The 115343-nt window shown below is 71.2% G+C and carries 91 protein-coding genes, 3 tRNA genes and 1 pseudogene (1 of these 95 running past the window's edge); 42 read left to right on the forward strand and 53 right to left on the reverse strand.

Annotated elements, in window-relative coordinates; translation table 11 throughout:
• Window positions 1-195: 195 nt before the first annotated feature.
• Window positions 196-1005, forward strand: coding sequence for an alpha/beta fold hydrolase (locus tag ACWDAK_RS18425; RefSeq protein ID WP_344638967.1), 810 nt, complete (start codon window positions 196-198; stop codon window positions 1003-1005).
• A gap of 110 nt (window positions 1006-1115) precedes the next feature.
• Here ACWDAK_RS18425 and ACWDAK_RS18430 read toward each other — a convergent pair whose 3' ends face one another.
• From ACWDAK_RS18430 to pdhA, 6 genes are all read right to left on the reverse strand, one after another.
• Window positions 1116-1835: a helix-turn-helix transcriptional regulator gene (locus tag ACWDAK_RS18430; RefSeq protein WP_427393906.1), complete on the reverse strand. Its 720-nt coding sequence runs from the start codon at window positions 1833-1835 to the stop codon at window positions 1116-1118.
• Between the two features lie 16 nt (window positions 1836-1851).
• Window positions 1852-2784 (reverse strand): alpha/beta hydrolase, encoded by a 933-nt coding sequence (locus ACWDAK_RS18435; RefSeq protein ID WP_344638969.1) that lies wholly within the window; start codon window positions 2782-2784, stop codon window positions 1852-1854.
• Between the two features lie 139 nt (window positions 2785-2923).
• On the reverse strand, window positions 2924-4603 hold the full coding sequence (locus ACWDAK_RS18440; RefSeq protein ID WP_427393907.1) for a globin domain-containing protein: 1680 nt from the start codon (window positions 4601-4603) through the stop codon (window positions 2924-2926).
• Window positions 4604-4887: 284 nt separating this feature from the next.
• On the reverse strand, window positions 4888-6270 hold the full coding sequence (locus ACWDAK_RS18445) for a dihydrolipoamide acetyltransferase family protein (protein WP_427393908.1): 1383 nt from the start codon (window positions 6268-6270) through the stop codon (window positions 4888-4890).
• Window positions 6271-6275: 5 nt separating this feature from the next.
• Complete coding sequence (locus ACWDAK_RS18450) at window positions 6276-7253, reverse strand: alpha-ketoacid dehydrogenase subunit beta (protein ID WP_425557783.1); 978 nt, start codon at window positions 7251-7253, stop codon at window positions 6276-6278.
• Window positions 7254-7318: 65 nt separating this feature from the next.
• Entirely contained in the window at window positions 7319-8461 is a 1143-nt protein-coding gene (pdhA, locus tag ACWDAK_RS18455; protein WP_344638973.1) for a pyruvate dehydrogenase (acetyl-transferring) E1 component subunit alpha, read from the reverse strand.
• Between the two features lie 232 nt (window positions 8462-8693).
• On the opposite strand from pdhA, the gene ACWDAK_RS18460 reads away from it, so the two are divergent.
• The gene (locus tag ACWDAK_RS18460) at window positions 8694-9140 is read left to right on the forward strand and encodes an Lrp/AsnC family transcriptional regulator (RefSeq protein WP_344638974.1); all 447 of its coding nucleotides are present in this window, start codon (window positions 8694-8696) and stop codon (window positions 9138-9140) included.
• 55 nt (window positions 9141-9195) lie between these two features.
• On the opposite strand, the gene ACWDAK_RS18465 is transcribed toward ACWDAK_RS18460, so the two are convergent.
• Window positions 9196-9786: a TetR/AcrR family transcriptional regulator gene (locus ACWDAK_RS18465; RefSeq protein ID WP_427393909.1), complete on the reverse strand. Its 591-nt coding sequence runs from the start codon at window positions 9784-9786 to the stop codon at window positions 9196-9198.
• Between the two features lie 274 nt (window positions 9787-10060).
• Between ACWDAK_RS18465 and ACWDAK_RS18470 the strand changes: the two genes are divergently transcribed.
• The gene (locus tag ACWDAK_RS18470; RefSeq protein WP_427393910.1) at window positions 10061-11353 is read left to right on the forward strand and encodes a hypothetical protein; all 1293 of its coding nucleotides are present in this window, start codon (window positions 10061-10063) and stop codon (window positions 11351-11353) included.
• 144 nt (window positions 11354-11497) lie between these two features.
• Window positions 11498-13198, forward strand: coding sequence for a phenylacetic acid degradation protein PaaN (gene paaN / locus ACWDAK_RS18475; protein ID WP_427393911.1), 1701 nt, complete (start codon window positions 11498-11500; stop codon window positions 13196-13198).
• A gap of 167 nt (window positions 13199-13365) precedes the next feature.
• Here the strand turns inward: paaN and ACWDAK_RS18480 are convergent, their stop codons facing one another.
• A complete protein-coding gene (locus tag ACWDAK_RS18480) occupies window positions 13366-14625 on the reverse strand; it encodes a glycosyltransferase (RefSeq protein WP_427393912.1) in 1260 nt (419 codons plus the stop codon).
• Window positions 14626-14735: 110 nt separating this feature from the next.
• Between ACWDAK_RS18480 and ACWDAK_RS18485 the strand changes: the two genes are divergently transcribed.
• From ACWDAK_RS18485 to ACWDAK_RS18500, 4 genes are all read left to right on the forward strand, one after another.
• The gene (locus tag ACWDAK_RS18485) at window positions 14736-16217 is read left to right on the forward strand and encodes an FAD-dependent monooxygenase (protein WP_344638979.1); all 1482 of its coding nucleotides are present in this window, start codon (window positions 14736-14738) and stop codon (window positions 16215-16217) included.
• A 561-nt stretch (window positions 16218-16778) separates the two neighbouring features.
• The gene (locus ACWDAK_RS18490) at window positions 16779-18944 is read left to right on the forward strand and encodes a protease pro-enzyme activation domain-containing protein (protein WP_344638980.1); all 2166 of its coding nucleotides are present in this window, start codon (window positions 16779-16781) and stop codon (window positions 18942-18944) included.
• 189 nt (window positions 18945-19133) lie between these two features.
• Window positions 19134-20135 (forward strand): hypothetical protein, encoded by a 1002-nt coding sequence (locus tag ACWDAK_RS18495; protein WP_344638981.1) that lies wholly within the window; start codon window positions 19134-19136, stop codon window positions 20133-20135.
• A 185-nt stretch (window positions 20136-20320) separates the two neighbouring features.
• Window positions 20321-21328, forward strand: a complete 1008-nt coding sequence (locus ACWDAK_RS18500) for a peptidoglycan-binding protein (protein WP_344638982.1) — start codon at window positions 20321-20323, stop codon at window positions 21326-21328.
• Window positions 21329-21437: 109 nt separating this feature from the next.
• Here the strand turns inward: ACWDAK_RS18500 and ACWDAK_RS18505 are convergent, their stop codons facing one another.
• The 5 genes from ACWDAK_RS18505 to ACWDAK_RS18525 all read right to left on the reverse strand — a co-directional run bounded on the left by ACWDAK_RS18505 (window position 21438) and on the right by ACWDAK_RS18525 (window position 27369).
• On the reverse strand, window positions 21438-22094 hold the full coding sequence (locus ACWDAK_RS18505) for a TrmH family RNA methyltransferase (protein ID WP_344639047.1): 657 nt from the start codon (window positions 22092-22094) through the stop codon (window positions 21438-21440).
• A 5-nt stretch (window positions 22095-22099) separates the two neighbouring features.
• Window positions 22100-24214, reverse strand: a complete 2115-nt coding sequence (locus ACWDAK_RS18510; RefSeq protein WP_344638983.1) for an FUSC family protein — start codon at window positions 24212-24214, stop codon at window positions 22100-22102.
• A 9-nt stretch (window positions 24215-24223) separates the two neighbouring features.
• Window positions 24224-25399 carry an HTTM domain-containing protein gene (locus tag ACWDAK_RS18515; RefSeq protein WP_427393913.1) on the reverse strand — a complete coding sequence of 392 codons (1176 nt, stop codon included), beginning with the start codon at window positions 25397-25399 and terminating at the stop codon, window positions 24224-24226.
• Window positions 25396-26037, reverse strand: coding sequence for a DUF5819 family protein (locus tag ACWDAK_RS18520; RefSeq protein WP_344638984.1), 642 nt, complete (start codon window positions 26035-26037; stop codon window positions 25396-25398). Before ACWDAK_RS18520 ends, ACWDAK_RS18515 begins: the two co-directional genes overlap by 4 nt.
• A 147-nt stretch (window positions 26038-26184) precedes the next feature.
• Entirely contained in the window at window positions 26185-27369 is a 1185-nt protein-coding gene (locus tag ACWDAK_RS18525) for a rhodanese-like domain-containing protein (RefSeq protein ID WP_427393914.1), read from the reverse strand.
• A 372-nt stretch (window positions 27370-27741) separates the two neighbouring features.
• Between ACWDAK_RS18525 and ACWDAK_RS18530 the strand changes: the two genes are divergently transcribed.
• A complete protein-coding gene (locus tag ACWDAK_RS18530; RefSeq protein WP_344638986.1) occupies window positions 27742-30534 on the forward strand; it encodes an ATP-binding SpoIIE family protein phosphatase in 2793 nt (930 codons plus the stop codon).
• A 289-nt stretch (window positions 30535-30823) separates the two neighbouring features.
• Here the strand turns inward: ACWDAK_RS18530 and ACWDAK_RS18535 are convergent, their stop codons facing one another.
• Window positions 30824-32542 (reverse strand): phosphatidylglycerol lysyltransferase domain-containing protein, encoded by a 1719-nt coding sequence (locus tag ACWDAK_RS18535; RefSeq protein ID WP_344639049.1) that lies wholly within the window; start codon window positions 32540-32542, stop codon window positions 30824-30826.
• Window positions 32543-32936: 394 nt separating this feature from the next.
• Here ACWDAK_RS18535 and ACWDAK_RS18540 point away from each other — a divergent pair, with 394 nt between their 5' ends.
• A complete protein-coding gene (locus tag ACWDAK_RS18540) occupies window positions 32937-33608 on the forward strand; it encodes a response regulator (protein WP_427393915.1) in 672 nt (223 codons plus the stop codon).
• Window positions 33605-34786, forward strand: a complete 1182-nt coding sequence (locus ACWDAK_RS18545) for a sensor histidine kinase (protein WP_344638988.1) — start codon at window positions 33605-33607, stop codon at window positions 34784-34786. Before ACWDAK_RS18540 ends, ACWDAK_RS18545 begins: the two co-directional genes overlap by 4 nt.
• A 119-nt stretch (window positions 34787-34905) precedes the next feature.
• Here the strand turns inward: ACWDAK_RS18545 and ACWDAK_RS18550 are convergent.
• Window positions 34906-34989, reverse strand: a tRNA-Leu gene (locus tag ACWDAK_RS18550).
• Between the two features lie 436 nt (window positions 34990-35425).
• Here ACWDAK_RS18550 and ACWDAK_RS18555 point away from each other — a divergent pair.
• The 7 genes from ACWDAK_RS18555 to pknB all read left to right on the forward strand — a co-directional run bounded on the left by ACWDAK_RS18555 (window position 35426) and on the right by pknB (window position 43961).
• Window positions 35426-36310 carry a DUF3662 and FHA domain-containing protein gene (locus ACWDAK_RS18555; RefSeq protein ID WP_344638989.1) on the forward strand — a complete coding sequence of 295 codons (885 nt, stop codon included), beginning with the start codon at window positions 35426-35428 and terminating at the stop codon, window positions 36308-36310.
• Window positions 36311-36322: 12 nt separating this feature from the next.
• The gene (locus ACWDAK_RS18560) at window positions 36323-36841 is read left to right on the forward strand and encodes an FHA domain-containing protein FhaB/FipA (RefSeq protein ID WP_344638990.1); all 519 of its coding nucleotides are present in this window, start codon (window positions 36323-36325) and stop codon (window positions 36839-36841) included.
• A gap of 6 nt (window positions 36842-36847) precedes the next feature.
• A complete protein-coding gene (locus ACWDAK_RS18565; protein WP_344638991.1) occupies window positions 36848-37009 on the forward strand; it encodes a hypothetical protein in 162 nt (53 codons plus the stop codon).
• The gene (locus ACWDAK_RS18570; protein WP_344638992.1) at window positions 37006-38610 is read left to right on the forward strand and encodes a PP2C family protein-serine/threonine phosphatase; all 1605 of its coding nucleotides are present in this window, start codon (window positions 37006-37008) and stop codon (window positions 38608-38610) included. The genes ACWDAK_RS18565 and ACWDAK_RS18570 overlap by 4 nt, the downstream gene beginning before the upstream one ends.
• A gap of 123 nt (window positions 38611-38733) precedes the next feature.
• Window positions 38734-40122: an FtsW/RodA/SpoVE family cell cycle protein gene (locus ACWDAK_RS18575; RefSeq protein ID WP_344639050.1), complete on the forward strand. Its 1389-nt coding sequence runs from the start codon at window positions 38734-38736 to the stop codon at window positions 40120-40122.
• Between the two features lie 76 nt (window positions 40123-40198).
• Window positions 40199-41662, forward strand: coding sequence for a peptidoglycan D,D-transpeptidase FtsI family protein (locus ACWDAK_RS18580; RefSeq protein ID WP_344638993.1), 1464 nt, complete (start codon window positions 40199-40201; stop codon window positions 41660-41662).
• Between the two features lie 256 nt (window positions 41663-41918).
• Window positions 41919-43961: a Stk1 family PASTA domain-containing Ser/Thr kinase gene (gene pknB / locus ACWDAK_RS18585; RefSeq protein ID WP_344638994.1), complete on the forward strand. Its 2043-nt coding sequence runs from the start codon at window positions 41919-41921 to the stop codon at window positions 43959-43961.
• Between the two features lie 55 nt (window positions 43962-44016).
• Here the strand turns inward: pknB and ACWDAK_RS18590 are convergent, their stop codons facing one another.
• The 6 genes from ACWDAK_RS18590 to ACWDAK_RS18615 all read right to left on the reverse strand — a co-directional run bounded on the left by ACWDAK_RS18590 (window position 44017) and on the right by ACWDAK_RS18615 (window position 48366).
• Window positions 44017-44679, reverse strand: a complete 663-nt coding sequence (locus ACWDAK_RS18590) for a hypothetical protein (protein ID WP_344638995.1) — start codon at window positions 44677-44679, stop codon at window positions 44017-44019.
• 130 nt (window positions 44680-44809) lie between these two features.
• Window positions 44810-45586, reverse strand: coding sequence for a class E sortase (locus tag ACWDAK_RS18595; RefSeq protein WP_425557784.1), 777 nt, complete (start codon window positions 45584-45586; stop codon window positions 44810-44812).
• Window positions 45587-45619: 33 nt separating this feature from the next.
• Complete coding sequence (locus ACWDAK_RS18600; RefSeq protein ID WP_427393916.1) at window positions 45620-46588, reverse strand: class E sortase; 969 nt, start codon at window positions 46586-46588, stop codon at window positions 45620-45622.
• A 4-nt stretch (window positions 46589-46592) separates the two neighbouring features.
• Window positions 46593-47255, reverse strand: coding sequence for an aminodeoxychorismate/anthranilate synthase component II (locus ACWDAK_RS18605; RefSeq protein WP_344638998.1), 663 nt, complete (start codon window positions 47253-47255; stop codon window positions 46593-46595).
• Between the two features lie 67 nt (window positions 47256-47322).
• Complete coding sequence (locus ACWDAK_RS18610; protein ID WP_344638999.1) at window positions 47323-47493, reverse strand: hypothetical protein; 171 nt, start codon at window positions 47491-47493, stop codon at window positions 47323-47325.
• Between the two features lie 123 nt (window positions 47494-47616).
• A complete protein-coding gene (locus ACWDAK_RS18615; protein ID WP_344639051.1) occupies window positions 47617-48366 on the reverse strand; it encodes a DUF881 domain-containing protein in 750 nt (249 codons plus the stop codon).
• Between the two features lie 216 nt (window positions 48367-48582).
• On the opposite strand from ACWDAK_RS18615, the gene crgA reads away from it, so the two are divergent.
• Complete coding sequence (crgA, locus tag ACWDAK_RS18620) at window positions 48583-48831, forward strand: cell division protein CrgA (protein WP_344639000.1); 249 nt, start codon at window positions 48583-48585, stop codon at window positions 48829-48831.
• A 308-nt stretch (window positions 48832-49139) separates the two neighbouring features.
• Here the strand turns inward: crgA and ACWDAK_RS18625 are convergent, their stop codons facing one another.
• Window positions 49140-50033 carry a rhomboid family intramembrane serine protease gene (locus ACWDAK_RS18625; protein WP_344639001.1) on the reverse strand — a complete coding sequence of 298 codons (894 nt, stop codon included), beginning with the start codon at window positions 50031-50033 and terminating at the stop codon, window positions 49140-49142.
• Between the two features lie 249 nt (window positions 50034-50282).
• On the opposite strand from ACWDAK_RS18625, the gene ACWDAK_RS18630 reads away from it, so the two are divergent.
• On the forward strand, window positions 50283-51167 hold the full coding sequence (locus ACWDAK_RS18630; RefSeq protein WP_344639002.1) for a DUF5324 family protein: 885 nt from the start codon (window positions 50283-50285) through the stop codon (window positions 51165-51167).
• 103 nt (window positions 51168-51270) lie between these two features.
• Here the strand turns inward: ACWDAK_RS18630 and ACWDAK_RS18635 are convergent.
• The 12 genes from ACWDAK_RS18635 to dnaA form a co-directional block, all read right to left on the reverse strand.
• Window positions 51271-51343 (reverse strand) — tRNA-Ala (locus ACWDAK_RS18635).
• Window positions 51344-51512: 169 nt separating this feature from the next.
• The gene (locus ACWDAK_RS18640) at window positions 51513-51644 is read right to left on the reverse strand and encodes a DLW-39 family protein (protein WP_211785814.1); all 132 of its coding nucleotides are present in this window, start codon (window positions 51642-51644) and stop codon (window positions 51513-51515) included.
• Between the two features lie 478 nt (window positions 51645-52122).
• A tRNA-Ile gene (locus ACWDAK_RS18645) sits at window positions 52123-52196 on the reverse strand.
• Window positions 52197-52212: 16 nt separating this feature from the next.
• A complete protein-coding gene (locus ACWDAK_RS18650; RefSeq protein ID WP_344639003.1) occupies window positions 52213-53559 on the reverse strand; it encodes a cyclopropane-fatty-acyl-phospholipid synthase family protein in 1347 nt (448 codons plus the stop codon).
• A 221-nt stretch (window positions 53560-53780) separates the two neighbouring features.
• The gene (locus ACWDAK_RS18655; RefSeq protein ID WP_344639004.1) at window positions 53781-54377 is read right to left on the reverse strand and encodes a DUF3566 domain-containing protein; all 597 of its coding nucleotides are present in this window, start codon (window positions 54375-54377) and stop codon (window positions 53781-53783) included.
• Between the two features lie 218 nt (window positions 54378-54595).
• Complete coding sequence (gyrA, locus tag ACWDAK_RS18660; RefSeq protein ID WP_425557776.1) at window positions 54596-57190, reverse strand: DNA gyrase subunit A; 2595 nt, start codon at window positions 57188-57190, stop codon at window positions 54596-54598.
• A 51-nt stretch (window positions 57191-57241) separates the two neighbouring features.
• Window positions 57242-59275, reverse strand: coding sequence for a DNA topoisomerase (ATP-hydrolyzing) subunit B (gene gyrB, locus ACWDAK_RS18665; RefSeq protein WP_344639005.1), 2034 nt, complete (start codon window positions 59273-59275; stop codon window positions 57242-57244).
• Window positions 59276-59665: 390 nt separating this feature from the next.
• Window positions 59666-60190, reverse strand: coding sequence for a DUF721 domain-containing protein (locus ACWDAK_RS18670; protein ID WP_045303230.1), 525 nt, complete (start codon window positions 60188-60190; stop codon window positions 59666-59668).
• Between the two features lie 249 nt (window positions 60191-60439).
• Entirely contained in the window at window positions 60440-61573 is a 1134-nt protein-coding gene (recF, locus tag ACWDAK_RS18675) for a DNA replication/repair protein RecF (RefSeq protein ID WP_344639006.1), read from the reverse strand.
• A 68-nt stretch (window positions 61574-61641) separates the two neighbouring features.
• Entirely contained in the window at window positions 61642-62517 is an 876-nt protein-coding gene (gene gnd, locus ACWDAK_RS18680) for a phosphogluconate dehydrogenase (NAD(+)-dependent, decarboxylating) (protein ID WP_344639007.1), read from the reverse strand.
• A 268-nt stretch (window positions 62518-62785) separates the two neighbouring features.
• The gene (dnaN, locus tag ACWDAK_RS18685) at window positions 62786-63916 is read right to left on the reverse strand and encodes a DNA polymerase III subunit beta (RefSeq protein WP_427393917.1); all 1131 of its coding nucleotides are present in this window, start codon (window positions 63914-63916) and stop codon (window positions 62786-62788) included.
• A 1003-nt stretch (window positions 63917-64919) separates the two neighbouring features.
• Window positions 64920-66869 carry a chromosomal replication initiator protein DnaA gene (gene dnaA, locus ACWDAK_RS18690; RefSeq protein ID WP_427393918.1) on the reverse strand — a complete coding sequence of 650 codons (1950 nt, stop codon included), beginning with the start codon at window positions 66867-66869 and terminating at the stop codon, window positions 64920-64922.
• 536 nt (window positions 66870-67405) lie between these two features.
• Between dnaA and rpmH the strand changes: the two genes are divergently transcribed.
• From rpmH to ACWDAK_RS18735, 9 genes are all read left to right on the forward strand, one after another.
• Complete coding sequence (rpmH, locus tag ACWDAK_RS18695; protein ID WP_030059672.1) at window positions 67406-67543, forward strand: 50S ribosomal protein L34; 138 nt, start codon at window positions 67406-67408, stop codon at window positions 67541-67543.
• A gap of 19 nt (window positions 67544-67562) precedes the next feature.
• A complete protein-coding gene (gene rnpA, locus ACWDAK_RS18700) occupies window positions 67563-67991 on the forward strand; it encodes a ribonuclease P protein component (protein ID WP_344639010.1) in 429 nt (142 codons plus the stop codon).
• Window positions 67988-68302 carry a membrane protein insertion efficiency factor YidD gene (yidD, locus tag ACWDAK_RS18705; RefSeq protein WP_344639011.1) on the forward strand — a complete coding sequence of 105 codons (315 nt, stop codon included), beginning with the start codon at window positions 67988-67990 and terminating at the stop codon, window positions 68300-68302. The genes rnpA and yidD overlap by 4 nt, the downstream gene beginning before the upstream one ends.
• Before the next feature lie 3 nt (window positions 68303-68305).
• Window positions 68306-69499: a membrane protein insertase YidC gene (yidC, locus tag ACWDAK_RS18710; protein WP_427393919.1), complete on the forward strand. Its 1194-nt coding sequence runs from the start codon at window positions 68306-68308 to the stop codon at window positions 69497-69499.
• A gap of 64 nt (window positions 69500-69563) precedes the next feature.
• The gene (locus ACWDAK_RS18715) at window positions 69564-70100 is read left to right on the forward strand and encodes a Jag family protein (protein WP_425557777.1); all 537 of its coding nucleotides are present in this window, start codon (window positions 69564-69566) and stop codon (window positions 70098-70100) included.
• Window positions 70101-70334: 234 nt separating this feature from the next.
• Entirely contained in the window at window positions 70335-71129 is a 795-nt protein-coding gene (rsmG, locus tag ACWDAK_RS18720; RefSeq protein ID WP_344639013.1) for a 16S rRNA (guanine(527)-N(7))-methyltransferase RsmG, read from the forward strand.
• A 585-nt stretch (window positions 71130-71714) separates the two neighbouring features.
• Window positions 71715-72692, forward strand: a complete 978-nt coding sequence (locus ACWDAK_RS18725; protein ID WP_344639054.1) for a ParA family protein — start codon at window positions 71715-71717, stop codon at window positions 72690-72692.
• Entirely contained in the window at window positions 72689-73843 is a 1155-nt protein-coding gene (locus ACWDAK_RS18730; protein ID WP_427393920.1) for a ParB/RepB/Spo0J family partition protein, read from the forward strand. The genes ACWDAK_RS18725 and ACWDAK_RS18730 overlap by 4 nt, the downstream gene beginning before the upstream one ends.
• 115 nt (window positions 73844-73958) lie before the next feature.
• Window positions 73959-74576, forward strand: coding sequence for a GNAT family N-acetyltransferase (locus tag ACWDAK_RS18735; RefSeq protein WP_344639015.1), 618 nt, complete (start codon window positions 73959-73961; stop codon window positions 74574-74576).
• A 96-nt stretch (window positions 74577-74672) separates the two neighbouring features.
• On the opposite strand, the gene trxA is transcribed toward ACWDAK_RS18735, so the two are convergent.
• The 7 genes from trxA to ACWDAK_RS18770 all read right to left on the reverse strand — a co-directional run bounded on the left by trxA (window position 74673) and on the right by ACWDAK_RS18770 (window position 85574).
• A complete protein-coding gene (gene trxA / locus ACWDAK_RS18740; protein WP_344639016.1) occupies window positions 74673-74999 on the reverse strand; it encodes a thioredoxin in 327 nt (108 codons plus the stop codon).
• 226 nt (window positions 75000-75225) lie between these two features.
• A complete protein-coding gene (gene trxB / locus ACWDAK_RS18745; protein ID WP_344639017.1) occupies window positions 75226-76194 on the reverse strand; it encodes a thioredoxin-disulfide reductase in 969 nt (322 codons plus the stop codon).
• Window positions 76195-76394: 200 nt separating this feature from the next.
• Window positions 76395-77486: a hypothetical protein gene (locus tag ACWDAK_RS18750; RefSeq protein WP_427393921.1), complete on the reverse strand. Its 1092-nt coding sequence runs from the start codon at window positions 77484-77486 to the stop codon at window positions 76395-76397.
• On the reverse strand, window positions 77483-78205 hold the full coding sequence (sigM, locus tag ACWDAK_RS18755) for an RNA polymerase sigma factor SigM (RefSeq protein WP_427393922.1): 723 nt from the start codon (window positions 78203-78205) through the stop codon (window positions 77483-77485). Before sigM ends, ACWDAK_RS18750 begins: the two co-directional genes overlap by 4 nt.
• A 51-nt stretch (window positions 78206-78256) precedes the next feature.
• Window positions 78257-80422, reverse strand: a complete 2166-nt coding sequence (locus tag ACWDAK_RS18760) for a protein kinase family protein (protein WP_427393923.1) — start codon at window positions 80420-80422, stop codon at window positions 78257-78259.
• 203 nt (window positions 80423-80625) lie between these two features.
• Window positions 80626-83034 carry a murein biosynthesis integral membrane protein MurJ gene (gene murJ / locus ACWDAK_RS18765; RefSeq protein WP_427393924.1) on the reverse strand — a complete coding sequence of 803 codons (2409 nt, stop codon included), beginning with the start codon at window positions 83032-83034 and terminating at the stop codon, window positions 80626-80628.
• A gap of 44 nt (window positions 83035-83078) precedes the next feature.
• Window positions 83079-85574, reverse strand: coding sequence for a DUF6049 family protein (locus ACWDAK_RS18770; protein ID WP_427393925.1), 2496 nt, complete (start codon window positions 85572-85574; stop codon window positions 83079-83081).
• A gap of 399 nt (window positions 85575-85973) precedes the next feature.
• Here ACWDAK_RS18770 and ACWDAK_RS18775 point away from each other — a divergent pair, with 399 nt between their 5' ends.
• Entirely contained in the window at window positions 85974-87395 is a 1422-nt protein-coding gene (locus ACWDAK_RS18775; RefSeq protein ID WP_427393940.1) for a CCA tRNA nucleotidyltransferase, read from the forward strand.
• Between the two features lie 18 nt (window positions 87396-87413).
• On the opposite strand, the gene ACWDAK_RS18780 is transcribed toward ACWDAK_RS18775, so the two are convergent.
• The 3 genes from ACWDAK_RS18780 to ACWDAK_RS18790 all read right to left on the reverse strand — a co-directional run bounded on the left by ACWDAK_RS18780 (window position 87414) and on the right by ACWDAK_RS18790 (window position 90898).
• Window positions 87414-88847, reverse strand: coding sequence for an MFS transporter (locus ACWDAK_RS18780; protein WP_425557778.1), 1434 nt, complete (start codon window positions 88845-88847; stop codon window positions 87414-87416).
• A 147-nt stretch (window positions 88848-88994) separates the two neighbouring features.
• A complete protein-coding gene (locus ACWDAK_RS18785) occupies window positions 88995-90077 on the reverse strand; it encodes an inositol-3-phosphate synthase (protein WP_344639023.1) in 1083 nt (360 codons plus the stop codon).
• A 143-nt stretch (window positions 90078-90220) separates the two neighbouring features.
• Entirely contained in the window at window positions 90221-90898 is a 678-nt protein-coding gene (locus ACWDAK_RS18790) for a PadR family transcriptional regulator (protein ID WP_344639024.1), read from the reverse strand.
• A gap of 527 nt (window positions 90899-91425) precedes the next feature.
• Here ACWDAK_RS18790 and ACWDAK_RS18795 point away from each other — a divergent pair.
• The 4 genes from ACWDAK_RS18795 to ACWDAK_RS18810 all read left to right on the forward strand — a co-directional run bounded on the left by ACWDAK_RS18795 (window position 91426) and on the right by ACWDAK_RS18810 (window position 97322).
• A complete protein-coding gene (locus ACWDAK_RS18795; protein ID WP_427393926.1) occupies window positions 91426-93885 on the forward strand; it encodes a transglycosylase domain-containing protein in 2460 nt (819 codons plus the stop codon).
• Window positions 93886-94238: 353 nt separating this feature from the next.
• Window positions 94239-94655 carry a hypothetical protein gene (locus ACWDAK_RS18800; protein ID WP_427393927.1) on the forward strand — a complete coding sequence of 139 codons (417 nt, stop codon included), beginning with the start codon at window positions 94239-94241 and terminating at the stop codon, window positions 94653-94655.
• Window positions 94656-94889: 234 nt separating this feature from the next.
• Window positions 94890-95675, forward strand: a complete 786-nt coding sequence (locus ACWDAK_RS18805; protein WP_449806482.1) for a hypothetical protein — start codon at window positions 94890-94892, stop codon at window positions 95673-95675.
• Between the two features lie 120 nt (window positions 95676-95795).
• Entirely contained in the window at window positions 95796-97322 is a 1527-nt protein-coding gene (locus ACWDAK_RS18810; protein WP_427393929.1) for a glycosyltransferase family 87 protein, read from the forward strand.
• A gap of 132 nt (window positions 97323-97454) precedes the next feature.
• Here ACWDAK_RS18810 and ACWDAK_RS18815 read toward each other — a convergent pair whose 3' ends face one another.
• The 3 genes from ACWDAK_RS18815 to ACWDAK_RS18825 form a co-directional block, all read right to left on the reverse strand.
• Complete coding sequence (locus ACWDAK_RS18815; protein ID WP_344639027.1) at window positions 97455-98486, reverse strand: alanine racemase; 1032 nt, start codon at window positions 98484-98486, stop codon at window positions 97455-97457.
• A 71-nt stretch (window positions 98487-98557) separates the two neighbouring features.
• Window positions 98558-99676 (reverse strand): lipid II:glycine glycyltransferase FemX, encoded by a 1119-nt coding sequence (locus ACWDAK_RS18820; RefSeq protein WP_344639028.1) that lies wholly within the window; start codon window positions 99674-99676, stop codon window positions 98558-98560.
• Between the two features lie 274 nt (window positions 99677-99950).
• Complete coding sequence (locus ACWDAK_RS18825) at window positions 99951-100259, reverse strand: hypothetical protein (RefSeq protein WP_344639029.1); 309 nt, start codon at window positions 100257-100259, stop codon at window positions 99951-99953.
• Between the two features lie 287 nt (window positions 100260-100546).
• Here ACWDAK_RS18825 and rpsF point away from each other — a divergent pair, with 287 nt between their 5' ends.
• The 4 genes from rpsF to rplI all read left to right on the forward strand — a co-directional run bounded on the left by rpsF (window position 100547) and on the right by rplI (window position 102346).
• The gene (gene rpsF, locus ACWDAK_RS18830; protein WP_344639030.1) at window positions 100547-100837 is read left to right on the forward strand and encodes a 30S ribosomal protein S6; all 291 of its coding nucleotides are present in this window, start codon (window positions 100547-100549) and stop codon (window positions 100835-100837) included.
• Between the two features lie 120 nt (window positions 100838-100957).
• Window positions 100958-101542 carry a single-stranded DNA-binding protein gene (locus ACWDAK_RS18835; RefSeq protein WP_344639031.1) on the forward strand — a complete coding sequence of 195 codons (585 nt, stop codon included), beginning with the start codon at window positions 100958-100960 and terminating at the stop codon, window positions 101540-101542.
• A 109-nt stretch (window positions 101543-101651) separates the two neighbouring features.
• Window positions 101652-101888, forward strand: coding sequence for a 30S ribosomal protein S18 (gene rpsR, locus ACWDAK_RS18840; protein WP_030270170.1), 237 nt, complete (start codon window positions 101652-101654; stop codon window positions 101886-101888).
• 17 nt (window positions 101889-101905) lie between these two features.
• A complete protein-coding gene (rplI, locus tag ACWDAK_RS18845) occupies window positions 101906-102346 on the forward strand; it encodes a 50S ribosomal protein L9 (RefSeq protein WP_344639032.1) in 441 nt (146 codons plus the stop codon).
• Between the two features lie 118 nt (window positions 102347-102464).
• Here the strand turns inward: rplI and ACWDAK_RS18850 are convergent, their stop codons facing one another.
• Complete coding sequence (locus ACWDAK_RS18850) at window positions 102465-103790, reverse strand: MATE family efflux transporter (protein WP_344639033.1); 1326 nt, start codon at window positions 103788-103790, stop codon at window positions 102465-102467.
• A gap of 450 nt (window positions 103791-104240) precedes the next feature.
• Between ACWDAK_RS18850 and dnaB the strand changes: the two genes are divergently transcribed.
• The gene (dnaB, locus tag ACWDAK_RS18855; protein ID WP_425557780.1) at window positions 104241-105845 is read left to right on the forward strand and encodes a replicative DNA helicase; all 1605 of its coding nucleotides are present in this window, start codon (window positions 104241-104243) and stop codon (window positions 105843-105845) included.
• Window positions 105846-105985: 140 nt separating this feature from the next.
• Here dnaB and ACWDAK_RS18860 read toward each other — a convergent pair whose 3' ends face one another.
• Window positions 105986-106885: an alpha/beta fold hydrolase gene (locus ACWDAK_RS18860; RefSeq protein WP_427393930.1), complete on the reverse strand. Its 900-nt coding sequence runs from the start codon at window positions 106883-106885 to the stop codon at window positions 105986-105988.
• A 73-nt stretch (window positions 106886-106958) separates the two neighbouring features.
• On the opposite strand from ACWDAK_RS18860, the gene ACWDAK_RS18865 reads away from it, so the two are divergent.
• Window positions 106959-107615 carry a TetR/AcrR family transcriptional regulator gene (locus ACWDAK_RS18865; RefSeq protein ID WP_427393931.1) on the forward strand — a complete coding sequence of 219 codons (657 nt, stop codon included), beginning with the start codon at window positions 106959-106961 and terminating at the stop codon, window positions 107613-107615.
• 216 nt (window positions 107616-107831) lie between these two features.
• Here ACWDAK_RS18865 and ACWDAK_RS18870 read toward each other — a convergent pair whose 3' ends face one another.
• Window positions 107832-109067 carry a GNAT family N-acetyltransferase gene (locus ACWDAK_RS18870; protein WP_427393932.1) on the reverse strand — a complete coding sequence of 412 codons (1236 nt, stop codon included), beginning with the start codon at window positions 109065-109067 and terminating at the stop codon, window positions 107832-107834.
• Between the two features lie 371 nt (window positions 109068-109438).
• Between ACWDAK_RS18870 and ACWDAK_RS18875 the strand changes: the two genes are divergently transcribed.
• Entirely contained in the window at window positions 109439-112582 is a 3144-nt protein-coding gene (locus ACWDAK_RS18875) for a BTAD domain-containing putative transcriptional regulator (protein WP_427393933.1), read from the forward strand.
• On the opposite strand, the gene ACWDAK_RS18880 is transcribed toward ACWDAK_RS18875, so the two are convergent.
• Window positions 112566-113327, reverse strand: a complete 762-nt coding sequence (locus tag ACWDAK_RS18880; protein WP_344639038.1) for an ABC transporter permease — start codon at window positions 113325-113327, stop codon at window positions 112566-112568. The two genes, ACWDAK_RS18875 and ACWDAK_RS18880, sit on opposite strands and share 17 nt — an antisense overlap.
• Window positions 113324-114262 (reverse strand): ATP-binding cassette domain-containing protein, encoded by a 939-nt coding sequence (locus ACWDAK_RS18885; protein WP_344639039.1) that lies wholly within the window; start codon window positions 114260-114262, stop codon window positions 113324-113326. Before ACWDAK_RS18885 ends, ACWDAK_RS18880 begins: the two co-directional genes overlap by 4 nt.
• A 470-nt stretch (window positions 114263-114732) precedes the next feature.
• On the opposite strand from ACWDAK_RS18885, the pseudogene ACWDAK_RS18890 reads away from it, so the two are divergent.
• Window positions 114733-114926 (forward strand): annotated as a pseudogene (locus ACWDAK_RS18890) (Tn3 family transposase); the annotation flags it as partial.
• Window positions 114927-115100: 174 nt separating this feature from the next.
• Here the strand turns inward: ACWDAK_RS18890 and ACWDAK_RS18895 are convergent.
• Window positions 115101-115343 carry the 3' portion of a hypothetical protein gene (locus ACWDAK_RS18895; RefSeq protein ID WP_344639059.1) on the reverse strand. It continues 24 nt past the right edge of the window, so only the last 243 of its 267 coding nucleotides appear in the window; the start codon falls outside the window, past its right edge; its stop codon occupies window positions 115101-115103.

Genomic DNA, 115343 nt, shown 5'->3' on the forward strand with positions numbered 1-115343 from the left:
CCGCATCAGCAACGCCCTCAAGAACGACGGCACCACCGAACTCGACATCCGCGCCACCACCTCCAACGGCGACATCACCGCCCGCAGCCTGTGAGCAGCCCACGGTGCGGCCGTGCTCGGAACCGCGGCCGCACCTGCTACGGCGACACCGTCCACCGCTCCTGATCCACTTCCGACCCCGGAGAGAGGCAGACCATGACCACCAAGCACTCCGCCACCGCCTGGACCGGCATGGTGTCGGTCGATGACACCGCACTGGCCGTGACCGACACCGGCGGCACCGGCACTCCCGTGGTCTATCTCAACGGCTCCTACGCCGACCAGTCGCACTGGCGGCGCGTCATCACCGGCCTCGGCGGCGGCTACCGGCACATCACCTACGACGAGCGTGCCCGCGGCAAGTCCAAGCTCTCGGCCGACTACTCCTTCGAGGCCTGCATCCGCGACCTCGACGCCGTCCTCAAGGCCAGGGGCGTGGAGCGGCCGATCCTGGTGGGCTGGTCCTACGGCGCCCTGATCGCGATGCACTGGGCCGCCCGCAACCCGGACCGCGTCCAGGCGGTGGTGTCCGTGGACGGCGCGTTGCCGAGCGAGTGGCTCGACGAGGCCACCCGGGAGCAGGTCCGCACGCTGTTCCGCCGCCTGAGCCCGGTGTTCCCGATCGCCCGCCGGCTCGGCATGGCCGCCCGGATGAGCGCCGTCCAGCACGCCGAGATCAACCTCGAACTCAACGAGCTGTGCGCACCCGCCGCCCTCGACCCGGTCTTCGACCAGGTGACCGCACCGACCCGCTACGTGCTCGGCACTGGCGGCAACCTGGGCGCCGACGCGAAGGTGATGGAACAGCTCCGCGCCAACCTCGACCCGGTCCTCGCCCGCAACCCGAACATCCGGGTCAGCACGAAGGTCGCGAGCAACCACTCCAAGATCCTGCGCAACGACTTCCGAGCCGTCGCCGACGCGGTACGCGAACTCGCCACCACCCGTGCCCTCCAGGCCGCCTGAGCCGTCACGAACGGCGTCACGGTGACAGCACACCCATCCGCCCCCAGGAATGCGCGACACCTCAACACGCGGGCCCACCAGTCCCGAGGCCGATCCAGAACCTCCGGTCCTCACGACGGGGACGTGAGCGAAGCCAGCGAGGTTGGCCGCACCGCACCGGCGGCGGCCGAGCCGAGCAGCAGGCTGGCCAGGTCATGGGGCGGTGCCTGCTCACCGGTCGGAGTCGCCGCTGCGATCCGGTCCAGTCGGAAGCCCCGGCCGGCCCGCCGGGTGCGGCACCAGGCGATGAGGTACCACCTGCCCTCCGCGGTGAGCAGTCCGGCCGGTTCCACCACGCGGTCGCTCTCCCGGCCTGCCGCGTCGACGTAGGACAGCCGCAGCACCGTGCCGGTGGTGAGGGCCTGTTCCACCGCGGTTCGGACCGACTCCGCGGTCCGGGTCGGCAACGCGACGATCCGTGCGGCGAGTTCCTGGGCCGCGACCGAGGCGGGACCGGTCATCGAGGCCGCGATCTTCTGGGAGGCCGTGCGGGCCGCACCGGCGTAGGGGGCCGAGGCGTCGGCCGCGGCGAGTGCGGCGACCAACGCCGAGGCTTCATCGGTGGTGAAACGGATCGGGGGGAGGGTCATCGCCGGGTCGATCGACCAGCCCCCGCCCCGCCCGGGTGCGGCGCGCACCGGGACGCCGGCCTCCATCAGTGCCTGAAGGTCACGCTGCACCGTGCGCGTGCTGACCTCGAACCGCGCGGCGAGCGCGGCGACCGTCAGCAGCCGCGGCGCCGCGGCGCGCAACTCTTCCACCAGTGCGTAGAGCCGAGGAGTGCGGTTCACGGGGTCGACGCTACCGTCAGGCGCTAGCCAGGAAGTCCCGCTCACGCTGCAGTTCCCGCTCGGTGATGGTCAGTGGGAACAGAGTGAAACCGTGCATCGCGCCGGCGACGACGCCGAGCTGCACGGGCGCCCCCGCCGCCCGCCACCGGGCTGCCAGGAAGAGCGAGTCGTCCAGCAGTGGATCCTCGGTCCCGACGACGATCCGGGCGGGCGGCAGGCCGGTCAGGTCGGCGAAGAGCGGCGAGACCTCCGGGTCGCGGCGCTGCTCCGCCCCCATCCCCGGCGTGAAGAGTTCATAACTGCCCCGCATCGTCTCGGTGTTGCTCAGCAGCCGCCTGGAGCCGAACGACCGCTGGCTCGGTGTCATCGACAGGTCGTACGGGCCGAAGAGCAGGTGGGCCGCCCGGAACGCGCCGGTGATGCCGTGCCGGTCGCGGAGGCGCAGCAGTGTCAGGACGCTCAGGTGGGCGCCGGCCGATTCGCCACCGATCAGCAGCCGCTCGGTACCGAACTCGGCCGCGGCGTGGTCCACCAGCCACCGGGCGGCCGCTTCGCAGTCGTCGGGTCCGGCGGGGAACGGGTGCTCCGGCGCCAGGCGGTACTCCACGCTCACCACGGCCAGCCGTGCCTGTTCGGCGAGCCGCCACAACCTCTCGTCCTGCCCGTCCGCGGAGCCGAACGCCCAGCCACCGCCGTGGATGTGCAGGTACACGCCGTCGACGTGGTCCGGCACGAACGTCCGGACCTTCACCCCGCCGGCGACGACGCGGTCCCGGCCCTGCGGCAGTCGCACCGGTGGGGTGTCGCCACCGAGCCGGTTGCGCCGCAGGAGCGCCAGCACGGTTGCGTCCGGCGCCTGCCCACGAGCTGGGCGGCTCGCGGCGGCAGCCTCGAACTGCTCGTTGAAGGCCAGGGTCTCGGCGAGGCAGTCCTCATCAGTGATCATCATGCGTCGACAGTCGCAGCTCTCTGCGACAACACCCCGTCACCTTTTCCGAGTGAACCGCGTCACACTCCTGTCGCGCGACCTGTCCCCGTCGTCCTGGCCGCCCGACGCCGTGAGCGCGCCCGCGTCCGCAGCGGTCGGTTCACCGTGCCGCCGGCTCCCCCGGCAGGTCGTGGTGGATCCGCTCCGCCAGTACCCCGGACCGCCGAAGGGCCGCCGCGGTCCGTCGCACCATCGCCGGCGGGCCGCTGAGGTAGGCCGCGTGGCCGGACCACGGTCCGCGCCGTGCGATGGCGTCCGGGAGCTCTCCGCTCTCCGCGCCGGCCCCGCCGGACTCCTGTGAGAGGACCGGGCGGACGGTGATCCAGGGGTTGCCGCGGGCCAGCCGCCGCAGGGCGTCGAGGCCGTACAGCTCGGTGTGCCGGCGGGCGCCGTAGAACACCTCGACCGAGCGGCCCCGGGTGCCGTGGGCGGCCAACTCCTCGACCAGCGCGGTGACCGGCGCGATGCCGGTGCCGCCGCCCACGCAGAGCAGGTCGGCGCCGTCGGCGTGGTCCAGCACCATGCCGCCCTCGGCCGGTCCGAGCCGCAGTACGTCCCCGGGGGCGGCCCGGCGTACCAGGGCGTTGCTCACCCAGCCCGCCTGGACCGCCTTGACGTGGATGGTCAGCAGGCCGTCGGGGCGCGGCGCGGCGGCGAAGGAGTAGTGCCGCCAGACCCGGGGCCACCAGGGCGTCTCCAGGGCGGTGTACTGGCCGGCGCGGTACGGGTACGCCTGGTCGGGGCGGAGGGTGAGCACCGCGATGTCGGGGGTGCTCAGCCGGTGCGCGACGATCTCCGCCTGCCACCAGGGCGGCGAGGTCTTCGCCGCCTGCTCGGCCGCGTCGGACATCACCCGGGCGACCTGCCCGTACGCCCGGCGCCAGGCCAGTTCGGCCTCGGCGGTCCAGTGGCTGCCGCAGTACCGCTCCAGGGCCGCGACCAGGCACTCGCCCACCGGGCCGTAGTGGCCGCTCAGCGTCCCGTACTTGCGGTGGCTCCGGCCGAGCGGGGCCAGGTACCCGGCCAGCACGGCGGGGTCGGCGGCGTCGCGGACGGCCGTCAGCAGGGTTCGGAACAGCCGGTCGCGCTGGAGGTCCATGGCGGCCGGGAAGAGCGCCCGGATCTCCGGGTCGCGCAGGAAGAGCAGGGCGTAGAAGTGCGCGGTGGCGCGGTCGGCGACCGGTTCCACGACGGCCAGGCAGGATCGGATCAGCTCGATGTCCCCTGCGGTGGGCGGCTGTTCGGCTCCCCACCTGCCCGCTCCGGCGGCCACGGGCATCACGGCGGCGACCGGCTGCGGCAGCGCGGGGGCTCCGGGGACGGCGGCCAGCGCCGGGAGCGCGGGGAACGCCGACCCGCCGGGCAGAGCCGGCCGTGGCGGTGCTGCGGGGAACGGCGGCGCGACCGGGAACCGGGAGGCGTCCGACGCCCAGGCCCGGGACCAGTGGTCGCCCGGACCGGCCCAGTTGAGCCCGGGGGCCCGGGTGAACATCGGCTCGATCGCCGGCGCCAGCGGCAGTAACGGCAGCGCCACGGTCGAGCTGGTCGTCCCGGGCCCCGGCGGCCCCACCGGGGGGAGCGGGGGCTCCACCCGGGCCGGCAGCGCGGGCGCCGGCACGGCCGGCGGCCTGGTCGGGCGCGGCGGGATCGCCAGCCCGGTCCCGGGCGGCCTTGCGGGCACCGCCAGTGGGCCGGTGCCGGGCAGTTGGCCCAGCGGCGGCTCCGGCGCCGGCTCCAGGGCGGGCAGCTGATCCGCAGCGGCCTCCGGCAGCTGGGGCACGGGGTCCGCTGCGACCGAACCGAAGCCCGCTCTGACGAGTAACGGTGTTGACTTCAAAGCGACTTGACGAGTGCCCAAGAGAATCGTTCCGCCCCGGTCGTCCCTGCTACCACACCTTGCTCTGCTCTGCTGGAGCCCCGGTAGCCTGGCACGCTCGGACAGTTCATCGGGCAAATCGCGCAAAGTACGGACACCCGGGCCGGGAGCCCGGTACCCTCACCGCCCTGCCGGAACCCGCATGCACGTCGGGGCCCGGCCCCATCGGAACCGGACCCCGGCCGCCGCTACAACTGGCGCAGCAGCATCCCCGGCTGCTCGACGCAGTCCGCGACGAAGCGCAGGAAGCCGCCGGCCGTCCCGCCGTCGCAGACCCGGTGGTCGAAGGTGAACGACAGCTGGGTGACCTGCCGGACGGCCAACTCGCCCTCGTGCACCCAGGGTTTGGCCGCGATCCGGCCGACGCCCAGCATCGCCGCCTCGGGATGGTTGAGGATCGGCGTGGAGCCGTCCACTCCGAAGACGCCGTAGTTGTTGAGCGTGAAGGTGCCGCCGGTGAGCTCGGCCGGGGTGAGCGTCCCGGCGCGGGCCGACTCGGTCAACCTGGCCAGCTCGGCGCCGAGTTGCTCGGTGTTGAGCAGGTGGGCGTCCCGGATCACCGGGACCACCAGGCCGCGGTCGCTCTGCGCCGCGAAGCCGAGGTGCACCGCTCGGTGCCGTCGGATTCCCGAACCGTCGTTCTCCACACTGGAGTTGAGTTCGGGGAAGCGAACCAGACCGGCCGTGCAGATCCGGGCCAGCAGCGCCAGCACGCTCACCTTCGGACCGGCCGCCCGGTTCAACTGGGCGCGCGTCTCCATGAGTCCGGTCGCGTCGGCGTCCACCCAGCAGGTCGCGGCGGGGATCTCCTGGTGGCTGCGGGTGAGCTTCTCGGCGATCGTCCGGCGCAGCCCGCGCAGCGGTACGACCTCCTCGTCGGCGACCGCGGCGGGAACCGGCGCGACAGCCTCCGACAGCGCCCGCTGCACATCGGCTCGCATGATCAGGCCATCGGGACCGCTGCCGGTGATCCGGGCCAGCTCAAGGCCGTGTTCGCGGGCCATCCGCCGCACCAGCGGCGAGATCACCGGGACCACCGCGGACGCCACCACCCGAGCGGCCTCCGGCACCGGAGCAGGAGCGGGGGCGGGGGCGGGGGCGGGGGCGGGAGCAGGAGCGGGGGCGGGGGCGGGGGCGGGGGCGGGGGCAGGAGCAATCGCCGGAGCGGGCCCATCGATCCGGACCCGGGCCCGGCGCCCGCCCTTGGGGCTCTCCAGCACGCCGTACCCGACCAGCGGACGCTCGTTCGCCGCACCGGGCGCCGCAGCCCCGTCCGCCGCAGCCTCACCGGCCGGTCCGGAGCCCGTCCCCGTGCTCCCGCCCGCCGCAGCGACGGCGACCGTCACCAGCGGCGCCCCGACCGCGATCTCCTCGCCGACCTCGCCGAACCGCGCGGTGACCACCCCGCCGTAGGGGCAGGGCACTTCGACCACCGCCTTGGCCGTCTCGACCTCGACCACCGGCTGGTCGACGGCGATCACCTCGCCGACCTCGACCATCCAGCGGACCACCTCGGCGCCGGTGAGCCCCTCGCCGAGGTCCGGCAGCGTGAACTCGCGTACCACGGGCATGATCGTCACTCCTCCCACTGCAGCCGGGCGACCGCGTCCAGGATCCGGTCCACCCCGGGGAGGTGGTGGTGCTCCAGCATCGGCGGCGGGTAGGGGATGTCGAAGCCGGTGACCCGCAGCACCGGCGCGGCCAGGTGGTGGAAGCAGCGCTCGGTGACCCGGGCGGCTATCTCCGCGCCGACCCCGCCGAAGCCGGTCGACTCGTGGACGACCACCGCCCGCCCGACCGAGCGGACCACCTCGGCGACCGTCGCGTCGTCGAACGGCACCAGACTGCGCAGGTCGAGCACCGCGAGGTCCCAGCCCTCGGCCCGCGCCGCCTCGGCCGCCTCCAGGCAGACCGGCAGCGAGGGCCCGTAGGTGATCAGGACCGCCGAGCGGCCGGTCCGCCGCAGCACCGCCTTGCCGATCGGCTCGACGGGCACGGCCGGGTTCCACTCCTCCTTGCCCCAGTAGAGCCGCTTCGGCTCCAGGAAGACCACCGGGTCGTCCGAGGCGATCGAGGCGCGCAGCAGGCCGTAGGCGTCGGCGACGGTGGCGGGGGTGACCACGTGCAGGCCGGGGGTGGCGGTGTAGTAGGCCTCGGAGGCGTCACTGTGGTGCTCGACGCCGCCGATGCCGCCGCCGTACGGGATCCGGACGGTGATCGGCAGCGGGAGCTTGCCGGCCGTGCGGTTGCGCATCTTGGCGACGTGCGAGAAGAGCTGTTCCAGTGCGGGGTAGGCGAAGGCGTCGAACTGCATCTCCACCACGGGCCGCAGCCCGTACATGGCCATGCCGATGGCGGTGCCCAGGATGCCGGCCTCGGCGAGCGGGGTGTCCAGGCAGCGCTGGGGGCCGAACTCGGCGGTGAGTCCGTCGGTGATCCGGAAGACGCCGCCGAGGGCGCCGACGTCCTCGCCCATCACATGGACGGTCTCGTCGGCCCGCATGGCGTCCCGCAGCGCGGTGTTGAGTGCCTGCGCCATGCTGGTGCTCTTCATGGCGGCGGAGGGCTGCCGCTCAGCGGCCCGGTCGAGGGCGGTGGCGGGCGAGGTGTGGGACGTGCTCATCGGCCCTGCACCTCGGCCTCCGCGGCCAGCTCGGCCGCCAACTGGGCCGCCTGCTCTCGCAGTTGCGGCGTGGGTTCGGCATAGACATGGGCGAACAGGGACATCGGATCCAGTTCGGCGTCGGAATGGAATTCGGCGCGCATCCGGGCGGCCAGCGCCTCGGCCTCGTCCGCGGCCTCCTGCACCAGCTGGTCCTCCAGCAGCCCGGCGGCGCGCATGTGACGCTCCATCAGCAGGATCGGGTCGTGCTCGCGCCAGGCGGCGACCTCCTCCTCCTGCCGGTAGCGGGTGGCGTCGTCGGCGTTGGTGTGCGCCTCGATCCGGTAGGTGAGCGCCTCGACCAGGGTCGGGCCGCCGCCGGAGCGGGCCCGCTCCACGGCCTCGCTGAGCACCGCGTGCACGGCGGGCGCGTCGTTGCCGTCCACCAGCCGGCCCGGCATGCCGTAGCCGACGGCCTTGTGGGCCAGGGTGGGCGCGGCGGACTGCTGGCTGAGCGGGACGGAGATCGCGTACCCGTTGTTCTGGACCAGGAAGACCACCGGAGCGTGCAGTACGGCGGCGAAGTTCAGCGCCTCGTGGAAGTCACCCTCACTGGTACCGCCGTCGCCGAGCATGGCCAGCGCCACCGCGTGCTCGCCGCGCAGGTGGGCCGCGTGGGCCAGCCCGACGGCGTGCGGCGCCTGGGTGCCCAGCGGGGTGCAGAGCGGCGCGGTCCGGGTGGCGCGCGGGTCGTAGCCGGTGTGGGCGGAGCCGCGCAGCAGGGTGAGCGCCTCCAGCGGGTCCACGCCCCGGGCCACCACGGCGAGGGTGTCCCGGTAGCTGGGGAAGAGCCAGTCCTGCTCGTGCAGCGCCAGTGCGGCGGCGACCTGGCAGGCCTCCTGGCCGGTGGAGGCGGGGTAGACGGCGAGCCGGCCCTGCTTGGTCAGGGTGGTGGCCTGCTGGTTGTAGCGGCGGCCGACGACCAACCGCCGGTACAGCTCGCGCAGCAGCACCGGGTCGGTCTTCTCCAGCAGCGGGGTGCCGAGGACCCGCACGGGGGACGGGTCGGGCAGCAGCGGTGCCGGGTCGGTGCGGGCGGTGGTCGCGCCGGGGAGCCACCCCGGGACGGAGGCTGAAAATCTGTGGTCGAGAACGGTCATCTCGGCACCTCCGGTGGGTGGGGAGGGGGTGCGACAGGGGCGGGGGTGATGCCGTGGTGAGCGAGGGGCGGCGCGGCAGGCCGTCGGGCCTCGTCGCTCCCTACCGATTGTTCGGTTGTCTGGTCATTCTGGCCACAGCTGAGCCAAGGTGGTGGACAATCGGCCCGAACAGCGCTCTCCTGGTGCCACCATGTCCATTCCGAGAGAGCGGGGGGCCGTGTCCGCTGAACAGATGTCCAGGCTCGACCGAGTCGACCGTTCGATCCTCCGCCTGCTCCAGCAGGACGGACGGGCCTCGATCCGCTCGGTCGCCGAACGGGTGCACGTGTCCCGGGCGAACGCGTACGCCCGGATATCCAGGATGGTCGAGGACGGGGTGATCCGCGGCTTCACCGCCCGGGTGGACCACGAGCGGGCCGGCCAGGGCGCCTCGGCCTACATCACCCTCAAGATCGTGCAGAACTCCTGGCGGACGGTGCGCGAGCAGCTGCTGGGACTCCCCGGGGTGGCGCACATCGCGCTGGTCGGCGGCGAGTTCGACGTCCTGCTACTGGTGCACACCGCCGACAACCGCGCACTGCGCGAGCTGGTCCTGACCAGGATCCAGAGCATCTCCCAGGTGCTGGCGACCCAGACCCTGCTGGTCTTCGAGGAGACCGACCAGGTCCCGCCGGACTAGCCGGACCTCCCGAGGTCCGGCCGGATCGCCCGGACCGGGCTGGGGCAGGCCCTGACTACGCGGTCGGTGCACGCAGCCCGTCGAAGGCGAGGTGCACGACCGCCTCGGCGATCCCGTCCTGCGCCCGGACGCCCGGCCGGTACCACTCCACAATCGAGTTGATCATGCCGAACAGCAGCCGGGTGGCCAGCCGGGGCTCCACGTCCGAACGCAGCTCGCCCTCGGCGACCGCGGCCCTGAGCAGTTCGGCGACCTGGTGGTCGAACTCCCGCCGCCGCTCCAGCGCCCACTGCTCGGTCGGCGTGTTGCCCCGTACCCGGAGCAGCAGCGTGACGTACGGCAGCTCCTCCAGCAGCACCTCGGCCGTCCGCCGCACCACGTGCTCCAGCCGGTCCACCGGCCGGCCGCTCCGGGCGGCGGGCTCGTCGAGGATGGCGAACAGGCCGTCCAGCGCCCGGCCGACGGCGAGGCGCAGCAGCTCCTCCTTGCCGCGCACATGGTGGTAGATCGAGGACTTGGAGATACCGGCCGCCTTCGAGAGGTCCTCCATGGACGTCCCGTCGTACCCGCGCTCGTTGAAGACCTCGACGGTCACGGCCAGCAGTGACTCGACGGTGTACGTGGTGCGGGTGGTGTTCTCGGCCATGGGAACGAGTATCCTCGCCGCCCCGGGTGCACGTCAGCCTGGGGTCGAAACGTCCGGATGGCCTCGACAGCGCCCACCGGTGATTTCCGCACCTTTTCCGGCCAATACCGGATTCCGTCCGAAAATCGGCCAAAACTCCGCGAAAGCGAATTCCCGCACCACCCCCACCCGGAACCGAGAGCCCCGGGGTTTCCAAGGCGGCCGGATAGACTCGCCGTTCACCGCCGACGATCCCGGCGGGGTGGTGAACGGCGACCGGTGGAGGGGCCCCGCAGTGAGCGCGATACAGGAGACGGTGGCAGCGGACCGCCGTCCGCTCCCCGGCGAGCCCCCGGTGCCACCGTCCTCCTCCGCGCCCCCGCCCTTCCCCGGCACCGAGACGTTCCGCGAGCGCCTGCGCCGGGGCGCGGCCGCGTTCGGCCCCGCCCTGGCGCTGTTCGGGGCGGTGAAGCTGATCGGCTTCTCGGTCTTCATGCTGCTGCTGGATTCCTCCGGGCGGTTCCACCAGCTGGACCCGAGATTCGGCGGCGGCGCGCACCCGTGGGATGTCGTGGGCAGCTGGGACGGCTGGTGGTACCAGCAGGTCGCGCAATTCGGCTACCACCCGGAGCTGATAGCGGACCACGGTGGATTCTTCACCGCCCAGCAGAATTCCTCGGCCTTCTTCCCGCTCTATCCGGGTCTGATGCGCTTGGTCTCCGACTGCACCGGCATCGGCTTCTACGGCGCCGGAATGCTGGTTTCGATCGTGTCCTCCTTCGCCGCCGCCGCCGGGATCTTCGCGGTCACCAGGCAGCTGGCCGGGGCCCGGGCCGGCGTGATCGCGGCCGCGGTATGGGGCGCCTTCCCGGGCGCGGGTGTGGAGTGGGCGGTCTACACCGAGTCGCTGTTCGTCGCGCTGACCGTCTGGTCCTGCTACTTCGTGATCAGCCGGCAGTGGCTGAACGCGGCACTGATCACCTTCATCGCCGGCCTGAGCCGGCCCACCTCGATGACCCTGATCGCGGGCGTCGCGCTCTCCGCCGCCGTCGCCCTGTTCCGCCGCCGGGACGGGGTGCTCGCTCCGCTGAGCGCGATCCTGCTGCCCCCGCTGAGCTTCTTCGGCTACATCGGCTGGGTCGGCTACCGGATGGGCCACTGGGACGGTTACCTCACCCTGCAGCGCGGCGCCTGGCTGCACTTCTTCGACTTCGGCAAGTACACCTCCGACGCGGTCACCCACATCCTCACCGGCGACAACAACTACCTCTTCGCGTACCCGACCGAGGACCTGATCGCCGTCCTGGTGCTGTTCGCACTGCCCTGCCTGCTGGTCCCGCTGCTGCGGCTGCGCCCGCCGCTGGTGATCACCGTCTACACCCTGGGCACCCTGGTGCTGGTCCTCGGCAGCCAGCAGATGTTCGGCACCCTCTCCCGCTTCGTGCTCCCCGTCTTCCCGCTCACCATCCCGATCGCCCTCGCCCTGCGCCGCCTCTCGCTGCCCTCCCTGGCCACCGTCCTCGGCGTGGGCGCCGTCGCCTCCGGCTGGTTCGCGGGCTACGTCGTCTTCGAACTCGGCATCCCGTAGACCGCGGAAGGGCCCAGGGGCGCGGAGCCAATCCCTCCGAGTCCACGACATCCGTCCTCGCGCGCCTCGCGGTTACCCCTGTGCCCCGACCGATCGTTCGGTTACTCTGAGGGGTGTCCCGTCCGCCCCTTGGAGGAGCGCACCATGGCCGCTGCGACCCCTGCCCTCTCGGTCGCCGAACTGATCGAACGCCACCAGGACACCCTCGACCGAGCCCTCGCGGCGATCCGCAGCCGCGACTACTGGTCCCCCTACCCCGAGTTCCCGAAGGCGTACGGCGAGAGCGGAGCGGCGGACGGCAAGGCCGCGTTCGAGGCTCTGCTCGGCGGCGTCTTCGCCCTCGACGGCCACCCCACCGACGGCGAGCTGGTCGGCGGCGAGACCTCGCCGTACGGCATCGAGCTGGGCATCAGCTACCCGCACGCCACGCCCGATGCGCTGATCGGCGCCCTGCAGGCCGCCCGCCCGGCCTGGGCGGCGGCGAGCCCGGCCGCCCGCGCGGCGGTCTGCCTGGAGATCCTGGACCGGATCAACAAGCGCTCGCACGAGTTCGGCCACGCGGTGATGCACACCACCGGCCAGGCGTACGGCATGGCCTTCCAGGCCGGCGGCCCGCACGCCCAGGACCGGGGCCTCGAAGCCGTGGTGTACGCCTTCGCCGAGCAGACCAGGCTGCCCGAGCGCGCCGACTGGACCAAGCCGCAGGGCAAGCGCGACCCGCTGACCATGGTCAAGGAGTTCACCGTGGTGCCGCGCGGGCTCGCGCTGCTGATCGGCTGCAACACCTTCCCGACCTGGAACGGCTACCCGGGCCTGTTCGCCTCGCTGGCCACCGGCAACCCGGTGCTGGTCAAGCCGCACCCGCGCGCCACCCTGCCGCTCGCGCTCACCGTACGGGTGGCCCGCGAGGTGCTCGCCGAGGCCGGGTTCGACCCCAACACGGTCTGCCTGGCGGCCGAGCACGAGGGGTCGACCGTCGCCCAGGTGCTGGCCGTCCGGCCCGAGGTGAAGGTCATCGACTACACCGGCTCGACCTCCTTCGGCGACTGGCTGGAGGCCAACGCCAAGCAGGCCCAGGTCTACACCGAGAAGGCCGGCGTCAACACGGCGGTGGTCGAGTCGACCGACAACTACCGCGGAATGCTGGCCAATCTGGCCTTCGCGCTCTCGCTCTACAGCGGCCAGATGTGCACCACCCCGCAGAACATCCTGATCCCGCGCACCGGCATCGACACCGACGAGGGAAGCAAGTCCTACGACGAGGTGGTCACCGACCTGGCCGCCGCGATCGACGGCCTGCTGGGCGACGACGCCCGGGCCGCCGCGATCCTCGGCGCCGTGGTCAACCCGGGCGTGCTCCAGCGCACGGTGCAGGCGGCGGGCGGCGAGTTCGGCGAACTCGCGCTCACCCCGCGGGTGGTGGCCTCGCAGGAGTTCCCGGGAGCGACCATCAGGACGCCCGCCCTGGTCAAGGTGGACTCCGACAAGCCGGACGACCGGGCCACCTTCCTCAGCGAGTGCTTCGGGCCGGTCTCCTTCGCAGTCGCGGTGGAGTCCGCCGAGGCCGCGGTCGAGCTGCTCCGCCGCACCACCGCCGAGCAGGGCGCGATGACCGCCACCGGCTGGACGGTCGACGCAACCGTCGAGGCCGCCCTGGTCGAGGCCGCCCTCGACTCCGGTGTCTCGCTCTCCCTCAACCTCACCGGCGGCGTGTACCCGAACCAGACCGCCGCCTTCTCCGACCTGCACGGCACCGGCGCCAACCCGGCCGCCAACTCCGCCTACTGCGACGGCGCGTTCGTCGCCAACCGCTTCCGCACCGTCGAGATCCGCCGCCACAGCTGACCCCGGGTCGGGACCGGAGACGGTTCGGGGGCGCGGGGAACCACGCGAGTGACCATGCACGTCCGCAGCGGGCTGGTCGCGCGGTTCCCCGCGCCCCCGAGGGCATCACCCGCCTGCCCCGAGGGGTCGCGCCCACACCTCGGTCGGCCCCGGCCACTGACCCGGCGTCAGCGGTTCCGCTTCGGGTTGAACACCCACACCCGCATCAGCGCGAAGCGCACCACCGTGGCCACCGCGTTGGCCGCCACCAGCACCGCCAACTCCCCACCGTGCCGGGCCGACGGCCACGCCACCCCCTGCAGGCCGATCGCCGCACTGCTCAGCACCAGCCCGATCGCGAACGCGATCCCGCCTTCCGCCTGGGCCCGTACCGCTCCGCGCCGCCCGGTCACCCCGAAGGTGAACCGCCGGTTGGCCGCCGTGTTGAGCACCGCCGTCAGCACCTGCGCCACCGCGTTGGCGACCAGCGCGGGCGCCACCTGCCGCAACAGCAGGTACAGCAGCATGTACGAGGCCGTGCACACCGCGCCCACCACCGCGAAGCTCGCCAACTGCCAGGACAGGCCCGGCGGTAGCTGCGCCACCCGCACCCGGGTCGGCAGGCTCTCGATCCGTCCGGCGCCGGTCAGCGAGCGCCGGGTGACCCGGGCCATGCCCTTGAGGTCGTCGATCACCGTACGGACGATGTCCACCCGGCTGTCCGGGTCGTCCACCCAGTCCACCGGCACCTCGTGGATCCGCAGCCCGGAGCGCTCGGCCAGCAACAGCAGTTCGGTGTCGAAGAACCAGGCGTCGTCCTCCACCTCGACCAGCAGCTGCTTGACCACCTCCGTCCGCGCCGCCTTGAACCCGCACTGCGCGTCCGAGAACTTCGCCGCCATGGTGGCCCGCAGCAGCACGTTGTAGCTGCGCGAGATGAACTCCCGCTTCGGCCCGCGCACCACCGCCGAACCCCGGTGCAGCCGACTGCCGATCGCCAGGTCGCTGTGGCCCGACAGCAGCGGCGCGACCAGCGGCAGGAAGGCCTCCAGGCCCGTCGAGAGGTCCACGTCCATGTACGCGACCACGTCCGCGTCGCTCGCGCCCCAGACCTGCCGAAGCGCCCGCCCGCGCCCCTTGAGGTCGAGGTGCACCGCCTCGACCTGCTCGATCTCCCCGGCCAGCGCGGTCGCCACCCGCCAGGTGCCGTCGACACTGGCGTTGTCGGCGATGGTGATCCGGTACGGGTAGGGGAAGGTCTCACCGAGGTAGGCGTGCAGCCTGCGGACACACCGCTCCAGGGTGTGCTCCTCGTTGTAGACCGGGACGACCACCTCGACCAGCCGGGTACGGGGGAGCGCGTCCACCGCGCCCGAGGGCAGCGGATCGACCGTGGGCATCCCCCGGCGCACGGACTGAGTCGGGTCGGCGAGCGCGGGCTCTGTCATGTCGGTGAGATTCACAGCCCGATCTGGGGCAGCGATGATGGAAGGCTGAGAGCGAGCTGAGAACCGGCTCGCCGGCACGCAACGCCGGTCCGACCACCAGGAGATGGCAGATGTCCGACAAGCAGCAGACCTCGGATGTCGTGATCGTCGGCGCGGGGCCCACCGGGCTCCTGCTGGCCGGCGATCTGGCAATGGCGGGGCTGCGGGTGACAGTGCTGGAGAAGCGCGCGGCCGAGTCCAACCTCACCCGCGCTTTCGCCGTCCATGCCCGCACCCTGGAGCAGTTCGACGATCGCGGCCTGGCCGACGAACTGATCGCCACCGGCCAGGTGATCGACTCGCTGCGACTGTTCGGCCACGTCGCGCTGGACACCAGGAAGCTGCCGACCCGCTTCCCGTTCGTCCTGATCACCCCGCAGTCCAGCACCGAACGCCTGCTCGCGGAGCGGGCGTTGAAGGCCGGCGTGACCATCGTCCGGGGCACCGAACTGATCGCGCTGCGCCAGGACAGCCGCGGCGTCGCCCTGGACGTGCGCACCGAGGGCGAGAGCGTCACGCACACCGCGAAGTACGCGGTCGGCGCCGACGGCGTCCGCAGCACCGTCCGCGACCTGCTCGGCATCCCGTTCCCGGGGGAGTCGGTGATCAGCTCGGTACTGCTGGCCGACGTCCGCCTCAGGCGGGAGCCCGAGGAGGTGCTCACCTTCTACGCGACCGCGCAGGGCTTCGCCTTCCTCGTCCCGTTCGGTGACGGCTGGTACCGGGTGATCGCCTGGGACCGCAGCCGGCAGCGCCCCGAGAGCGCCCCGGTCTCGCTCGCCGAGATCGCCGACATCACCCGCACCGTCCTCGGCGTGGACTACGGCCTGTACGAGGCCCGGTGGATGTCCCGCTTCCACAGCGACGAACGCCAGGTGCCCAACTACCGCTCCGGCCGGTTCTTCCTGGCCGGCGACGCCGCGCACTGCCACTCCCCGGCCGGCGGCCAGGGCATGAACACCGGCCTGCAGGACGCCGCCAACCTGAGCTGGAAGATGGCCGCCGTCATCCGGGGATGGGCGCCCGACGCCCTGCTGGACACCTACCAGACCGAGCGCCACCCCGTCGGCCGGATGGCGCTGCGCAATTCGGGCGCCATCGTCCGGCTCGCGCTGGCGCACTCCGCCCCGGCCCGCGCGCTGCGCACCGCCCTGGCGGCCGGCGCCGGGCGCGTCGGCCCGCTGGCCGAGTTCGGAGCCCGGCAGATCTCCGGGATCGGGATCAGGTACCCCGCGCCCAAGGGCTCGCACCACCTGGTGGGCCGCCGGATCCCCGACCTGCGCCTGGCGGTGGACCAGCCCGGCGGTCCCGCCCGCCTGCACGAGGCGTTGCGGGCCGGCCGGTCCGTCCTGATCAGCAATGACGAACTGTCGGTGGCCGAACCCTGGGCGAGCCGGATGGTCACCGCCGCGCCGGCCGACCCGCACGGCAAGCTGCGGGACACCGTCCTGCTGGTCCGCCCGGACGGCTACGCGGCCTGGGCCGGGATCGACCCGAGCCGCGGCGAGCTGCGCGCGGCGCTCTCCCAGTGGCTCGGAACTCCGGCAGACTGAGAATTCCGGACAATTTGCCGGAAATCAGCAGCTGTTGACCATCTCATGGCACCGGGCCGTTTTGGCCCGGTTTCCATAGCCGGCCATCGAGCACCGGTGGCGGTCGCCGGAGCGGGGGCGCAGCGGGTCGAGCGCTGCGCCCACCCGTCCGACCCACCGGCCCACCGTGGCCGAACACCTCCTCAGGTGAGTCGAGTTCGGCATCGCGCCGCACACGGACGAGGCAGGCCGAGGTGAGCCGGCTCGGACACCCGGCGTGACTCCTCCAGGCAAACCCGGTCGTACCGAAGGGTGTTGAGCGGATCTAGCGGGAGCGCTTCGCCGGCCAGCACGGGCACAGGCGACGGGGACCGACCGCGCTCCGGGTCCAACTCGGGCTCCTTGCCGCTCCATTCACTGTATGGAGGTTTCGTCATTCTGTGGATGAGTTGAAGTTCCACACTTGACTGTTTTTTAGGAACCAATTACTTGATCATGGGCCCAATCCTGAAAGTTTTCTGGGAAGTTCTGACCCAACGTTTTCTGGACCGGAACACCCCCCCCCACTTTCCGGAGGAGCCCGTGCGACCCCGCTCGCTCGCCCTTGCCTCGGCACTGGCCGTTCTGCCGCTGACTGCGGCCTCCCTGTGCGCGACCGCCGCGTACGCCGCCCCGCAGGCCAACGTCTCGGCCGCCCGTGTGGCACTGCCCAACACCGTGACCCCCGCGGTGGCCCACTCGCAGAAGCAGGGCGATGTCCCCGCCGCCCAGCAGATCTCGGTGGCCGTCAGCCTCAAGCTGCGCAACACCGCCGAGCTGGACACCTTCCTGGCGGCGCTGAGCAACCCGAAGTCGCCGCAGTTCGGCAAGTACCTGACCCCGGCCCAGTTCACCGCCCGCTTCGGCCCGACCCAGGCCGATGTCGCGCAGGTGCGCTCCTACCTGGAGGAGCAGGGCCTGAAGGTCACCTCGGTCAGCGCCAACCGCCAGGTGGTGAACGCCAGCGGCACCAACGAGCAGATCGCCAAGGCCTTCGGCACCCACGAGAGCCGTTACGTCGACAAGCTGGAGAACAAGGCCTTCTTCGCCAACGACGACGCCGCCTCCATCCCGGCCTCGCTGTCCGGCGTGGTCCAGGGCGTCTCCGGTCTGAACAACAAGACCGTGCGCACCACCCGGATCGCGAAGCCTCAGAACGCGGCCCAGCACGCCACCCCGAGCGGCTTCGGCCCGGCCCAGTACAACGGCGCCTACAACCTGAACAAGATGGGCACCGACGGCAGCGGCACCACGGTGGCGCTGTGGGAGTTCGACGGCTACTCGTCGTCCAACCTGACGACCTACGACGGCCAGTTCGGCCTGACCGGCCCGGCCGTGCAGACCGTCTCGGTCGACGGCGCCAGCTACGACAGCAAGCCGGGCGAGGGCCAGGGCGAGGTCGAGTTGGACTCCGAGATCGTCCGCGGTGTCGCGCCCAAGGCCCAGCAGCTGGTCTACGAGGCCCCCAACAGCGACCAGGGCGAGATCGACATGGCCGCCAAGATCGTCTCGGACAACAAGGCCTCGGTCATCTCCATCTCGTGGGGCTCCTGCGAGCCGGACACCACCGCCTCGTCGATGACCGCCATCGACAACACCTTCAAGCAGGCCGCCGCCCAGGGCATCAGCATCTTCTCCGCCTCCGGCGACGACGGCTCGCGCGACTGCACCCGCTCCACCAGCGGCTCCTCGGTCAAGGCCGTCGACTTCCCGGCCTCCAGCCCGCACAACACCGGTGTCGGCGGCACCAACCTCAAGGTGAGCGGCAGCACCTACTCCTCCGAGAGCGCCTGGAGCACCGCCGGCGGCGGCGTCTCCACCCAGTTCTCGAAGCCCAGCTGGCAGACCGGCACCAACGTGACCGGCACCATGCGCACCGTTCCGGACGTGTCCTCCAACGCCGACCCGAACAGCGGCTTCGCCATCTACACCCAGGGCACCAGCTCGGCCGGCTGGCAGGTCTACGGCGGCACCTCCGCCGCGGCACCGCTGTGGTCCGGCTACGCGGCGCTGTTCAACCAGAAGGCGAAGGCCGCCGGCCAGGCCGCGCTCGGCGAGGCCAGCCCGAAGCTGTACTCGGTCGCCAACAGCAGCAACTACAGCTCGGCCTTCCACGACGTCAGCACCGGCTCGAACCAGGACTTCCCGGCCAAGGCCGGCTACGACCAGGTCACCGGCTGGGGCACCCCGGTCGCCGACCAGCTGAGCAACGCCCTGCTCGGCGGTGGCAGCGGCACGACCCCGCCGCCGTCCGGTGGCTGCACCACGAGCCAGCTGCTCGCCAACCAGGGCTTCGAGAGCGGCAACACCGGCTGGACCGCCTCCAGCGGCGTGATCACCACCGACTCCGGTGAGGCCGCCCACTCCGGCTCGTACAAGGCCTGGCTGGACGGTTACGGCTCCGCCCACACCGACAGCCTCTCGCAGACCGTCAGCATCCCGGCGGGCTGCAAGGCCTCCTTCAGCTTCTGGCTGCACGTCGACACCGCCGAGACCGGCAGCACCGCGTACGACAAGCTGACCGTCCAGGCCAACTCGACCACGGTGGCGACCTACTCCAACGCCGACGCGGCTTCGGGCTACGTCCAGAAGACCATCGACCTGTCGGCCTTCGCCGGCCAGACGGTCACCCTGAAGTTCACCGGCACCGAGGACTCCTCGCTGCAGACCAGCTTCGTGATCGACGACACGGCGCTGAACATCTCCTGACGCCTGTTCACTGCCGGTTGCCGGTACGGGGTGCGCCCCGTACCGGCAACCGTGTTTCCGGGATGTTTCAGTATTCGAAAAGATCAGGTTTATCTTGCGTGACCACTGTCATACGTACGAGTGGATGACGTAGCCTCTCGAACGTACGTAGGGTTCCCACCGAACTCGCCGGGTGGGGAAGGTGTCCGGATGGCCTCACAGCAACCGCAGCACGCCGGACGGCTCAGGCTGGTCGGCGAGCACCGGGACGGGCCCGCCCGTGTCCCGGTCCAGCAGGCCGGCGGACCGCGGCCGGTGGCGTCGGCCAACTTCGCCGAGGCGCTGCACGCCGCCATCGAGAGCAACGGTCTCAGCCTCGACCGGATCCGCACGGAACTCGGCCAACGCGGCGTCAGAATCAGTGTGACGACGCTCAGTTACTGGCGTCGGGGGCGCAGCCAGCCCGAGCGTGCCACCTCGATGCGCGCCGTCCACCTCCTCGAGGAGCTGCTCGGCCTCCCGCACACCACCCTCTCCAACCTGCTCGGCCCGCCCCGCCCGCGCGGTCGCTGGGTCTCCCCCGCCGCCACCAGCAGCCTGCGGGTCGAGGACGTCTGGCCCGGCCAGGACGAGATCTCCGGAGTCTTCGCCGAGCTGGACGCCCCGCCGATCGGGGAGCTGGAGCGACTCAGCATCCACGACGCCTACTACGTCGACGAGCACCGGCGCGGCTACCTGCTGCGACTGCGCCAGGTGGTCCGGGCCACGGTCGGCGGGGTGTCCCGCTGCCTGGTGGTGCACAAGGCCGACGAGGAGGCCACCGGCTGCCCGGAGATCACCTCGGTCCGGCACGCCCGGCTCGGCCGGGTCCGCCGACGACCCGAGAGCGGCCTGCTGGTGGCCGAACTGGTGCTGGACCGCCCGCTCGGCCTCGGCGACAGCACCGTCATCGAGTACGAGGTGGAGATCCCGCCCGGCGCCCCGACCACCATCTACGCCCGGCGGTTCGCCGTCCCGGTGCGCGAGTACGTGCTCCAGGTGCACTTCGACCCGGCCGCGATACCGGCGCACTGCGAGCGTTTCGACCGCGCGCCGGGCACGGAGGAGGACCGCGCACGCCGGCAGCTGTGGATCGGCGCCTCGGCCAGCGTCCACGTCCTGGCACCGGAGCAGGAGCCGGGTCAGCTCGGCATCCGCTGGGAGTGGGAGTAGCCCGCCGGGCGGAGGCCGGACGGCCGGACTCCCGTAAGCCGTCCGGCTGACCTGCCGCCACCGGACCGCCCCGTGCCCGGGGCTCCACCACCTGTCTGATTTATCCCATCCATCCCGATATTCCAGCCTTCGGCGGGGAACGTATGGCTCCTTCCGACCCCCCGGACCGAGAGGCTGGAACCACCGTGCTGACGGACTTCACCCAGATAGAGCCCGCCGACGACGTCCACCGAGGCCGTGCCGCCGGCCCCCGCACCGGGCCGCGTCCGGCTCGCCCCGGTGACCGCGGCCACCGGGCCGCGCGCGGGGCCCGGCGGGCCGCCGTCCTGCTCGCCGCGGTCGGTGCGGTGTTGGGCGGCGCGTCGGGCGCGGCGGCCGAGTCCGCCCCGCGGCCCGGCGGCGGCGCTGCCACGGCCGACGCCCCCGACCCGACCACCGTGCCCGGTACCCCGCAGGGCGAGGTGGCCGGACTGTTCGGCACCGGGGCGCCCAGGCCGCACCTGCGCTCCCTCCCCGCCACCAGCCGCTCCGAGATCCTCGCCCGCGCCCAGCGCTGGGTGGACCAGCAGGTGCCGTACAGCATGAGCAGCTACTGGTCGGACGGCTACCGCCAGGACTGCTCCGGGTTCGTCTCGATGGCCTGGGGCCTGGGCAGCAGCCAGACCACCTGGACCCTGCCCGACTTCTCCGCCCGAATAGCGAAGGGCGACCTCCAGCCCGGCGACGCCCTGATCTTCAACGACCCGGACAGTCCGCAGGGCGGCTCCCACATCGCCCTCTTCGCCGGCTGGGCCGACTCCTCCCACACCTGGTACCTCGCCCTCGAACAGACCAAGCCGAACACCCGGCGGCAGTCCACCCCGTACGCCTACTGGAGCAACTCGGACGGCTACCTCCCGTACCGCTACCGGGGACTGACCGCTTCCGGTGGCAGCTCCTTCCCCGGCGCCGACAAGTTCGGCCCCGGCGCGCACAACCCGTACGTGAGGCAGCTCGGCGAGATGCTGATCGGCCGCGGCGGCAGGCGGTTCTACTCCGAAGGCCCGGACGAGAGTTGGAGCGAAGCCGACCACCGGGCCACCGAGGCCTTCCAACTCGCCCAGGGCTGGGCCGGTTCCGAGGCCGACGGTTATCCGGGCAAGGACACCTGGGACTACCTCACCAACCACGAGGGCCACGACATCCCGGCCTGAACGACCCGCCAGCGGCGCGGGGGACACGTGCGAGCACGGTTCCCCGCGCCCGCGGCGACCGCCCTCGGCGGACCTGGCCCAGGGCCGCGTGCACGACGCCGGCCAGGCCCTAGCCGAGGGCGGCGTGCACCCGCACCCAGGCGTGCATGGCGATGGCCGCCGCCGCGCCCGCATTGATCGACCGCGTCGACCCGAACTGCGCGATGGAGCACACCGCCGTCGAGTGCGCCCAGGCCTCCTCGGTGAGTCCGGGCCCCTCCTGCCCGAACAGCAGCACACAGCGCTCGGGCAGTTCGTACGTCTCCAGCGGCACCGCGCCCGGCAGGTTGTCGATCCCGATGATCGGCAGGCCCCGCTCGGCGGCGAAGGCCGCCAGGGTGGCGACGCTGTCGTGGTGCCGCACGTGCTGGTACCGGTCGGTGACCATGGCGCCGCGCCGGTTCCACCGCCGCCGCCCGACGATGTGCACCTCGCCCGCCAGGAAGGCGTTGGCCGTCCGCACCACCGAGCCGATGTTGAAGTCGTGCTGCCAGTTCTCCACCGCGACGTGGAAGCCGTGCCGCCGGGTGTCCAGGTCGGCGACGATCGCCTCGCGGGTCCAGTAGCGGTACCGGTCCAGTACGTTCCGCCGGTCGCCGCCCGCGAGCAGCTCGGGGTCGTACTGCGGCCCGGCCGGCCACGGTTCGGGATGCGGTCCCAGACCGACCTCCCGGTCCTCGGGAACGAAGGCGTCGTCGTACTGCTCGCCCTCGTGGGGCACACCGATGCTGCTCACGCCCCCGAGGGTACGGTGCGCCGGGTCCTGACCGCCCGGTCGAGGTCGGTGACCGCCGCCATCACCAGCCGGGCGCCGGCCCTGGCCACCTCGGTGCGGTCCTCCTTCGGCAGCTCGGCCAGCCGGCTGTCCCAGCGCTCGTGCGCCGAACGCAGCCCGCCGAAGTCCACCCGGTCCCCGACCAGCAGCGCGGCCGCCGCGACGGCGGTGGCGTAGCGCAGTTCCTCGGCGAACGCGGCCGCGCCGGGCACCGGCCCGGTGTCCGGGCCGGGCAGATGGGCCTCCATCAGGAGGGTCGAGCGGCCGAGCAGCCCGACCGCGGCCCACGCCTTGTCGAGCTGCTTGCGCGAGAGGTCCGGCTGCCTGGCGGCGGGCGAGACCGGCTCGGCGTCCGCCCGCTCCATCGCCAGCAGCAGCTCGGAGCGGGCCTCCCGGTAGTCCAGCAGCGTCGTCCGGACCCGGTGGCCGCCCTGCGCCGGATCCCCGTACACGGTCAGCACCGCCGCCGAGTACCGCCCGGCGGCGGCCAGCCACTCGGCGAGGCGCTCGGTGAGCCTGGCGGTCTGCCAGGTGGGGAAGAGCGCGTAGGCGACCAGCGCGACCAGGCCGCCGAGCAGGGTCAGGGCGACCCGGTCCAGCGCGGTGTGCACGGGATCGCCGGGCTGCAGCCCGAGCAGGAAGACGACGTAGCTGGAGACGCAGGCGGTCATCACCGCGTACCCGGTGCGCAGGGTGAGGTACGCGCCGCCCATGAAGGCGACCGCGAGCGCGGCGGACAGCCAGGGCCCCGGGTGCAGCAGCTGGACCACGGCGGTGGAGACCGCGACCCCGGCCACCGTGCCGGCCAGCCGGGCGACACCCCGGCTGAAGGTCTGGGCGAAGTCCGGCCGCATCACCATCGCCGCGGTGAGCGGCGCCCAGTAGCCGTGCTCCAGGCCGAGCAGCCGCGCCGCCAGGTAGGAGAAGGTCACCACGCCCGAGAGCCGTACCGCGTGGTGGAAGACCGCCGAGTGCGGCTGGAGCTGGCGCCGGACGGCCTGGAGGGCGACCGGCAGCAGCCGGAAGATCGACGGCCGGTACAGACCGGTGCCGATCGCGGGGGAGCTGACGGTGTCCTGATCGTGCTTGTCGAGGGTGTCGGCGGCGGCGCGCAACAGCGCGGCGAGCCGGCGGGCGGAGCGCCGGGCGGCACCAGTGAGCCTGGGCCCCTCGGGGTCGGAGCCGGCCAGGGTGAGGGTCGGGGTGGTCCTGGGTGAGCGCAGCGGCTCGCCGGTGCGGACCGCCCGGGCGAGCGCGTCCATGGACTCGGCCGCGGCGGCGAGCACCTCGCGGGCCCGGTCCCGCGCCGGGCCCTCGGCGGGAGCTCCGACCCCGGGGTCGGCGAGCGCGGCCAGGGTGGGACGGATCCGCTCGGCGATACCGCGCAGGCCGTGCAGTTCGGGCGGGCGGTGCCGGGCCTGCCAGGGGGTCAGGGCGGCGGCCTGGCGGGCGAGGATGAACGGGTCCGGGTCGAACAGGGCGACCGGGTCCTGGCGCAGCCGGCGGGCGTAGTCGGCGAGCGAGGCGTAGGTGTCGGCGAGCGCGTCGCGCTGGGCGCGCCAACTCTCGATCGGCCAGAGGGTGACCACCAGCGCCTGGGCGGCGCCGCCGAGCGCGCAGAGCAGCCCGTGCCACAGCGCGGCGGGCACGCTGACCGGCAGTTGGACCACCACCAGCATCACCGAGACCGTGGTGGAGGCGACCACACCGCCGCTCGGTCCGACCGCCCAGGCCATCCCGGCGGCGAACGCCCAGACGGCGAGCAGCACCGGGAAGGCGCCGGGTACGCCGACGGCCAGGTAGCCGAGGAAGGTGCTGACGCCCAGTCCGGTCCCGGCGGCAACGGCCAGCGAGACCCGCGGGCGGAAGCTGCGCTGGAAGGTGGCGGTGCCGGCGGTGAAGGCACCCATCGCCGCGGAGGTGGCGAGCGCCGGCCCGCCGGCCGCCAGCGCCGGGAAGATCACCAGGGCGGCACCGAGCGCACCGCGCACCGCGCGCCTGGGGTTGGAGAGCGAGCGGTCCAGGGTCAGCCCGGCGCGCGCGGTGGCGCGGAGCGCCGTAGACCAGGACATACCGGAAGTCTAGGGTTCGCGCCGCCACCGGTGCCCGAGCGCCCGGGCCCCGCGGCCCACCCGCAGGAGCGCGGAGGTCGGCAGGAAGACCGCGTCCGCCGCGATCATCGCCAGCGAGAAGAACGGCAGCCCGAGGGTGACCGCGATCCCCGCGTGCTCCGCCATCATCACCGCCAGCAGCACGTTCTTCACCCGCCGGTTGGCCAGCGTGAAGGGGAAGGCGACCTGCGTGATCACCGTGCCGTAGCTGAGCAGGAAGACCGGCAGCAGGCCGGCGCCGAGCACCCCCGACAGCCCGGGCCAGGGCGTGAAGTAGTCCAGGTGCAGCGGGTAGTGCAGCGCGGTGCCGTCCTGCCAGCGCGAGCCCTGCACCTTGTACCAGCCGGCGGTGGAGTAGATCAGCACCACCTGTCCGGCGATCACCGCCATCGCGCAGTTGTGCAGCATGTTCGCCAGCGCGTCCGGTACGTCGCGCCACTCGCTGCCGGGCAGCGAGCGGTTGACGGCCCACCAGAGCCCGGCGACCGCCCACGGCACCCACAGCAGACCCACCGGTCCGGCCGGTCCCGCCGAGGAGGTCAGTCCCGTCGGCCCCAGCAGCAGCACCAGCCCCAGCAGCGCCCAGAGCCAGACCGCGCCCCCGTCCCTCGCCCGGCGGGCGTCCAGCGACCACACCCGGGCGCAGCGGGTGAACACCAGGTACACGGCCATCAGATGGATCACGTTGTCGCCGCCGTCACCGGCGAAGACGGCCCGGTTCTGCAGCGAGAGCACGGTGACCAGGAAGAGCACACCGCTCGCCCGGGTCCGCCAGCCCAGCGTGAACAGCACCGCCGCGACGATCGCCAGGTGGTAGACCAGCTCGAACCAGAGCCGCCCGTGGTACCAGGAGAGCACCGTGAAGGCGTGGTTCTCGGCGAGGAGCCGGGCCGCCAGTTCGTCCGACCAGGGCGAGCGGTCCCCGTACAGCACCCGCCGGTTGGGCCACTCGCGCAGCAGGAAGCCCGTCCAGGTCAGGCCGAACCCGATCCGCACCACCGCCGCCTGGTACGGGAAGGCGGCCTTGGTGGTGAACAGCTCGAAGGCCCGCGCGAACCGGCCCGGCGGGGGAGCGGCGGGCGAGGTCCCGGGCTGCCGGGGGACACCGGGCGGCAGCGGCGGGCACTCCTGCTGGGCACCCGTCACAGCAGCCCCCGGTAGTCGTCCTCGTCCACCGGCCACCAGGCCAGCTCCCGGTAGGAGGTCCCGGTGGGGACCTCCTCCCCGCTCCAGGCGGGCGGCGCGATGGTCGCCGTCCCCACCCGGAACTGGATCTGCAGGATCCGCTCGCCCCCGGCCGTCCGCCCGAAGCGCTGCAGCGCGACCCGCTTGAGGTACTCCTCGGCCGCCTTGCCGCGCTCACCGACCGCCGTGCCGTCCCCGGCGGAGTGCGTGGAGTCGTAGAGGTCCCAGGCCCGGCGCAGCAGGTTCTGGTCCGCATGGCTGGGAGCCGGGTTGTGCCGTATCGCCGCGATGTCCTGCGCGGTCAGGCCGACCCAGTCCCGGGTGCGTATCCGGCCGGTGTCGGAGATGGTCTGCACCCGGGCGTCCACGGTGATGTTCTGCTGCAGCGGGTTCGGCGCGAACAGCTTCCAGTTCTGCTCGAACTCCGGGTACACGATGCCGCCCAGCTGCGCCCGGTAGCGCTGCGACAGCGCGTTGGGCGGCGCCGACTGCAGGAACAGCGCCCCCAGGAAGACCGCGCTGCCGCCGATCAGGAACGCCGCCGCGCAGCAGAGCACCGCCAGTGCCGGCAGCGACCAGCCACGCCCCGACTCAGCCATGCACGCCCCCCAGCGGCGCGAGATACCACGCGCCCGGCCCACCACCGCGGATCCCGATCCCACCGCGAGCAGGTTGCACTATCTCAGGGCCCGGCCGAACCGCGCGACGGGGGTGCCGCGCCGCGCCCCGCCGGGACCCGACGGGGATCAGAGCACGAACGGGTCCCGCCCGTTCGCGCTCACCATCGGCCGCCCGGCCGCCTCCCAGGCGAACATCCCGCCGTCCACGTTCACCGCCTCCCGGCCCTGCGCCACCAGGTACTGCACCACCTGCGCCGAACGGCCGCCGACCCGGCAGAGCACGTACAGCCGCCGGTCCGGCTCGGGCAACTCGTCGATCCGGGCGATCACCTCGCCGATCGGGATGTGCAGCGCACCGTCCACGTGGCCGGCGTCCCACTCGTCCTGCTCACGCACGTCGAGCAGAGCTGCGTCGGCGGGCACCGAGGCGGCGTCCGTACTGGGTAGCTGGGTGAACATCGTCGGGTTCTCCTGAGGGTCTCGGTGGTCTCCACCATTGTCCGGTACTGCACGACCACGGGAGGCGCCGTCCGGTACGGGGGCGAGCAGCCGGTCGAGCTCGGCCTGCCGCTCGGCGGCCTTGGCCAGCAGCTGCTCGGCGAGCTCGGTCAGCAGCCCCTCCGGGTCCTGCGGCGCCAGCCGCAGCAGCTCGCCCATCGCACTGCGCTCCAGGCGGACCTGCTCGGCCGCCACCTGCCCGATCTTCGCCTTCAGCCACTCCAGCCGCTGGCGCAGCCACTCCAGCCGGTCCGGGGCGTCGGGCTCCGGCGCGGTCTCCGGCGCGGTGGACCACTCCTCGGCCAGCTGCTCCAGCGCCCCGGTGTCACCGTGCGCGTACGCCTCGTTGACCCGGGCGATGAAGGCGGAGCGGCGCTGCTGCTCGGCCTGGTCGGTGCTCAGATCGGGATGGGCGCGCCGGGCCAGGTCGCGGTAGATCCGCTGCGCGTCCTTGCCGGGGCGGACCCGGCGCGGCGGCTCGGGCTCGGCCACCTCCGGCGGCAGATCGGCCAGCAGTGCCTCCAGGTCGGGCAGCGCCTCGACCCGGCCGCGGGCCTCGGCGGCCCGCCGGATGTCCTCCGGACTGCCGCTGCGGACCGCGACGGTCTCCGCGATCAGCGCGTCCAGCTCGTCCAGCCGGGCGTACAGCGGCCCGAGCAGCTGATGGTGGACGAGTGCGAAGTTGTCGATCTCGACCCGCAGGGTCTCGACGTCGACCTCCAGCGTCAGCCAGGCGAGTTCGGTGGCGGCCACCAGCTCCTCCAGCTGCTGCCGTTCCGGGTCGGTCCACTGGACGGGGCTCTCCGCGCTCACCTGCTCGCCTTCATCCGTCACGGCCATCCGCCACGGCCGTCCACCGCGGCCGTACGGGCTGCCACCCTACCCGGGCCCCGACGGCCGCAAGTGCTCCTCCGATCGGATGAACCGGAGGTACAAGCCCGGCGCGCACCACAAGACACGCAACTGATACTGACGAATCTCCCCGATTCGCTATCAGTGGCGGCGCTCTCCGTGCTTCGCTGGAAGGCGCACGACCAGCCGCACCGGCAGCCGGGCGGCGGGGACACGCAGCGACACGAACAGCACCGGCACCCAGCATCCGAGCACCGCCACGACAGCACACGTACACAGGAGCTCACAACGGCCGCCCTCCGCGCGACGGCCAGGCGGGAGCAGATCGAATCCATGGTGGACGAGCCCAACTCCACACCGCGCCCGGACGGCCCCCCGGGTGACCAGCACCCCGGGGTGGTCGCCTTACTGCGCCTCGCCTCCGTGCTGATCGGCCCGGACCGCCGGATCGCCCAGTGGAACCGGGCCGCCGAGGAGCTCTTCGGGCACCGCGCGGAGGTGGCCTGCGGCCGCACGGCCTCCGGCCTGCTCCCCGCCGTCGACCCGCGCGCCGAGACCGCGGCCGCCCGCCCGCCCGGCACCGCCCGGCGCTGCGACGCCTTCGACACCCTGGACGACCTCACCCAGTTCGAGCAGGGCGCCTGGACCGGGTCGATGACGGTGACGGACCGCGAGGACCGCCCCCGCGACGTCCTCTGGTGGGCCTACCCGCTGACCGAACCGGGCGGGCGCAGCCTGCTCGCCCTGGCCACCGACGCCCGCCAGCTGCGCGCCTCCGGCCCCCGGATCGCGCTCGGCACCCGGCTGCTCTCCTACGCCGCCGCCCAGGGCGCACCGGGCGGCGCCCACCGGGTGTTCGCCGCCCTGGCCCCGGCCGGGGAGCGCGGCGCCGACGCGCTGGCCGCCCTGCTGCCCGGCGGTTCACCCGAACGCCGCGCCCGGCTGCTCGCCCAGCTGGCCGCCGCCGGCCTGCCCGCGCTCTGGGTGGACGCCACCACCAGACTCCCCGTCCTCCCCTACGAGCCGGCCGGCTCCGGGGTGGCCCGGATCGCCGCCGGGCTGGGCCGCCGCTACCCGACCGCGCAGCAGCGGGCCGTCCAGCCCAGAGCCACCCGGCGCCCACCGGAGGCGGGCCGCCCCGGCGGCGGGCCGGTCGCAGCAGGCCTGCAACTGCTGCCCGCCGAAGGCGCCGACGGCTCGCGTAGTCTCAACACCGCCGTCCCCGGGCCGCGCGAGGCCGCCGCCGCGGCCATGGCCGCGGACGGCGACCAGAGCACCGCCGCACCCGCCGATACGGACGGTCACCGGGTCAACCGTCCGCACGGCACGTCCCTCGGCCCGTCCGGCCCGATCCCGGGAGGCTCCGCCATCGAGTCCGCCGCCAACGGCCGCACCCCCGTGCGCGACGCCGACCTCCCCACGGGGCCGGCCGCCCCCTCCTCCGTCGAGGTGCTGACCAGCAGCCAGGCCGGCGAGCAGCTGGCCCTGCTGAGCGATGTCGGCAGCAGCGTCGGCACCACCCTCGACCTGGACACCACCGCCCGCGAGCTGTGCCAGGTCCTGGTGCCCCGAGTCGCCGACTTCGCCTGTGTGGACCTGATGGACGGGCTGATCTCCGACTCCGAGCTGCCCGCCAACCGGCCGGACGACCAGACCATGCTGCGCCGGGTGGCCCGCGCCTTCAACGCCTCCTCCGGCCACTGGGAACACGTCCTGGACGAGGGCGCGCTGCTGGCCATGCCCCGCTCCACCCCGCCGGGCCTCGCCCTGCAGGAGAACCAACCGGTCCTGGTCCCGGTGATCAACCCGGACGTCGCGGTGGACTACGCCGCCTCGCTCGGCGGGCCCGACCTGGTCCCGGTGGTGGTCGGCCGCTCGATGCTGGTGCTGCCGCTCTCCGCCCGGGGCACCGTGCTCGGCATCCTCAAGCTGCTACGGCTGCCGGACCGGGCCGCCTTCGACAAGAGCGACGCGGCGACCCTTCGCGAACTGGCGGCCCGGGCCGCCCTCTCGCTGGACAACGCCCGGCTGCACCGGGCCGAGGCCAAGGTCGCCACCACGCTCCAGCGCTCGATGATCCCCACCCGCCCGCCGAAGATCCCCGGCGTCCAGATCGCCCACCGCTACATGCCCGGCGACCGGCGGGCCGAGGTCGGCGGCGACTGGTTCGACGCGATCCAGCTGCCCGGCAGCCGGGTCGCCCTGGTGGTCGGCGACGTGATGGGCCACGGCCTGCACTCGGCCGCCGCGATGGGCCGCTTCCGCACCGCGATGCAGACCCTGGCCGCCCTCGACCTGCCGCCCGGACAGCTGCTGCGCCATCTGGACAACCTGGCCCAGAAGCTCGGCGACGACCATCTGGCCACCTGCCTGTACGCGGTCTACGACCCGATCAACCGCACCTGCGAGCTGGCCAGCGCCGGCCACGTCCCCCCGGTGCTGGTGCACCCGGACGGCCGGGGCGAGCTGCTGGAGATCCCCGAGGGCGCGCCGATCGGCGTGGGCGGGGTGCCGTTCGTGGCCAAGAAGATCGACGTCAGCGACGGCTCGATGCTGGTGCTGTGCACCGACGGCCTGGTCGAGGTCCGGGGCGGGGACATAGGAGCGGGGCTCGCCGCCCTCTGCGGCAACCTGATCGACCCCAAGCAGACCCCCGAGGAGGCCTGCGACGTCGTCCTGGACCGGCTGCACTCGGAGGACCGGCAGGACGACATCGCCCTGCTGGTGGCCCGCTTCGACGGGGTCGCCCCGACCGAGGTGGCCACCTGGGAGCTGTCGGTCGGCGACGCCGAGGTGCGCCGCTCCCGCGCCCTGGTCCGCGAGCAGCTCGCCGCCTGGCAGCTGACGGCGCTCGCCGACACTGCCGAACTCCTGGTCAGCGAACTGGTCACCAATGCGGTGCGGGTGGCCAGGGACCATGTCCAGCTCCAGCTGATCCGGGTCGACAAGCTCCTGGTCGAGGTCAGCGACGACAACCACAACCTGCCCTCGCTGGAGCCCGCCGAGTCCATGGACGAGAGCGGCCGCGGCCTCCACCTGGTCAGCAAGCTGTCCGAACGCTGGGGCACCGCCCGCAAGGCCGTCGGCAAGGTCGTCTGGTTCGAACTCGCCCTTCCGCGCCGCTGAGCACCCCGGCGGCACGGGTGATTCCGTGCGGCACTGCAGCAACCACAGGCAACGGATGAACGCTGCATCTCAGCTCGAAAGGGAGACCACGGGTCATCCTGGAGGCGGAGAAGAAGAGGGGGCACCGCCGATCGGCGGTGCCCCCTACTCGGGTCACGGTATTCGGTTCTGTTCAGCCCGGCATTCGAGCGAGTCGTTCCCGTACGACCGGAGCCGCTCCGGACGGGCTCCCTCCGCCCCCCGGCGGAGGGTCACCCCACCCATTCCCGCTCGGCTCCGCCACCGGCAGCTAGGAGTTGTCCGCCGAGACGGCGGCCTTCGCATGCCGGCGACGGAACAGCGCGGGGAGGCTCGGCACGGTGATGAAACCCTCCGCGCGGGCGCTGGCGATACCGATCCGGGGAATCTCGCTGCTCTTCTCGAAGAGCAGATAACGCGGCTCCCAGATCGGCCGGTACTTCGCGTTCGCCCGGTAGAGGGATTCGATCTGCCACCACCGGGAGAAGAAACCGAGCACCGAACGCCACAGCCGCAGCACCGGCCCGGCACCCAGCTTCGAACCCCGCTCGAAAACGGACCGGAACATCGCGAAGTTCAGCGAGACCCGGTCGATCTCGACCTCCTTCGCCCGCTGCAGGAGTTCGATCACCATGAATTCCACCAGGCCGTTCTCGCTCTCCCGGTCCCGGCGCATCAGGTCCAGCGAGAGGCCCCGCTCACCCCACGGCACGAAGCTCAGCAGCGCGCTCAGCTGGCCTTCCGCGTTGTGGCACTCCAGCATCACGCAACGGCCGTCCCCCGGGTCGCCGAGGCGGCCGAGCGCCATCGAGAAGCCGCGCTCGGTGGCACCGTCCCGCCAGTGGTCCGCCTTCCCGACCAGCTCGGCCATCTCGGCCTCGGGAATCTCCTCGTGCCGGCGGATCCGCACCGTGTACCCGGCCCGCTTCACCCGGTTGTACGCCTGCCTGACCACCCGCATGGCCCGGCCGTCCAGCGAGAACTCGTCCAGCTCGACGATCGCCTCGTCGCCCAGTTCCAGCGCGTCCAGACCGTGCCGGGCGTAGATCACCCCGGCCTCCTCCGAGGCACCCATCACGGCCGGCGCCCAGGCGTGCTCCCTGGCCTCGGCCAGCCAGGCGTCGATCGCCCCCGGCCAGGCCTCCGGGTCGCCGATCGGATCGCCGGAGGCCAGCGACACACCGCCGACCACCCGGTACGCCACCGCGGCCTTGCCGCTCGGCGAGAAGATCACCGCCTTGTCGCGGCGCAGCGCGAAGTACCCCAGCGAGTCCCGCTCGCCCTGCTTGTCCAGCAGAGCGCGCAGCCGCTGCTCGTCCTCCCCGGTCAGCAGCTCCTGCCCGCGCGGGCTGCGGAAGGCCAGGTAGACCACCAGCAGGAAGAGCACCGCGCTCATCGCGTTGATGAAGGCGTTCACCCAGGTCGGCACGTTGATCACGTCGATCACGTGGGCGGACGGCTCGACGGTGACCATCCGGGCGATCGAGTAGCCGAAGCGGTCCCAGAAGCCGGCACCCGTCACGGTGTTGGTCGTCTGGACCAGCAGCGCACCGACCGCGCCGCCAAGCGCCAGGCCGACGACCGCCGCCGCCAGCCCGGTCTTCGGGTTGGAGCGGTCCCCCTTGGAGGTGAACTCCTTGCGGCTGACCACCAGGGCCAACAGGAACAGCCCGGTGATGACCATGGAGAACCAGTTGAACGGATGCCGGACGAAGTCCTCGCCCTCTCCGGACACGGTCATCAGCAGCACGAAGACCAGGAAGGTCAGCCCGCCGACGACGGTGTTGAAGATCCAGGCGGCCCGCTTGCGCCGCCGCATCGCCACGGCCAGGAACAGCGACAGCACCGCCGAGGTCAGACCGGCGGTCGCCAGGTACGGGGTGAAATACCCACCCTCGTTGTGCGACTCCACCTGGTTGCGGAACGGTACCGCCAGCACCGCCACCAGGTTCACCAGGGCGATCAACCTCAGATACCAGACGGTCGCCATGGCGGCCCTCGGCCGCCAGCGCGCCAGCAGGCTCGCCAGAGCGCCGGAGCGCGAACCGGGAACGGCGGACGACTCCGGCTTCACAGTGGAGGACACGGCTCAATTCCAAACGATCAGTTGTGGGGGCGCATCCGCACCGCGCCCACGGCACGAGCCGGGCCATTGCGGCCGCGTTCTGATCGGCCCGTTCCGGGAGGGGGGCGCCGCAATCCATGGTTGCTCACCAAAGATGAGAATGACGTGAACCAGGTAGCCGATTCAGGCCCCCGCCGATCGGCGGGGGTGGTTTCCCGCCGATCCGGGCGTCACCCGCTCCCACCTGCCCCTAGGCTCGGACCCGGCAGACCGCCTTCGCCGTGCCCGGCGACCCGCCCCACCCGAGGAGAAGAAGACCATGACGCCGATCCGCGTACTCATCGTGGACGACGAGATCCTGGTCCGCTCCGGCCTCGGCCTGATCGTCGGATCCGCCCCGGACCTGGAGGTCGTCGGCGACTGCTCCGGAAGCCAGGCCGAGGACCGGGTCACCGCGCTGCGCCCGCACGTCGTCCTGCTGGACATCCGGATGCCCGACCTGGACGGCATCTCGGTGCTGCGCCGGCTGCGCGCACTGCCCAACCCCCCGGCCGTGGCCATGCTCACCACCTTCGACACCGACGAGTACATCGGCACCGCACTGCGCGGCGGCGCGGCCGGCTTCCTGCTCAAGGACACCGCCCCCGAGCAGTTGGTGCACGCCGTCCGGGTGCTCGCGGCCGGCGGCAGCGTGCTCTCCCCGACCGTCACCCGGACCGTGATCAGCGGCTACGTCGGGGGCGGCGGCCCGGACGCCGAGGCAGCCGCGCTCACCCGCGGCCTGACCGGCCGCGAGCTGGACGTGCTGGCCCTGCTCGGCGAGGGGCTGTCCAACGCCGAGATCGCCGACCGGCTCTTCCTCGGCACCGGCACCGTCAAGGACCACATCAGCGCCATCCTCGGCAAGCTGGGCGCCGCCAACCGGGTCCAGGCCGCCGTCGTCGCCAACCGGGCCGGCCTGGTCCGCAACCCCGAGCAGAACAGCGAATGACCCCCGACACCGCCCCGGCCGAAGACCATCCGCCGTCCGCGACCTCCCGCCGCACCTGGCCGGGCTGGCTCACCGCGCCCTGGCTGATGCTGCTGCTGCCCGTCCTCGCTTCCACCGTGGACTCCGTCCTCGTCGCCCTGGACACCCCGTGGTGGCAGCGCGCCCTGACCGCGCTGGCCACCCTGGCGCTGCTGCTGCGACGCCGCTACCCGGTGCTGGTGCTGCTGCTCACCCTGCCCGCGAGCTTCGTCACCTTCATCTGGATCGCCCAGATCACCGCCGTCTACTCGGTGGCCTCCCGGCGGCCCCGGCCGTGGGTCGCCGCAGTCTGCGCCTGCGCCTTCGCCCTGTCCGAGTTCTTCCACTGGCCACTCACCGACCACCCGTTCGCGTTCAACCGGGACAATGCGCTCTACGCCATCCAGTGCGCGATGCTCGGCGCCGCGCCCACCGCGCTCGGCCTGCTCGCCCGCACCCGGCGCGAGCTGGCCCTCCGGCTGGACGAGCTGACCAAAGGCCAGCAGCGCGAGAGTCGGCTGCTGGCCGAGCGGGTACTGGCCACCGAGCGGGCCCGGCTGGCCCGCGAGATGCACGACGTGGTCTCCCACCAGGTCAGCCTGATCAGCATCCAGGCCGGCGCCCTCCAGGTGAGCACCGCGGACCCCGCGGCCAGGACCGCCGCGCTCACCATCAGGGAGCTGTCCGTGCGCACCCTGGTGGAGCTGCGCCAGATGGTGGGTGTGCTGCGCGCCGCCGGCGTGCGGCAGGACGAGCCGCTCGTCCCGCAGCCCAGGCTCGCGGACCTGCCCCGGCTGATCGAGGACAGTGGGCTGTCCGTCAGCAGTGAGCTCAGCCCCGGCGACCGGCCCTGGCCCGAGGCGGTCGAGCGGGCCGCCTACCGCACCGTCCAGGAGGCGCTCACCAACATCACCAAGCACGCCCCCGGCGCCCCGGTCGCGGTCCGCCTCGCCTCCAGGGGCACCCGGCTGCTGGTGGAGGTCCGCAACGAGCGCCCGCCGCTGCGGCGGGGCACCGGTCCCGGTCCGCTCCCCGGCGGCGGCCACGGCCTGGTCGGCCTGCGCGAGCGCGCCCAGTTGCTCGGCGGCTCCTTCAGCGCCGCCGCCACCCCCGACGGCGGCTTCGCCGTCCAGGCGGAACTCCCCGTCGTGGGCGAGTAGCCGGCCCGGCACCGGAGCACCGGGCATTCCCGGGAGAACCCCGGTGCTCCGAAATCACCACCGGGCCCGTGAGTCAACAAAAAAGCCCCGCAGATCCGAAGATCTGCGGGGCTTCGCTGTGCGCGAGGGGGGAGTTGAACCCCCACGCCCTTTCGGGCACTGGAACCTGAATCCAGCGCGTCTGCCTATTCCGCCACCCGCGCATGGGTGTTGTCGTTGGAGTGTTTCCGCTCTTCCGACCCGCCGGTAAGTTTACCTTATCTCGGCTGGTCTTCCGTTCGGCTCCCTTGCGGGCGCCCCTTCCGACGTGGAAAACATTAGCACGACCTGCGGGCCGCCTACGAATCCGTTCCCCCTGCCCCGCAACCGGAGGCGGCCCCGGTACCCCCGGACGGAGTCCCGGCCCGATCCGCCAGGGGTGAGCGGGCCCGTGTCCGGGTAGCCCTGGCTTGCCACTCCCGAACACCGTCCCGAGCGCCCCGCCGAAGCGGTCGTCACCGCCCCGCGCAGGGGTCCGTGGCGGCCACCACATCCCCGGGGAACCGTACGGACGGGCCGGGCGTGGATACGATCAGTACGGAAGTACCGCAAGTAGGCCGAGCAGCGGGCCCGACCGAAGCCCTTGGAAGGGGGTGCCCCATGGGAGTCCTGAAGAAGTTCGAGCAGCGGCTCGAGGGTCTTGTGAACGGCACCTTCGCTAAGGTGTTCAAATCCGAGGTCCAGCCGGTGGAGATCGCCGGGGCGCTGCAGCGCGAGTGCGACAACAACGCCACCATCTGGAACCGGGACCGCACCGTGGTCCCGAACGACTTCATCGTCGAGCTCAGCCCGCACGACCACGAGCGGCTCAGCCCGTACTCGAGCCAGCTCGGCACCGAGCTGGCCGGCATGGTGCGCGAGTACGCCGACGCGCAGCGCTACAGCTTCATGGGCCCGCTCCAGGTCACCCTGGAGAAGGCGGACGACCTCGACACCGGCCTCTACCGGGTGCGCAGCCGCACCCTCGCCTCCGAGGAGCCTCCGCAGGCCGTCCCGCCGCCGGCCCAGGCCGGCTACGGACGCCAGCCCACCCCGCCCGCGCCCGGCGCGCCGTGGCAGCAGGAGGGCGCGGGCGCGTACGGCGCGCCGCCGCCGCCCGCCTCGCCCCCGGCGATGCCCCCGATGCCGCCGGCGCCCCCGACCGTGCCGCCCGCCGCGGGCGGCAACGTCCGCCCGTTCCCCGGCTCGGGCGGTGGCGCGCCCACCACCCGCCGCTGGATCGAGGTCAACGGCGCCCGGCACCAGGTGACCGGCAACGGCGTGGTGCTCGGCCGTTCCACCGAGGCGGACGTCCGGATCGACGACCCCGGCGTCTCCCGCAAGCACGCGGAGATCCGTCCTGGCACGCCCGCCATGGTGCTCGACCTGGGGTCCACCAACGGCATCGTGGTGGACGGACAGCACACCCAGCGCGCTACGCTCCGCGACGGCTCCAGGATCGTCCTGGGGAGCACGACCATCGTCTACCGACAGGTCGAAGGGTAGAACGGGCCACCTATGTCAGATCTGACCTTGACGGTCATGCGGCTTGGATTCCTCGCCGTGCTGTGGCTGTTCGTCATCGTCGCAGTGCAGGTGATCCGCAGCGACCTGTTCGGCACCAAGGTGAACCCGCGGTCCTCGCGGCGTGCCACCGGGGCGCCGGCCCAGAGCGCCTCCGGCGCGGCCCGGCCCGCCGGCTCGCCGCAGACCGCCCCGACCCAGTCCAGGCCGCGCCGCGGCGCGCCGACCCAGCTGGTCGTGGTGCAGGGCTCGCTGGCCGGCACCACCGTGGCCCTGCAGGGCCAGACGATCACGCTCGGCCGGGCGCACGACTCCACGATCGTGCTGGACGACGACTACGCGTCCTCCAGGCATGCCAGGATCTACCCGGATCAGACTGGGCAGTGGACGGTCGAGGATCTAGGCTCCACCAACGGCACCTATCTGGACCGGCAGCGGCTCACGACGCCCACCCCGCTCCAGCCGGGCATGCCGATCCGTATCGGCAGGACCGTCATCGAACTGCGGAAGTAGTAGCGCATGAGGGACAGCATCCCGTTCACGCCCGGCCGGGCACGCGGCTGCCACGCTGCCGCCCTGGTGCGCGCCGACGCCCTGAAGGGGGTCCCGTTCCGCATGAGCGAGCACATCGTGTCCGGGTCCGGTGGGAACACCGCCGAGCGAAGCGAGGCGGGGGCATGAGCTTGGTGCTGCGTTTCGCGGCCGGGTCCCACAAGGGTCTGATCCGGGAGGGCAACGAGGACTCCGGCTACGCCGGGCCGCGGCTGCTGGCCGTCGCCGACGGCATGGGCGGCGCGGCGGCCGGCGAGGTCGCCTCCTCCGAGGTGCTCGGTTCGATCGTCCGCCTGGACGAGGACATCCCGGGCGCCGACCTGCTCACCCTGCTCAAGGACGCGGTCCAGGGCGCCAACGACCGGCTGCGCCAGATGGTCGAGGAGGACCCGCAGCTCGAGGGCATGGGCTGCACCCTCACCGCGATGCTCTGGACCGGCCAGCGGATGGGCCTGGTCCACATCGGCGACTCCCGCGCCTACCTGCTGCGCGACGGCGCCCTGAGCCAGATCACCCAGGACCACACCTGGGTGCAGCGGCTGGTGGACGAGGGCCGGATCACCCCGGAGGAGGCCGAGACCCACCCGCAGCGCTCCCTGCTGATGCGCGCGCTGGACGGCCGCGGCCAGGTCGAGCCCGACCTGTCGATCCGCGACGTACGGGCCGGCGACCGCTACCTGATCTGCTCGGACGGCCTCTCCGGGCCGGTCAGCCACCAGACCCTGGAGGAGACGCTCGGGAGCTTCTACGCCCCGCAGCAGACCGTCCAGGAGCTGATCCAGCTGGCGCTGCGCGGAGGCGGCCCCGACAACATCACCTGCATCGTCGCGGACGTGATCGACGTCGGCGCCACCGACACCCTCAGCGGCCAGCTCGCCGACATCCCGGTGGTGGTCGGCGCGGTCGCCGACGCCCCGCCGTCCAGCGCGCACGACCAGGCCATCCTGAACACCCCGGCCGGCCGCGCCGCCGGTCTCGGCCGCCCGCCGCAGGGCCCGCAGGGCGCCTTCGGCCCGGCCAGCGGCTACGAGCAGCCGGGCTTCGGCCCGGCCGAGGGCTACGGCGACGGTTACGGCTACCCCGAGGGCGAGCCCCAGGGGGCCGGCTACGGCGAGGCGTACGACACGTACGGCACCCCGGAGCCGCAGCAGCCGTACCAGGACGACGACTACGAGGACGACGAGGACGCCCCGCGCCGCAAGGGCCGCGGACTGAAGATCTCGCTCGCCGTGGCCCTGGCACTCGGGCTGATCGGCGGGGCCGGCTGGTTCGGCTGGCAGTGGACCCAGGACCAGTACTACGTCGGTACCGACGGCGACCACGTCGCGGTCTACCGCGGCCTCAACCAGAACCTGGCCGGAATCAACATGTCGTCGGTGTACGAACGCCATGATGACGTCGAACTCAAGTTCCTGCCCGCCTACCAGCGCACCCAGGTGAGCAACACCATCCAGGCCAAGAGCCTGGACGACGCCCACGACCAGGTGAAGCGCCTCGCCGCCCAGGCGGAGATCTGCAAGAAGATCTCCGAGGGGGCGAAGCCCTCCGCCCAGCCACCGGCCGCCACCCCGAGCGCGAGCCCCAGCCCCGCGGCCGCCGGCAGCGCCATCGGGACCCAGAGCAACCCGGCCCCCGCGCAGGACGCCGCCCACCCGGCCGGCAGCCCCGGCGCCGCGCCGACCCTCAGCGAGCAGGAACAGCAGCTGGCCAACTCCTGCGCGACCCAGTAACCCCGGTCCCCGCACGGGCCCACTCAGCCGTCAGGGGGCGGTTACCACGTGAGCACCTTTGACCTGAGCAGCAGCCATGGCGGCGGTCGGCGCGGAGCCGACCGTCCCAGCGTCCGCTCCGGCATGCGCCCTGGGCGCCGTGCCAACACCACCATCACGCCCCAGGGCACGCCCAACCGGCGCAACACCGAACTGGTCCTGCTGGCCTTCGCGGTCCTCGTGCCGATCCTCGCCTACGCCAACGTCGGCCTCGCCATGGACAACCGGCTCCCCGCCGGCATGCTGGCGTACGGCGCCGGGATGGGGGCGCTCGCACTGGTCGCACACCTGGCGATGCGCCGCTTCGCGCCGTACGCCGACCCCCTGCTGCTGCCGCTGGGCACCCTGCTCAACGGACTCGGCCTGGTGATGATCTGGCGCCTCGACAAGGCCGGCAAGCTGCTGCGCGGCAACTTCCCCGCCGCGGCCAACCAGCTGATGTGGTCCGCACTCGGCATCGCCCTGTTCATCGGCGTGATCGTGGTGCTCAAGGACCACCGGATCCTGCAGCGCTACACCTACATCTCGATGGCCGTCGCCCTGGTGCTGCTCGCCGCGCCCGCCTTCTTCCCCTCCCGTGCCGAGGACTTCGGCGCCAAGATCTGGATCCGCTTCGGCAGCTTCTCGATCCAGCCCGGCGAGTTCGCCAAGATCATCCTGACCGTGTTCTTCGCCGGCTACCTGATGGTCAAGCGCGACGCCCTCGCCCTGGCCAGCCGCCGCTTCATGGGCCTGTACCTGCCGCGCGGACGCGACCTCGGCCCGATCATCGTGGTCTGGCTGCTCTCCATCCTGATCCTGGTCTTCGAGACCGACCTCGGCACCTCCTTCCTGTTCTTCGGCCTCTTCGTGGTGATGCTCTACGTCGCCACCGAACGCACCAGCTGGATCGTGGTCGGCCTGCTGCTCTCCTTCGGCGGCGCCGCCCTGGTCGCCACCTCCGAATCGCACGTCAAGACCCGCATCGACGCCTGGCTCGACCCGATGGCGGCCTTCTCGCCGCACCCCCCGCCCGGTTCCACCGAGCAGATCGGCCAGACCCTGATGGCCTTCGGCTCCGGCGGTGTCACCGGCACCGGCCTCGGCCAGGGCCGCTCCTGGCTGATCCAGTTCGCCGCCAAGAGCGACTTCATCCTCGGCTCCTTCGGCGAGGAACTCGGCCTCACCGGCATGATGGCGCTCTTCCTGCTCTACGCCCTGGTCGTCCAGCGCGGCCTGCGCACCGCCGTCGCCGCCCGCGACCCGTTCGGCAAGCTGCTCGCCGTCGGCCTCTCCTCGGCCTTCGCGCTCCAGGTCTTCGTGGTCGCCGGCGGCGTCACCGGACTGATCCCGCTCACCGGTATGACCATGCCGTTCCTCGCCCAGGGCGGGTCCTCGGTGGTCGCCAACTGGGCCCTGCTCGCCCTGCTGCTGAAGATAAGCGACAGCGCCCGGCGCCCCTCGGCGGAACCGACCCAGGCCGCCCAGTCGTGAATACCCCCACAGCGGACGTAAAGAAAGATGCGGTTGAATCAACCCCAGTGACCGCACGAAGGAGGCGAGGAGCCCAGTGAACAAGCCCATCCGACGGGTCTCGATCTTCTGTTTGGTCCTGATCCTCGCCCTGATGGTCCGGACCAACTGGGTCCAGGGCGTCCAGGCCGACGCCTGGGCGAGCAACAGCCACAACGACCGCAACAAGTACGACCGCTACGCCTACCCGCGCGGCAACATCATCGTGGCCGGGCAGCCGGTCACCAAGTCCGACTTCGTCAACGGTCTGCGCTACAAGTACAAGCGCGCCTGGATCGACGGTCCGCTGTACGCCCCGGTCACCGGCTACTCCTCCCAGGCCTACGACAGCACCCAGTTGGAGAAGCTGGAGGACGGCATCCTCTCCGGCACCGACTCCCGCCTGTTCTTCCGCAACACCCTCGACATGCTCACGGGCAAGCAGAAGCAGGGCGGCGACGTGGTCACCACGATCAACCCCAAGGCGCAGAAGGCCGCCTTCGACGGCCTGGGCAACAAGAAGGGCGCCGCCGTCGCCCTGGACCCGAAGACCGGCGCGATCCTCGCCCTGGTCTCCACCCCCTCGTACGACCCGTCCACCTTCGCCGGCGGCGACCCCGCCACGGACGGCAAGGCCTGGACCGCGCTCCAGAGCGACCCGAACAAGCCGATGCTCAACCGGGCGCTGAAGGAGACCTATCCGCCCGGCTCGACCTTCAAGCTGGTGACGGCCACCGCCGCGTTCGAGAACGGCATGTTCCAGGGGCCCGACGACAAGACCGACACCCCGAAGCCGTACATCCTGCCCGGCACCAAGACCGAGCTGAAGAACGACAGCGACGGCGAGCCCTGCGAGGGCGCCACCCTCAGGGACGCCATGGCGGTCTCCTGCAACACCGTCTACGGCAAGATCGGCGCCGACCTGGGCCGGGACAAGCTGCGGGCCGAGGCCGAGAAGTTCGGCTTCAACAACGACAAGATCGACATCCCGATCCGGGCCACCGCCAGCTACTTCCCCAAGAACTCCACCCCCGACGGCACCGCGATGGACGCCATCGGCCAGCACGACACCCGCGCCACCCCGCTGCAGATGGCCATGGTCGCCTCCGCCGTCGCCAACAACGGCACCCTGATGCAGCCGTACCTGGTCAGCGAGGAGCGCTCGGCCAACCTCACCCCCGTCTCCACGCACTCCGAGCACCAGTTCAGCCAGCCGATGAAGCCCGAGACGGCGCAGAAGCTGCAGCAGCTGATGGAGAGCGTGGTCAAGAACGGCACCGGCCAGAAGGCCCAGATCGACGGCGTCACGGTCGGCGGCAAGACCGGCACCGCCCAGCACGGCCAGGACAACTCCGGCCTGCCGTTCGCCTGGTTCGTCTCCTACGCCAAGGCCTCCGACGGCCAGCAGGTCGCGGTCGCCGTGGTGGTCGAGGACGGCGCCGCCTCCAGCAACGAGATCAGCGGCGGCAGCATCGCCGCGCCCATCGCCAAGTCGGTGATGGAGGCCGTTCTCAACAAGTAGGACCCGAAGAGTGGCCGCTGTACGGGTGGCGGTCTTGTCACAATGGGACGCGGCCGGTCGATACCGGTCTGGTCTCAGCCGGCCGCCTGTCCCGGCAGGTCCCGGCAGGACCGGTAGCGTATCCGCAGCAGCGGGTGTGCCCGCCGCTCGCCCACGTCGTCGCAGAACCATCACGACGGCGGACAGCGTCCAACAGAGCGTGCGCGGACACCTACGTCACATCCTCACCAGCTAGGTGAGGGAGAGGGTCGGAACTATGGAAGAGCCTCGTCGCCTCGGCGGCAGGTACGAGCTCGGCGGCGTCCTCGGACGCGGCGGCATGGCCGAGGTGTACCTCGCCCATGACACCCGACTCGGCCGCTCCGTCGCAGTGAAGACGCTCCGGGCCGACATGGCCAGGGATCCGTCGTTCCAGGCCCGCTTCCGCCGCGAAGCCCAGTCCGCGGCGTCCCTGAACCACCCCGCCATCGTCGCCGTCTATGACACCGGCGAGGACTACATCGACGGCATCTCCATTCCGTACATCGTGATGGAGTACGTCGAGGGGTCCACCCTGCGCGAACTGCTGCACTCCGGCCGCCGCCTGCTGCCCGAGCGCGCCCTGGAGATGACCATCGGCATCCTCCAGGCCCTGGAGTACTCCCACCGGGCCGGCATCGTCCACCGCGACATCAAGCCCGCCAACGTCATGCTCACCCGCCAGGGCAACGTCAAGGTCATGGACTTCGGCATCGCCCGTGCCATGGGTGACGCCGGCATGACGATGACCCAGACCTCCGCCGTCATCGGCACCGCCCAGTACCTCTCCCCCGAGCAGGCCAAGGGCGAGACCGTCGACGCCCGGTCCGACCTCTACTCCACCGGCTGCCTGCTCTACGAACTGCTCACCGTGCGCCCGCCGTTCATCGGCGACTCGCCGGTCGCCGTGGCCTACCAGCACGTCCGTGAGGAGGCCATGCCGCCCTCCTCGTACGACCCCGAGGTCCGCCCCGAGATCGACGCGATCGTGCTCAAGGCCCTCGCCAAGGAGCGCGACTACCGCTACCAGAGCGCCGACGAGATGCGCGACGACATCGAGCGCTTCCTCGACGGCCTCCCGGTCGCAGCCGCCCAGCAGGCCGCCGCCTTCGGCATGGGCGCCCCCGGCTACGGCTACGACCAGCAGGGCTTCCAGGCCCAGCACGACCCGTACGGCCAGACCAACCTGCTCCCGCAGCAGGGCGGTTCCGGGCCGACCACCATGATGGCCCCGGTCGGCGGACAGCAGTCCGGCTACGGCTACCAGGACGGCGGCGACGACGGCTACGAGTCGGGCGGCCGGCGCCAGGACCAGTCGAAGAAGGGCAGCACCTCCTGGATCATCCTGGGGATCGCGGCCGTGCTGGTGCTGGTCGGCGCGTACTTCGTGGTCGACGCCATGACCCAGTCGAACAACACCTCGGGCTCCAAGGTCACCGCGCCCAACCTGGTCGGCAAGTCGCTGAAGGACGCCCAGGCCGCCGCGGCCGCGGCGAGCCCCAAGCTCCAGGTGACCGCGGCCGACGCCGTGGCCTGCCCGGACAACAACATCCAGAAGGACGCGGTCTGCACACAGGACCCGGCCGCCGGCACCCAGGTCGACGTGAACACCCCGATCAAGGTGCACCTCTCCAGCGGCCCGGCCGCCGTCCCCGTCCCGGACGTCACCGGCAAGTCCCAGGACGACGCCAAGACCGCCCTGCAGAAGGCGGGCTTCACGGCCGGCAACGTGACCTACAAGAACGACGACAGCACCCCGCAGGACAAGGTCATCTCCCAGTCGGTCACCGGCAACGCCGCTCCGGGCACCTCGGTGGACCTGGTCGTCTCCTCGGGCAAGCAGCAGACCAACGTCCCCAGCGTGATCGGCCAGCAGGTCGACGCGGCCCGCCAGGCCCTGGAGAGCGCCAGCTTCACGGTCGCCGTCAAGTACACGGCGGCCCCCGACCCCAGCAAGGTCAACATCGTCTCGGACCAGGACCCTCCGGGGAACAGCAAGGCGGCCCAGGGTGCCAGGGTCACCTTGACCGTCTACAAGCAACCCGACAAGGTGCCCGTCCCAATCCTGGTGAACAAGACCTACAAGGCGGCCTTCGACGCCCTGAAGGCAGCGGGTCTGGTCCCGCAGGTGGTCATGGGCCCGGTGGACGAGAACGCCATCGTGATGAACGCCAACCCGGCGACCGGACAGGTCGACCCGGGCACCACCATCCAGCTCTGGACCAGGCCGGGTGACCCCCGGGGCAACAACAGCCCCACCGCGCCGGGTCAGACCCACTGATCACCGCACACACGCCGAAGGGGGCCGCCACCGCGGCCCCCTTCGCGTTGCCCCGCTACCGCCTGCCCGACCCCGGGTGCCGCCGCCTGCCGGGCCCCGGGGCGCCGCTCAGGGCGCACAGCATGTCCATCCGGCCGCCCAGGGTGCGCACCTCGCCCACCGTGTCCGCGAGCCGGACGCTCATCGCGGCCACCAGCGCCCGCTCCGTCTCCAGCCGGCGGACCAGGCGTGTGTAAGCCTCGCGCAGCTCGGCCAGCTCCGCCCGCGTCCCCGCCGCCGCCCGCTCGGCGATCTCCGCGACCATCGCCTCCGGCCAGGTGGCCGGGGCCTCGGCCAGGTCGAGCAGCTGGCGGCGGACCTGCCGCGCCACCTCGCTGTCCCGCAGCAGCATCGCCACGTTCAGCACCGCCCGACGGGGGAAGACCAACAGGCCGCGGCCCGGGGATTTTCTAGGGGTCATATTGACCCCTAGAAAATCCTGCAGGTCAGCGCCCTTCAGCAGTGCCATGCCGCTGTCCGTCAGCTCCTCGCGGTGGCGGCGGACCAGGGTCCGGACGGCCTCCTCGTCCACCTCGAAGTAGGTGGCCACCATGGACCGCGTCACATGCACCCCGTCCGGAAGCAACCGCAGCGCCCGGACCTTGTCCAGCACCTCGGTGCGCTCCACCAGGCTGCCGCGCATCGTGCGGGATTCGAGAAGTACGGCTTCGTGGTTCATCGGCGCTCGCCTCAACCCGTCGTCAGGCACCTGTTCTGCCGAACCTCCAACGACCCAGGTTGACGCCGCGTCACCTCTGCGGATGAGCGCACCGAGGCGCGCACCCCGCGCGCACCTCCTGCCACACGCCTCAGCGCAGCTCCGCCGGCGGGGTCCGCCTCGCGTCCACCTGATCCACCCTCACCAGGCTTCCCCAGACCGCCATCCGATACGTGGAGGTGTACACCGGGGTGCAGGTGGTCAGCGTGATGTACCGGCCTGGAGCGGTGTGGCCGGAGCCGGCCGGGACGGGGGCGATGACGCCCGTGTCGTACTTCGAGGTCCGCGGCAGCGTGCCGTCGACCCGGTAGACGTACCAGCGGTCCTTGGTCTCGACCACGATCGGGTCACCCTCGGCGAGCCGGTCGAGGTCGTGGAACTTGGCGCCGTGGCCGTCCCGGTGGGCGGCGAGGGCGAAGTTCCCCTGCTCCTCCCAGGGCATCGCGGCCCGGTACGGCTCCTCGTAGACCCCGGCCACGCCCTCGTCGAGCACCTCGCTGCCGGTGCCCATCCGAATCAGCACCTGGTAGTCCCGGCCGAGTGCGGGCAGGTGCAGGAAGCCCACCCCGTCCCCGGCCCGGTACACCGGGGGAGGAGCCTGCGCCGAGGTGCTGGGCAGCAGCGGGGCGGACCAGCTGCCGCGCAGCCGCTCCGCCTGCACCCCGGCCCGCCGGTCGGCGACCAGGTCCGTCCACCACAGCGAGTACCCGACGAACAGCGCAAGCACCAGACCGACGGTGATCAGCAGTTCCCCGGCCACGCCCGCCACCGCGCCCACCCGGCGGCGCCGCCCGCGCCGCCGGGTGGCCCGTGAAGGTCCACAGGGCCCCGACGGCTCCGAGGGTCCTGAGGGTCCGTCCAGCACGATGTCCACGCCGCCTCGCCCCTCGGGTACGGGTGCCTAACCGCCGGTCAGCGCAGGAGGCTGCCCCTGGCTCCGCGGCCGTTCCTCGACCATCTTGCCAAACACGATCAGCCTTCCCCGGGCACTGAACTCGGGTGTGCACGTCGTCATCGTGAGGTAACGACCCGGCTGGGTGAACGGCGACCCCTTCGGCACCGGCTGGAGCACCGTGACGTTGGACGGCGGCGTCTCCGGGATGCCGCCCGCCACCTCGTACGTGTAGAACGAGGTCGCGGTCTCCACCACGATCTTGTCCCCCGGCACCAGCTGCCCGATCTTCCGGAACGGCTGACCGTGCGTGGTCCGGTGCGCCGCGACCGCGAAGTTGCCGGTCTTGTCGGAGGGCATCGCGGTGCCGACGTAGTGCCCGACCAGGCCCTTGTCCAGCACCTGCTGCTTCCCGGTGCCCTCGGCGATCGGGTACGTGAGGCCGAGCTTGGGGATGTGGATGATCGCGAAGCCCTGGCCCGGTTCGAACGCCCCGGCGGGCTTGTCCGTACCGCCCGGGGTCGGTGTGGGCTGCGGCTTGCTCCACTGCTGTTCCAGCTTGCTGCGGGTGCCGTCGGCGGAGGCGTCCGCCTGCACGTTGGTCCACCACAGCTGGTAGGCGACGAAGAGCAGCATCACCACGCCGAGGGTGATGAACAGTTCGCCGACCAACCGGCCGAGCACCACCTGCTTGGACTCCTTGGGCCTGGGCTTCGGCCCGCTCGGCCGGCCAGCGGCCCGCCGCCGTCCGCTGCCCGAGCGCGCCGCGGCGCGGCGCCGCTCTGCCCGGGAACCGGGCGCGGCGGTGTCCGGGCCGGCCGGGTCCTCCCCGGGCACCGGCCGAAGCTTCAGTGTCTGTTCAGCAGGGGGCCAGGCGGACTCGCGGGCCGGCTCGTAGACGCCCCACTCGCCCGCGTCCGCGTCCCGCCCCGGTCCCGCCCCGGTCTGCGCGCCCCCCTCCGGGCGCAGCGTCGTCACCCCGTCAGCTCCGGCCGATCACCGGGGCGAGCCCGGCCGAGCGGGGCACCGCCTCCGGGAAGCCGCACTCCGCCAGCCAGTTGGCGAGCATCCGGTGCCCGCCCTCGGTGAGCACCGACTCCGGGTGGAACTGCACGCCCTCGACCAGGAGATCGCGGTGCCGCAGCCCCATGATCACGCCGCTGTCGGTCTGCGCGGTGACCACCAGGTGGTCCGGGACGGTGGCCGGCTCCACCGCGAGCGAGTGGTACCTGGTCGCGGTCATCGGCGAGGGCAGCCCCGCGAACACCCCGCCGTCCTCGTGCGTCACCGGCGAGACCTTGCCGTGCAGCAGCTCCGGCGCCCGGCCGACCACCGCCCCGTACGCCACCGCGATCGACTGCAGGCCCAGGCACACCCCGAAGACCGGCAGCCCGATCGACGCGCAGTGGCGCACCATCTCGATGCACACCCCGGCCTCCTCCGGCGCCCCGGGCCCGGGGGAGAGCAGCACCCCGTCGAATCCCAACTCGCCGTCACGGCGCACCGCGTGCTCGACCGTCACCTCGTCGTTGCGCACCACCTCGCAGGTGGCACCCAGCTGGTACAGGTACTGGACGAGGTTGAAGACGAAGCTGTCGTAGTTGTCCACCACGAGGATCCGTGGCGAACTTCCGGCGGAGGTCATACGCGCGCTACTCCTGAAGTGCGGTCCTGCCGGCCGGCAGGGGGGAAGAGCGGGAGAGCGGGGCCGGTCAGCCGGCTCCGCCTTGGTCCACCGTGACGTTCCCGAAGGGCAGCAGCGGCTCGGCCCACGGGAAGACGTACTGGAACAGGACGTAGACCACCCCGAGCACGAGCAGCACCGCGAGGACCAACCGGACCAGGGTGTTTCCCGGCAGATGCCGCCAGATCCAGCCGTACATGCCGCTCCTTCGGGTTCAGGTCGGTGTCAAGACTAGACCGCACCACCCGCCGGACAGGCCACATCGCCGGACTTGTCCACTACCGCGCCCCGGCGCCCGCCGACCGCCCGGGCCATTCGCCCGCTAACCGTCCGCCGAGTGCAGATCGACACTGCCCGCGTACCCCGGCAGGGTCAGCCCGGTGCTCTCCTGCACCTTCCAGCCGAGCCCGTACGCGGCGACGTACTTGAGGTAGTTGCCGATCGCCGGATCGGCGTTGACCGCCGCCCGCAGCGCGTCGGTGCGACCGACCGCCCTGATCACGTACGGCGGCGAGTAGACCCGGCCCTGCAGCAGCAGGGTGTTGCCGACGCAGCGGACCGCACTGGTGGCGATGAGCCGCTGGTCCATCACCTGGACGCCCTCCGCACCCCCGCGCCACAGCGCGTTCACCACGGCCTGGATGTCCTGCTGGTGGATCACCAGATCGTTGACCCCCGGCTCGGGGACGCCCGGGATGCGCGCGGTGGCGTCCGGTGGGGCGTCGTTGAGCGTGACGACCAGGCCCGGGCCCTTCAGCGGCTCCAGCCCGGCGGCCCCGCGCAGCGGATCGAGACGGCCCGTGTCGGACGGGCCCGCCTGCTGCTTGGCGAGGACGTCGGCACGGTGCTGGAGATCGGTCAGCTGCGCCTGGAGCTGCTGGTTCTGGGTGCTGCGCTGGCGTATCACGTCGCTCATGCGCAGCAGCGAGTTGTCGGTGCGCAGATCGGTGCCGTGGGCGGTCTCCGCGCTGATGTAGAAGAGCAGACCGGCCAGGGCGAAAACGGTGCAGGTCAGGGCGCGTCCGACAATTCGGGTGCCGGGGCGGCGAGCAGCGCCGGAACCCCGGGGAATCGTGAAATTCGGCACCGTACCCTTATCTCCCTCAGACCCGGCGAGCCACTACGCTAACGGACGCAGGTGGCATGTGCGGAGCGCCCTGTCCGGAACGTCCCCAGGTTCGTCTGGCGGAGGTCCGGACCGATCGTTCCCCCCGCACAGACCGGTCGCCACCGCCGCCCGCCCCGCTGCACCCTGCGCGGTCACAGCGCATCGACAGGAGAACCCCTCGTGCCGAAGTCTCGACTCCGCAAGAAGTCCGACTACACCCCGCCGACGACGGCCACGGTGAAGATCAGCTCCGGACGCAGCTGGGTCGCACCGCTGATGCTGGCGCTGTTCCTGATCGGCCTGGTGTGGATCGTCACCTACTACGTGACCAGCGGCACCTGGCCCGTCCAGAGCTGGGGCAACTGGAACATTCTGGCCGGTTTCGGATTCATCGCCGCCGGCTTCGGCGTCTCCACCCAGTGGAAGTAAGTCCTATTTGACCTGTTTCCAGCACCGCTTCGGGCTCCGACCCGGAGCGGTGCTGCTTCCTGCGCTCAACTCGGCCCGGGCCATCGCACCGTACGTTTATCCACACAGTTATCCACACTGGGGAAAAGTCGCCCCAGCCTGTGGATAACTTCTGCCCCACACCCGGTGGAAAGCGTCCGTGCGACTCGATAAAGACACAGCTGGACGCGCGTAGAAGCGATATCCCCAGCCAGTCCTCCACACGGGCTGTGCACAGCCCCGTGCACGCTGTGGACAACCGGGCGCACCACCGCCGCGCGGCTCGCCGCTCACACCCCGAGCCGGGCCGTCTCCACCACCACGAGCAGCACGCAGAGCCCGAGCATCCCGGCCACCGTCAACCCCTGTACCAGGCCGCGGTGCGCCCGAGGGGCGTACATCAGGCCCACTCCGGTGACGGCCCCGGCCACCAGGCCGCCGACATGGGCGCGCCAGTCGATGTACGGCACCGAGAAGGTGATCACCAGGTTGAAGACCAGCAGCGCCATCAGCGGCGCCAGCGGCGTCCTGGTGGCCCGGAACAGCACCGCGGTGGCTCCCAGCAGCCCGAAGATCGCCCCGGAGGCCCCCATCGAGTAGAGGCTGCCCCCGGAGACCAGGTACGCGAAGGCGTTGCCCGCCAGTCCCGAGACGGCGTACAGGCCGGTGAAGCGCAGCCGGCCCAGCATCCGCTCCAGGTTGGGGCCGATCACCCAGAGCGAGACCATGTTCATCACCAGGTGCAGCGGCCCGGTGTGCACGAAGGCGGCGGTCACCAGCCGGTACCACTGGTCCGGCCCGGCCGCGACGCCGTACGGCTGGAACCAGTAGGGCGGGACCAGGCTGTGCAGGGAGAGCGTCTCCTTCAGCTCCGGGCGCAGGTACTCGGTCAACAGGAAGACCGCGGCGTTGATCCCGATGAGGATCTTGGTGATCAGCACGCCGTCCTGGGCGTGCACACCGCCGAAGCGGGTGCGGGCCTGCGTCCGCACGGCCTCCTGGCGGGTGCCCCGCACACAGTCCGGGCAGTGGAAGCCCACCGAGGCACTCACCATGCACTCCGGGCAGATCGCGCGCCCGCAGCGGGCGCAGGCGATGCCGGTCTCCCGCTCGGGGTGCCGATAGCAGCGGGACAGGCCCGAGGCCGCCTCGGGCTGTGGTCGGGCCGACTCGTCCGGGAGCATCCGGGGTTTCCCTCCTCAAGAGCGATCCCGGCGACACCGCCGAGAACGGGGTACCGCCGGGACCGTCAAGGCTACTGCCGACGCACCCCGCCTCCCAGCGTTTCGGCCGGTCGGACACCGGCGGGCACCGTAACCGGCCGGCCCCGGCGGCGGGGGAACTCCACCGGCTCGATGCCGGCGCCCCGCCCGCGACCGGCCATGACCCGCGTACGGCCCAATCCGGCGTGCCAGAGGGACAAAACCCAATGCATGATCTCCAAGCAGGTGGAAATGTGCATAAAGGACGCCACCCAGGAGGAGAAGCTCGTGACCCACTCAACTCGTGAGACGGCCGGCCGGACCAGGGACACACTGGCGCCCTATGCCACCACCGCCAAGGTGACCGCGCTGCACTACGCCGACGAGGCCAAGCACCGGCTCGGGCCCGCTCTGGAGGCGCTGGGCCCCAAGGTCAGCTCGGCCGGTACCCAGGCCAGGGCCCAGGCTGCACACGCCACCAAGGCCGCCCGCACCCACTACACCAAGCACGTCGCCCCGCAGCTGGAACAGGCGTTCTCCGCGCTGCCACCGCAGGCCCAGCAGAACGCCCTGAAGGCCGTCCACCGGGCCCAGGAGGCCGCCCTGGCCGCCCGCCATTCCGCCGGCAAGGCCGCCGACGCCGCCAGGACGAACGTCGCCCCCCGGGTCTCCGACGCCATCGGCGGCGCGCGCGCCACCATCGTCCCGGCCGCCCAGGAGGCACAGAACCGCGGCGCTGCCGCCCTGGCCGCCCTGCACGGCAACGTCAGCTCCGCCGAGATCGCCGAGATCGCCGCCAGGAACGCCAAGCGCAGCGCCCGCTGCCGACGCGGCTGGACCACCGGCCTCGCCGTCGCGGGCAGCCTGGCGATCGGCGCCGGCGTGGTCGCCTGGCAGTGGTGGCACCGCCAGAGCAACCCGGAATGGCTGGTCGAACCCCCCGGCAGCACCGCCGGCGCACCGACCGCCGAACCCCAGCTCAACGGCTCGGGCCCGCGGGAACAGGCCACCGACCAGCCCGACGGCCAACCCACCGACCCGACGCCCGGCCCGACGCCCGGCAAGCCCGCCCCCGACGACCGGCCCAAGCCGCACGACCCGCGCAAACCGCACTGACCCCGCACCACCCGGACGCGGAACCCGTGCGGATCACCCGCCGACCCCACCGAAAACACCAAACGGCCGCTGACCTGATCCCAGGTCAGCGGCCGATTCCAGGTGGAGCTTAGGAGATTCGAACTCCTGACATCTGCCTTGCAAAGGCAGCGCTCTACCAACTGAGCTAAAGCCCCGTACGGTGTGCTGCGCATAGCCTACCCGGTCCCGCCGGAAATCTTCAGCAGGGATCCGTACCGCAGCCACACAGTGCGGGTGGGCCCCGGCCGTCGAGGCCGGGGCCCACCCACCGGAGACCACGTCCGGTCTCCGGAAGATCATCCGTTTGGAAGATCGTCCAGTGTCTCAGCGGGCGCCGGCCGGGACCGGGTCGGTGGCCTCGGTCCACAGGTCCTGCTCGGCGCGGTCCGCCTGGACCTGACGGTAGACAAAGAAGCCGCCGAGGGCGACCAGGGCGACCAGGAGAAGCTTCTTCACCGCGGGACCTCGTCCTTCTTGCTTGCTTGTGGACTCAGCAGGGCTCTCCCCCGGGAGAGATCGCTCGCGAGTCCTCTGGTGTACGAGCACGAACCAGCGGCCGGGGTCGCAGACCGCCTTGCGGCTGATGATACACACCGGTAACGGCTGACCGAGCGGCCCCCGCCAGGTCCAACCGCCCGATCTCCGGGCCTGATTGACGCCCCGCCCCGCCCCGGCCGGCCGACCGGCGACACACCCGTCCACGGCCCCACCTGGGCGTACCGCTCCGCCCCGCTCCCACAAGGCGCACGCGGCGATTCCTGACGGAGCCGGGCGCCGCTCACCGCCGCCGGGGCGGGCGGGCGCCGAGTCGCGCCAGGCCGCTGCGCAACTCGGCCGGGTTGCTCTCGAGCTCCTCGCGATGCCGTTGGACGAGCCCGTTGAGAGAACGCCAGAAGGCCCGGAGTGGATGTCCACTCCGGGCCTTCTGCGCCGGTGGGCCTAACAGGACTTGAACCTGTGGCCTCTTCCTTATCAGGGAAGCGCTCTAACCGTCTGAGCTATAGGCCCTTGCCGCACTGAAAGATTAGCGGACCGACGGCCGATCTCCCAAATCAGTAGTGGCAGGCATCCTGGTGAGCCACTCCTCGCGGGTCGCGGGCAGGTGACTGAGCCCTCCGGGCGTGGTGCGGACGGCGAGCACCTGGTTGACCCCGATGCGGTTCTCCTCGAAGGCGAGGGCCGAGGCAGCCATGTACAGGCGCCAGACCCGGGCCCGGCCGCGGCCGACCAGCCCGACCGCCTCGGACCAGTGCGTCTCCAGGTTGGCCACCCAGTCGCGCAGGGTGAGTGCGTAGTGCTCGCGCAGCGACTCGACGTCCCGCACCTCGAAGCCGGCCTCCTCCAGCAGCGAGACGGTGCTGCCGACCGGGGCGAGCTCGCCGTCCGGGAAGACGTAGGAGGAGATGAAGGGGCTCGGCACGTACGGCGCGCCGGGGCGGCCCGGGCGGCGGGCGATCTGGTGGTTGAGCAGCCGGCCGCCGGGGGCGAGCAGCTCGTACAGGCCGCGCGCGTAGCGCAGGTACTGGGCGGAGCCCACGTGTTCGGCCATGCCGACGCTGGAGATGGCGTCGAACGGGCCGTCGGGGATCTCCCGGTAGTCCTGTAGGCGCACCTCGACCCGGTCGGCCAGGCCGGCCTCCGCGGCCCGTGCCCGGGCCCGGTCGACCTGTTCCCTGGAGATGGAGACGCCGACCGCGCTGACTCCGTAGTTCTTCGCCGCGTGCAGCAGCAGCGAGCCCCAGCCGCAGCCGACGTCCAGCAGGCGCATCCCGGGCCGCAGGCCGAGCTTGCGGCAGATCAGGTCGAGCTTGGCCTCCTGGGCGTCCTCCAGGCTCTTGCCCTCCGGGGTCCAGTAGGCGCAGGAGTAGACCAGCGAGGGGCCCAGCACCAGCCGGTAGAAGTCGTTGCCGACGTCGTAGTGGTGGCTGATGGCGGCACGGTCGCGGCTGCGGCTGTGCAGCCGGCCCTGCTGGTGGGCCTCCTCCGGCGGAGGGGCGGGCTGCAGGCCGATCACCCCCGTCCGGGCGGCGACACCCAACAGACGGCGCCCCGCGGGGCCGAACAGCTCGCGCGCGCCCAGCCGGAGCCCGTTGATCCGCGGCAGCTCGGCGAAGTGGGCGACCGCGGCCAGCGCCTCGTAGATGTCGCTCTCCGGGGCGAGGTCGAGGTCTCCCGAGACATAGGCGCGGGCCAGGCCCAGCTCACCCGGCTGCCAGATCAGCCGGCGCACCGCGCGCCGGTTGCGCAGCACCACCACGGGAGCCCCTGCGGGGCCCGCCACACTGCCGTCCCAGGCCCGCACCCGGAGCGGAAGCCCCACCCCCAGCAGCCCCTCCACCGCGCCTACGAGTTGCGTTGCCACCTCAGCCATCGAACGCCTCCGACCAGCCGTAACAGCCCACCCTGTCGCCTGCGGGGCCCGCTCCAGGACAGGCCGCCAGCTAACCCAGGGCGGCCGTCACGGGCTCGGACGGCACGCCGGGGTCGCCGGGGGTGTCACTCGAACGCCAGTGGGCCCTGGAGATTCCAACGGACTCCAGGGCCCATCGATTCCGGTCGGGGGCAACCCGACGGAGTGTGTTCGACGGTGTGTCAGTCCTCTTCCGCCAGCGTCAGTTCGACGCCGCCGGTGAAGCCCGCGGCCGTGTTGTAGACGAACGCCGCGAGGGTGGCCAGCGCGGTCATCAGGACCACGTCCACCACCGCGATCAGGAAGGTGAAGAACATCACGCGGCCGAAGCCCACGTAGTCCATCAGGTTGAAGCCACCCGAGGTGTCCGCGCCGGTGGCCTCCTTCAGCGTGCTCCCCAGGGAGTCGAAGACGCCCAGCCCGTCCAGGGTCATCCAGAGCACCGCGGTCGCCACGATGATGATCACGCCGACGGCGAGGGAGAGCAGGAAGGCCACCTTCATGACCGACCACGGGTCGACCGTGGTGAGCCGCAGCCGGGCCTTGCGCACCCGGGCACCGGCCGCACCCGACGAGGCGGTGGCCACCGGAGAAGTGCCGGGCCGGCGCGGGGAGGGGGTGCCGGTCTTGGTGCCCCGGGCCGGGGTCGGCTGGCCCTTGGCGTACGTGGTCGGCGTCGAGAAACCACCGGGGGAGTCCGGAGCCGCTCCCGGCGCCCCGCCGACCGGCGGCATCACCGAGGTGGACGCGGCCGGGGGAGTCGCCGGCGGCTGCGGCACGCCACCGATCGGCGCCCCGCTCTGTGTGGCGCCCGGCAGGCCGCCCGGGGCCCCTCCCGCAGCACCTGTGGCTCCACTCACCCTGGTCCTCCCGCAGTCAACCGCCAGGCCGGCGGTCCGCCCTGGTCACTCCGTGTCCGGCCCCGGCCACCTCGGCCGGGAACCGCTCGACCGGCGTCCGCCCCGGGTGGGCGGACGCCGGTCAGCCGGGCGTGCGATCAGGCCTGCTCGGCCGGGCCACCCGCCGTGGTTCCCTCAGTCCGGGGCGAGGTCTCCGCAGAGTCCTCGTCCTCCGAGCTCTCCTCGTCCTCGGCCTCCGCGTTGCGGGCCATGCCCACCACCGCGTCGCGCTTCCCGAGGTTGATCAGTTGGACGCCCATGGTGTCACGTCCGGTTTCACGGACCTCCGAAACCCTGGTCCTGATCACACCACCCGACAGGGTGATGGCCATGATCTCGTCGGTCTCCTCGACCACCAGCGCCCCGACCAGCGAGCCGCGGCCCTCGACGATCTTCGCCGCCTTGATACCGAAGCCACCGCGTCCCTGGACACGGTACTCGTCCACCGAAGAGCGCTTCGCGTAGCCGCCGTCGGTCGCGGTGAAGACGTAAGTCCCCGGACGGATGACGTTCATCGAGAGCAGCTCGTCGTCCTCACGGAACGACATGCCCTTCACGCCCGAGGTCGCCCGGCTCATCGGACGCAGCGCCTCGTCGGTGGCGGTGAACCGGATCGACTGCGCCTTCCTCGAGACCAGCAGCAGGTCGTCCTCGGCGGACACCAGCTCGGCGCCGATCAGCTCGTCGTCCCGGCCCTCCTCGTCCTGCCGGAGGTTGATCGCGATCAGGCCGCCGGAGCGCGGCGAGTCGTAGTCCTTCAGCGGGGACTTCTTCACCAGGCCGGCCCGGGTGGCGAGGACCAGGTACGGCTTGTCCTCGTAGGTGCGGACCGACATCACCTGGGTGATGTGCTCCTCCGGCTGGAAGGCCAGCAGGTTCGCCACGTGCTGGCCGCGGGCGTCCCGGCCCGCGTCGGGCAGCTCGTAGCCCTTGGCCCGGTAGACCCGGCCCTTGTTGGTGAAGAACAGGATCCAGTTGTGCGTCGTCGTCACGAAGAAGTGGTCGACGATGTCGTCCTGCTTCAGCTGCGCTCCGCGCACGCCCTTGCCGCCGCGCTTCTGCGAGCGGTACAGGTCGCTGCGGGTGCGCTTGACGTAGCCGCCACGGGTGATCGTGACGACGATGTCCTCCTCGGCGATGAGGTCCTCGATCGAGAAGTCACCGTCGGAGGGGATCAGGGTGGAGCGCCGCTCGTCGCCGTACTTCTCGACGATCGCGGTGAGCTCCTCGGAGATGATCTCGCGCTGGCGGGCGGGCGAGCCCAGGATGACGTTGTACTCGTCGATCCGGCGCTGCAGCTCGTCGTGCTCGTCGGTGATCCGCTGGCGCTCCAGGGCGGCCAGCCGGCGCAGCTGCATCTCCAGGATCGCGTTGGCCTGCAGCTCGTCGATGGAGAGCAGTCCCATCAGGCCGGTACGGGCCGCGTCCGCGCTCTCCGAGGCCCGGATCAGCGCGATGACCTCGTCGATCACGTCCAGGGCGCGCAGCAGCGCACGCAGGATGTGCGCCCGCTCCTCGGCCTTGCGCAGCCGGAAGGTGGTCCGGCGGATGATGACCTCGACCTGGTGGTTGACCCAGTGCCGGATGAAGGCGTCCAGCGAGAGCGTGCGCGGCACGCCGTCGACCAGGGCCAGCATGTTGGCGCCGAAGTTGGTCTGCAGGTCGGTGTGCTTGTAAAGGTTGTTCAGCACGACCTTGGCGACGGCGTCGCGCTTGAGCACGATCACCAGGCGCTGGCCGGTGCGGGACGAGGACTCGTCGCGGACGTCGGCGATACCGGCGATCTTGCCGTCCTTGACCAGGTCGGCGATCTTCAGCGCGAGGTTGTCCGGGTTCACCTGGTACGGCAGCTCGGTGATCACCAGGCACTGGCGGCCCTGGATCTCCTCGACCTCGACCACCGCGCGCATGGTGATCGAGCCGCGCCCGGTGCGGTACGCGTCCTCGATGCCGCGGCGGCCGACGATCAGCGCGCCGGTCGGGAAGTCGGGGCCCTTGATCCGCTCGATCAGGGCCTCCAGCAGCTCCTCGTTGGAGGCGTCCGGGTGCTCCAGCGCCCAGAGCGCGCCGGAGGCCACCTCGCGCAGGTTGTGCGGCGGGATGTTGGTGGCCATGCCGACCGCGATGCCGGTGGCACCGTTGATCAGCAGGTTGGGGATGCGCGAGGGCAGGACGGTCGGTTCCTGCGAGCGGCCGTCGTAGTTGGGCGCGAAGTCGACGGTCTCCTCGTCGATGTCGCGCATCATCTCCATGGCCAGCGGCATCATCTTGCACTCGGTGTAGCGCATGGCCGCGGCCGGGTCGTTGCCCGGGGAGCCGAAGTTGCCGTTGCCGTCCACCAGCGGCATCCGCAGCGACCACGGCTGGGCCAGGCGGACCACGGTGTCGTAGATCGAGGTGTCGCCGTGCGGGTGGTAGTTACCCATCACGTCGCCGACGACGCGGGCGCACTTGTAGTAGCCCTTCTCGGGCCGGTAGCCGCCGTCGTACATCGCGTAGAGCACGCGTCGGTGCACCGGCTTGAGGCCGTCGCGGACCTCGGGCAGTGCACGGCTGACGATCACGCTCATCGCGTAGTCGAGGTACGAGCGCTGCATCTCGGTTTCGAGCTCGATCGGCTCGATCCGCAGGGCGCCCTGTGCTTCGGTGCTCTCCGGCTGCTCGTCGCCGTCGGGACGGTTGTCGTCGACCACTGGTGGTCAGTTTCCTTTCACGCGTGACTGGTTCGTGGGATCCGCTCGGGATCACACGTCCAGGAAGCGGACGTCCTTGGCGTTGCGCTGGATGAAGGACCGGCGGGCCTCCACGTCCTCGCCCATCAGGACGGAGAACAGGTCGTCGGCGCGGGCGGCGTCCTCCAGGGTGACCTGGAGCAGCAGGCGGTGCGCCGGGTCCATGGTGGTGACCCGCAGCTCTTCGGCGTTCATCTCGCCCAGACCCTTGAAGCGCTGGATCGCGTCGTCCTTGGGCAGCCGGCGTCCGGCCTCCACGCCGGCCGCGATGACCGCCTCCTTCTCCTTGTCGGAGTAGACGTACTCGAAGTCGTCCTTGCCCCACTTGATCTTGTACAGCGGGGGCATCGCCAGGTAGACGTACCCGGCCTCGACCAGCGGCCGCATGAAGCGGAACAGCAGGGTCAGCAGCAGGGTGCGGATGTGCTGTCCGTCGACGTCGGCGTCCGCCATCAGGACGATCTTGTGATAGCGCAGCTTGGACTCGTCGTAGTCCTCCTGGATGCCGCAGCCGAAGGCCGAGATCAGCGCCTGGACCTCGGTGTTCTGCAGCACCTTGTCGATCCGGGCCTTCTCGACGTTCAGGATCTTGCCGCGGATCGGGAGGATCGCCTGGATGCGCGGGTCGCGGCCCTGCTTGGCGGAGCCGCCGGCGGAGTCACCCTCGACGATGAAGATCTCGCACTCGCCCGGGTCCTTGGACTGGCAGTCGCTCAGCTTGCCGGGCAGCGAGGCGCTCTCCAGCAGGCCCTTGCGGCGGGTCAGGTCACGGGCCTTGCGGGCGGCCACGCGGGCGGTGGCGGCCTGGATCGACTTGCGGATGATGTCCGCGGCCTCGTTGGGGTTGCGGTCCAGCCAGTCGCCGAACTGCTCGTGCACCACGCGCTGGACGAAGGTCTTGGCCTCGGTGTTGCCCAGCTTGTCCTTGGTCTGGCCCTCGAACTGCGGCTCGGCCAGCTTGACCGAGATGATCGCGGTCAGACCCTCGCGGATGTCCTCGCCGGAGAGGTTCTCGTCCTTCTCGCGGAGCAGCTTCTTGTCGCGCGCGTAGCGGTTGACCAGGCCCGTCAGCGCCGCGCGGAAGCCCTCCTCGTGGGTACCGCCGCCGTGGGTGTGGATGGTGTTGGCGAAGGAGTAGACACCCTCGGTGTACGAGGAGTTCCACTGCATCGCGATCTCGACCGAGATCGTCTTGTCCTTGTCCTCCGCCTCGAAGTCGATCACCGAGGGGTGGATGACCTCGCCCTTGCGGGAGTTGAGGTGGGCGACGAAGTCGGCGATGCCGCCGTCGTACTTGTACGTGACGGAGAGCGGCTTGCCCTCCTCGTCCAGGTGCTCGGGACGCTCGTCGGTCAGCGAGATGGTCAGGCCCTTGTTGAGGAAGGCCATCTCCTGGAAGCGGCGGGAGAGCGTCTCGAAGGAGTAGACGGTGGTCTCGAAGATGTCGCCGTCGGCCCAGAAGGTGACACTGGTGCCGGTCCGGTCGGTCGCCTCGTGCTGGGCCAGCGGCGCGGTCGGGGCGCCCAGCTTGTAGTCCTGGGTCCAGCGGTGGCCGTCGGTGTGGATCTCGATCGCCAGCTTGGTGGAGAGCGCGTTGACCACCGAGACGCCGACACCGTGCAGACCGCCGGAGACCGCGTACCCGCCGCCGCCGAACTTGCCGCCCGCGTGCAGCACCGTCAGCACGACCTCGACGGCCGGCTTCTCCTGGCCCGGGACGATGCCGACCGGGATGCCGCGGCCGTTGTCGACCACCCGCACCCCGCCGTCGGCCAGGATCGTGACGTCGATGGTGTCGGCGTGCCCGGCCATGGCCTCGTCGACGGAGTTGTCCACTACCTCCTGGACCAGGTGGTGCAGGCCGCGCTCGCCCGTGGAACCGATGTACATACCGGGGCGCTTGCGGACCGCGTCGAGGCCCTCGAGCACCTGGATGTTGCTGGCGGTGTACGAGCCCTCGGCGGCCTGGTCGGTGGGTTCTGGGGTCTGGCTGGAGTTGCCGGAATCGGCCACGAAGCGCCCTCTCTGGCACAGCGCGGGCCGCATCCCCGCCCACTTCCAGGCAGGCCTGCGACCACGGCGTCTTGACTCGGTTGCTGCGAGCAACAGTGTTTGGCTCTTAGTCTACCGGTACGACTGACAGAGATGGCCGTTTGGCAGCCCCTGAGGGCAGATGTGCCGCCCTGAATCCCCTCCGCACATGTCCCGATACTCGCCAGGGGGGCTCAGAGCCCTTACGCGGGCCGCCAGCGATTCCGGAGGTGGCTGCTCCGATTACTGCCCGGAGCCAAGGGCCGCCTCACCGCCGCGACCGTCGGCCGGTGGCTGCGCCGGGGAGGCGGCCGGCCCGGAAGGGCCCCGGGAGCGGACACCGGCAACCGGCCGGCACATCTGCGAGCAAGGGGGCGCGCGAGCAAGGGGGCGAAGGCGTGACGGCTAGCCCCAGGTGTCGCCCGGTCCCCGGCTGCCGGGTGCCCGCAGCCGGCCGTAGCCGCGCTTGGGGGCGTCCGGGCCGAGCACCTTGATGACCCGGACCGTGCCATGGCCCAGCTCGTGGTTCAACCGGGCCACCAACTGGCGCGCCAGCAATCTCAGCTGGGTGGCCCACGCGGTGGAGTCGCACTGCACGGTGAGCACCGCCTCGGCCTCCGCGTACTGCTTGGGCACACAGTGCGCCGCGATGTCCGGGCCCACGATCTGCGGCCAGCGGCCCATCACCCCGCCCACCGCCGCCGGGGCCTCCCAGCCCCGCTCGGTGATCAGCCGGTTCAGCGCCGCACCCAGCGGCACCGGGTCGCGGCCGTCCGCCCGGGCGCCGCTTCGCAGGCCGTGCCGCTTCGCCTCGCGCTTCTCCCGGACCTGCTCGCCGCGCTTGCGGGCCTGCTCCTTGGCCGCCCGCAGCGCCACCCGGGCCAGATCCACACCCGACGGCTCCGGAGACCTCGGATCCTGGTCGCTCACCGCGGCGATCCCCTTTCCCCAGGCTGTGGACAACGAAGTCCTCCAGCTTACGGCGGTGCGGCAGTGATCCACGCCACCCGGGCGTTCCGGGGCAGGGGCATCCCCCGAGGCAGGATGCGGGCGGGACTGCGTCAAAGGGGCAGAACGGCGTGCCACGGGCGACCCGCACCTCGAAGCCCCGATGGGACGGTGCGACCGGCTCTCCCGGGAACGGGCCCGCACGGGGTACGCCCGCCACCGCGAGGGCGCTCAGTCGAGGCGGGTGACGGTGCCGTCGGAGACGGCGTAGCGGGCGCCGGACAGCGCCTTCGGCACGTCCTCGGGGACGGCCGCGGTGACCAGGACCTGCTCGGCGTCCGCGACCAGTTCGGCCAGCCGCTCCCGGCGGCGCGCGTCCAGTTCGGCGAAGACGTCGTCCAGGATCAGTACCGGCTCACCGCCGTCGGCCTTGAGCAGCTCGTACGAGGCCAGCCGCAGCGCCAGCGCGTACGACCAGGACTCCCCGTGGCTGGCGTACCCCTTGGCGGGCAGCGGCCCGAGCTTCAGGACGAGCTCGTCGCGGTGCGGCCCGACCAGGGTCAGCCCGCGGGCCACCTCCTGCGAGCGGACCTCCGTCAGGGCCGCCAGCAGCTGCTGTTCGGCCTCCTCGCGGCTGGTCGGCAGGGCGTCGCTCTCGAAGGAGCTCCGGTACTCCAGCGTGGTCGCCCCGCCGCCCGGGGCCAGCTGCTCGTACGCCCGCGCCACCAGCGGCTGGAGCGCGGTCACCAGCTGGATCCGGAAGGCGGTCAGCTCGGCTCCGGCCCGCGCCAGGTGGCCGTCCCAGACCTCGAGGGTGGAGAGGTCGGCGCCCCGGCCACCACCGGATCGGCGGGCCGTCGCGGCGGTCTTGAGCAGGGCGTTGCGCTGCTTGAGCACCCGCTCGTAGTCCTGCCGGACACCGGCCAGCCGGGGGGCCCGGGCAGTCAGCAACTCGTCCAGGAAGCGGCGGCGCTCACCCGGGTCGCCCTTGACCAGGGCGAGATCCTCCGGGGCGAACAGCACCGTGCGCAGCACGCCGAGGACGTCACGCGGGCGGACGTTGTCGGAGCGGTTGAGCCGGGCCCGGTTGGCCCGGCCCGGGTTGATCTCCAGCTCCACCAGGGTGGTGCGGCCGGCCTGTACGACGGACGTCCGGACCACGGCCCGTTCGGCGCCGAGCCTGATCAGCGGGGCGTCGGTGGCCACCCGGTGGCTGCCCAGGGTGGCGACGTAGCCGATCGCCTCGACCAGGTTGGTCTTGCCCTGCCCGTTCGGCCCCACGAAGGCGGTCACGCCCGGATCGAGGGGCACCTCGACCCGGGCGTAGGACCGGAAGTCGGCGAGCGACAGATGCACGACATGCATGGGTGTGGACTGCGCTCGCCTTCTGGGACTGTCGTACTGCTGGTACTACCGGCTGCCGCGTACCGCGGTTACTTCGACTCGACCGCGTGGCCGCCGAACTGGTTGCGCAGCGCAGCGATCATCTTCATCTGCGGCGAGTCCTCCTGGCGGGAGGAGAAGCGGGCGAAGAGCGAGGCGGTGATCGCCGGCAGCGGCACCGCGTGGTCGATCGCGGCCTCGACCGTCCAGCGGCCCTCGCCGGAGTCTGCGGCCCAGCCCTTGAGCTTGGCCAGGTGCTCGTCGTCGTCCAGCGCGCGGACGGCCAGGTCGAGCAGCCAGGAGCGGATCACCGTGCCCTCCTGCCAGCTGCGGAAGACCTCGCGCACGTCGGTGACCTCGGGGGCCGCCTCAAGCAGCTCCCAGCCCTCGGCGAAGGCCTGCATCATCGCGTACTCGATGCCGTTGTGGACCATCTTGGCGAAGTGGCCGGCGCCGACCTTGCCCGCGTGCACCGAGCCGAACTCGCCCTCGGGCTTCAGCGCGTCGAAGATCGGCTGCACCTTGGCGACGTGCTCGGCGTCGCCGCCGTACATCAGCGCGTAGCCGTTCTCCAGGCCCCAGACGCCGCCGGAGACGCCGCAGTCCACGAAGCCGATGCCCTTGGCAGCCAGCGTCTCGGCGTGCTTGATGTCGTCGGTCCAGCGCGAGTTGCCGCCGTCGACCACCACGTCACCGGGCGAGAGCAGCTCGGCCAGCAGGTCAACGGTGTCCTGGGTCGGGCCGCCCGCCGGAACCATCACCCACACCACGCGCGGGCCCTGCAGCTTGCTGACCAGCTGCTCGAGGCTGTCGACATCCGCGAGTTCCGGGTTGCGGTCGTAGCCGATGACGGTGTGGCCGGCGCGGCGGATGCGCTCGCGCATGTTGCCGCCCATCTTGCCGAGACCGATGAGGCCGAGCTCCATGACAACTGTCCTTCACTGTGGTGTCGTGCTTGGCAGCGGCGCCGTTGCCGCACAGCCTGAGCCTACGCCGGGACGCACAGCGCCTCCCCCGGTCGGGGTGGACCGAGGGAGGCTGTGTCTCGTGGTGCGGCGGGATGTCCACAGGCTGTGGACCGACCCGTGGACGGGTCGCAGTGCCCGGACGTTCTCCACAGGCTGTGGGTGACGCCCCGGCCGGGGGCATGCCCACCCTGCGGAGGACGGGCCCCGGCCGAGGGGCGGCCGGCCGTCAGCCGGAGAGCCGCACCGGCATGATCAGGTACTGGTACGCGACGTTCGCCTCGGCGTCCACCGCGGCCTTGCCGCTGAGCAGGGCCGGCTTGGTCGAGGTGGTGAAGCTCAGCTGGGCGTACGGAGCGTCGATGGCCTTGAGGCCCTCCTCCAGGTAGCCCGGGTTGAAGGCGATCGAGATGTCATCGCCCTCGAGGTCGGCGTCGACCCGCTCGGTGGCCTGGGCGTCGTCGCCGGAGCCGGCCTCCAGGGTGAGCACGCCCTGCTCGAAGCTGAGCCGGACCGGGGTGTTGCGCTCGGCGACCAGCGACACGCGCTTGAGCGCCTCCAGGAACGGCTGGGTCTGGATCGCGGCGATCGCGCTGAACTCGGTCGGGAACAGCGTGCGGTACTTCGGGAACTCACCCTCCAGCAGGCGGGTGGTCGTCCGGCGTCCGGCGCCCTCGAAGCCGATCAGACCCTCGCCGGCGCCGCCGGAGGAGAGCGCGATGGAGACGCTGTCGCCGCTGCCCAGGGACTTGGCGATGTCCTGCAGGGTCTTGGCCGGGACCAGGGCGACGGCGGAGATGTCCGCCTGCTCTGGCTTCCACAGCAGCTCGCGGACCGCGAAGCGGTAGCGGTCGGTGGCGGCCAGGGTGATCCGGTCGCCCTCGATCTCGACCCGGACACCGGTGAGCACCGGCAGGGTGTCGTCCCGCCCGGCCGCCACGGCGACCTGGCTGACGGCGGAGGCGAAGACGTCGCCAGGGACGCTGCCGGTCGCGGTCGGCATCTGCGGCAGGGCCGGGTAGTCCTCGACGGACATGCTGGGGAGGGTGAAGCGCGAGCTGCCGCAGACCACGCTGACCCGCATGCCGTCGGTGGAGATCTCCACCGGGCGGTTGGGCAGGTTGCGCGAGATGTCGTTCAGCAGGCGGCCGGAGACCAGGACGGTGCCGGCCTCCTCCACGTCCGCCTCCAGCTCGACCCGGGCCGAGACCTCGTAGTCGAACCCGGACAGCGCCAGGGTGCCCTCCTGGGCCGTCAGCAGCAGGCCGGCCAGCACCGGCACCGGCGGCCGCGCCGGGAGGCTGCGGGCAGCCCAGGCCACCGCCTCCGCGAGGACGTCACGCTCCACCCGGAACTTCACCGGTAACCGCCTCCTGGACTCCGCTGTCGCTTGCGCTCTTGATCGTCTACCGACACCTGGCCGCCGAGCCTGAGCCCTCCGGTTTCCAGTTGCCGAGGAACAGTCTGACGTACTCCACCGACAGACTGGGCAATCGGGCGGATGCAAGTCCGAACAGATGTCGGGTTCGGACTGTCCACAGATTTTGGCCCACCCCGCTGTTGATCGAGGCAAGGGGTCTATAGGTGTAGTGGTAGTAGTAGGGCTTGTGGATACCGTGGATAACCACGTTTCCCCAGGTCAGGGCCCATTTTTTGTCCACAGTGGGTGTGGATCGGAGCTGTGGACAAGCAACGTCCGCTGTGGACAGCGGAGCGTTACCCACAGGGCACTCAGGGTATCCACAGGTTATCCCCAGCCCCATCCCCAGATCATGGCCGGTTTATCCACGGGGCGCTGTCAACTTCTCGTGACGGCTTTCACACCAGCAGGTGAATTGTTGCTGCATGTTGTCGAACTGTGGATGCCCCTGTGGAGAACCTGGGGATAACCGGCCCTCTCCTGGGGACAGTCGGTGGATAACCCATCCGGCGCACTGAGGGGTCGCCAACTGTCCACAGCCTGTGGATAACTGTTGTGCACAAGTCCACAGGGGTCTGACCTGCGTCGAAGAGCGTAGCGGCGAGCGTCCTGTGGACGAATTCTGGATAACTCGGGGCTCCCCAGCCTGTGGACGGGGGAAAACCACCCGGTCCTGTGGATTGCCGTCCACCGACTCCGTCCCGTTCGAATCGACGGTCAGATGTTCGTTGCGGCAGTCCACCTGGCGAAGCGTCGACTGTACGAATCCTGCCCCGTGATCGCGGCCGTCACACCTGCTTTCTTCCACGACCGTCCCGCCGGAGCCCGTTCCGGGCGGCTGCGAGAGCGCCGCGCGGCCACCTGCGGCCCGTGCTCCCGCAGGCATGCGAAAGGGGAGCCAGGTGGTCCTGACTCCCCTTCAAACGGGCCGAGGCGTCCCGTACTAGCTCTTGATGCGGTTGGTCAGCTCGGTGACCTGGTTGTAGATGGAGCGCCGCTCGGCCATCAGCGAGCGGATCTTCCGGTCGGCGTGCATCACCGTGGTGTGGTCCCGGCCGCCGAACTGGGCACCGATCTTCGGCAGCGACAGGTCGGTGAGCTCCCGGCACAGGTACATGGCAATCTGGCGCGCCGTCACCAGCACGCGGCTGCGCGAGGAGCCGCAGAGGTCGTCCACACCCAGCCCGAAGTAGGCGGCGGTCTGCTGCATGATGACCTGCGCGGTGATCTCGGGACCCGCGTCCTCGTCGCCGCCCGGGATCAGGTCCTTGAGGACGATGCCCGCCAACTCCAGGTCCACCGGCGCCCGGTTGAGGTTGGCGAAGGCGGTGACCCGGATCAGCGCGCCCTCCAACTCCCGGATGTTGCGGGTGATCCGGGATGCGATGAACTCCAACACGTCGGCGGGAGCATTGAGTTGCTCCTGGATCGCCTTCTTGCGCAGGATCGCGATCCGGGTCTCCAGCTCGGGCGGGGTGACGTCGGTGATCAGTCCCCACTCGAAGCGGTTCCGCAGCCGGTCCTCCAGGGTGATCAGCTGCTTGGGCGGCCGGTCCGAGGAGAGCACGATCTGCTTGTTGGCGTTGTGCAGGGTGTTGAAGGTGTGGAAGAACTCCTCCTGCGTGGACTCCTTGCTCGCCAGGAACTGGACGTCGTCCACCAGCAGGATGTCCATGTCCCGGTACCGCTTGCGGAACGCGTCCGCCTTGCCGTCCCGGATCGAGTTGATGAACTCGTTGGTGAACTCCTCCGAACTCACGTAGCGCACCCGGGTGCCCGGGAAGAGGCTGCGCGAGTAGTGGCCGATGGCGTGCAGCAGGTGGGTCTTGCCCAGGCCGGACTCGCCGTAGATGAAGAGCGGGTTGTACGCCTTGGCCGGGGCCTCGGCGACCGCCACCGCCGCGGCGTGCGCGAAGCGGTTGCTGGCGCCGATCACGAAGGTGTCGAAGAGGTACTTGGGGTTCAGCCGGGCCGCGGGCTCGTCCTTGCGCGAGCCGCCGGCCGGGGGAGCGCCGGGCGGCGCGGGCACGCCGGGGCTCGGGGTGCGCTCGGGCAGCGCACCGCCCGGCGCTCCCCCGGCCGGCGGGCGGGTGTCGGGGAGCTGCACCCCGGGATCGGGCTGGACGCCCGGCTGGCGCTGCGGAACCGGCGGGGTGCGCCGGACGCCGCCGGCGCTGCGCGGCCGGTCGTCCGGGCCGGCGCCGTACGCGCCGCCGAAGAGGTCGCCCTGGGCGGCGGTGCCGGAGTCCCGGGACGGGGACTCGCCGCGCCGCTCGGCGGGCCGGGTGCCGTAGCCGCCGTCCCAGCCGCCCGGCCGCTCGGAGGTCTCCGCCCAGTCGGGCTGCTCACCGCCGTAGGGGGCGGGTCGCTGGTCGTAGCCGGCGGTGTCGTACCGGCCGGTGCGCTCGTAGCCCTGGGGGGCCTCGGCGGCCGGGGAGTCGTACCTGCCGGAGTAGTCGGAAGCGGGGAAGCTCTCGGCGACGGGCCAGCGGCCCGCCTCGGCCTCCTGCTCGCGGTAGGGCTGCTGCCACTCCCGGGCCTGGCCGCCCTGGGGGTGCTGCGGCTGCTGGGGGCGGGAGTCGGCGGGCTGGGGCTCGGACGGCGCGGGGCCGGCAGCCGGCGGGACGGCGTTGGCGTCCACCATCACGGCGATCCGTACGGGGCGGCCGAACTCGCGGCTGAGCTCCTCGGTGAGCGGCGGCAGCAGCCGGCCCTCCAGCACCTGCTTGGCGCGCTCGTTGGGCGCGGCCAGCAGGGCCGTGTCGTGCATCATCCACATCGGCTGGGTACGGCGCAGCCACATCTTGTCGCTGTCGCCGACGCCCGAGTCGTTGACCAGCCGCTCGACGACTCTCGCCCAGACAACGACGAGATCGCTGTTGACATCAGCCACTGGTGCACGCTTTCTCGTTCCCCGAATCGGGGGTGTCAAGGGACTCCGGGTGCCGGTCCGATCCGATGAACAATCCCGACAAGTCCTGCAACGGTAGTCAGCCGATGGGGCTGATTCAAGTTGTTGTCCACAGGCTGTGGGTGAACGTACTCCCGGTGCGTGGGCGGGCGCGCGCAGTTGCGGCCCGGGCTGCGGACGAGGGCCACGCGGGTGTGTGGAACGGACCGGCGCCGGTCCGGCTCATCATGATCGGCGGCCTTTGCGGAACTGGGTGCCGGTGGGGCCGGGTGGCCGGTTTGACCCTCCGCCCCCGTGCCGCGTACCGTAACCAGGTCGAGTTGTCGATGGCCGCTGCCGCATGTCCGCGGGTCTTCCCGCTTCCATCAAGGCGCGCAGCACGGGCGCCGTGGTTTGCCGCAACCCCAGCCGACCTGGGACGTTGCGGCCAGATTTCTCAACCAGGAGAGATCGCGCGGACGCACGGTGACGGCCAAGCGACGTCCCGTCGTCCTACGATTCATCTCAGGAGCCCCCGAGTGAGCAAGCGCACCTTCCAGCCGAACAACCGTCGTCGCGCGAAGACCCACGGCTTCCGGCTGCGGATGCGTACCCGCGCCGGCCGCGCCATCCTGGCTGCCCGCCGTGGCAAGGGCCGCGCCAGCCTGTCCGCCTGATCCGAATCCGAGGTCTGCAGTGCTGCCCTCCGAGAATCGGCTGCGGCGGCGCCAGGACTTCGCGACCGCAGTGAAACGCGGTCGTCGGGCCGGTCGGCCCCTGCTGGTCGTCCATCTCAACAGAGACGGGGCGGCTGTGGCACGGACCGACCGGAACAGCGACTCCCACCCGCACGTCGCCGAGGGGCTCCCTTCGGCGCGTGCGGGTTTCGTCGTGAGCAAGGCTGTTGGTCCCGCGGTCGTCCGCAATCTGGTGAAGCGGCGACTGCGTCACCTGGTCCGCGAGCGCCTGTCCCGGTTCCCCGCAGGTAGCCTGATAGTGGTACGTGCGCTGCCCCCGGCCGGGACGGCTTCGTACCTGGATCTGGAGCACGACCTGGACGCGGCGTTGCGGCGGCTGCTCCGGGCGGAGCCGGCCGATGCCGTGCCGACAGGAGCAGGGCGATGAAGTACCTGCTGATGGGGCTGATCAGGCTCTACCAGTGGACGATCAGTCCGCTGCTCGGCCCGGTTTGCCGGTACTACCCCTCGTGTTCGCACTATGGGTACGAAGCGGTGCGGGTGCACGGCGCGGTCAAGGGTGGTGCCCTGACCGCGTGGCGCATCCTGCGCTGCAACCCATGGTCGCCCGGTGGGGTCGACCATGTACCGCCGCGCAAGCACCCGGTCTGGCACCGTCGGTTGCGCGATCTGCTGAGCCCGAAGAGCGGGACCGCCGGGCCTGAGCCGGTGGCCAAGCCCGATGTCCAAGGAGTCTGACCGGTGACCTGGTCCTTCCTCAGTCCTCTGTACACCGCAGTGTCCTGGATCATCGTCCAGTTCCACACGCTGTACAGCCACGTCTTCGACCCGAACGGCGGGTGGGCGTGGGGTCTGGCGATCGCCTCGATGGTGGTCGTCATTCGAATCTGCCTGATCCCGCTCTTCGTGAAGCAGATCAACGCGACTCGGGCCATGCAGGCGATCCAGCCCAAGATGAAGGCCATCCAGGAGCGCTACAAGAACGACCGGCAGCGCCAGTCCGAAGAGATGATGAAGCTGTACAAGGAGGCGGGTACCAACCCGTTCTCCAGCTGCCTTCCGATTCTCGTGCAGGCGCCGTTCTTCACCGCCCTCTACGGCGTGCTCAGCTCGGTCGCGAGCGGCAAGACGATCGGCGTCATCACTCCCACCCTGCTGGCCAGCGCCAAGCAGGCGCACATCTTCGGTGCCCCGCTGTCGGCCAAGTTCGTCGGCTCCGACCAGCTGAACGTGCAGATCGTGACCGCGATCATGATCGTGCTGATGTCGCTGTCGCAGTTCGTCACCCAGCGCCAGCTGATGACCAAGAACGTGGACCTCACGGTCAAGACGCCGTTCATGCAGCAGCAGAAGATGCTGATGTACGTCTTCCCGATCATGTTCGCCGTGATGGGCATCAATTTCCCGGTCGGTGTGCTGGTCTACTGGCTGACCACCAATATCTGGTCGATGGGTCAGCAGCTGATCGTCATCCGCAACAACCCGACGCCGGGCAGCAAGGCGTATGCCGAGCGCCAGGCCCGGCTGAAGAAGGCCGGCCGGCTGAACCCGGACGGCTCGGTGAAGAAGAGCGGGCCGCTCGCGCTGTTCTCCGGTGGTTCCGGCAAGGGTGCGGCCTCGGCCGAGGCCGTGGTCGAGGACGCGGTGCAGGTGCGGCGGCAGCAGCCGCGTAAGCAGACCAAGGCGCAGCGCCAGCAGGGCGGGACGCAGCCCGGCGGCGCCGGCGCGCAGACCCCCCTGGCCAAGGAGTCGGAGACCGCGGCCGCGGAGTCGGCCTCGCCGGCTGCCGACGAGCCCGCTCCGGCCGGGTCGGCTCCGGCCAAGGCGACGACGGGCAAGCCGGGCGCGGCCAAGCCGGGTGCGGGCAAGCCGGGCCCGCGTCAGCAGCCGAAGCGGGGCGGGCAGGGCGGCCAGCGGCCGAGGAAGAAGTCCTGACGGACTTCAGCCAGATCTTCGTTTCTCGGCCCACCCGAGGGCCCATTCCTGAAGGAGTCCATCAGTGACGGAAGGCACCACCTCTGCTGCCGAGGCCGAGGCCGCGACCGGTGCGGGCGCTGCCGACGGTCTGATCGCCCGCCTGGAGCAGGAGGGTGACATCGCGGCCGACTACCTGGAGGGTCTGCTCGACATCGCGGACCTCGACGGTGACATCGACATGGATGTCGAGGGCGACCGCGCTCTGGTGTCCATCGTCAGCGACGGAAACGACCGCTCCCTGCAGCGTCTGGTCGGCCACGACGGCGAGGTGCTGGAGGCCCTGCAGGAGCTGACCCGGCTGGCGGTGCACCGGGAGACCGGCGAGCGCAGCCGCCTCATGCTGGACATTGCCGGGTTCCGGGCGCGCAAGCGGTCCGAGCTGGCGGCGCTGGGCAGCAAGGCGGTCGAGCAGGTCAAGAGCACGGGCGAGCAGGTGAAGCTCCGCCCGATGACCCCGTTCGAGCGCAAGGTGGTCCACGACGCGGTGGCCGCGGCGGGTCTGCGCAGCGAGTCGGAGGGCGAGGAGCCCCAGCGCTGCGTCGTCGTCCTGCCGGGCTGAGGTCGCAGGCGGCCTGTCGACCGACCCCGTCCGCTTCGTGCGGGCGGGGTCGTCGTCCCTTCGGGGCCGCCCGGGCACACGAGGGCAGGTGTGCCACGGTCGGCGGCGGTCGCGTTTCACGCGTTGTGGTTTCACGCGTTGTGTTTCACGTGAAACAGAGCCCATATGGAACATGGACCGGATGGCCCACCCGGTGAGTGCGGGTCGGTGGAGACGGTGAGCGGAGAGGCTGAGATGGAGACGGACGGCGTGGCGGCCGCGGGTACCCCGGCGGACGGCGGCGAGGACGGTCGGCAGGAACTGCCGCAGGCGCCGGCCGTGGCGCAGGAGATCTTCGGCGAGCGGTTCCCGGTCGCTCTGCGGTACACCGAGCTGCTGGCGACGGCCGGGGTGCGGCGCGGGCTGATCGGTCCGCGTGAGGTGCCCCGGCTCTGGGACCGCCATGTGCTCAACTGCGCGGTGCTGGCCGAGCTGCTGCCGACCGGTACCTCGCTGTGCGATGTCGGTTCGGGTGCCGGGCTGCCCGGCATCCCGGTGGCGATGGCGCGTCCCGATGTCTCGGTGACGCTGCTGGAGCCGCTGCTGCGGCGGACCACCTTCCTGGAGGAAGTGGTCCGCGAGCTCGGCCTGGACAATGTGACGGTGCTGCGCGGCCGGGCCGAGGAGATGGTCGGCAAGCTCTCGGTGGACATCGTCACCGCGAGGGCGGTGGCACCGCTGGACCGGCTGGCCGGGTGGGGGATGCCGCTGCTGCGTCCGTACGGGCAGATGCTGGCGCTCAAGGGCGACACGGCGGAGCAGGAGCTGGCGGACTCGCGGGCGGCGCTGACCAAGCTCGGTGCGGTCAACTGGTCCGTGATCTCGGTCGGTGAGGGCACCCTGGAGACCTCGACCCGGGTGGTCCGGGTGGAGGCCGGGGAGAGCCCGGGCGGGGTGAAGGCGGCGACCCGCAGGGCGAAGGCAGCCCGGGCCGGGAGGTCCGGCAAGGCCGGTGACGGCCCCCGCGGGGCTGGGCGCCGGCGGCGCTGAGGCCCCGTTCACGGGCACGGTGGCGGGTGGCCCCCGGCTCCACCAGGGCCAGGGCCACACCCCTGCCGGGGCCGCGACTCTTCCGGGCCCGTACTCCTGCCGGGGCTGCGGGCCCCGGCAGGCCGACGGCCCCGTCGTGAAGCGGAAGGCCGGCTGAGGAGCCGGCCCGTTGGAGGCGGTGGCGTGTCCGGGGAACGGGCGCGCCGATGCCGAATCCGGCGATAGACCACTCCACCTCGGGGGCGGGCGCGGCGCGAGCGGTGGATCCCCTCGGCCTGACGTCCTGAGGCTGCGCCCTATGGAGGGGGGAAGGGGTGAACGGCGGCAGCGGATCGGATCGCCCGGGGGTGAACAGGCGGGTGGCGCGAGCCGCCCGCTTGGTGCTTTCGGGTGCCCTCGGTGGCGCCGCCGTCACTCGTCGGAGTGTCGCACCGTCAGATTTCCGGCATTGCGGGCATGGTGTTTCACGTGAAACGTCGCTCCCTGCTCTCTGGAATCCTCACCCGCAGCCGGGCGGCGACTGTTGCCGCTCCGGTTTCACGTGAAACACTGACCCACATGCAGGACTCGGAGACCATCGATCAGATCGATGACACGCCCATCGCGCGCGCTGCCCGGGCCGCAGTACGAGCTGCCGGGCGTGCCGGTGAAGGGCTGCCCAGGCCGACGGCGACCAGGGTGATCGTGGTGGCCAACCAGAAGGGTGGAGTGGGGAAGACCACCACCACCGTCAATCTGGCCGCAGCGCTGGCACTGCACGGCCTGCGCGTCCTGGTCGTCGATCTCGACCCGCAGGGGAACGCCTCCACGGCGCTCGGGATCGACCACCACGCGGAGGTGCCGTCGATCTACGACGTGCTGGTGGAGGGCAAGCCGCTGGCCGACGTGGTGCAGCCGGTGGTGGACGTGGAGGGGTTGTTCTGCGTCCCGGCGACCATCGACCTGGCCGGTGCCGAGATCGAGCTGGTCTCGCTGGTGGCCCGGGAGAGCCGGCTCCAGCGCGCCATCGCGGCCTATGAACAGCCGCTGGACTACATCCTGATCGACTGCCCGCCCTCGCTCGGGCTGCTGACGGTCAATGCGCTGGTGGCGGGCCAGGAGGTGCTGATCCCGATCCAGTGCGAGTACTACGCGCTGGAGGGGCTCGGCCAGCTGCTGCGGAACGTCGAACTGGTCCGCGCGCACCTGAACCCGACGCTGCACGTCTCCACCATCCTGCTCACCATGTACGACGCCCGAACCCGGCTGGCGGCCCAGGTGGCGGAGGAGGTTCGGACCCACTTCCAGCAGGAGGTGCTGCAGACGGCGATCCCGCGGTCGGTCCGGGTCTCCGAGGCTCCGAGTTACGGGCAGACCGTGCTCACCTACGACCCGGGTTCCACCGGTGCGCTGTCCTACCTGGAGGCGGCCCGTGAGCTGGCCCTGAGGGCGGTCGGCCTGGGGCAGCCCGGTAGTGCGGGACAGGGCGCGGTGGAGCACGGCTCGGTGGGACAGCAGCGGAGCGCGAGTGACGCGCCGGCTGTTCCGATGGCACAGCACGGCACGATGGAGGACAACCGGTGAGTGGTGGGCGCAGGGGGCTGGGACGAGGGCTCGGGGCACTGATCCCGGCGGCGACACCGGCCGTGGGGCCGGCCGCCGGCCCGGCCGAGGAGTCGCTCGCGGGCGCGCCGGCGGCGGGGGCCGCGCGGACGGGGGAGTCTGCTCCGGCGGTGCCCTCCGGCGTGCTCTCCCCGACTGCGGTTCCGGTGCTTCCGTCCGGACGGGGTACGGCGGCGGCGAAGGCTGCGGCCGGGAGCGCACGGGAGCAGGCCGGGCAGTCGCAGCACAGCGTGCTGGAGGCGGTGCTGAGCGAGGCGGTGCTCCACCCGGTCGCGGGCGCCAGGTTCGCCGAGCTGCCGTTGGGCGCGATCCGGCCGAACCCGCGTCAGCCACGCGAGGTCTTCGACGAGGACAAGCTGGCCGAGCTGGTCGCCTCCATCAAGGAGGTGGGCCTGCTCCAGCCGGTGGTGGTCCGTCAGGTCGACGGCGGGCAGTATGAGCTGATCATGGGCGAGCGTCGGCTGCGGGCCTCCAAGCAGGCCGGCCTGGAGCTGATCCCGGCGATCGTCCGGGCCACCGAGGACGACAAGCTGCTGCTCGACGCGCTGCTGGAGAACCTGCACCGGGCGGAGCTCAACCCGCTGGAGGAGGCCGCGGCCTACGATCAGCTGCTGCAGGACTTCTCCTGCACCCACGACGAGCTGGCCGACCGGATCGGCCGCTCGCGTTCGCACGTCTCCAACACCCTGCGACTGCTGAAGCTCTCCCCGGCCGTGCAGGCCCGGGTGGCAGCGGGCGTGCTGACGGCGGGCCACGCCCGGGCACTGCTGGGCGTCCCGGACGGCGAGCGGCAGGACCAGTTGGCCCGGCGGATCGTGGCGGAGGGTCTTTCGGTGCGTACCACCGAGGAGATCGTCGCGGTGATGGACCGGGAGCAGAAGCCGAAGCGCCCCTCCCCCAAGGCGGGGAAGCTCTTCACCCCCGCTTTCGAAGACCTCTCCGAGCGGCTCTCGGACCGGTTCGAGACCAGGGTGAAGGTCGAGGTGTCGCAGCGGAACGGGAAGCTGGGCAAGGGCAAGGTGGTGCTGGAGTTCGGCTCCGTCGAGGACCTCAACCGGATTCTGGACAGTCTGGCTCCCGGTGAGGACGGCCTGCGGCTGTCGCAGGGCTGAGGGTTCCGGAGCTTGGGTTCGGGTGCATGTTTCACGTGAAACGTGCACCCGTTCCGTTTCCGGAGGAAGCTCATCGATGTGATGTCCGCCCGGGGTGGATGAGGAGGTGTGGGGCATGGGACGGAGGATCGTTCCGCTGACGCTGGACAACCTTGCGGATCTCCCGACGACGTGTCGGTCCTGCGTGTTCTGGGAGCTCGACCCGGTGAGCGCCAAGGCGGCGGTGGAGTCCGGCAAGCCCGAGCTGGAGAAGGAGGGCTGGATCTCCGCCGTACTGCTGGAGTGGGGTTCCTGCGGTCGGATCGTCTACGTGGACGAGATCCCCGTCGGGTACGTGCTGTACGCGCCGCCCGCGTATGTACCGCGTTCGCTGGCCTTCCCGACCAGTCCGATCTCGCCGGACGCCGTACAGCTGATGATCAGTCGAGTGCTGCCCGGCTACCAGCGGCAGGGGATCGGCCGGGTGTTGGTGCAGACGGTGGCCAAGGACCTGGTCGGCCGGGGCTTCAAGGCGATCGAGGCGTTCGGTGCGGTGGGCCGGGAGATTCCGAGCTGTGTACTGCCGGCCGAGCACCTGCTGGCGGTGGGCTTCAAGACGGTACGCCCGCACCACCGCTACCCCCGGCTGAGGCTGGAGGCGCGCACCACGCTCTCCTGGAAGGGGGACGTGGAGGTCGCGCTGGAACGGCTGCTGGGCGGTGCCCGGAAGGAGCCGGCCCTGCGGCCGTTCTGAGCGGGGCTGCCGGATGCGGCGGAGCAGACGGCGAGGGCGGGCCACCGGAATTCCCGGTGGCCCGCCCTCGGGCGTGCTCGGTGGCTGCGCCGCCGATCAGATGAAGTCGGCCAGCTCGCGCAGCAGCGCGGCCTTCGGGCGGGCGCCGGTGATGGTCTTCACCAGCTCGCCGTTCTGGTAGACGTTGAGCGTGGGGATGGAGATCACGTTGTACGTGGTCGCGGTCTCCTGGTTGTTGTCGACGTCCAGCTTGGCGACGGTGAGCTTGTCACCGTGCTCCTTCGCGATCTCCTCCAGGATCGGGGCGACCTGGCGGCACGGGCCGCACCAGGTGGCCCAGAAGTCGACGAGGACGGGCTTGTCGCTCTTGAGGACCTCGGCGTCGAAGGTCGCGTCGGTCACGGTGATGGTGGCGCCGGCCACGGGAACTCCTCAGGGTCGCGGACGAGATGGTGCTTCGGCCCGGAAGAATCCGGTAGGCACCCTTGGGGTGGATAACAGCCTGTGGTTGATAACAACCTGCACGGCTGTTCTGTTTCGGCGGAGGTCCCTCGCAGGCTGTCCGCGTTCCACGTCGTCGGGGAGTGTTTCACGTGAAACAGCGGCGCGGCCAGGCTGTGAGCGGGACCTCCGCCGGGTGGGGTTCGGGTCAGGCCGCGACGGTGGCGGCCTGGGCCTCCAGGTCGGCCAGCGAGGCCAGGTAGCGCTCGGCGTCCAGGGCTGCGGCGCAGCCGGTGCCGGCGGCGGTGATGGCCTGGCGGTAGGTGTGGTCGACCACGTCGCCGGCGGCGAAGACGCCGGGGATGTTGGTGCGGGTGGAGGGGGACTCGACCTTCAGGTAGCCCTCGGCGTCGAGGTCGAGCTGGCCCTTGAAGAGCTCGGTGCGCGGGTCGTGGCCGATCGCGATGAACAGGCCGGTGACGGCCAGCTCGCGGGTCTCACCGGTGGTGGTGTCGCGAAGCGTCACCCCGCTCAGCTTCGGGTCGCCGTGGATCTCCTGGACCGCGCTGTCCCAGGCGAAGGTGATCTTCTCGTCGGCGAAGGCGCGCTCCTGCATGGCCTTGGAGGCGCGCAGGGTGTCGCGGCGGTGGATCACCGTGACGCTGTTGGCGAAGCGGGAGAGGAAGGTCGCCTCCTCCAGCGCGGTGTCGCCGCCGCCGACCACCGCGATGTCCTGGCCCTTGAAGAAGAAGCCGTCGCAGGTGGCGCACCAGGAGACGCCGCGGCCGGACAGCGCGTCCTCGCGGGGCAGCCCGAGCTTGCGGTGCTGGGAGCCGGTGGTGACGATCACGGTGCGGGCCCGGTGGACGTTGCCCTCGGAGTCGGTGACGGTCTTGACGTCGCCGGTGAGGTCCACCGCGACGATGTCGTCCGGGATCAGCTCGGCGCCGAACTTCTCGGCCTGCGCCCGCATGTTGTCCATCAGCTCGGGGCCCATGATGCCGTCGCGGAAGCCGGGGAAGTTCTCGACCTCGGTGGTGTTCATGAGCGCACCGCCGGCGGTGACGGCGCCCTCGAAGACCAGCGGCTTGAGGGAGGCTCGGGCGGTGTAGAGCGCGGCCGTGTACCCGGCGGGGCCGGAGCCGATGATGATCACGTTGCGGACGTCGTCGCTCACTGCATCTCCTGGTTCGCATCGCACGGCTCGGGCCGTGTGATTGGGCGCTATTGCGGGGAGGGCGGCTTCTCCGCCGACCCGGACAACGACTCACCAGTGTCGCTCATTCCCGGGGCTCCGTGCAGCAGGCGCCCGAGCCGTGGGCGGGATGCGGTCACCGGCCGGCGGGCTCCGTTCCGGCGGGGCGGTGGGAGGACGGCTCAGCCAGCGGGCAGGACGCGGTGCAGCACCACGGTGGCGCCCGGACAGGACGGTGTGACGAGGTATACGTCGAGGCTGTCGGGCCGGTCCGGAAGCGGGTAGACCAGGGCGGTCACCTCGGCGCCGCCGTAGCGGCCGCGGCCGACGGCGAGCGGGGTGCCGGAGATGCCGCCCGCGACGCCGTCCAGGCAGCTGGGGACGGCGGAGGACAGCCAGCTGCCGAGCGCGGGCGTCTGGGCCGCCTCCGGCTGCGCACCGGCCGCCGAGGGCATCTTGGGCGTGGTCTTCGCGGCGACCAACTGGTTGATCTGTGCCGCGAGTTGGTCGTCCTGGAAGACCGGGCCGCCCTCCCCGGCGGCGGCCGCCGGATGCTGGGCGTCGGCGCCCTGGGTGGCCGGTCCGCCGGTGGGACGGGCGACCGCGGTGGAGGCGGCCGTCGCCGCGGTGTCGTTCGCCCGGACGTGTGCCCCGTCCTGTCGCACGATCAGAGCGCCGCCGATCCCGAGGACGGCGATCAGGGCGGCGGCCCCCAGCACGAGCCGTCCGCGGCGGCGGCGCCCGGCCGGAGCGGGACGCCCGGGACCGCCGGGCCCCGGGGAGGCGGCAGTGGACGAACCGGGCCGGGTCCGGTCCGCCGGACGGCCGGGTGGGGCCGACGCCCCCCTGACGGGCCGGGCGGTGCGCTCGGCGGACGAGGCGGGGCCGAAGGGGCCGTCGGGCTCCGCCATCGGCGGTTCGGCCGGCTGTGCTCCGGTCAGTTGTGCTTCGGCCGGGCCGGGTTCGGCCGGTTGCGCGGCCGCCGGGCGCGGCTCTGCCACCGGGAGGCGCGCGGCCTCGGCGGCCAGGGCCGCGTCGATGCGCTCGGCGATGTCGGCGGGCAGCGGTGGCGCCTCCACCGCGCCCAGCAGGTCCCGGACCTCGGCGAAGGCCACGAAGCTGTCCGCGCAGTCCGGGCACTCGGCGAGGTGCCGGCGGAGGCCCGGGACCAGGTCCGGGTCGGCCAGGTCCTCGGCGAGGTCGGCGAGCAGCTCGGTGCCGGGGTGCGGGTCGGCGCCGTCGGCAGCGGTCCAGGAGGGGGTACCAGACGTCATCGCGAGGTCACATCTCCTTCCAGGACCTGTTCGGGCAGCTGGCGGCCCGCTGTTCTGACGGGGCCGGGGCGGGTCGGGTTCCCGCCCGGGCCGGACGGTGTTCCACGTGAAACAGCCGCCGGGGAGGCGGCGGGGCCCGGGTCGTCCTCGGCCGGGGCGGCTCTCAGGTGGCGGACCAGCGGCAGCAGTCTGGCGCGGCCGCGGGCGCAGCGGCTCTTGACCGTGCCCACCGGCACCCCGAGGAGTTCGGCGGCCTCGGCGACCGGGTAGCCCTGCATGTCCACCAGGACCAGTGCCGCGCGCTGGTCGACCGGGAGGGTGGCCAGCGAGGCGGTCACCTCGCGCTGGAGCTCCGCACGGACCACCGAGGTCTCGGCGGGTTCGGTGCTGCCGAGCAGGGTGTCCAGCCGCTGGGGTTCCTCGTCCAGGGACCCGGCCCGCCGCGCGGTGGCGCGGCGGGCACGGTCCAGGCAGGCGTTGACCACGATCCGGTGCAGCCAGGTGGTGACGGCGGACCGGCCCTGGAAGGTGTGCGCGGAGCGGAAGGCGGAGACCAGGGCGTCCTGGAGCGCGTCGGCGGCCTCCTCGCGGTCGCCGAGGGTGCGCAGCGCGACGGCCCAGAGCCGGTCCCGGTGACGGCGGACGAGGACCCCGAAGGCGTCCAGGTCGCCGGCACCGTGCCGCGCCAGCAGGTCGGCGTCGGAGGGCTCCTCGCTCATGTCTCCCCCCTCTGGTCCGGCGGCTTCATCGGGACGGGCTCCCGTGGCAGCTCAGCCGCTGACCTGGACCTCGGCGATCCGGCCCTGATACCGGCCATCCGTATCCTGGGGGAGGCTGGTCAGCCAGATCAAGAGGTACCGCGTGGTCAGTGGCTTCTGCGGCTTCAGGTCGACCGACACGCCCTGGCCCGAGTCCACGGGCTGGCCGAAGACGGAGTTGAGCGTGTCCTTGGCGACGGTCGGCGCGGTGGAGGTGTCCTTGGGCGCGGCTCGCAGCTCGACCTTGGTGCTGCCCACGAACTGGACGTGGACCGAGGTGACCCGCTGCGCGGAGCCGAGGTCGACCATCAGGCCGGTGCCCGGCTTGTAGGCGCCGCCGACGTTGTCGAAGTAGCCGGATGTCGGCCAGGAAGTGGACGGGTCGCCGTCGATGGCCTTGGGAAGCTCCGGCGTGTGCTCCGGGTCGCCGTACGGGTTGAACGACGTGACGCCCGTGATCCGGATCGGCTTGCCGCCGTCGTCGGCGCCGGCGGACGCCGTGGAGCCGCCTGCGGAGTTGCTCGGAGCGCTGCTGGGCGAGGTGCCGGCCGCGACGGTGCCGCGGTCCGTCTGGTGGTGCAGGGTGCTCACCAGCTGCCAGGAGCCGGTGCCGATGGCGGCCAGCGCGACCAGGGAGGCGGTCCACTTGGCGAAGGTGCGCAGCCCGCGGCGCTGGCGGGCCGGACGCGGCGGGATCCGTTCGGTGTCCAGCGGCCGGGCGTTGTTCGGCTGCCCGCCGTCCGGCCGGCCGGGGCGGTTCTGCGGCTGCGCCGGGCGCGGGTTGCCGTAGCGCGGGGTGAAGGCCGGTGGGGCGGGCGGCTCGGGCTGACGGATCCTGGGCATCAGCGCGATCGCCTTGGCCAGCTCCTCCGGGCTGGTGATCGGCTCCAGGTTGTGCGGCAGCGGCTCGCACAGCGCTCGGGTGGCCAGCTCGGCCAGGCCCTTGTGGACGCCGGCCTTGACCTGGTCCGGCGGTACGCAGCCGAGGCTCTTGGGCAGCCCCTGGAGGTCGTACCGGTCCTCCGGGAAGGGCCAGCGGTGGGTCAGCGCGGCGTACAGCAGGACGCCGATGGCGCGGGTGTCGGTGCGCTCGGCGTCCTCGCTGGTCAGGCCGCGCAGGGCGGCGTCCACGGCGATGCCGTTGATCCGGTACTGGCCGCTCTCGGTGCGCAGCACGCAGCGCGGGGTGAGCCGCAGGTGGGCCTGGCCGCGCCGGTGGGCGGCGGTGATGGCGTCGGTGACCTGGCGGACCATCTGGTACGCGTCGTACGGCTCCATCGGTCCGGCGGCGAGCAGCTTGGCCAGATCGGTGGCGTCGGGCAGCCACTCGCGGATGACGTAGACCAGCTCGCCCTCCTGCACCGCGTCCAGGACCTGGACGAAGCGCGGGTCGCCGAGCAGGGCGGCGGACTTGGCGGCGGCGAGCACGGCCTTGGCCCGCTGGTGCCCGGCGGCGAGCAGGTGGACGCCGACCGCGCGGCGGAGCTTCTCGTCGACCGCGCGCCAGCTGCTGAAGCTCTCGGACTGGCCGATGCACTCCTCCAGCCGGTAGCGGCCGGCGATCTTGTCGCCGCTGTGCCGGAGCGGGGCGGGGAGGGCGGCGGGGAGCTGACCGGTGCCGCCTGCGGCCGGGGTGGCGGTGGATTGGGCGCTGGCGGCGGGGGAGGGCGTGCCGCCGGGCTTCGGGGTGGACGCGGCGGCGGGCTTGGCGGACCCCTTCGCCGCCGATGCGGCGGCGGGCTTGGCGGACCCCTTTGCCGCCGATGCGGCGGCGGGCTTGGCGGACCCCTTCGCCGCCGATGCGGCGGCCTCGTTGATCTCGTCGGCCGTCTCCTTCGCGGCGGCGGCGAGCGCGGCGGCACCGGCTGCGAGCTCGGCGGCGATCTCGGCGGAGGACAGCGGCGCGGCGGACTCGCCGACCCCGGTGCTCTTGGCGGGCTCCGTCCGGCCGGATCCGGTGCCGGCCCCGGCGGGGCCGTCGCTCCTGGCGGCCTGGCCGTTCTTCGCGGGCCGGCCGGCCTCGGACCCCTTGGTGTCCCCGGTGCCCTTGGCGGTGCCGTCCAGGTCGCCTCCCGGCTGCTCGCCCGATGTGTCGCTCGGAATGTCGCCGAGTGCCATGGCCAGCGCCGCCTCGTCCGCGACGGACGTGTCGACGACCGCCTTGGTGCCATCAGCCACCGTGGTCCTGCCTCCCCTTGTATCGCCCGGTTAACGTCCCGGAAATCCGGCCGCCGGCCCGGCCCGTCGGGGGCTGAGTGGTGCCAGGACAATTGTGCCCACTCATCCTCCCCTGGTACGACCGCTGAGGGGACCCGGTGGTTGCCCGCCGGTGAACGGATGGCCCTTCGGGCCGGATGGCGGGCGTACCGGTTGACGTCAGGTCAGCGTCCGATCCGGCTCCGCACCATACCGATCATCGCGTTGAGCTCCTCGATCCGCATCCGCCTGGCCATCGCCGTGAACACCGTCAGCTGTGCCGCGGCGGCCACCACGAGGGTGAGTACGCTGCCCGGCCAGCCGTCCAGCACGCCGCGGAGCAGCAGGCTGATCGCGAACCCGACGACGGAGGCGGGGACGCTGGCGATGGCGAGCCGGACGTAGGTCTTGGCGATCCGGGGGGTGTCCAGGCCGCCGGTCCGGGACCTGAGCCTGGGCAGTGCCACCGCCACGCCGACGGCGTAGGAGGCGCCGTAGCCGAATGCCATCCCGGTGACCGCCAGCTGGGCCGGCAGCACAAGGTAGCAGAGCACCGCCGTGCCGGCCTGGCAGGCGGCCACCCAGACGGTGTTGGAGAACGGGGTGCGGGTGTCCTCGTAGGCGTAGAAGCCGCGCAGCAGGACGTACTGGACGGAGTACGGGATCAGGCCGAGCGCGAAGGCGGAGAGCATGTAGCCGACCGCGGTGCTGCCGTCGGCGGCCGAGCCGCCGTTGCCGACACCGTAGACGGCACCGCCGATCACCGGGCCGAGGGAGAGGAAGAGGAAGGCGGCGGGGACGATGGCCACCGCTGAGGTGCGCAGCCCGTACGAGAGGTCGTCGCGAACGGCGCCGGGGTCCTGGTCGGCGGCCGATCGGGAGAGCCGGGGGAGGACGGCGCTCATCACCGAGACGGTGATCACCGCCATCGGCAGCTGCCAGATCAGCAGGGCGTTGGAGTACGCGGCGAGGCCCGCGCCCAGGTAGCCCCTGGCCTCGGCGGCGCGCCCGGCCGCGGTGGCGAGCTGGGTGACCACCAGGTAGCCGGCCTGGTTGGCGAGGACGAACAGGAAGGTCCACTTGGCCAGCCGCGCGGCCTTGCCGAGGCCGTGGCCGCGCCAGTCGAAGCGGGGCCTGAAGCGGAAGCCGGAGGCTCGCAGGTACGGGATCATCGAGAGCGCCTGGACCGCGAGGCCGAGCAGGGTGCCCAGGCCGAGCAGCCGGACGCCCTCCGGGGTGACGCTCGCCGGGGTGACCTCGCTGTGCTGGAAGGTGCCGAAGACCCAGATGTACGCCCCGAAGGTGAAGATCACCACGATGTTGTTGAGGACCGGGGTCCACATCATCGCGCCGAACCGCCCGCGGGCGTTGAGGATCTGACCCATCACCACATGGACGCCCATGAAGAAGACGGTGGGCAGGCAGTAGCGGGCGAGGGCGACCGTGGTGTCGGCGCTGGCCTGGTCGCGCATCAGCGAATGGGAGATCAGCTGGACCAGCAGCGGGGCGCCCAGCACGGCCGCGAAGGCGACCCCGGCCAGCCCGGTCATCACCAGGGTGAGCAGCCGGTTGGCGTAGGCGGTGCCGCCGTCCTCGTCCTGCTTCATGCTGCGGACCAGCTGCGGCACGAAGACGGCGTTCAGCGCGCCGCCGCCGATCAGGATGTACAGCAGGGTGGGCAGGGTGTTGGCGGCGTTGTAGGAGTCGCCCATGGTGCCGACACCGATCGCGGCGGCGATCACCATGGTGCGCAGGAAACCGGTGACCCGGGAGACCAGGGTGCCGGCCGCCATGACCGCGCTGGAGCTCAGCAGACCGCCGGTCCGCCCGCCGCCCCCCGCGCCCGCGTCGTCGCTCTCGCCATCGCCGTCCGGTGCGGGGTCGGGTGCCGGTTCCCCTCCGGGTGCGGTGGGCGGCGCCTCGACGGTCTTCGGCCCGGGCTTCTTCGCCACCGCCACCTCGACCGCGACCGCGGCGGCTCCGGTTCCGGCTTCGACCGGGTCCTCGGCCGGTGTCTCGGCGGCGGACCGGAGCGCGGCCTCGGCCTCGGAGAGCGGCGGGTCGAACTCGATCGGCGGGACGAACGGCCGATCCTCGGCGGACCTTCCGCCGTTCCCGCCGCCCGTCTCGCTCAGCAGCGCGTCCACGCCGACGTACTCGGTGGTCTCGGTGTCCCAGGGGGAGCCCTGGCGGGCGGGTTCCGGCGCGCCCGGCTCGGTGCTGTCCGGGAGTTCGTCGAGGGCGGCCGAGGCCCAGCGCGGGGCGGGCGCGGTCAGGCTCGGTTCGGGCCGCTGAGTGGGCTGCGGCGGCAGCTGCGGGGCGGTCGCCTCGGACTCCTCGCCCTTCCGGGTCTCCTCGGTCGCACGCCGGACGCCGTACGGGTCCGGGTCGGCCGGGGTGCGGTACGGGTCGGCCGCGTACGGGTCCTGGGCGTAGGTGTCCGCCAGGTACCAGTCCGAGGTGTTCTGACCGGCGTCCGGGCGATCACCGCGGTCGGCGGGCTCCGGAGAGCCCGCCGACGGCGCAGTGGTGGCGCGGTCGTGCGCCTGGCTACGGCCCTGGCCTTGTGCTCGCGCCTCGCTCCGCTCGCTCATGCCACCTCATCGCTGGTCGGGGTGGTCGCCCGGGTGGGCGTCCGTCAGGGACCAACCTTCTCATCACCCGAGGCCCGATTCCGGGCATCTTCGGTCGACTCCGGCTTTGCGTCGGCATCCTTGGCCGCCTCCGCCGTTCCGGCCGGCTGTGCGGCCTTCTCCGCTTCTGCCGGCTGGACGTCCGCACCCGTGTCCCCGGCCGACCGAGCGTCCGCGTCCGTCTCCTCGTCCCGGCCGGTGGCCGCCGCACCGTCCTCGGCGGAGTCGGCAGGCTCGGTGGGGTCAGCGGGTTCGGCCGAACCCTCGGTGCCGCCCTCGGTGCCGCCCTCGGCGGCCCGCTTCTTGCGCTGCAGGTAGAAGCGGATCCCGCCGAGCAGGATCAGCACCACACCGCCGCTGATCGCGTACAGCACGCCCGAGGTCACGTTCTTGACATCGACCTCGAAGGTCATCGGCGGGCCGTACGGCTGCGGGTCGGCCCCGGTGGTCCACAGCTGCGCGGTCATCTGCACCGTGCGGTTGGCCTGTGCCACGGCCGGGAAGCGGAGGGTCCGGCTGGTGGTGGCTTCCAGGACCACGTTCTCCGGCGGGCCGACGTTGAGGCGGTTCACCTGGCCGGAGATCAGTCGCAGCTGGAGGTTGCCGACGGCCTGGTTGAGGTCGTTCTTGACGCTGACCAGCAGCGTTCCGTTGTTGCCTGCCAGGGTGACGACCCGCTTCGGCAGGACCTTGACCGCCGAGACCAGGTTGTTGAGGTAGTCCTGGGCGCCGTTGCGGTACGCCTGGCCGTCGTCGGGCCGGTCACGCCACCCGGTGGACATCGAGCGGACCATGGCGGCGTTGAACGGGCCGCGCACCCGCTGCGGCTGGGTGCAGATCGTCAGCAGCTGGTCGAGGCCGCCCTCCATGCCCATGGTCTTCTCGAGCGCGCTGCCGGGCAGCTCGGAGTCGTGGAGCTTGCCCGGGTAGTCACCGGGGGACTGGACGCTGGTGTTGGCACCGGGGTCGGGGGTGGCGGTGGCCACCGTGCTGAGCTTGACCTGGCTGATCCAGTTGCCCTTCTGGGCCGCGGTGATCGCGTCCGAGAGGGCGGTGGCGGTGCCCACCGTGAGGTTGCGCGGCGGCATCACCAGCAGGTTGCGCTGGGTCTCCGGCTGCTGCTGGGTGATCGTCATGGTCTCGGCCAGGAACCGCTGGGTGGCCGAGGTCCTGGCCTGGGCGGTGGCCAGGTCGGTGTCGAACAGCTGCGAGAGGGTGTGGTCGGCGACCACGGCGGTCTGGCCGTCGCCGATCTGGCGGGCAGCGTTCGGGGTGTAGTTGAGCGAGTCGGACAGGTCGTCGCCGTCGACCAGGAGGAGGTTGTCCCCGGCGGTCTTGGTGACGTCGACGATCTGGCGGTCCAGCCGGCCCTGGTAGGGCCAGGCGACATCGGTCCGGATGTCCGTCGCCAGGCGCCCCTCCGCGGTGACCTGCCCGGCCGCGCCCGCCTTGCGCAGGGTGGTGTCCATGCCGCCGAGCTGTGCGCCGTTGTGGGCGATCGAGGCGATGTCGGGGTCGGCGTAGGGGAGGGCGACGACCTCGTCGCCGCCGGTGGTCACGGCCTGACGGAGCTTGGCCAGCCAGGCGGTGGCGGCAGCCCGGCCGGTGCCGGGGACGGTGTTGTCCTCCTTGGCCGTCTCGCCCGCGGTACCCGGCTTCTGCACCCGGTACGGCTTGGTCATCGCGTACACGGTGTCCAGCAGGTCGGGGTCGACGACCCAGGTCAGACCGGGCAGCTTCTCACCGATGTCGACCAGCTTGTACAGCCGTCCACCGGCGGCCAGCTCGGTGGCCAGGTTGTCGTCGCGCAGCACCGGCGTCTGGTCGCTGTCGGGCATGGTCTGCGCGACCAGCTCGGGGGCGTGGGTCAGCGGCCACAGGGTGGCGATCTGGGTGGGCTTGCCGCTCTGGTCCGCGTTGTACGGCAGGAAGGTGCGGGCGATGCCCAGTGCGTGCGACCGGCTCTGGTCGGCGGTGCCGCCCCAGGCGTCCACCGCGAGCTCGTACACCCCGCCCTTGGAGATCTTCAGGTCGGAGGGGTTCACCTGGAGCGTGAAGGAGCGGGTCTGGCCGGGGGGCACGTCGCCCATGTCCGCGGTCGGGGAGCCCAGGTCGACCCCGTCCTGACCGGTGGGCTCGGTGCGGTCGGCGACCCGCGCGATGTCGCTCCTGGTGCCCAGCGGCCGGCCGGTCTGCGAGGCCCGGATACCGGCATGGATCTTCTTCAGCGCGGAGTCGCCGGAGTTGGTGACACGCCCGGTGACCAGGATGGCGTCGTTCTGCCCGACCACGGTGGGGGTGACCGTGTCGATCGCCACGTTCGCCGGGTAGTCCGGGGAGGACGCGGTCGGGGTGAGGGCGGGGCGCCCGGCGACGGCGATCGCGGCCGGTGCGGTGCTCAGCAGGGCCGCCCCGCTCGCCAGCAGCGCGGCGAGGCGCTTGGCCGTCCGTCCGCCGCTTCCGTAAGCCCTCAGCCCTGAGTGCCGTGCCGGCTCACTCACGCGCTTCGCCCTCGCCGTTCTCGATCGGTCGCGATCAGTGGTTCTGGAAAGTCACTGCTGTCACTGCATGAATAGGTACCGCAGAAATGGCCGTACGGTTCCCGCCGCGGACCGTTTCGGACCCGGTCTCTCCGGTCCCTGGCAGGCTCGTGGTCTCGCCCGCGTCACGCCGGGCGGGCCCGTGGCCCGTACCGTTCCCCCCGCATGGTAACGACGCCGCCGCGTGCCCAGTGCTGCGGGCCGGTGGCTGCGCGGGGGAAAAGCCGGCCGTGTGCGGGGCCGCCGGGAAAGCAACAGGCGGCGGGCCGGGCCGGACACGTACCCTTGTGAGCCGTGTCCACTGCCAATGAGCCCAGCACCAATCATTCCAGCACCGCCGCCTCCGGCTCGCTCCCAGGACTGACCGAGGCCCAGACCCTCGGCCTTCAGGAGCTGCTGCGGGTCTCCCCGGTGGCCGACGAGATCGCCCGCCGCTTCCAGGCGGCCGGCCACCGGCTGGCCCTGGTCGGCGGTTCGGTGCGCGACGCCCTGCTCGGCCGGCTCGGCAACGACCTGGACTTCACCACGGACGCCAGGCCCGAGCAGGTGCTCAAGCTGGTGCGCGGCTGGGCGGACGCCGTCTGGGACGTCGGTATCGCCTTCGGCACCGTCGGCGCCCGCAAGGACACCCCGGCGGGCTCCTTCCAGATCGAGATCACCACGTACCGCTCGGAGTCCTACGACCGTTCCTCGCGCAAGCCCGAGGTCAGCTACGGCGACACCATCGAGGAGGACCTGGTCCGGCGGGACTTCACCGTCAACGCGATGGCCGTGGACCTTCCCGGGCGCGGCTTCGTCGACCCGCACCACGGCCTGGAGGACCTGGAAGCCCGGGTGCTGCGCACCCCGGCGACCCCCGAGGAGTCCTTCTCCGACGACCCGCTGCGGATGATGCGGGCCGCCCGCTTCGCCGCCCAGCTGGACTTCACCCCGGCCCCCGAGGTGGTCGCGGCGATGACCGCGATGGCCGAGCGGATCGCGATCGTCTCCGCCGAGCGGGTGCAGGGCGAGCTCAACAAGCTGCTGCTGTCCGATCACCCGGTCAAGGGCCTGCGGCTACTGGTCGACACCGGGCTGGCCGACCAGGTGCTGCCCGAGCTGCCCGCGCTGCGCCTGGAGCGCGACGAGCACCACCGGCACAAGGACGTCTACGAGCACTCGCTGACCGTCCTGGAGCAGGCCATCGCGCTGGAGACCGACGGCCCCGACCTGACGCTGCGGCTCGCCGCGCTGCTGCACGACATCGGCAAGCCGCGTACCCGCCGCTTCGAGTCGGACGGCCGGGTGTCCTTCCACCACCACGAGTTGGTCGGCGCCAAGATGACCCGCAGGCGGATGCGCGAGCTCAAGTACTCCAAGGAGCTGACCGAGGACGTCGCCCGGCTGGTCGAGCTGCACCTGCGCTTCCACGGCTACGGCAGCGGGGAGTGGACGGACTCCGCGGTCCGCCGGTACGTCACCGACGGCGGCCCGCTGCTCGAGCGCCTGCACAAGCTGACCCGCTCCGACTGCACCACCCGCAACAAGAAGAAGGCCGCCGCGCTGTCACGCACCTACGACTCCCTGGAGGAGCGGATCGTGCAGCTCAAGGCCAAGGAGGAGCTGGACGCCATCCGCCCGGCCCTGGACGGCAACCAGATCATGGAGATCCTGGGGCTGAAGCCGGGCCCGCAGGTCGGCAAGGCCTACAAGCACATGTTGGAGCTGCGCCTGGAGCACGGCCCGATGGACCACGACAGCGCGGTCGCGGCGCTCAAGGAGTGGTGGGCCGCACAGGGCTGACGTTTCGCCAGTAGATCGTCAGGTGGTCCGGCGGCCGGGGTGTTCGGAAGATCCCGGCCGCCGGGCGGCCGCCGGGCCCGGGGCGGTCGAGGCGTCCGGTCCGGTACGAGCCGGGGGCAGCGGCGGAACGGGTGCGCGCCTGGCGGCCCGGGCGTACCCCGCGGCGGTGAGCGCGTAGACCAGGGCGGTGCCGGCCACGACGGCCACCGAGCGGCCGTCCAGCGGCAGGACCAGCGCGGTCACCCCGGCGGCGGCGACGAAGGCCGCGTTGAAGAGGACGTCGTAGAGCGCGAACACCCGGCCGCGGAACTCGTCCTCGACGGACTCCTGCACCAGCGTGTCGGCGCAGATCTTGATGCTCTGGGTGATGACGCCCAGCAGCAGGGCGGCCGCCATGCTCGGACCGACGGCGAACCACAGTCCCAGCGCGGGCACGAAGACTGCCGCCGAGGCCGCGCAGGTCGTCAGCCAGCCGGCCAGCCCGAGCCGGCGGGTGCACCAGGGACTGATCAGGGCGGCCAGGAAGAAGCCCAGTGCCGAGGCGGCCACCGCCGTGCCGAGGGTGGCCATCCCGGCGGCGCTGTCGCCGGGATCGTTGAAGGAGTACCGGGAGAGCATCAGCACGGTCACCACCAGGATCCCGTAGCAGAACCGGGAAACCGTGACGACGGCCAGCGCGCCCACGGCCGGACGGCAGTCGTGGACCAGGTGCCGCACGCCGTCGGCCAGTTCGCTGGCCGCCAGGCCGAGGGCCCGGTGCAGCGCCGGGCGGTCCGGTTGCGGGTCGGGGCCGAGCAGTCCGCGGGGGATCCGCCGGGCGGCCAGCGCGGCGCTCAGATAGAGCAGCGCGGCCAGGGTCACCAGGGTGGCGTCGGCCCGCGGGCCCGGCGGCAGTATCTGGTGGACCGCGAAACCGATGCCGCCGCCGCAGGCAGCGGCGATCGTGCCCGCGGTGGGCGAGAGCGAGTTGGCGGTGACCAGTTGCCCGGGGGCGACCACCCGGGGGAGGGCGGCCGAGAGTCCGGCCAGGATGAACCGGTTGAGCGCGGTCACCAGCAGCGCGGCGGCGAGGAACAGCCACTCGGGCGCCCTGGCCAGCAGCAGTGCGCCGGTGATCAGCCCGAGTCCGCAGCGGGCCAGGTTGCCCAGGTAGAGCACCTGCCGCCGGCGCCAGCGGTCCAGCATCACCCCGGCGAAGGGGCCGATCACCGAGAACGGGAGCAGTAGCACCGCGAGTACCGAGGCGATGTCGGCCGGGCTGGACTGCCGCTCCGGGGAGAAGATCACGTACGAGGCCAGGGAGACCTGGAACACGCCGTCGGAGAGCTGCGAGAGCACCCGGGCGGTCAGCAGGCGGCGGAAGTCGCGGCCGCGGAGCAGCCCGCCCAGGGAGGTTCGGGACGAGAGACGGGCGCGGTCGAGTGAGGTGCTTCCGTTCTCCGTGAGAGCCACCAGCCCAGAGTGCCACGTCGGACACTCCGGTTTCACGTGAAACCTCGGCGCGGTTTCACGTGAAACCTGCCTCCGGAGACGGCCGAAGGGCCCCGGCCGGAAAGCCGGGGCCCTTCAAAGGAGGTCAGGGTTTCAGCGCTCGGGGTTTCAGCGCTCGACCTCGCCGCGGATGAACTTCTCGACGTTCTCGCGGGCCTCGTCGTCGAAGTACTGAACCGGCGGGGACTTCATGAAGTAGGAGGAGGCCGACAGGATCGGGCCGCCGATGCCGCGGTCCTTGGCGATCTTCGCCGCACGCACCGCGTCGATGATGACACCGGCGGAGTTCGGGGAGTCCCAGACCTCGAGCTTGTACTCCAGGTTCAGCGGGACGTCACCGAAGGCGCGGCCCTCGAGGCGGACGTAGGCCCACTTGCGGTCGTCCAGCCAGGCGACGTAGTCGGACGGGCCGATGTGGACGTTCTTGGCGCCCAGGTCACGGTCCTTGATCTGGGAGGTGACGGCCTGGGTCTTGGAGATCTTCTTGGACTCCAGGCGCTCGCGCTCGAGCATGTTCTTGAAGTCCATGTTGCCGCCGACGTTCAGCTGCATGGTGCGCTCGAGGATGACACCGCGGTCCTCGAAGAGCTTCGCCATCACGCGGTGCGTGATGGTGGCGCCGACCTGCGACTTGATGTCGTCACCGACGATCGGGACGCCGGCCTCGGTGAACTTGTCCGCCCACTCCTTGGTGCCGGCGATGAACACCGGGAGGGCGTTCACGAAGGCGACCTTGGCGTCGATGGCGCACTGGGCGTAGAACTTGGCGGCCGCCTCGGAGCCCACCGGCAGGTAGCAGACCAGGACGTCGACCTTGGCGTCCTTCAGGACCTGGACGACGTCGACCGGAGCCTCGTCGGACTCCTCGATGGTCTCCAGGTAGTACTTGCCGAGGCCGTCGAGGGTGTGGCCGCGCTGGACGGTGACACCGGTCGGCGGCACGTCGCAGATCTTGATGGTGTTGTTCTCGCTGTTGCCGATGGCGTCGGCCAGGTCGAAGCCGACCTTCTTGGCGTCGACGTCGAACGCGGCGACGAACTCCACGTCACGGACGTGGTAGTCGCCGAACTGCACGTGCATCAGCCCGGGGACCTTGCCGGCCGGGTCGGCGTCCTTGTAGTACTCGACACCCTGCACCAGCGACGCGGCGCAGTTACCGACGCCCACGATGGCTACGCGAACCGAACCCATTCCGGTTGCTCCCTGTGATCTCATGAGTTCCGCCGGAAAACCGACGGTTCTCGTATTTCATCTCTGTATGACTGGATGACGGGCGCACGCTGCGCCCACACCTGCCGTCCGCCCTGGTCTGCTGTGACACCGGGCATCGGCGGTCAGCGCTCCCTGTCGGAGCGCCCCGGGCGGTCGTGCGGTGGCCTCGGCGGGTCCGAGGACCCGGCCTCCTGGCCACGGCCGTCCGAAGTCCGTGGATCTCCCGCACCGGTGCGCCCGGTCCGGGTGGCCCGCTCGGTCTCGATCAGCTCGTTGAGCCAGCGGACCTCCCGTTCTACCGATTCGAGACCGTGTCGCTGGAGTTCCAGCGTGTAGTCGTCGAACCGGTCGCGGGTACGGGCGATCGAGCTGCGCATCCGCTCCAGCCGCTCCTCCAGCCGACTGCGCCGCCCCTCCAGTACGCGCATGCGCACCGCGCGGTCGGTCTGGCCGAAGAACGCGAAGCGCACACCGAAGTGCTCGTCCTCCCAGGCGTCCGGGCCCGAGTCGGCCAGCAGCTCCTCGAAGCGCTGCTTGCCGTCGGCGGAGAGCCGGTAGACGATCTTCGATCGCTTGCCGTTGAGCGCGGTCGCCGGGACGTACTCGACGTCCGGGTTGTCCTCGACCAGGAAACCCTGGGCGACCAGGCTCTTCAGGCAGGGGTAGAGCGTGCCGTAGGAGAAGGCGCGGAACGACCCGAGCAGCACGTTGAGCCGCTTGCGCAGCTCGTAGCCGTGCATCGGGGCGTCATGGAGCAGACCCAGGACGGCGAACTCCAGCACCCCGGAGCGTCTGCTCATGCCGTCCTGCCTCCCTTCCCGCGCTGCACTCCGACCGTTGTGCCGGATCGATGTGTCGGTCCGATGTATCGGCTCGATATATCGAGAGAACAGTAGACCTGGGTCACGGAACGGGCAAGGGGGGCACGGGTGAACGTGATCACAGGATTCCGAATGGCCTTCAGAAAACCTTCAGGAAGGCCCCGGTCAAGCTTCAGGAAGGACGCGTTGGCAACGGGCATGTAATGATCTGGCGGCATTTTGCGGCTTTTGTTACTTAATGCCCGATTAGTGGCTGTTTACAGGTGCGTACGCTGTCGCGTGTGCACGAGGACCACCTCCGGGGTGTAGGGCGGTTTCGGGCATCGGAAGTGAACCCTGCCCTCAGGTCCGAAGCGGCCTGACCGAGGAGTTGCTGAAAGATGAGCGATCACCGGCGTAGGCCCAACCCGGGCGGTGAACAGCCTCCGGGCGGTCGGGCGGCTGGTCAGCGTCCGTCCGGCTATGGCCCCCCAGATGGTGCGCCTTCGCGTAGCCGGCCCACCGGGATGCGCGAGACTGCCCAGCAGCCTCGGCTGACCAGGGCCGAAATGCGCAAGCAGTCCCAGAAGAGCGGAGCCCCGAGCGGACCGCCAGCCGGGCCCGGCGGCGGCCGGGGAGGTGGCAATGGCGGCGGCAAGGGACCGGGCAAGAAGCGGTTCATCGACTACCCCCGGTACGGCAAGTCCGGGATCCGTCGCTGGCTGCCGTCCTGGAAGCTGATCCTGACGACGTTCCTGATCTTCTTCGGCAGCGGGGTGGCCGCGGTCGGCGTCGCGTACGCGATGACGCCGATCCCCAAGCTCAATGACCTGTTGAAGGAACAGAACAACATCTACTACTGGGCCGATGGCAGTGAGATGACCCGCAAGGGCGCTACCAACCGCCAGGTGGTCCCGCTCGACAACATCAGTGAGCCCGCGCAGAAGGCAGTGGTCGCCGCCGAGAACGAGACCTTCTGGAACGATCACGGCATCGACCCCAAGGGCATCGCCCGCGCCGTCTACAAGATGGCCACGGGCGGTTCGACCCAGGGTGGCTCGACCATCTCCCAGCAGTACGTGAAGAACGCTTACCTGAACCAGGACCAGACGGTCAGCCGTAAGTTCAAGGAGATCTTCATCACGCTGAAGATCAACCAGCAGAAGTCGAAGCAGGACATCCTCGAGGGCTACCTGAACACCAGCTGGTTCGGACGCGGCGCCACCGGTATCCAGGCCGCCGCGCAGGCGTACTACGGAGTGGACGCCAAGGACATCAACATCTGCCAGGGCGCGATGCTGGCGGGTCTGCTCAAGGGTGCGACGTACTACGACCCGACGGTCAGCGACTCCAACCGCAAGAACATGCAGGAGCGTTGGAACTACGTCCTGAGCCGGATGGTCGTCACCAAGGCGATCACCCAGGCGGACCGGGACAAGTGCGGCGCCACCTTCCCGGAGCCGATCAAGAAGAAGGCCCCGGCCAACATGAACGGCGAGGTCAGCTACCTGGTCGACCTCGCCGACAAGTACCTGGCGGCCAAGGACCCGACGATCACCCAGGCCTCCATCGACAAGGGCGGCTACCTGATCTACACCACCTTCCAGAAGGACAAGGTGGCGGAGCTGAAGAAGGCCGTCGACGACGTCAAGTCGGAGAACCTCCACCCGGACACGTCGGACAAGGACAAGTACGTCCAGGTCGGCGCGGCCTCGGTGGTCCCCGGTGACGGCGCGATCGTGGCGATCTACGGCGGCGACGGCGTGGAGAACGGCCACTACACCGACAACGCCGACACCGTCGGCATCCCGGTCGGTTCGACCTTCAAGCCCTTCGTCCTGGCGACCGCCATGCAGACCGGCGTGCTCACCAAGACCGGGAGCGACGGCAATCCGGTCAAGATCAGCATCAACAGCCTCTACAACGCCAACAACATGAGCCAGATCTACAAGGCGGACGGCTCGCCCGCGATCGGTGACCACGGCGAGCTCTACCACCAGAAGAACGACGACGACAACATGCCCGGGGCCGTCACGCTGAAGACGGCGATGCAGTACTCCTACAACGTGCCGTTCGTGCAGCTCGGCCAGGACGTCGGCGGCAGCAACGTCGAGAAGATGGCCATCAACCTGGGCCTGCGCAAGGACTCTCTGGCGCCGAACACCTCGCTCACCTACCCGCTGGGCACCTCGACCCCGAGTGCGATCCGGATGGCCTCCGCGTACTCGGTGTTCGCCGCCCGGGGGCAGCAGGTCGAGCCGTACTCGGTGACCAAGGTGCTCTACCAGGGTGTGGAGAAGCCGGCCTTCAACCGTCCGAAGAACGCCACCAAGACGGTGCTGGAGCAGCCCATCGCGGACAACATCACCGACGTCCTGCAGAACGTGGCGGAGAACGGTACCGGTAAGAAGGGGACCAAGGACCTGGGCCGCCCGGTGGCCGGCAAGACCGGTACCACCGACGCCGGCACCTCGGCCTGGTGGGTCGGCTACACCCCGCAGCTGGCCACCTCGGTCGGTATGTGGCGCGAGGAGCCGGGCAAGCCGGGTCTGCTCTCGTTGGTCGGTACGGCCGGTCAGACCACCATCCACGGTGGTGACTTCCCGACCGAGATCTTCACCCGCTACATGAAGGTGGCGCTGGCCGACCAGAAGGCGCTGGACTTCCCGACCTCGGACATCACCGGTACGGAGGTCGACTCCAAGCAGGCGCCGCCGCCGAGCCCCTCGGCTGCCCCGTCGGCCAGCGCATCGGCCAGTGCGTCGGCCAGCGCCAGCAGCGCGCCGAGCCCGTCGACCAGCTCGTCTCGCACGTCGGAGCCGAGCAACTCGCCGGCGCCGACGGAGAGCTGCTTCTTCGGGCCGCTCTGCAGCTCGCCCTCGCCATCGCGAAGCAAGCCGCCCCGCCCGGGCAAGTCCACCCCGCCGCCGAACCCCAGCTCCAGCCCGACCGACGCCGGAGCAGGGAACCAGGTAGCGGGCAACTGACCCGGAACGACATAGGACCTGTGGCGGTCGACCGAGGAGATGGTTCCCCGGTCGGCCGCCACAGTCTTGTCTCTGCATGGACTCTGAAGGCTCCGGCTTAGCCCGATGTTGGGCATGAGACTCGTTGGTGGATCTCCGCCTGTGCCCCGGAGCGAACTGCTCCGATCCACGCGAACCGCGCGCAGGACATCACGCTGTGACGAAGCGTCAGCTCTTCCAGATCATCCGTCAGTTGCCTTGCGCGCCACTTGCGGTGTGGCAGTCACTAGGAGATGATCATGGTCGGTGGGGTCGGTGACTCGCTGTGTCCATACGGTCCCGGAGCCAAAGATTCGAAACAGAAAGGAACGCGTATGCGCGTTCGCAACAAGCTTGTTGCCGCAGCTACCGTCGCTGTGGCATTCGGTGGCGTCTTCCTGAGTGCGGGTTCGGCCTCAGCCAGCGGTGGTGGCAGCTGCGGTGGTAACGACGCGTGTCTCTACTACTACCAGGGTCTCAAGGGTGGCTCCTTCGGCGACCCGAGTGTTGACACCTACCAGTACAACAGCAACTACCTCTTCGATGGTTGCAACAACGGCTCCTGCGGTGGCGATGGCAAATACGTACGGAACGCTGCTGCCTCCGTCTGGAACGTCAATCCCACGAACACGGTGCGAATCTACTACAGCCCGGACCAGAGTGGCCCTTACCAGGACATCGCCCCGAGGGCCTGGGCTAACCTGAATGACACGCTGCGTAACCAGAACGCATCTCAGGACTGGCACGGGTGAGTTGAGCTTCTCAGGTGCTCTGCCGAGATATCTCGGCAGAGCACCGGTGCTTGACGCTGTGATATAGGGGTATGAACTTTGGAAATAGATCGTCGTGTTGGTCTTCGTGCACCCCTGCTGACTGCCGTATTGATGACTGCCAGTCTTGTTACTGTGGGATGCTCGCAGCAATCACGGAATCCGGCGGTTGCTAATTCGCCTGTGCCGACTCCGGCGGTCGGTGAGATCCCGTCGTTGACAAACACGGTCGATAAATCACTTCCAATTGAAGCCTTTCTCCTCAGTTCTGTTCAGAGCAGGCAGTTGGAGATTGCCAGGAATCTGCTGATCAAGCAATGTATGAAGCGCTCGGGATATGACTACACTCCGCCGCTTCCACCTCAATCCGCTGTGCGCGGCCAGGCGACCCACAGGTACGATGTCGCCGATGCTGCTAACGGATATCATCCAGCGGGGCCAAGCTCAAATGAGAAGATGACCTCGGAGCCAGCTCTTTCGTCAGATGAGCAGAAAGCTCTGGGGATTGATCCAAGTTCGAATGAGGGTCCCGCATCTACTGCCAGCGGGCCCCCGGTTCGTGCTGGTGGCTGTATGAGGGAAGCGTATAAGAAGCTGGCCGCTGAGGGTGGAATAATTCAGGACTCGGAGTTGGCTGTCAATATCAATTTCGACAGCTATAAGGCCTCCATGGCTGACGCTAGGCTGAAGGAAGTTTTCCAGAAGTGGTCAGGCTGCATGAAGGGGAAGGGATTCTCCTATGCGACTCCAGGCGATGCCGTGCGAGATAAGCGTTGGTTGGCGCCCAAGGCTTCATCTGAGGAAATTTCCACCGCGACGGCAGATTCCGCTTGCCGACAGCAAGTCAACGTTATTGGAACCTGGTTCGCAGTGGAGTCGGCCTACGAGTCTCAGGCCATCCAGGCAAATCTCCAGCGACTAATCAAGGTCAAGCAGGGGATCGAAATCGCTTCCAGGAACGCATCCGCGATTATCTCTGCGAGTGGCTCTCCGGAGTCATGAGAATTCGATAGGAAAGTCTGGGGCAGATCTCTGGATAGCCGCCGTTGCCGGGCCGATCCAGCGCGGTTCCGCGGCCGAGGCGCCTCGTGGGCTCAGGGCTGGTGCGGCATCATGTCCGCCATGACGTCGAGCACGCGTGACCAGACCTCCGGCCCCGCGCCCGCCCCCGGCCAGGGGCCGCCGCCGAACACCGTGGTCGTCCCGGCGGACGAGGATCCGGTGGCGGCGGCCGGCAGCGAGCTGTTCGGCGGACCGCCCGGACGGCGGGCGCTGCTAGGGGTCTCCTGGTGGACCGCGGCGCGCGTCCTGGCACTGGTGACGATCCTGGTCTCGGTGCTCGGCATCGCGCAGAAGGTGCCCTGCTACAACGACGGCTGGTTCCACGGCGCGACCGCGCAGTACACCCACGCCTGCTACAGCGACATTCCGCACCTGTTCACCGGGCGCGGCTTCTCGACCGGCCTGCACCCCTACGTGGACCGGCTGCCGGCGCCCACCCCGGACATGCAGTATCTGGAGTACCCGGTGCTCACCGGGCTCTTCATGCAGGTCGCCGCCTGGCTGACGCCCACCGGGGGCGCCATCGAGACCCGCGAGCAGTGGTTCTGGCTGGTCAACGCCGGAATGCTGATGATCTGCGCGGTGGTCGCCGCGGTGGCGCTCTCCCGGACCCACCGCCGCCGCCCCTGGGACGCGCTGCTGTTCGCGCTCGCTCCCTGCCTGGCGCTGGACTCCACCATCAACTGGGACCTGCTCGCGGTCGCCCTGACCGCCGTGGCGATGGCCTGCTGGTCCGGCCGCCGGACGGTGTTGGCGGGTGTCTTCATCGGCCTGGCAACCGCCGCCAAGCTCTACCCCGTGCTGCTGCTGGGACCGCTGCTGGTGCTCTGCTGGCGGACCGGACGCTGGCGGGCGTTCGGGCAGACGGCGGGCGCCGCGGCGGGCTCCTGGCTGCTGGTGAACCTGCCGGTCATGCTGGCCAACTGGCAGGGCTGGGCGACCTTCTACACCTTCAGCCAGGTCCGCAAGGAGGACTACGGCTCGCTCTGGCTGATCCTGATGCAGGACCGGGGCGTGCAGCTGGACACCCTCAACACCTGGATCGCGGTGCTGCTGATCGCCTGCTGCCTGGGGGTCGGCTGGCTGGCGCTGTCCGCGCCGCGCCGGCCGCGCTACGCCCAGCTGGTGTTCCTGGTGGTGGCCGCCTTCGTGCTCACCAACAAGGTGTACTCGCCGCAGTACGTGCTCTGGCTGACCCCGCTGGCCGCGCTGGCCCGACCGCGCTGGCGGGACTTCCTGATCTGGCAGGCCTGCGAGGTGCTCTACTTCCTCGGCATCTGGTCCTACCTGGCCTACGTCGGGGACTCCAAGCAGCACGGGATCGGGCAGGCCTGGTACCACCTCGCCATCGTGCTGCACCTGGCCGGCACGCTGTACCTGTGCGGGATGGTGATCCGCGACATCCTGCGGCCCGAGCGGGACGCGGTGCGCTGGGACGGCAGCGACGACCCCTCGGGTGGGGTGCTGGACCTCGCGCCCGACACCTTCGTGCTGGGCCCGGCGCGGCGGCTGCGCGAGGAGGAGAGCTACGCCGGGTACGTCCCGGCGGGCCGGGGCGACTGGCTCACCGAGGAGGAGCGGCGCTGAGCTCACAGGGCCGGGGGGCGGTCGGCCGGGCCGTGCGCCCCTGGTCCGCTCGTCCCCGTCGCTGAGCGGTCCGTCCGGTACGGGACCGCCGCGAGGGGCTCGCGGCTGCGGGCGCCGCCGCGCAGGCGGAGTTCAGCGGTCGGCGACCAGGTCGAAGTGGGTCGTGGTGTGGCGGACGTTGAGACCGAGCTCGTCGCCCGGGACGGGGGCCTTGGCGGCGTCGGCCGGCAGGAAGAGGATGCTCACCTGCATGTGGGGCGGCTCGGCGAACCAGAGCTGTTTGCCGCTCCATGAGTACGGCGAGAGGGTGCGGTTGACGGTGGCGAGCCCGGCCCTGGCCAGGCCCTTGGCCCGGGGGAGGACGCCGTGCAGGTACTTGGGCGCCTCCAGGCCGACCCCGTGCGCGGTGCCGCCGGTGACCACCAACAGATGCCCGTCCGAGGGCGCCTTGTGCTGGCGGTAGCCGTACCGCTCGCCGCGGATCACCGGGGTGACGTCCAGCACCGTGGCGCAGGCCTGGAGCGAGCCGACGTCGCCCAGCCACAGCCGGGTGCCGATCCGCGAGCGGAAGGCGGTGCCGGCCAGCCGCCCGGCCAGCCGGGACAGGTCGGCGGCGGAGAGGTGGCTCAGGTAGACGGTCGAGGTGGGCAGTCCGGCGCCGGCGATCGCCTCCACCCACTGGGTGACCTCGGCCACCGGGTCCGAGCCGTCCGGGCGGTCCAGCGGCAGGTGCAGCGCGAAGCCCTCGAAGCTGATCCCGCCCACCGGCAGCCGGGCGAGGTCTGCGTGGCTGATGCCGTGTCTGCGCATACTGGTCATGCACTCCACGACCACGCGGCTGCCTGCCGGGAGCGCCTGGAGCGCCTCCGCGTGGGCGACCGTACGGATCACCCGGTGCGGCAGCTGCCCGCCCGGCTCGCCGACCCGGTAGGGGGTGAGCACCAGCAGTTCGCCGTCGTACCGGTCGAGCAGCCCGGCCGCCTCGTGCGCGGTGCCGACCGCGAGGATGCCGGTGCCGAGCCGGGTGGCCTCCCTGGCCAGGCGCTCGTTGCCGAAGCCGTACCCGTTGCCCTTGGCCACCGGCACCAGGCCGGGGAACTCCGCCAGTACCGATTGCTGGTGCGCGCGCCAGCGGGCGGTGTCCACGTACAGCGACAGCGTCATCGGATCTTCTCCCCGTGGTTGGTGACGGCCGCTCGGCCGCGACGGCGGCGGCAGGTGTCGAGGGCGGTGGCTCAGCGGCGCGACATGTAGAGGTCGAGCGCCTTGTGCAGCAGCTTGTTGAGCGGGAAGTCCCACTCGCCCAGGTACTCGGCGGCCTGGCCGCCGGTGCCCACCTTGAACTGGATCAGGCCGAAGAGGGGGTCGTTCTCGTCCAGGGTGTCGCTGATGCCGCGCAGGTCGTAGAGGCTGGCACCGAGTGCGTAGGCGTCGCGCATCATCCGCCACTGGATCGCGTTCGACGGCTTGACCTCGCGCTTGTGGTCGGCTGAGGCGCCGTAGGAGTACCAGACGTGCTCGCCGACGGTGAGCATGGTGGTCGCGGCCAGCGCCTCGCCCTCGTGGTAGGCGATGTAGAGGCGCATCCGGTCCGGGTCCTCGGCGGTGAGGGCCTGCCACATCTGCTCGAAGTAGCCGAGCGGGCGCGGGGTGAACCGGTCGCGCTCCGCGGTGACCAGGTACAGCTGGTGGAAGACCTTCAGGTGCTCGTAGCCGCCCTGGACCACCTCGACGCCGCTCTTCTCGGCCTTCTTGATGTTCCGCCGCCAGAGCTGGTTGAAGCCGCGTTGGATGTCGTCGAGCGAGCGGCCCGCCAGCGGGACCTGGAAGACGTACCGCGGCTGGACGTCGCCGAAGCCGGCGCCGCCGTCCTCGCCCTGCAGCCAGCCGGCCTTGCGCAGCCGGTCGGCGACCTCGAAGGCGCGCGGCTCGTACCAGTCGGGGCCGATGTCGCGCAGCCGCCGGGCCTCCTGGCCGGCGATGGCCTCCTTGATGGTGGTGGCACCCCAGCGGCGGACCACCACCGGCGGGCCCATCTTCACCGAGAAGGCGCCCTGTGACTTGAGATGGGCGAGCATCGGCCGCAGCCACCGGTCCAGGTCGCGGTCGAACCAGTCGATCACGGGGCCCTCGGGCAGGTACGCCAGGTAGCGCTTGACCTTGGGCAGTTGGCGGTAGAGCACCAGGCCCGCGCCGACCAGCTCGCCCGTGTCGTCGAACCAGCCGAGGCTCTCGTGGCGCCACTCGGACTTCACCTGTCCCCAGGCGGGCACCTGCATGTGGCTGGCCGACGGGCGGGAGGCGATGAACGCCAGGTGTTCCTCGCGGGTGATCGTCCTCAGGCGCAGGCTCATGCCCCCACCTCGCTGCGCTCGGCAGTGGCTTCGCCGAGCACGGCCCGCATGACTCGATCGCTCATGGCTCTGTGCTCCTCCTCGTTCGGCCAGTCCAGAGTGACCCTATCGCCCGATTGGTCCGATTCGTTCGGGTCGGGCATCGGGTCGGGCCCGGTGGCGCGGACGAACTGACGGCGCCCCCTCCGCGACCTGTGCACAGGTATGTACACGGTGGGGGCGCCGGAAGTTACGCGGGTTCGGCGGCGTGCCGCGGTTGATCAGGGCGTGCGTCTCACCACAGGCCCCCGAACAGACCGCCGTGCGCCATGCCCAGGTAGAAACCGATCGCGGCGGCGCCGAGCGTGATCATGAGGACGAACCGTTCGGCCGTGGTCACCGACACGAACTGGCCCCAGAGGCCCGTGATGATCCCGAAGAGTCCGGTCCACGAGCTGAGCAGGTGCAGGTCGGAGAAGAAGGAGCTGAAGAAGGCGGTCAGGCCGAGCACGGCGGTGAGGCCGACGAGGGTGTTCTCCCTCGGGTGTCGGTGGCCGTCGGTGTTGAGGGTGATCTGCGGGAAACGGCGGATGGTCTGTGCCATGGGACCCACCTCCGATGGAGGAACACAGTCGTTCTGTACAGGTTCCCGCCGGTAGGCCCGGGATCACAACCGGTATGCGTTTTGTTCGGCCGTATGGGTGCGGGTAGGCTGTGCGGACTGCACTGGTGTAGCTGTGCCCCCGTATGCCCTCTCGCGGGCCGGGGGGCCGATTGTCAGTCCCGGTGACTACGGTCACCGGTAGATCGTCGCTGCACCGGTGCGACGCTGCACAACCCTCCTGCCACGGAGAGACCGTGGCCGCTGAGTCCAAAGGAGGTGGGTTACTCATGCGTCACTACGAGGTGATGGTCATCCTCGACCCCTCGGTCGAGGAGCGCGCTGTCTCCCCCCTGATCGAGAGCTTCCTCAACGTTGTCCGCCAGGGTGGCGGCAAGGTGGAGAAGATCGACACCTGGGGTCGTCGCCGTCTGGCTTACGAGATCAACAAGCAGTCCGAGGGCATCTACTCGGTCATCGACCTCAAGGCCACGCCTGAGGTCGTCAAGGAGCTCGACCGCCAGCTTGGCCTGAGCGAGTCGGTTCTGCGGACCAAGGTCCTGCGCCCGGACACCCACTGAGTCCACACCCGTCGCCTTCGGGCGTCAGGTGACTCGCGCCGCTGGTGCACACGTGACCGTTTCACGTGAAACACCCGCGGCAAGCACCGCAGAACTCCTTTCCGAGAGGTCATCACCACCATGGCAGGCGAGACCGTCATCACCCTCGTCGGCAATCTCGTCGACGACCCCGAGCTGCGCTTCACCCCGTCGGGTGCGGCGGTCGCGAAGTTCCGTATCGCGTCCACCCCGCGCACCTTCGACCGCCAGACCAACGAGTGGAAGGACGGCGAGAGCCTCTTCCTCACGTGCAACGTCTGGCGTCAGCCGGCGGAGAACGTGGCCGAGTCGCTGCAGCGCGGCATGCGCGTGATCGTGCAGGGCCGACTGCGCCAGCGGTCTTACGAGACCAAGGAAGGCGAGAAGCGGACGGTTTTCGAGGTCGAGGTCGACGAGGTCGGCCCGAGCCTGCGTTCGGCGACCGCCAAGGTCACCCGGGCCAACCGCTCCGGCGGTCCCGGCGGCCAGGGCGGCCAGGGCGGCTTCGGCGGCCAGCAGGGCGGGGGCGGCTACGGCGGCCAGCAGGGCGGCTGGGGCGGTCAGCCCGGTGGGCAGTCCGGCCCGTCCGACGACCCGTGGGCGTCCAGCGGCCCCTCCAGCGGCGGCCAGGGCGGCAGCTGGGGTGCGCCGTCCGGTGGCGGCTACTCGGAAGAGCCTCCGTTCTAAGCGGTGCACGCCGGACCCGTTCGGTGAACGGGTCTCGGCAGGCTGAGAGATTTCGTGCGTTCCGCAGGTGTCAGGCACCGGTGGAGCGTCAACCCAAATGGAGCACATGATGGCGAAGCCGCCTGCTCGCAAGCCCAAGAAGAAGGTTTGCGTCTTCTGCAAGGACAAGGTCAACTACGTTGACTACAAGGACACGAACCTGCTGCGGAAGTTCATCTCCGACCGCGGCAAGATCCGTGCCCGCCGGGTGACCGGCAACTGCACCCAGCACCAGCGTGACGTCGCCACGGCCGTGAAGAACAGCCGTGAGATGGCGCTGCTGCCCTACACCTCCACCACGCGCTAAGAGAGGGTGACCGAAGAATGAAGATCATCCTCACTCACGAGGTCCCCGGTCTCGGCAGCGCCGGTGAGGTCGTCGAGGTCAAGGACGGCTACGCCCGCAACTACCTGGTCCCGCGTGGCTACGCCATCCGCTGGACCAAGGGTGGCCAGAAGGACGTCGACGCCATCCGTCGCGCCCGGAAGATCCACGAGATCCAGACCCTCGAGGTCGCCAACGAGGTCAAGGCCAAGCTGGAGGCTCTGCAGGTCAAGCTGGCCGTTCGCTCCGGCGAGGCCGGCCGCCTGTTCGGCTCGGTGACCCAGGCCGACGTGGTCGAGGCCATCAAGCTCGCCGACGGCCCGGTCGTGGACAAGCGCGCTGTCGCGATCGCCTCGCCGATCAAGACCGTGGGCACCCACAAGGTCTCGGTCAAGCTGCACTCCGACGTCCAGGCCAACATCGACATCGTCGTCGCCTGAACGAAGGCGCAGCAGCCCTCCGGGGCGCCGTGCAGAACCGAGGGCCGGTCTCCTCTCCCGATGGAGAGGGGGCCGGCCTTCGGCCGTTCCCCGGGGAGGGCGTGTTTCGCGTGGGGGTTCAGGCGCGTACGGCGCCCGGGACCAGCCAGTGGCCGCCGCGCACGCGGGCGGTGAGGAGGGCCGCGCGGACCAGCATGAACAGGTTCCAGGCCCACCAGAGGGCCGTCAGGCCGCCACCGAGTGCGGGCACCGACCAGGCCACCGGGGCGAAGACCGCGAGCGTGGCGAGCATCGCCCAGGCCAGGTAGGGGCCGTCCCCGGCACCCATCAGCACACCGTCCAGGACGAAGACCACCCCGCCCACCGGCTGGGTGAGGGCGGCCAGCAGCAGGACGCCCGCGAGCTGCTGCCGGACGTGCGGATCGGGGGTGAACAGCGGGACGTACAGCGGCCGGGCCAGCACCAGCAGCAGGCCGAGCAGCAGCCCGGAGCCGACGCCCCACTCCACCATCCGGCGGGTCGCCGCCCTGGCACCGGGCAGGTCCCCGGCGCCCAGGTAGCGCCCGATGATCGCCTGGCCGGCGATGGCGATGGCGTCCAGGGCGAAAGCGAGGAACCCCCAGAGCGTCATGGCGATCTGGTGCGCGGCGACCGCGGTGTCGCCGAGCCGGGCGGCCACGGCGGTGGCGATCAGCAGGACGCCGCGCAGGCTCATGGTCCGGATCACCAGCGGGCCTCCGGCCCTGGCGCAGGCCCGGATACCGGCCGGGTCGGGCCGCAGCCGGGCACCCTCGCGGCGCGCCCCGCGGACCACCACCACCAGATAGACGGCGGCCATCGCGGTCTGCGCCAGCACGGTGCCCCAGGCCGAGCCGGCCACCCCGAGCCCGGCGCCGTAGACCAGGCCGATGTTGAGCAGCAGGTTGGCGGTGAAGCCGCCGATCGCCACCAGCAGCGGGGTGCGGGTGTCCTGGAAGCCGCGCAGCACCCCGGTGGCGGCCAGCACCAGCAGCATGGCCGGTATCCCCAGGGCGCTGATCCGCAGATAGCCGACGGCGTACGGCAGGGCGGTCGGGGAGGCGCCGAGGGTGCGGGCCGCCCAGGGGGCCAGCAGCAGCATCAGGCCGGCCACGCCGGCCGAGAGCAGCAGGGCGAGCCAGATCCCGTCGATGCCTTGCTGGACGGCGGCCCGGCGGTCTCCGGCGCCGAGCCGGCGGGAGACCGCCGCGGTGGTGGCGTAGGCGAGGAAGACGAAGGTCGCGGCAGCGGTGGTGAGGGCGGCGGAGGCGATGCCGAGACCGGCGAGCTGGGCGGTGCCCAGGTGTCCGACGATCGCGGAGTCGGCCATCAGGAAGAGTGGCTCGGCGACCAGTGCCCCGAAGGCCGGGACAGCCAGGGCGAGGATCTCCCGGTCGTGCCGACGGCGGGCGGGGGCGGTTGTCATGGGGACAAGCGTACTCATCCACAGGTAAGTATCAATATCGCTCTATGTCCATTACTCGAAATCTTGATCGAAGAGCGGGTCGACCGGTCGCCCGGGGCGCTCTCCGGGCTGTGTGAAGAATTTCTCATGCACAGCCCAGTGGAAAGAGTTATCGCAGGTCAGAGAGTTGACGCCAGCTGGATTGTGTGGTTATCCACAGTGCTGTCCACAGACTTGTACACAGCTTTCCGGGGGTTCTCCACAGGAGAGGGCTGTTCATCCACACACCCTGTGGATAACCACCTTGGCCGATCGCCGCCCGTCCCCGTAGCTTGGTCGTCTGACCGCCGCGCCACCTGTGCGCCACCTGCTACCCGGCGCCGGGATCCGGCGCGTTGGCGTATGAAAGGTGATGCGCCATCGGCAAGGCCAGCTCCACCCGCACCACCACTCGCTGATCGGGGAACACGCGTGACCGGCCCCCAGTACGACGACCACGACGTTCCTCCCCCGCCGGAGGACGACTGGCAGCCGTCGGACGATGCCTTCCCCCCCGGCCCGTTCTCGGACGCCTTCCCCGACGACCCCTTCCCGAACGGCGCCGGCGACCGCCTGCCGGTCAGCCGCCGCCCGTCGGACGGCGACGGCAGGGGCGCCTTCCAGAAGGGCGGCGACCGCAAGGGCGGCTTCGACCGGAAGAAGCGCGACGACGCCCCGGGCGAGGGCGGCCGCTCGGGCGTGGACGGCTTCGAGCGGGTACCTCCGCAGGACCTGGCGGCCGAGCAGTCGGTCCTCGGCGGCATGCTGCTCTCCAAGGACGCCATTGCTGACGTCGTCGAGGTGCTCAAGCCGGCCGACTACTACCGCCCGGCCCACGAGCTGATCCACGGCGCCATCCTCGACCTCTACGCCAGGGGCGAGCCGGCCGACCCGATCACCGTCGCCGGCGAGCTCACCAAGCGCGGCGAGCTCGCCCGCGTCGGCGGTGCCTCCTACCTCCACACCCTGGTCAACTCGGTGCCCACCGCGGCCAACGCCGAGTACTACGCCGAGATCGTCCACGAGCGTGCCGTGCTCCGCCGCCTGGTCGAGGCCGGTACCCGGATCGCCGGTATGGGTTACGCGGCCGAGGGCGACGTGGACGAGATCGTCAACGCCGCCCAGGCGGAGATCTACGCCGTCACCGAGCAGCGCACCAACGAGGACTACGCGCCACTGGCCGACATCATGGAGGGCGCCCTCGACGAGATCGAGGCGATCGGCTCCCGGCAGGGCCAGATGTCCGGTGTCCCCACCGGTTTCGCCGACCTGGACGCGCTCACCAACGGTCTGCACCCCGGTCAGATGATCGTCATCGCGGCCCGTCCCGCGATGGGTAAGTCCACCCTGGCGCTGGACTTCGCCCGCGCCTGCTCGATCCACAACAACCTGCCGAGCGTGATCTTCTCGCTCGAAATGGGGCGCAACGAGATCGCGATGCGCCTGCTCTCCGCCGAGGCCCGGGTCGCCCTGCACCACATGCGCTCCGGCAACATGACCGACGACGACTGGACCCGGGTCGCCCGTCGGATGCCCGACGTCACCAACGCCCCGCTCTACATCGACGACTCGCCGAACCTGTCGATGATGGAGATCCGCGCCAAGTGCCGTCGGCTCAAGCAGCGCAACGACCTCAAGCTCGTGGTCATCGACTACCTCCAGCTGATGCAGTCGGGCGGCTCCCGCCGCGCCGAGAACCGCCAGCAGGAGGTCTCGGACATGTCCCGAAACCTCAAGCTGCTCGCCAAGGAGCTCGAGCTCCCGGTCATCGCGCTCTCCCAGCTGAACCGTGGTCCCGAGCAGCGTACGGACAAGAAGCCGATGGTCTCGGACCTCCGTGAGTCCGGCTCCATCGAGCAGGACGCCGACATGGTCATCCTGCTCCACCGCGAGGATGCATACGAGAAGGAGTCCCCCCGCGCCGGTGAGGCCGACCTGATCGTCGCCAAGCACCGTAACGGTCCCACCGCCACCATCACCGTCGCCTTCCAGGGCCACTACTCCCGCTTCGTCGACATGACCCGGGACGTGACCTGAGTCCGGCTTCTGGCGGCGGATTCCGGTTTCTGACGGCGTGGCGGCGGCGGATCCGCCACCAGCTCTGGAATCCCGGTTGCCGGGGGCGTGCAGATCTGACGGAGCGAGCCGGCAGGACGGCTCTCATGGCGCACTTCCACTCAGCTCCGCGTCCTCTGCTGGCAGGAGGTGATGAACCGCAGCAGGCGTTCATTGACGACGTCGGGCCGCTCCAGGTTGAGTCCGTGGCCGACTCGTCGCACGATCTCGGCCTGAACACCGGGGATCAGCGTGGTGACCCTTTCCAGTACCCGGCGCGGACGCAGCAGGGCGCTGCGGCTTCCCAGCAGGACGAGAGCGGGCAGCTGGACGGAGCTCAGTTCCTCGTCGGTGAACGGCCTGGCTGCAGGGCGGGTGCTCGGCTTGTAGGTCCGCATGCCCAGCATCAGCGGGGCGAGCATCTCGGGCGGTGAGCTGAGCGCGGGGTTGGCGAGCAACCGTCCCAGCGCGGGGCGGAAGCGCCGCGGGGCGAGCATTCCGAACAGGCCGCCGATCATGTGTACGTAGAACCGCGCGGGGACCTTCTCGATCCCGCCCGGGTCCAGCGGTGCGATCGACGCCAGGCGCTCGGGCGCGTGGACGGCCTGGTTGAGGGCCAGCCAGCCGCCGTAGGAGAGGCCGACCAGGTGGATCCGTTCCAGCCCGAGACCGGCGAAGACCTCGCCGAGCCAGGCCGCGTTCTCCTCGGAACCGGCCGCGACGGCGCGCTGAACGCTGCGGCCGGGGTCGTCCAGGGTGTCGATCGCGTAGACCGGGTGGTGCTCGCCCAGGGCGGCGATCTGGGGGTACCAGTTGGATGCGTGTCCGGCGTGGCCGTGCAGCAGCACGATCGGCTCGCCCGTCCGGGATCCGTAGTGGTGGACGTGGACGGTGCCGTAGGTGGTTTCGACCTCCAGTTCCTCGCGTGGGCTCGGCCACAGTTCCATGGCGCGGTCATATGCCTCAAGGAACTCCGCGTGAGCCACCTCGCTGACGAAGTGTCCGACGCTTGTCCTGGTCATGGTCCCTCCCGATACGCGAAACAGCAGGACTTGGTGGTATGGTTGTACCACAAAAATGTTCGGAGGGAAGTCGATGCCGAAGCTGGTGGATCACGAGGAGCGGCGGGCCCACATCATCGACGCCCTGCTCCGTGTGGCGGCGGACACCGGGCTGCATGCCGTCACCATGCGGTCCGTCGCCGTCGAAGCGGGCGTCTCGGTGCGGCTCGTGCAGTACTACTTCGACACCAAGGAACAGCTGCTGCTCGCGGCACTCACCCGCCTGGCAGTGCGCATGGGCGAGCGGGTCCGAGAGCGGGTGCGGGCGACCGGACCTTCGACGGCTCCGCGCGACATCGTCGAGGCGGTGCTGCTCGAAGCCGTACCGACGGATGAGGAAAGCCGGACCTTCCACCTCGTCTACACCGAGTACGCGGTGCTCTCGGTCACCGACCCCGCACTCGCCGGCCAGTCGTTCCTCGCGGCACCCAACGAGATGGAGGACTTCCTGGTCGGCCAGCTGACCGCCGCCCAACAGGCCGGGGACACCGATCCACGCCTGGACGCCCGCCAGGAGGCCGTCGTCCTCCTGGCGGTCTCCGCCGGCCTCGGCCTGAGCGTCCTGCTGGGCCAGCGGACGACGAGCGACGCGGTGGCAGTCCTGCGCTACCACCTCGGCCGACTCTTCCCCGGTTCGGGGGCCTCCGACGGCTGCGGCAAGAGCGGCCACGCAAACCAGCGCCGACCGTAGGCAAGATCCGTGCGAGAGGCCCCGGTCTGGCCCTGGGCGCGCCGTGCTCCAGCGCGTCATCCGTCGCAATGGCCAGCCCACTCACCCCCTCACCCGTCGGGAGCATCCGCCCCGACGGGTGACTACGGCCGAGCACCCACCGCGCAGGAGGCAAGCACCGTTGAAGCCCCCTGCAGCCCGACTGACGAGACTTGTGCAGGGTCGGCGAGCGCGCGGTCAGAACCAGTGCAGGCAGTGCGGGGGGCGCTCGGCGCGGAAGAGGGCGTCAGCGAGGGTGGCCGCGCCCGGGCGGTGGGCCCGGATGTGTCCGGCACGCACGAGCGTGCTCGGGGCGGTGCCGCCGAGGTAGACCGAGCCCAGGTCGCTCACGTCCAGGGACAGGTCGGGCTCCCGGTCCGTCGGGACGCAGTCGGCCTTGCCGTCCTGGACGGTCAGCAGGTAGCGGCCGTGCTCGCCGAGGAACGGGTCGTCCACGTCGAGGACGAGCTCGCCGTCCGTGAACCAGCCGCGCGCGGTCAGCGCACGCGGGACGTCCAGCAGCCGCACCCAGAGCCAGTCGGTGTCGCCGCTCACCTCGCCGGCGCGGAAGTCCTCGAACTGCCAGCGCAGCGGGTGCTCGGTCGGGACGTGCTTGAACACGACCCGGGTGGCCAGGTCGTGTCCGAGCAGGAACCGGGCCAGGGCCGTGTGGACGGCGTCGTCGGTGGCGATGATCTCGTCGACCGTCAGGGTTTCGGACTCGCCGAACGAGTAGCTGGCGTACCCGTCCGGGACGCCGTCGGCGTCCCGGTGGACGGCGATGTAGCGCGGCGCCGGAGAGACCGGGGGCTGTCCCGCACCCAAGGACCACCAGCGGTGCGGCCGGGACAGCGCGCCGGGCTGTGCGCGGCGGTACCGGTCGTAGACCTCTTCCAGGATCTCGCCGCACTCGGCACGCCGCATCACCTCGACCGAGCCGGTGTCCGAGCCGGTCGCCGGGGCGTCGGCCGCTCCGCGCGCCCTCGGGAGGGCGAGGGCGGCCTGGTGGCGCGGCACGGTGAGCCGGGCCGTGTAGGTCGCCGGTCCGTAGCCGAACCTGCCGTAGATCGGGGCCTCGGAGGCCAGCAGTACGGAGAGGAACTCCCCTCGGGCCCGCAGCTCGGTGAGCTGATGCCGCATCATCGCGGTGAGCACGCCCTGGCGTCGGTGCGAGGGCAGGACGCCGACGGCGCTCACTCCGGCGGCCGGGACGGTGGTCTCACCGGGCAGGGTGAGCTCGAAGGAGTACGCACCGGCGGTGCCGACGGGCCGCCCGTCCGCCTTTATGGCGAGCAGGCTGCGGTCTATTTCGAGCGCCGACCACCAGACCCCGCCGCCGCCCTCGGTCGGGGTTTCCGGGAAGCGCCCGAACGCGGCATGGAGTGTGTCGACGAAGACCTCGAGGTCCTGGTCGGTCGTGGGACGGATCTCCATTGCTGCCGCTGCCTCCTTGGGATACCGGCACCACGGCTCGTGGTGTCCCGCCACAGTGCACCGTTGACCCGTGGACAGGGCAAGCGAATTACGGCCGGTCACCCGGTAGCGGCCCGGCCCCGGGGGTGAGTTGCGGCGTAGGTTCCGGATTCTGGTGGCGGGTGCCGGGTTCGGACGGCGTTGCGACACGCTGCTCGGCGACGCCTGCTCGAGCTATCTGCAGCCACTTCTGAGTGGTAGTCAGCCAGGGTGCGCGCGGAGGAAGGTGACTGGGAAGGACCGGCTCGTGCGCCCAGCCGCCGACGCATCGGCGGTGAATGTCGGCTTCTGGGGCTACCGCTACTGTCGAACGCCCGTGGCAAAATCAGCGGGTGCAGATCGGGATGCTGGGGACATTGCAGGTTCGCACGGACGACGGCGGCTTGGCCGACGTGCCGGGTGCACGGCTGCGCGGACTGCTGATCGCCCTCGCGCTCAGGCCGGGTCACGTGGTCCCGAAGGCGTCGCTCGTCGACTGGATCTGGGGGGAGTACCCGCCCGCCGATGCGACGAACGCTCTGCAACGCCTGGTTTCCCGGCTGCGGAAGGCATTGCCGGACGGGGTGGTCGAGGGGCAGCCGGACGGCTACCGGCTGATGGTGGAGCCCGACGCCGTCGACGCCGTGCGGTTCGAACGTCTCGTCATCGCGGGCCAGGCCCGCACCGCGGACGGTTCCCGGCGGGTGCGGTTGCTGCGCGAGGCGCTCGGGCTGTGGCGCGGTGCGGCCATGCAGGACGTCGGTCTGCAGGACAGCGGTGCGTTCGACGCGGCGGTCGCCAGGTTCGAGGGACTGCGCCTGACCGCCATGGAGGATCGGTTCGAAGCGGAGGTCGGCCTCGGCGACGGTGCGGAGCTGGTCACCGAACTGACCGACCTGGTGGCCGCGCACCCGGTGCGGGAACGGCTGGTCGCCGCGCTGATGCGCGCCCTCGTCGCGGCCGGCCGCGACAGCGAGGCGCTGCAGGTGTTCCAGCGCGCGAGGGAGGCCCTGGCCGACGAGCTGGGCGTCGACCCCTCACCGGAGCTGTCCGCGTTGCACGTCGCGCTGCTGCGGGGCGAGTTGGGACGGCGCGAGGAGACCAGCAAGACCAACCTGCGTGCCGAGCTCACCAGTTTCGTCGGCAAGGACGCCGACGTCGCAGAGGTCCGAGAGCTCATCGCAGAGCACCGGCTCACCACCCTGATCGGGCCGGGTGGCTCGGGCAAGACCAGGCTGGCCACCGAGACCGCGCGCACGCTGATCGACGAACTGCCGGACGGGGCCTGGCTGGTGGAGCTCGCCGCCATCAGCGCGGATGACGACCTGGCGCGGTCGACGCTCGCCGGGCTGGGCCTGCGGGACGCCCTGCTCGGCGGGACACCGAACGCGGATCTGACGGACCGTCTCATAGCCGCGATCCGCGAGCGGGAGGCGTTGCTGATCCTGGACAACTGCGAGCACGTGATCGAGTCGGCGGCGGAGTTCGCCCACCGGGTGCTCGGGGAGTGCCGGCGACTGCGGATCCTGGCGACGAGCCGGGAACCGCTCGGCATCACCGGGGAGGCGCTGTGGCCGGTCGAGCCGCTGGCCCTGCCGGAGAGCGACGCGGGCCGGCGCGAGATCGAGTCCTCACCCGCCGTGCAGCTGCTGCGGGACCGGGCCGGGGCGGTGCGCCGGGATCTCGCGGTCGACGCCCGCACGCTGGCGACGATGGTGCGCGTCTGCCGGGCGCTGGACGGGATGCCGCTGGCGATCGAACTGGCCGCGGCCAGACTGCGCACCATGTCCATCGACCAGCTCGCCAACCGGCTCGATGACCGGTTCCGCCTGCTGACCAGCGGCAGCCGCACCGCGCTGCCGCGGCACAAGACGCTGCGCGCGGTGGTCGACTGGAGCTGGGAGCTGCTCACCGACGCCGAGCGGATGGTGCTGCGCAGGCTCTCGGTGTTCTCGGGCGGGGCGAGCCTGGAGGCTGCCGAGCGGGTCTGCGTCGGCGACGGGGTCGAGCAGGAGCAGGTACTCGAGTTGCTGACCTCCCTGACCGAGAAGTCGCTGCTGCTCACGGCGGACAACGCCGCACCGCGCTACCGGATGATCGGCACGATCAGGGAGTACGCCGGGCACCGGCTCGCGGAGGCGGGGGAATCGGACCTGGCGCGCCATGCGCATCTCGCCCACTTCACCGAACTCGCCGAGACCGCGGAGCCGTGTCTTCGCCGCGCCGAGCAACTGGAGTGGCTCGCCATGCTCGAGGCCGAGCACGACAACATCGGTGCCGCGATGCGCGGCGCGCTCGCGGCCGGCGAGGCGCAGGCGGCGATGCGGCTCGCGGCGGGGTCCGGCTGGTACTGGTGGCTCGGTGGGCACCGGGCCGAAGGCATGGAGCTGATCACCGCGGCCACCGAGACGCCCGGTGAGGTGACCGACCGGGTCCGGGCCACGGTGTACGGCCTCGTCGTGATGTTCATGAGCGCCGGGCGGGGCGACCATCGCCATGTCGCGGAGTGGGTCCACAAGGCGTACCGGTTCGGCCAGTGCGGTCAGGGCCACCACCCGGCGCTGGCGCTCGTCACCCCGCTCGTACGCATGCTGCGGGAGCCCGACGCGGTCATGTCCGCGTTCGAACCGCTGCTGGACGACGAGGACCCCTGGGTGCGCGCACTGGCCCGGCTGCAGATGGGCAAGATGCGGATCGTGCTCGGCCAGGACGGGCATGACGCGGACGCGTATCTCATGACGGCGCTCGCCGAGTTCCGGGCGCTCGGCGAGCGGTTCGGGATCTCCTTCGCCCTGTCGGAGCTGGCGGACCGGATCGCCGTGCGCGGCGAGTTCGCCGACGCCTGCGAGCACTTCGAGCAGGCGATCGCGGTCGTCACCGAGCTCGGCGCCACCGAGGACGTGATCCGGATGCGGTCGCGGCAGGCGCAGCTGTACTGGCTGCTGGGCGACAAGGACGCCAGCGCGGCCGCCATCGCCGAGGCACAGCGGTGCGCGGAGCGGGTCGCCTGGCCGAACGCGCTGGCCGAGCTGGCCCTCGCGAAGGCGGAACTCGCCCGGTGGGGCGGCAACGTCGACGAGGTGCACACCCAACTCGGCGTCACGACGGCCATGCTGGGCGACGAAGCGGAGCTGGCGAACGTCCGGGCGGTGACGCAGGACCTGCTCGGCTATCTCGCCGACGACCTCGACGAGGCCCGGGCGCACCGCGCGGCGGCCTGCGAGGCGGCGTCCGAGGCGGGGTACGCGCCCCTGATCGCGCAGGTGCTCATCGGGGTCGCGGACCTGGCGTTGCGCTGCGACCAGTACGCGCAGGCCGCGCGGCTGCTGGCGGCGAGCGTCGGTGTGCGCGGCCTGCAGGACCGCTCCCACCCGGACGTGGTTCGGATCACGCAGACAGCGCGGCGCCGCCTCGGCGACGCGAAGTTCGCCGAGGCGGCTCGGGAGGGGGAGCGGACCAGCTGGTCCGAGCTGGTCGCGGTCACGCTCGCTTCTTGAAGGTGGAGACCGCCCACACGTACCCGACGATCGCGAGCCCGACGCACCAGGCGACGGCGGCCCACGCGTCGCCGGCCGACGGGTGGCCGGCCAGCAGCCCACGCAGCGTCTCGATGATCGGGGTGAACGGCTGGTACTCCGCGAACTGCCGGATGCCGGGGCCCATGGTCTGCGCGGGCACGAACGCGCTGCTCAGGAAGGGCAGCATGATCAGCGGCACGGTGGCCATGCCCGCCGACTCCACGGTCTTCGCACCCAGGCCCATGGCGACCGTGAGCCAGCTGGTCGCGAAAGCGAGCAGCAGCATGACGCCGATCGCGGCGAGCCACTGGAGGAAGCTCGCGTGCGGACGGAACCCCATCGCGAAGCCGACCCCGACGATGGCGGCATCGGCGATCAGACTGCGCACGGTCGTGGAGACGACATGACCGGCCAGCACGGCACCGTGAGAGACATCCATGGCCTTGAACCGGTTGATGATGCCCTTCGTCATGTCGCCGTTCACGGCCGCCGCGGTCGGCCCCAACCCGTAACTGATGGCCATCACGAGCAGACCCGGCACCGCGTAGTCGATGTACTCGCCCTCGACTTTGAAGGCGCCGCCGAACACGTAGACGAACATGAGCATGATCACGATGGGGAACAGGACCGCCTGGAACACCGTGACCGGATTCCGGAGCGTGTGCTTGAAGTTGCGACGCAGCATGATCGCGGAGTTGCCGAACGACGTGGAGAGGGTGTTCATTTGGCGATCGCCTCCGTGCTGGTGTGACCGGTCAAGGCAAAGAAAACGTCATCGAGGTCCGGCGTGTGCACCGAGAACTCCTCGGCGCTGATCATGTGGTCGTCGAGCCGGTCCAGCAGGGCCCGCAGCGACCTCGACCCGCCATCGCTGGGCACCCGCAGGGTCAGCTCCTGGTCGTCCCGGGTGGCCCCGGCCAGGACCTGCGCCGCCGCGTCGAGTTCGAAGAGGTCGGTGAACCGGAGCCGGACGTGGGTGCCGGGGATCTGGCGCTTGAGCTCCTCGGGCGTGCCCTGGGCGACGATGCGGCCCTGGTCGAGCACCGCGATCCGGTCGGCGAGCTGGTCGGCTTCCTCGAGGTACTGGGTGGTGAGGAAGATGGTGGTGCCGTCGGCCACCAGATCGCGGACGATCTCCCACATCGTGCGCCGGCTGCGCGGGTCCAGCCCCGTCGTCGGCTCGTCCAGGAAGATGATCTGCGGGTTGCCGACCAGCGTCATCGCCAGGTCCAGTTTCCGGCGCATACCGCCGGAGTAGGTCGACGCCGCCTTGTCCGCCGACTTCACCAGGTCGAACCGCTCCAGCAGCCGCGCGACCACCCGGTCAGCGGAGCGCACCCGCTTCAGGTCCGCCATCAGCTGCAGGTTCTCCCGGCCCGTCAGCAGCTCGTCCACCGCGGCGAACTGACCGGTGACGCCGATGAGCGAGCGGACCTCCTTGGTCGCGGTCACCACGTCGTGCCCGGCGACGTGCACCGTCCCGCCGTCGGCCTTCATCAACGTGGTCAGCACGTTCACCGTCGTCGTCTTGCCGGCCCCGTTCGGGCCGAGCATGGAGAAGACCGATCCCGCGGCGACATCGAAGTCGATGCCGTCGAGCACGACCTTGTCCCCGTAACCCTTGCGCAGTCCCGAGACCGCGATCGCCGAATTCCTCATGACCGCTACGATCCCGAGCGGCCCTGTCACCCACCTGTCACACCCCTGACACGGCCCCTGACACGGCGTTCCACCACATCGTCCCCGGTCGGAGCGGCGCACAGCCCGCAGGCGACCGCCCGCCACCACGCCGGACAGGGCGCAAGGGACCACACTGACCGGCTCTACCGGCCGCACCGGTGCGGAACTTACGCGGGTTCGGGCGGACGTGCCGCTCACGACAGGAGGTCCGCCGCCTGCGGTCAGTCGCCGCAGGTCAGCTCGGCTGCCCGCCGAGCACGGCGCCGGTGCACGTTCTCACGCTCGTCGGTCATCTGCCGCAGGGCGTCGCGGCGCTCCCGCTTGGCGAGCCGGTCGAGGTAGAGGTGGCCGCCCCGGGCGGTCGGCGGGTGCTGAAGGCGGTGCGCTCGCTGCCCGCCCTGTCGCGGCGCAAGGTCGGCCAGCGGCAGTTGCTGCCGAAGGAGATCGACACCCGCTACCTGGACGCCGCCGTCACCGAGCTCCAGCGCGCGGCCACACCATTGCCGAAGAACACCTGGCCCGCCTGTCCCCGCTGAAGGCCAAGCACCTGAACGTGCTGGGCCGGTACGCCTTCACCCCCTCCCAGCCCGAGGCGGCCTTGCGGCCGCTGCGCGACCCGCAGGCGGCCGACCCGGACGAGGAGGAGACCGGGGAGAATGGAACGTGCCCTCGGGCGCCGCCCGGGGCACGTCACTGGCGGGATGCGGTCCGGCTCCACGCGGGCCCGGACCGCATCAACGCCCACCGCGGGGCGGAACGGGCCATGCGGTCCCGCACCGAAGCCCGCTACTGGCACCGGCAGTTCGACGCGCCGAGCTCAGGGCCTGACCGCTGCTGCCGTGCACGCAGCAGTAACGACAGCCGGGGGGATGCTGTGGGGGAAGCCGGTCAAGCAGGTAACTGAGTCGCCCCGGGCGCCCGCTTCGCAGCCGAACTTGGCATCATCGAAATAGGAGCCGTTGGCAATGATGATGTCGACACACTGGCTGAAGGTGGCATGAGCGGTGCCACTGGCGAGCATGAGACCGCTCGAGGCAAGCGCGGTTGAAACCAGGGCATG

The sequence above is a fragment of the Kitasatospora sp. NPDC001175 genome, assembly GCF_053598215.1.

What these genes read in the sequence shown, in the direction of transcription:
- rsmG (WP_344639013.1), top strand. Translation starts at nt 70,335, where the DNA reads ATGGAGACGGACGGCGTGGCGGCCGCGGGTACCCCGGCGGACGGCGGC.
- ACWDAK_RS18650 (WP_344639003.1), bottom strand. Translation starts at nt 53,559, where the DNA reads ATGGCTGAGGTGGCAACGCAACTCGTAGGCGCGGTGGAGGGGCTGCTG.
- ACWDAK_RS18555 (WP_344638989.1), top strand. Translation starts at nt 35,426, where the DNA reads ATGGGAGTCCTGAAGAAGTTCGAGCAGCGGCTCGAGGGTCTTGTGAAC.
- ACWDAK_RS18880 (WP_344639038.1), bottom strand. Translation starts at nt 113,327, where the DNA reads ATGAACACCCTCTCCACGTCGTTCGGCAACTCCGCGATCATGCTGCGT.
- ACWDAK_RS18735 (WP_344639015.1), top strand. Translation starts at nt 73,959, where the DNA reads ATGGGACGGAGGATCGTTCCGCTGACGCTGGACAACCTTGCGGATCTC.
- ACWDAK_RS18435 (WP_344638969.1), bottom strand. Translation starts at nt 2,784, where the DNA reads ATGATGATCACTGATGAGGACTGCCTCGCCGAGACCCTGGCCTTCAAC.
- murJ (WP_427393924.1), bottom strand. Translation starts at nt 83,034, where the DNA reads ATGAGCGAGCGGAGCGAGGCGCGAGCACAAGGCCAGGGCCGTAGCCAG.
- gnd (WP_344639007.1), bottom strand. Translation starts at nt 62,517, where the DNA reads ATGGAGCTCGGCCTCATCGGTCTCGGCAAGATGGGCGGCAACATGCGC.
- gyrB (WP_344639005.1), bottom strand. Translation starts at nt 59,275, where the DNA reads ATGCGGCCCGCGCTGTGCCAGAGAGGGCGCTTCGTGGCCGATTCCGGC.
- ACWDAK_RS18820 (WP_344639028.1), bottom strand. Translation starts at nt 99,676, where the DNA reads ATGAGCCTGCGCCTGAGGACGATCACCCGCGAGGAACACCTGGCGTTC.
- ACWDAK_RS18850 (WP_344639033.1), bottom strand. Translation starts at nt 103,790, where the DNA reads ATGACAACCGCCCCCGCCCGCCGTCGGCACGACCGGGAGATCCTCGCC.
- rpsR (WP_030270170.1), top strand. Translation starts at nt 101,652, where the DNA reads ATGGCGAAGCCGCCTGCTCGCAAGCCCAAGAAGAAGGTTTGCGTCTTC.
- ACWDAK_RS18625 (WP_344639001.1), bottom strand. Translation starts at nt 50,033, where the DNA reads ATGCTCCCGGACGAGTCGGCCCGACCACAGCCCGAGGCGGCCTCGGGC.
- ACWDAK_RS18540 (WP_427393915.1), top strand. Translation starts at nt 32,937, where the DNA reads ATGACGCCGATCCGCGTACTCATCGTGGACGACGAGATCCTGGTCCGC.
- ACWDAK_RS18815 (WP_344639027.1), bottom strand. Translation starts at nt 98,486, where the DNA reads ATGACGCTGTCGCTGTACGTGGACACCGCCCGCTGGCGCGCGCACCAG.
- paaN (WP_427393911.1), top strand. Translation starts at nt 11,498, where the DNA reads ATGGCCGCTGCGACCCCTGCCCTCTCGGTCGCCGAACTGATCGAACGC.
- ACWDAK_RS18535 (WP_344639049.1), bottom strand. Translation starts at nt 32,542, where the DNA reads ATGGCGACCGTCTGGTATCTGAGGTTGATCGCCCTGGTGAACCTGGTG.
- ACWDAK_RS18480 (WP_427393912.1), bottom strand. Translation starts at nt 14,625, where the DNA reads ATGACAGAGCCCGCGCTCGCCGACCCGACTCAGTCCGTGCGCCGGGGG.
- pknB (WP_344638994.1), top strand. Translation starts at nt 41,919, where the DNA reads ATGGAAGAGCCTCGTCGCCTCGGCGGCAGGTACGAGCTCGGCGGCGTC.
- rplI (WP_344639032.1), top strand. Translation starts at nt 101,906, where the DNA reads ATGAAGATCATCCTCACTCACGAGGTCCCCGGTCTCGGCAGCGCCGGT.
- ACWDAK_RS18485 (WP_344638979.1), top strand. Translation starts at nt 14,736, where the DNA reads ATGTCCGACAAGCAGCAGACCTCGGATGTCGTGATCGTCGGCGCGGGG.
- ACWDAK_RS18425 (WP_344638967.1), top strand. Translation starts at nt 196, where the DNA reads ATGACCACCAAGCACTCCGCCACCGCCTGGACCGGCATGGTGTCGGTC.
- ACWDAK_RS18870 (WP_427393932.1), bottom strand. Translation starts at nt 109,067, where the DNA reads ATGGAGATCCGTCCCACGACCGACCAGGACCTCGAGGTCTTCGTCGAC.
- ACWDAK_RS18825 (WP_344639029.1), bottom strand. Translation starts at nt 100,259, where the DNA reads ATGGCACAGACCATCCGCCGTTTCCCGCAGATCACCCTCAACACCGAC.
- ACWDAK_RS18445 (WP_427393908.1), bottom strand. Translation starts at nt 6,270, where the DNA reads ATGCCCGTGGTACGCGAGTTCACGCTGCCGGACCTCGGCGAGGGGCTC.
- sigM (WP_427393922.1), bottom strand. Translation starts at nt 78,205, where the DNA reads ATGAGCGAGGAGCCCTCCGACGCCGACCTGCTGGCGCGGCACGGTGCC.
- ACWDAK_RS18495 (WP_344638981.1), top strand. Translation starts at nt 19,134, where the DNA reads ATGGCCTCACAGCAACCGCAGCACGCCGGACGGCTCAGGCTGGTCGGC.
- ACWDAK_RS18590 (WP_344638995.1), bottom strand. Translation starts at nt 44,679, where the DNA reads ATGAACCACGAAGCCGTACTTCTCGAATCCCGCACGATGCGCGGCAGC.
- ACWDAK_RS18795 (WP_427393926.1), top strand. Translation starts at nt 91,426, where the DNA reads ATGCGCGAGACTGCCCAGCAGCCTCGGCTGACCAGGGCCGAAATGCGC.
- ACWDAK_RS18560 (WP_344638990.1), top strand. Translation starts at nt 36,323, where the DNA reads ATGTCAGATCTGACCTTGACGGTCATGCGGCTTGGATTCCTCGCCGTG.
- ACWDAK_RS18885 (WP_344639039.1), bottom strand. Translation starts at nt 114,262, where the DNA reads ATGAGGAATTCGGCGATCGCGGTCTCGGGACTGCGCAAGGGTTACGGG.
- ACWDAK_RS18465 (WP_427393909.1), bottom strand. Translation starts at nt 9,786, where the DNA reads ATGGCCGAGAACACCACCCGCACCACGTACACCGTCGAGTCACTGCTG.
- ACWDAK_RS18630 (WP_344639002.1), top strand. Translation starts at nt 50,283, where the DNA reads ATGATCTCCAAGCAGGTGGAAATGTGCATAAAGGACGCCACCCAGGAG.
- ACWDAK_RS18570 (WP_344638992.1), top strand. Translation starts at nt 37,006, where the DNA reads ATGAGCTTGGTGCTGCGTTTCGCGGCCGGGTCCCACAAGGGTCTGATC.
- yidD (WP_344639011.1), top strand. Translation starts at nt 67,988, where the DNA reads ATGAAGTACCTGCTGATGGGGCTGATCAGGCTCTACCAGTGGACGATC.
- ACWDAK_RS18790 (WP_344639024.1), bottom strand. Translation starts at nt 90,898, where the DNA reads ATGAGCAGACGCTCCGGGGTGCTGGAGTTCGCCGTCCTGGGTCTGCTC.
- ACWDAK_RS18785 (WP_344639023.1), bottom strand. Translation starts at nt 90,077, where the DNA reads ATGGGTTCGGTTCGCGTAGCCATCGTGGGCGTCGGTAACTGCGCCGCG.
- ACWDAK_RS18565 (WP_344638991.1), top strand. Translation starts at nt 36,848, where the DNA reads ATGAGGGACAGCATCCCGTTCACGCCCGGCCGGGCACGCGGCTGCCAC.
- ACWDAK_RS18510 (WP_344638983.1), bottom strand. Translation starts at nt 24,214, where the DNA reads ATGTCCTGGTCTACGGCGCTCCGCGCCACCGCGCGCGCCGGGCTGACC.
- ACWDAK_RS18545 (WP_344638988.1), top strand. Translation starts at nt 33,605, where the DNA reads ATGACCCCCGACACCGCCCCGGCCGAAGACCATCCGCCGTCCGCGACC.
- ACWDAK_RS18835 (WP_344639031.1), top strand. Translation starts at nt 100,958, where the DNA reads ATGGCAGGCGAGACCGTCATCACCCTCGTCGGCAATCTCGTCGACGAC.
- ACWDAK_RS18750 (WP_427393921.1), bottom strand. Translation starts at nt 77,486, where the DNA reads ATGACGTCTGGTACCCCCTCCTGGACCGCTGCCGACGGCGCCGACCCG.
- ACWDAK_RS18460 (WP_344638974.1), top strand. Translation starts at nt 8,694, where the DNA reads ATGTCCAGGCTCGACCGAGTCGACCGTTCGATCCTCCGCCTGCTCCAG.
- ACWDAK_RS18610 (WP_344638999.1), bottom strand. Translation starts at nt 47,493, where the DNA reads ATGTACGGCTGGATCTGGCGGCATCTGCCGGGAAACACCCTGGTCCGG.
- ACWDAK_RS18575 (WP_344639050.1), top strand. Translation starts at nt 38,734, where the DNA reads ATGCGCCCTGGGCGCCGTGCCAACACCACCATCACGCCCCAGGGCACG.
- recF (WP_344639006.1), bottom strand. Translation starts at nt 61,573, where the DNA reads ATGCATGTCGTGCATCTGTCGCTCGCCGACTTCCGGTCCTACGCCCGG.
- ACWDAK_RS18810 (WP_427393929.1), top strand. Translation starts at nt 95,796, where the DNA reads ATGACGTCGAGCACGCGTGACCAGACCTCCGGCCCCGCGCCCGCCCCC.
- ACWDAK_RS18450 (WP_425557783.1), bottom strand. Translation starts at nt 7,253, where the DNA reads ATGAAGAGCACCAGCATGGCGCAGGCACTCAACACCGCGCTGCGGGAC.
- ACWDAK_RS18800 (WP_427393927.1), top strand. Translation starts at nt 94,239, where the DNA reads ATGCGCGTTCGCAACAAGCTTGTTGCCGCAGCTACCGTCGCTGTGGCA.
- rpsF (WP_344639030.1), top strand. Translation starts at nt 100,547, where the DNA reads ATGCGTCACTACGAGGTGATGGTCATCCTCGACCCCTCGGTCGAGGAG.
- pdhA (WP_344638973.1), bottom strand. Translation starts at nt 8,461, where the DNA reads ATGACCGTTCTCGACCACAGATTTTCAGCCTCCGTCCCGGGGTGGCTC.
- ACWDAK_RS18520 (WP_344638984.1), bottom strand. Translation starts at nt 26,037, where the DNA reads ATGGCTGAGTCGGGGCGTGGCTGGTCGCTGCCGGCACTGGCGGTGCTC.
- ACWDAK_RS18605 (WP_344638998.1), bottom strand. Translation starts at nt 47,255, where the DNA reads ATGACCTCCGCCGGAAGTTCGCCACGGATCCTCGTGGTGGACAACTAC.
- ACWDAK_RS18860 (WP_427393930.1), bottom strand. Translation starts at nt 106,885, where the DNA reads ATGACCAGGACAAGCGTCGGACACTTCGTCAGCGAGGTGGCTCACGCG.
- ACWDAK_RS18530 (WP_344638986.1), top strand. Translation starts at nt 27,742, where the DNA reads ATGGTGGACGAGCCCAACTCCACACCGCGCCCGGACGGCCCCCCGGGT.
- ACWDAK_RS18865 (WP_427393931.1), top strand. Translation starts at nt 106,959, where the DNA reads ATGCCGAAGCTGGTGGATCACGAGGAGCGGCGGGCCCACATCATCGAC.